The organism is Pararhizobium sp. A13 (assembly GCF_040126305.1).
Lineage (GTDB): Bacteria > Pseudomonadota > Alphaproteobacteria > Rhizobiales > Rhizobiaceae > Pararhizobium.
Genome location: NZ_CP149510.1, coordinates 1065001 through 1178364 on the forward strand (window position 1 = coordinate 1065001; position 113364 = coordinate 1178364).

General features: G+C 61.1%; 104 protein-coding genes, 1 tRNA gene, 2 rRNA genes and 1 pseudogene (1 of these 108 only partly in view). 57 read left to right on the plus strand and 51 right to left on the minus strand.

The genetic code is table 11. The features are described 5' to 3' along the window. Positions 1 to 104 precede the first annotated feature (104 nt). The 4 genes from WI754_RS05055 (at position 105) to WI754_RS05070 (ending at position 4037) form a co-directional block, all read left to right on the plus strand. A 23S ribosomal RNA gene (locus tag WI754_RS05055) occupies positions 105 to 2911 on the plus strand. A 214-nt stretch (positions 2912 to 3125) separates the two neighbouring features. Continuing rightward, positions 3126 to 3240 (plus strand): 5S ribosomal RNA (gene rrf / locus WI754_RS05060). Between the two features lie 311 nt (positions 3241 to 3551). After that, positions 3552 to 3628: transfer RNA gene (locus WI754_RS05065), tRNA-Met, on the plus strand. Between the two features lie 175 nt (positions 3629 to 3803). After that, positions 3804 to 4037: a DUF6429 family protein gene (locus WI754_RS05070; protein WP_349436564.1), complete on the plus strand. Its 234-nt coding sequence runs from the start codon at positions 3804 to 3806 to the stop codon at positions 4035 to 4037. Here WI754_RS05070 and WI754_RS05075 read toward each other — a convergent pair. The 11 genes and pseudogenes from WI754_RS05075 to WI754_RS05125 form a co-directional block, all read right to left on the minus strand. Further along, a pseudogene (locus WI754_RS05075) lies at positions 4018 to 4215 on the minus strand (transposase domain-containing protein); the annotation flags it as partial. The gene WI754_RS05070 and the pseudogene WI754_RS05075 overlap by 20 nt on opposite strands. Positions 4216 to 4334: 119 nt before the next feature. Then, positions 4335 to 5237 (minus strand): homocysteine S-methyltransferase family protein, encoded by a 903-nt coding sequence (locus tag WI754_RS05080; protein ID WP_349436565.1) that lies wholly within the window; start codon positions 5235 to 5237, stop codon positions 4335 to 4337. Between the two features lie 37 nt (positions 5238 to 5274). Then, positions 5275 to 5718 (minus strand): Lrp/AsnC family transcriptional regulator, encoded by a 444-nt coding sequence (locus WI754_RS05085; RefSeq protein WP_349436566.1) that lies wholly within the window; start codon positions 5716 to 5718, stop codon positions 5275 to 5277. Beyond that, positions 5715 to 6524 (minus strand): phosphotransferase, encoded by an 810-nt coding sequence (locus tag WI754_RS05090; protein WP_349436567.1) that lies wholly within the window; start codon positions 6522 to 6524, stop codon positions 5715 to 5717. Before WI754_RS05090 ends, WI754_RS05085 begins: the two co-directional genes overlap by 4 nt. Positions 6525 to 6682: 158 nt before the next feature. Then, a complete protein-coding gene (locus WI754_RS05095; protein WP_349436568.1) occupies positions 6683 to 7966 on the minus strand; it encodes an aminotransferase class I/II-fold pyridoxal phosphate-dependent enzyme in 1284 nt (427 codons plus the stop codon). A 138-nt stretch (positions 7967 to 8104) separates the two neighbouring features. After that, positions 8105 to 8794: an ABC transporter permease gene (locus WI754_RS05100; RefSeq protein ID WP_349436569.1), complete on the minus strand. Its 690-nt coding sequence runs from the start codon at positions 8792 to 8794 to the stop codon at positions 8105 to 8107. 9 nt (positions 8795 to 8803) lie between these two features. Further along, entirely contained in the window at positions 8804 to 9526 is a 723-nt protein-coding gene (locus tag WI754_RS05105; protein WP_349436570.1) for an ABC transporter permease subunit, read from the minus strand. A 173-nt stretch (positions 9527 to 9699) separates the two neighbouring features. Beyond that, positions 9700 to 10470, minus strand: coding sequence for a transporter substrate-binding domain-containing protein (locus WI754_RS05110; RefSeq protein WP_349436571.1), 771 nt, complete (start codon positions 10468 to 10470; stop codon positions 9700 to 9702). A 45-nt stretch (positions 10471 to 10515) separates the two neighbouring features. Then, a complete protein-coding gene (locus WI754_RS05115; protein ID WP_349436572.1) occupies positions 10516 to 11292 on the minus strand; it encodes an ABC transporter ATP-binding protein in 777 nt (258 codons plus the stop codon). Between the two features lie 137 nt (positions 11293 to 11429). Then, entirely contained in the window at positions 11430 to 12839 is a 1410-nt protein-coding gene (locus WI754_RS05120) for an aldehyde dehydrogenase family protein (RefSeq protein ID WP_349436573.1), read from the minus strand. Continuing rightward, on the minus strand, positions 12839 to 13897 hold the full coding sequence (locus tag WI754_RS05125; RefSeq protein ID WP_349436574.1) for a homoserine dehydrogenase: 1059 nt from the start codon (positions 13895 to 13897) through the stop codon (positions 12839 to 12841). The genes WI754_RS05120 and WI754_RS05125 overlap by 1 nt, the downstream gene beginning before the upstream one ends. A gap of 282 nt (positions 13898 to 14179) precedes the next feature. On the opposite strand from WI754_RS05125, the gene WI754_RS05130 reads away from it, so the two are divergent. Next, positions 14180 to 14650 (plus strand): Lrp/AsnC family transcriptional regulator, encoded by a 471-nt coding sequence (locus WI754_RS05130; RefSeq protein WP_349436575.1) that lies wholly within the window; start codon positions 14180 to 14182, stop codon positions 14648 to 14650. Between the two features lie 74 nt (positions 14651 to 14724). Here WI754_RS05130 and WI754_RS05135 read toward each other — a convergent pair whose 3' ends face one another. The 3 genes from WI754_RS05135 to WI754_RS05145 all read right to left on the minus strand — a co-directional run bounded on the left by WI754_RS05135 (position 14725) and on the right by WI754_RS05145 (position 20636). Further along, complete coding sequence (locus WI754_RS05135) at positions 14725 to 16716, minus strand: adenylate/guanylate cyclase domain-containing protein (RefSeq protein ID WP_349436576.1); 1992 nt, start codon at positions 16714 to 16716, stop codon at positions 14725 to 14727. Continuing rightward, positions 16716 to 20309, minus strand: a complete 3594-nt coding sequence (locus tag WI754_RS05140; protein ID WP_349437733.1) for a FecR domain-containing protein — start codon at positions 20307 to 20309, stop codon at positions 16716 to 16718. The genes WI754_RS05135 and WI754_RS05140 overlap by 1 nt, the downstream gene beginning before the upstream one ends. Positions 20310 to 20444: 135 nt before the next feature. Continuing rightward, complete coding sequence (locus tag WI754_RS05145; RefSeq protein ID WP_349436577.1) at positions 20445 to 20636, minus strand: hypothetical protein; 192 nt, start codon at positions 20634 to 20636, stop codon at positions 20445 to 20447. Between the two features lie 324 nt (positions 20637 to 20960). Between WI754_RS05145 and kdpF the strand changes: the two genes are divergently transcribed. The 6 genes from kdpF to WI754_RS05175 all read left to right on the plus strand — a co-directional run bounded on the left by kdpF (position 20961) and on the right by WI754_RS05175 (position 29109). Beyond that, positions 20961 to 21050, plus strand: coding sequence for a K(+)-transporting ATPase subunit F (gene kdpF, locus WI754_RS05150; protein WP_037129477.1), 90 nt, complete (start codon positions 20961 to 20963; stop codon positions 21048 to 21050). Positions 21051 to 21076: 26 nt separating this feature from the next. Continuing rightward, positions 21077 to 22780, plus strand: coding sequence for a potassium-transporting ATPase subunit KdpA (gene kdpA / locus WI754_RS05155; RefSeq protein WP_349436579.1), 1704 nt, complete (start codon positions 21077 to 21079; stop codon positions 22778 to 22780). A gap of 223 nt (positions 22781 to 23003) precedes the next feature. Next, entirely contained in the window at positions 23004 to 25061 is a 2058-nt protein-coding gene (kdpB, locus tag WI754_RS05160; protein WP_349436580.1) for a potassium-transporting ATPase subunit KdpB, read from the plus strand. 12 nt (positions 25062 to 25073) lie between these two features. Next, positions 25074 to 25643, plus strand: coding sequence for a potassium-transporting ATPase subunit KdpC (gene kdpC, locus WI754_RS05165; protein ID WP_349436581.1), 570 nt, complete (start codon positions 25074 to 25076; stop codon positions 25641 to 25643). 65 nt (positions 25644 to 25708) lie between these two features. After that, complete coding sequence (locus tag WI754_RS05170) at positions 25709 to 28417, plus strand: sensor histidine kinase KdpD (RefSeq protein ID WP_349436582.1); 2709 nt, start codon at positions 25709 to 25711, stop codon at positions 28415 to 28417. Then, positions 28414 to 29109: a response regulator transcription factor gene (locus WI754_RS05175; RefSeq protein ID WP_349436583.1), complete on the plus strand. Its 696-nt coding sequence runs from the start codon at positions 28414 to 28416 to the stop codon at positions 29107 to 29109. Before WI754_RS05170 ends, WI754_RS05175 begins: the two co-directional genes overlap by 4 nt. Positions 29110 to 29126: 17 nt before the next feature. On the opposite strand, the gene WI754_RS05180 is transcribed toward WI754_RS05175, so the two are convergent. From WI754_RS05180 to WI754_RS05190, 3 genes are read right to left on the minus strand one after another with little or no spacing between them, the layout of a single operon-like run. Beyond that, complete coding sequence (locus tag WI754_RS05180; RefSeq protein WP_349436584.1) at positions 29127 to 30266, minus strand: aminotransferase class I/II-fold pyridoxal phosphate-dependent enzyme; 1140 nt, start codon at positions 30264 to 30266, stop codon at positions 29127 to 29129. Next, a complete protein-coding gene (locus WI754_RS05185; RefSeq protein ID WP_349436585.1) occupies positions 30263 to 30907 on the minus strand; it encodes a PAS domain-containing protein in 645 nt (214 codons plus the stop codon). The genes WI754_RS05180 and WI754_RS05185 overlap by 4 nt, the downstream gene beginning before the upstream one ends. A gap of 56 nt (positions 30908 to 30963) precedes the next feature. Next, a complete protein-coding gene (locus WI754_RS05190; RefSeq protein WP_349436586.1) occupies positions 30964 to 31698 on the minus strand; it encodes a sulfate transporter family protein in 735 nt (244 codons plus the stop codon). 173 nt (positions 31699 to 31871) lie between these two features. Between WI754_RS05190 and WI754_RS05195 the strand changes: the two genes are divergently transcribed. The 3 genes from WI754_RS05195 to WI754_RS05205 are packed head-to-tail and all read left to right on the plus strand — an operon-like array spanning position 31872 to position 34872. Next, positions 31872 to 33239 carry an amidase gene (locus WI754_RS05195; protein WP_349436587.1) on the plus strand — a complete coding sequence of 456 codons (1368 nt, stop codon included), beginning with the start codon at positions 31872 to 31874 and terminating at the stop codon, positions 33237 to 33239. Then, positions 33236 to 34147: an ROK family protein gene (locus tag WI754_RS05200; RefSeq protein ID WP_349436589.1), complete on the plus strand. Its 912-nt coding sequence runs from the start codon at positions 33236 to 33238 to the stop codon at positions 34145 to 34147. The genes WI754_RS05195 and WI754_RS05200 overlap by 4 nt, the downstream gene beginning before the upstream one ends. Continuing rightward, entirely contained in the window at positions 34144 to 34872 is a 729-nt protein-coding gene (locus WI754_RS05205; protein WP_349436590.1) for a copper homeostasis protein CutC, read from the plus strand. The genes WI754_RS05200 and WI754_RS05205 overlap by 4 nt, the downstream gene beginning before the upstream one ends. A gap of 11 nt (positions 34873 to 34883) precedes the next feature. Here the strand turns inward: WI754_RS05205 and nagA are convergent, their stop codons facing one another. Genes nagA through WI754_RS05225 form a run of 4 tightly spaced genes read right to left on the minus strand, consistent with a single transcriptional unit; the run spans position 34884 to position 38737 of the window. Next, positions 34884 to 36044 carry an N-acetylglucosamine-6-phosphate deacetylase gene (gene nagA, locus WI754_RS05210; protein ID WP_349436591.1) on the minus strand — a complete coding sequence of 387 codons (1161 nt, stop codon included), beginning with the start codon at positions 36042 to 36044 and terminating at the stop codon, positions 34884 to 34886. Further along, positions 36041 to 37063, minus strand: coding sequence for an SIS domain-containing protein (locus WI754_RS05215; RefSeq protein ID WP_349437734.1), 1023 nt, complete (start codon positions 37061 to 37063; stop codon positions 36041 to 36043). Before WI754_RS05215 ends, nagA begins: the two co-directional genes overlap by 4 nt. Before the next feature lie 28 nt (positions 37064 to 37091). Next, complete coding sequence (locus WI754_RS05220; RefSeq protein WP_349436592.1) at positions 37092 to 37856, minus strand: GntR family transcriptional regulator; 765 nt, start codon at positions 37854 to 37856, stop codon at positions 37092 to 37094. Then, positions 37853 to 38737, minus strand: coding sequence for an N-acetylglucosamine kinase (locus WI754_RS05225; RefSeq protein WP_349436593.1), 885 nt, complete (start codon positions 38735 to 38737; stop codon positions 37853 to 37855). The genes WI754_RS05220 and WI754_RS05225 overlap by 4 nt, the downstream gene beginning before the upstream one ends. Positions 38738 to 38934: 197 nt before the next feature. Here WI754_RS05225 and WI754_RS05230 point away from each other — a divergent pair, with 197 nt between their 5' ends. The 9 genes from WI754_RS05230 to WI754_RS05270 all read left to right on the plus strand — a co-directional run bounded on the left by WI754_RS05230 (position 38935) and on the right by WI754_RS05270 (position 50666). Beyond that, positions 38935 to 39834, plus strand: a complete 900-nt coding sequence (locus WI754_RS05230) for an N-acetylmuramic acid 6-phosphate etherase (RefSeq protein WP_349436594.1) — start codon at positions 38935 to 38937, stop codon at positions 39832 to 39834. A gap of 53 nt (positions 39835 to 39887) precedes the next feature. Continuing rightward, positions 39888 to 41147, plus strand: coding sequence for an ABC transporter substrate-binding protein (locus WI754_RS05235; protein ID WP_349436595.1), 1260 nt, complete (start codon positions 39888 to 39890; stop codon positions 41145 to 41147). 288 nt (positions 41148 to 41435) lie between these two features. Next, entirely contained in the window at positions 41436 to 42386 is a 951-nt protein-coding gene (locus WI754_RS05240) for a sugar ABC transporter permease (protein ID WP_349436596.1), read from the plus strand. A 13-nt stretch (positions 42387 to 42399) separates the two neighbouring features. Next, positions 42400 to 43239, plus strand: a complete 840-nt coding sequence (locus WI754_RS05245; protein WP_349436597.1) for a carbohydrate ABC transporter permease — start codon at positions 42400 to 42402, stop codon at positions 43237 to 43239. Further along, positions 43236 to 44294 carry a Gfo/Idh/MocA family oxidoreductase gene (locus tag WI754_RS05250; protein ID WP_349436598.1) on the plus strand — a complete coding sequence of 353 codons (1059 nt, stop codon included), beginning with the start codon at positions 43236 to 43238 and terminating at the stop codon, positions 44292 to 44294. The genes WI754_RS05245 and WI754_RS05250 overlap by 4 nt, the downstream gene beginning before the upstream one ends. A 13-nt stretch (positions 44295 to 44307) precedes the next feature. Next, positions 44308 to 45309 carry an ABC transporter ATP-binding protein gene (locus tag WI754_RS05255; RefSeq protein WP_349436599.1) on the plus strand — a complete coding sequence of 334 codons (1002 nt, stop codon included), beginning with the start codon at positions 44308 to 44310 and terminating at the stop codon, positions 45307 to 45309. A gap of 237 nt (positions 45310 to 45546) precedes the next feature. Then, a complete protein-coding gene (locus WI754_RS05260) occupies positions 45547 to 46812 on the plus strand; it encodes an efflux RND transporter periplasmic adaptor subunit (RefSeq protein ID WP_349436600.1) in 1266 nt (421 codons plus the stop codon). A gap of 10 nt (positions 46813 to 46822) precedes the next feature. Beyond that, a complete protein-coding gene (locus tag WI754_RS05265) occupies positions 46823 to 49966 on the plus strand; it encodes an efflux RND transporter permease subunit (RefSeq protein ID WP_349436601.1) in 3144 nt (1047 codons plus the stop codon). Positions 49967 to 50012: 46 nt separating this feature from the next. After that, positions 50013 to 50666, plus strand: a complete 654-nt coding sequence (locus tag WI754_RS05270) for a TetR family transcriptional regulator (RefSeq protein WP_349436603.1) — start codon at positions 50013 to 50015, stop codon at positions 50664 to 50666. 99 nt (positions 50667 to 50765) lie between these two features. On the opposite strand, the gene purU is transcribed toward WI754_RS05270, so the two are convergent. Both purU and polA read right to left on the minus strand, forming a co-directional pair. Next, a complete protein-coding gene (gene purU, locus WI754_RS05275; RefSeq protein ID WP_349436604.1) occupies positions 50766 to 51620 on the minus strand; it encodes a formyltetrahydrofolate deformylase in 855 nt (284 codons plus the stop codon). Positions 51621 to 51880: 260 nt separating this feature from the next. Beyond that, positions 51881 to 54907 (minus strand): DNA polymerase I, encoded by a 3027-nt coding sequence (gene polA / locus WI754_RS05280; RefSeq protein WP_349436605.1) that lies wholly within the window; start codon positions 54905 to 54907, stop codon positions 51881 to 51883. Positions 54908 to 55330: 423 nt separating this feature from the next. Between polA and WI754_RS05285 the strand changes: the two genes are divergently transcribed. The 3 genes from WI754_RS05285 to WI754_RS05295 all read left to right on the plus strand — a co-directional run bounded on the left by WI754_RS05285 (position 55331) and on the right by WI754_RS05295 (position 58359). Next, entirely contained in the window at positions 55331 to 55762 is a 432-nt protein-coding gene (locus WI754_RS05285; RefSeq protein ID WP_349436606.1) for a MarR family transcriptional regulator, read from the plus strand. Positions 55763 to 55863: 101 nt separating this feature from the next. Continuing rightward, the gene (locus WI754_RS05290; RefSeq protein ID WP_349436607.1) at positions 55864 to 57252 is read left to right on the plus strand and encodes a dipeptidase; all 1389 of its coding nucleotides are present in this window, start codon (positions 55864 to 55866) and stop codon (positions 57250 to 57252) included. 144 nt (positions 57253 to 57396) lie between these two features. Further along, positions 57397 to 58359 (plus strand): lysylphosphatidylglycerol synthase domain-containing protein, encoded by a 963-nt coding sequence (locus WI754_RS05295; RefSeq protein ID WP_349436609.1) that lies wholly within the window; start codon positions 57397 to 57399, stop codon positions 58357 to 58359. Positions 58360 to 58368: 9 nt separating this feature from the next. Here the strand turns inward: WI754_RS05295 and WI754_RS05300 are convergent, their stop codons facing one another. Next, the gene (locus WI754_RS05300) at positions 58369 to 58863 is read right to left on the minus strand and encodes a hypothetical protein (protein ID WP_349436610.1); all 495 of its coding nucleotides are present in this window, start codon (positions 58861 to 58863) and stop codon (positions 58369 to 58371) included. A 220-nt stretch (positions 58864 to 59083) separates the two neighbouring features. Then, positions 59084 to 59293: a cold-shock protein gene (locus WI754_RS05305; RefSeq protein WP_037129397.1), complete on the minus strand. Its 210-nt coding sequence runs from the start codon at positions 59291 to 59293 to the stop codon at positions 59084 to 59086. A 384-nt stretch (positions 59294 to 59677) separates the two neighbouring features. On the opposite strand from WI754_RS05305, the gene WI754_RS05310 reads away from it, so the two are divergent. The 8 genes from WI754_RS05310 to WI754_RS05345 all read left to right on the plus strand — a co-directional run bounded on the left by WI754_RS05310 (position 59678) and on the right by WI754_RS05345 (position 69365). Then, on the plus strand, positions 59678 to 59830 hold the full coding sequence (locus WI754_RS05310; protein ID WP_349436611.1) for an entericidin: 153 nt from the start codon (positions 59678 to 59680) through the stop codon (positions 59828 to 59830). A gap of 275 nt (positions 59831 to 60105) precedes the next feature. After that, complete coding sequence (locus WI754_RS05315; protein ID WP_349436612.1) at positions 60106 to 62340, plus strand: transglycosylase domain-containing protein; 2235 nt, start codon at positions 60106 to 60108, stop codon at positions 62338 to 62340. 315 nt (positions 62341 to 62655) lie between these two features. Continuing rightward, positions 62656 to 64578, plus strand: coding sequence for a molecular chaperone DnaK (dnaK, locus tag WI754_RS05320; RefSeq protein ID WP_349436613.1), 1923 nt, complete (start codon positions 62656 to 62658; stop codon positions 64576 to 64578). A 319-nt stretch (positions 64579 to 64897) separates the two neighbouring features. Continuing rightward, positions 64898 to 66031 carry a molecular chaperone DnaJ gene (dnaJ, locus tag WI754_RS05325; RefSeq protein WP_349436614.1) on the plus strand — a complete coding sequence of 378 codons (1134 nt, stop codon included), beginning with the start codon at positions 64898 to 64900 and terminating at the stop codon, positions 66029 to 66031. Between the two features lie 112 nt (positions 66032 to 66143). Continuing rightward, a complete protein-coding gene (locus WI754_RS05330; protein WP_349436615.1) occupies positions 66144 to 66863 on the plus strand; it encodes a glutathione S-transferase in 720 nt (239 codons plus the stop codon). 136 nt (positions 66864 to 66999) lie between these two features. After that, positions 67000 to 68124 (plus strand): DNA replication/repair protein RecF, encoded by a 1125-nt coding sequence (recF, locus tag WI754_RS05335; RefSeq protein ID WP_349436616.1) that lies wholly within the window; start codon positions 67000 to 67002, stop codon positions 68122 to 68124. A 12-nt stretch (positions 68125 to 68136) separates the two neighbouring features. Further along, positions 68137 to 68898, plus strand: coding sequence for a molybdopterin-synthase adenylyltransferase MoeB (moeB, locus tag WI754_RS05340; RefSeq protein ID WP_349436618.1), 762 nt, complete (start codon positions 68137 to 68139; stop codon positions 68896 to 68898). Beyond that, positions 68895 to 69365, plus strand: coding sequence for a GNAT family N-acetyltransferase (locus WI754_RS05345; protein WP_349436620.1), 471 nt, complete (start codon positions 68895 to 68897; stop codon positions 69363 to 69365). Before moeB ends, WI754_RS05345 begins: the two co-directional genes overlap by 4 nt. Here the strand turns inward: WI754_RS05345 and WI754_RS05350 are convergent, their stop codons facing one another. Next, positions 69366 to 70370 carry a D-glycerate dehydrogenase gene (locus WI754_RS05350; RefSeq protein ID WP_349436622.1) on the minus strand — a complete coding sequence of 335 codons (1005 nt, stop codon included), beginning with the start codon at positions 70368 to 70370 and terminating at the stop codon, positions 69366 to 69368. Between the two features lie 197 nt (positions 70371 to 70567). On the opposite strand from WI754_RS05350, the gene WI754_RS05355 reads away from it, so the two are divergent. Further along, positions 70568 to 71107 carry an SH3 domain-containing protein gene (locus WI754_RS05355; RefSeq protein WP_349436624.1) on the plus strand — a complete coding sequence of 180 codons (540 nt, stop codon included), beginning with the start codon at positions 70568 to 70570 and terminating at the stop codon, positions 71105 to 71107. Between the two features lie 21 nt (positions 71108 to 71128). Here the strand turns inward: WI754_RS05355 and WI754_RS05360 are convergent, their stop codons facing one another. Then, positions 71129 to 72121 (minus strand): adenosine kinase, encoded by a 993-nt coding sequence (locus WI754_RS05360; RefSeq protein WP_349436626.1) that lies wholly within the window; start codon positions 72119 to 72121, stop codon positions 71129 to 71131. 175 nt (positions 72122 to 72296) lie between these two features. Beyond that, entirely contained in the window at positions 72297 to 72722 is a 426-nt protein-coding gene (locus WI754_RS05365) for a VOC family protein (protein WP_349436628.1), read from the minus strand. Positions 72723 to 72838: 116 nt separating this feature from the next. Here WI754_RS05365 and WI754_RS05370 point away from each other — a divergent pair, with 116 nt between their 5' ends. Beyond that, the gene (locus tag WI754_RS05370) at positions 72839 to 73384 is read left to right on the plus strand and encodes a helix-turn-helix domain-containing protein (protein ID WP_349436630.1); all 546 of its coding nucleotides are present in this window, start codon (positions 72839 to 72841) and stop codon (positions 73382 to 73384) included. Here the strand turns inward: WI754_RS05370 and nth are convergent. After that, the gene (gene nth / locus WI754_RS05375; RefSeq protein WP_349436632.1) at positions 73377 to 74141 is read right to left on the minus strand and encodes an endonuclease III; all 765 of its coding nucleotides are present in this window, start codon (positions 74139 to 74141) and stop codon (positions 73377 to 73379) included. The two genes, WI754_RS05370 and nth, sit on opposite strands and share 8 nt — an antisense overlap. Before the next feature lie 22 nt (positions 74142 to 74163). Here nth and WI754_RS05380 point away from each other — a divergent pair, with 22 nt between their 5' ends. Both WI754_RS05380 and WI754_RS05385 read left to right on the plus strand, forming a co-directional pair. After that, positions 74164 to 74661 carry a DUF2244 domain-containing protein gene (locus WI754_RS05380; protein WP_349436634.1) on the plus strand — a complete coding sequence of 166 codons (498 nt, stop codon included), beginning with the start codon at positions 74164 to 74166 and terminating at the stop codon, positions 74659 to 74661. 174 nt (positions 74662 to 74835) lie between these two features. Beyond that, complete coding sequence (locus tag WI754_RS05385; protein ID WP_349436636.1) at positions 74836 to 75708, plus strand: bifunctional helix-turn-helix domain-containing protein/methylated-DNA--[protein]-cysteine S-methyltransferase; 873 nt, start codon at positions 74836 to 74838, stop codon at positions 75706 to 75708. A gap of 56 nt (positions 75709 to 75764) precedes the next feature. Here the strand turns inward: WI754_RS05385 and WI754_RS05390 are convergent, their stop codons facing one another. The 6 genes from WI754_RS05390 to mepA all read right to left on the minus strand — a co-directional run bounded on the left by WI754_RS05390 (position 75765) and on the right by mepA (position 81797). Then, positions 75765 to 76400: a 2,3-bisphosphoglycerate-dependent phosphoglycerate mutase gene (locus WI754_RS05390; RefSeq protein WP_349436638.1), complete on the minus strand. Its 636-nt coding sequence runs from the start codon at positions 76398 to 76400 to the stop codon at positions 75765 to 75767. Between the two features lie 28 nt (positions 76401 to 76428). Continuing rightward, positions 76429 to 77247: a 4-hydroxy-tetrahydrodipicolinate reductase gene (gene dapB / locus WI754_RS05395; RefSeq protein ID WP_349436639.1), complete on the minus strand. Its 819-nt coding sequence runs from the start codon at positions 77245 to 77247 to the stop codon at positions 76429 to 76431. After that, the gene (locus WI754_RS05400; RefSeq protein WP_349436640.1) at positions 77244 to 79109 is read right to left on the minus strand and encodes an ABC transporter ATP-binding protein; all 1866 of its coding nucleotides are present in this window, start codon (positions 79107 to 79109) and stop codon (positions 77244 to 77246) included. The genes dapB and WI754_RS05400 overlap by 4 nt, the downstream gene beginning before the upstream one ends. Before the next feature lie 62 nt (positions 79110 to 79171). Beyond that, positions 79172 to 80197, minus strand: coding sequence for a glucokinase (locus WI754_RS05405; RefSeq protein WP_349436642.1), 1026 nt, complete (start codon positions 80195 to 80197; stop codon positions 79172 to 79174). Positions 80198 to 80239: 42 nt separating this feature from the next. Beyond that, positions 80240 to 80620, minus strand: coding sequence for a methylglyoxal synthase (locus WI754_RS05410; protein ID WP_349436644.1), 381 nt, complete (start codon positions 80618 to 80620; stop codon positions 80240 to 80242). Between the two features lie 112 nt (positions 80621 to 80732). Continuing rightward, positions 80733 to 81797 (minus strand): penicillin-insensitive murein endopeptidase, encoded by a 1065-nt coding sequence (gene mepA, locus WI754_RS05415; RefSeq protein ID WP_349436646.1) that lies wholly within the window; start codon positions 81795 to 81797, stop codon positions 80733 to 80735. 213 nt (positions 81798 to 82010) lie between these two features. Between mepA and WI754_RS05420 the strand changes: the two genes are divergently transcribed. From WI754_RS05420 to WI754_RS05440, 5 genes are all read left to right on the plus strand, one after another. After that, entirely contained in the window at positions 82011 to 83876 is a 1866-nt protein-coding gene (locus WI754_RS05420) for an extracellular solute-binding protein (protein WP_349436648.1), read from the plus strand. 180 nt (positions 83877 to 84056) lie between these two features. Further along, positions 84057 to 85148 carry a microcin C ABC transporter permease YejB gene (locus WI754_RS05425; protein WP_349436650.1) on the plus strand — a complete coding sequence of 364 codons (1092 nt, stop codon included), beginning with the start codon at positions 84057 to 84059 and terminating at the stop codon, positions 85146 to 85148. Further along, positions 85148 to 86290 (plus strand): ABC transporter permease, encoded by a 1143-nt coding sequence (locus tag WI754_RS05430; protein WP_349436652.1) that lies wholly within the window; start codon positions 85148 to 85150, stop codon positions 86288 to 86290. Before WI754_RS05425 ends, WI754_RS05430 begins: the two co-directional genes overlap by 1 nt. Positions 86291 to 86298: 8 nt before the next feature. Beyond that, on the plus strand, positions 86299 to 87927 hold the full coding sequence (locus WI754_RS05435) for an ABC transporter ATP-binding protein (protein WP_349436654.1): 1629 nt from the start codon (positions 86299 to 86301) through the stop codon (positions 87925 to 87927). 11 nt (positions 87928 to 87938) lie between these two features. After that, positions 87939 to 88898, plus strand: a complete 960-nt coding sequence (locus WI754_RS05440) for a glyoxylate/hydroxypyruvate reductase A (protein ID WP_349436656.1) — start codon at positions 87939 to 87941, stop codon at positions 88896 to 88898. On the opposite strand, the gene WI754_RS05445 is transcribed toward WI754_RS05440, so the two are convergent. From WI754_RS05445 to xseA, 4 genes are all read right to left on the minus strand, one after another. After that, complete coding sequence (locus tag WI754_RS05445) at positions 88892 to 89752, minus strand: NlpC/P60 family protein (RefSeq protein ID WP_349436658.1); 861 nt, start codon at positions 89750 to 89752, stop codon at positions 88892 to 88894. The genes WI754_RS05440 and WI754_RS05445 overlap by 7 nt on opposite strands. A gap of 6 nt (positions 89753 to 89758) precedes the next feature. Further along, the gene (locus tag WI754_RS05450) at positions 89759 to 90109 is read right to left on the minus strand and encodes a MarR family transcriptional regulator (RefSeq protein ID WP_349436659.1); all 351 of its coding nucleotides are present in this window, start codon (positions 90107 to 90109) and stop codon (positions 89759 to 89761) included. Between the two features lie 89 nt (positions 90110 to 90198). Next, on the minus strand, positions 90199 to 90789 hold the full coding sequence (locus tag WI754_RS05455; RefSeq protein ID WP_349436661.1) for an NAD(P)H-dependent oxidoreductase: 591 nt from the start codon (positions 90787 to 90789) through the stop codon (positions 90199 to 90201). A gap of 13 nt (positions 90790 to 90802) precedes the next feature. Then, on the minus strand, positions 90803 to 92395 hold the full coding sequence (xseA, locus tag WI754_RS05460; RefSeq protein WP_349436662.1) for an exodeoxyribonuclease VII large subunit: 1593 nt from the start codon (positions 92393 to 92395) through the stop codon (positions 90803 to 90805). Between the two features lie 142 nt (positions 92396 to 92537). On the opposite strand from xseA, the gene WI754_RS05465 reads away from it, so the two are divergent. From WI754_RS05465 to WI754_RS05480, 4 genes are all read left to right on the plus strand, one after another. Next, positions 92538 to 92801: a hypothetical protein gene (locus tag WI754_RS05465; RefSeq protein ID WP_349436664.1), complete on the plus strand. Its 264-nt coding sequence runs from the start codon at positions 92538 to 92540 to the stop codon at positions 92799 to 92801. Next, positions 92801 to 93463 carry a hypothetical protein gene (locus tag WI754_RS05470; RefSeq protein ID WP_349436666.1) on the plus strand — a complete coding sequence of 221 codons (663 nt, stop codon included), beginning with the start codon at positions 92801 to 92803 and terminating at the stop codon, positions 93461 to 93463. Before WI754_RS05465 ends, WI754_RS05470 begins: the two co-directional genes overlap by 1 nt. Positions 93464 to 93470: 7 nt before the next feature. Further along, complete coding sequence (locus tag WI754_RS05475) at positions 93471 to 93770, plus strand: hypothetical protein (protein WP_349436668.1); 300 nt, start codon at positions 93471 to 93473, stop codon at positions 93768 to 93770. A gap of 169 nt (positions 93771 to 93939) precedes the next feature. Next, positions 93940 to 94161, plus strand: a complete 222-nt coding sequence (locus WI754_RS05480) for a hypothetical protein (protein ID WP_349436670.1) — start codon at positions 93940 to 93942, stop codon at positions 94159 to 94161. Positions 94162 to 94225: 64 nt separating this feature from the next. On the opposite strand, the gene WI754_RS05485 is transcribed toward WI754_RS05480, so the two are convergent. Then, positions 94226 to 95212, minus strand: a complete 987-nt coding sequence (locus WI754_RS05485) for a Gfo/Idh/MocA family oxidoreductase (RefSeq protein ID WP_349436672.1) — start codon at positions 95210 to 95212, stop codon at positions 94226 to 94228. Between the two features lie 176 nt (positions 95213 to 95388). Between WI754_RS05485 and WI754_RS05490 the strand changes: the two genes are divergently transcribed. Beyond that, positions 95389 to 96339 (plus strand): aldo/keto reductase, encoded by a 951-nt coding sequence (locus WI754_RS05490; protein WP_349436674.1) that lies wholly within the window; start codon positions 95389 to 95391, stop codon positions 96337 to 96339. 21 nt (positions 96340 to 96360) lie between these two features. After that, on the plus strand, positions 96361 to 96804 hold the full coding sequence (locus WI754_RS05495) for a GNAT family N-acetyltransferase (RefSeq protein ID WP_349436676.1): 444 nt from the start codon (positions 96361 to 96363) through the stop codon (positions 96802 to 96804). On the opposite strand, the gene WI754_RS05500 is transcribed toward WI754_RS05495, so the two are convergent. Both WI754_RS05500 and WI754_RS05505 read right to left on the minus strand, forming a co-directional pair. Beyond that, the gene (locus tag WI754_RS05500) at positions 96801 to 97418 is read right to left on the minus strand and encodes a hypothetical protein (RefSeq protein ID WP_349436677.1); all 618 of its coding nucleotides are present in this window, start codon (positions 97416 to 97418) and stop codon (positions 96801 to 96803) included. The genes WI754_RS05495 and WI754_RS05500 overlap by 4 nt on opposite strands. 62 nt (positions 97419 to 97480) lie before the next feature. Continuing rightward, positions 97481 to 98371, minus strand: coding sequence for a LysR family transcriptional regulator (locus tag WI754_RS05505; RefSeq protein WP_349436679.1), 891 nt, complete (start codon positions 98369 to 98371; stop codon positions 97481 to 97483). A gap of 135 nt (positions 98372 to 98506) precedes the next feature. Between WI754_RS05505 and WI754_RS05510 the strand changes: the two genes are divergently transcribed. Both WI754_RS05510 and WI754_RS05515 read left to right on the plus strand, forming a co-directional pair. After that, positions 98507 to 99502: an aldo/keto reductase gene (locus WI754_RS05510; RefSeq protein WP_349436681.1), complete on the plus strand. Its 996-nt coding sequence runs from the start codon at positions 98507 to 98509 to the stop codon at positions 99500 to 99502. A 147-nt stretch (positions 99503 to 99649) separates the two neighbouring features. After that, positions 99650 to 100009, plus strand: a complete 360-nt coding sequence (locus WI754_RS05515; protein ID WP_349436683.1) for a nuclear transport factor 2 family protein — start codon at positions 99650 to 99652, stop codon at positions 100007 to 100009. Between the two features lie 130 nt (positions 100010 to 100139). On the opposite strand, the gene pheT is transcribed toward WI754_RS05515, so the two are convergent. The 6 genes from pheT to infC all read right to left on the minus strand — a co-directional run bounded on the left by pheT (position 100140) and on the right by infC (position 105593). Continuing rightward, positions 100140 to 102566, minus strand: coding sequence for a phenylalanine--tRNA ligase subunit beta (gene pheT / locus WI754_RS05520; protein WP_349436685.1), 2427 nt, complete (start codon positions 102564 to 102566; stop codon positions 100140 to 100142). Positions 102567 to 102580: 14 nt separating this feature from the next. Continuing rightward, positions 102581 to 102997 (minus strand): ASCH domain-containing protein, encoded by a 417-nt coding sequence (locus WI754_RS05525; protein WP_349436687.1) that lies wholly within the window; start codon positions 102995 to 102997, stop codon positions 102581 to 102583. Continuing rightward, positions 102994 to 104079, minus strand: a complete 1086-nt coding sequence (gene pheS / locus WI754_RS05530; protein ID WP_349436688.1) for a phenylalanine--tRNA ligase subunit alpha — start codon at positions 104077 to 104079, stop codon at positions 102994 to 102996. Before pheS ends, WI754_RS05525 begins: the two co-directional genes overlap by 4 nt. Positions 104080 to 104175: 96 nt before the next feature. Then, a complete protein-coding gene (rplT, locus tag WI754_RS05535) occupies positions 104176 to 104580 on the minus strand; it encodes a 50S ribosomal protein L20 (RefSeq protein WP_349436690.1) in 405 nt (134 codons plus the stop codon). Between the two features lie 38 nt (positions 104581 to 104618). After that, a complete protein-coding gene (rpmI, locus tag WI754_RS05540) occupies positions 104619 to 104822 on the minus strand; it encodes a 50S ribosomal protein L35 (protein WP_018323613.1) in 204 nt (67 codons plus the stop codon). Between the two features lie 234 nt (positions 104823 to 105056). Continuing rightward, complete coding sequence (gene infC, locus WI754_RS05545) at positions 105057 to 105593, minus strand: translation initiation factor IF-3 (protein WP_349437735.1); 537 nt, start codon at positions 105591 to 105593, stop codon at positions 105057 to 105059. Between the two features lie 217 nt (positions 105594 to 105810). Here infC and WI754_RS05550 point away from each other — a divergent pair, with 217 nt between their 5' ends. The 3 genes from WI754_RS05550 (at position 105811) to WI754_RS05560 (ending at position 108162) form a co-directional block, all read left to right on the plus strand. Continuing rightward, positions 105811 to 106614, plus strand: a complete 804-nt coding sequence (locus tag WI754_RS05550; protein WP_349436692.1) for an alpha/beta hydrolase — start codon at positions 105811 to 105813, stop codon at positions 106612 to 106614. Positions 106615 to 106842: 228 nt separating this feature from the next. Then, complete coding sequence (locus WI754_RS05555) at positions 106843 to 107463, plus strand: transglutaminase-like cysteine peptidase (RefSeq protein WP_349436693.1); 621 nt, start codon at positions 106843 to 106845, stop codon at positions 107461 to 107463. 129 nt (positions 107464 to 107592) lie between these two features. After that, positions 107593 to 108162, plus strand: a complete 570-nt coding sequence (locus WI754_RS05560; RefSeq protein ID WP_349436695.1) for a histidine phosphatase family protein — start codon at positions 107593 to 107595, stop codon at positions 108160 to 108162. A gap of 365 nt (positions 108163 to 108527) precedes the next feature. Here WI754_RS05560 and mbfA read toward each other — a convergent pair whose 3' ends face one another. Further along, positions 108528 to 109511 carry an iron exporter MbfA gene (gene mbfA / locus WI754_RS05565; protein ID WP_349436697.1) on the minus strand — a complete coding sequence of 328 codons (984 nt, stop codon included), beginning with the start codon at positions 109509 to 109511 and terminating at the stop codon, positions 108528 to 108530. A 151-nt stretch (positions 109512 to 109662) separates the two neighbouring features. Here mbfA and WI754_RS05570 point away from each other — a divergent pair, with 151 nt between their 5' ends. Continuing rightward, the gene (locus WI754_RS05570; RefSeq protein WP_349436699.1) at positions 109663 to 110490 is read left to right on the plus strand and encodes a lipo-like protein; all 828 of its coding nucleotides are present in this window, start codon (positions 109663 to 109665) and stop codon (positions 110488 to 110490) included. On the opposite strand, the gene WI754_RS05575 is transcribed toward WI754_RS05570, so the two are convergent. Both WI754_RS05575 and WI754_RS05580 read right to left on the minus strand, forming a co-directional pair. Then, positions 110474 to 111715, minus strand: coding sequence for a cyclopropane-fatty-acyl-phospholipid synthase family protein (locus WI754_RS05575; protein ID WP_349436700.1), 1242 nt, complete (start codon positions 111713 to 111715; stop codon positions 110474 to 110476). The genes WI754_RS05570 and WI754_RS05575 overlap by 17 nt on opposite strands. A gap of 85 nt (positions 111716 to 111800) precedes the next feature. After that, positions 111801 to 112661 (minus strand): EamA family transporter, encoded by an 861-nt coding sequence (locus WI754_RS05580; protein WP_349437736.1) that lies wholly within the window; start codon positions 112659 to 112661, stop codon positions 111801 to 111803. 231 nt (positions 112662 to 112892) lie between these two features. On the opposite strand from WI754_RS05580, the gene WI754_RS05585 reads away from it, so the two are divergent. Continuing rightward, a complete protein-coding gene (locus tag WI754_RS05585; RefSeq protein WP_349436701.1) occupies positions 112893 to 113144 on the plus strand; it encodes a GlsB/YeaQ/YmgE family stress response membrane protein in 252 nt (83 codons plus the stop codon). A gap of 25 nt (positions 113145 to 113169) precedes the next feature. Further along, positions 113170 to 113364 carry the 5' portion of a hypothetical protein gene (locus WI754_RS05590; protein ID WP_349436702.1) on the plus strand. The gene runs 135 nt beyond the window's last position, so 195 of the gene's 330 nt are visible here — the first part of the coding sequence; the start codon lies at positions 113170 to 113172; its stop codon lies off the right edge, out of view.

Sequence of the window (113364 nt, forward strand, 5' to 3'; positions counted from 1 at the left end):
ACACTGAGAAGTGTCCGTATGGCCAGGTTTGGAACCCCTTCGAGCGCAAGCGAGAAGGATAGGAATTCCAAACCCAACTAAGGATGAGCATTGGCAATGAGAACGATCAAGTGAAATAAGGGCAATTGGTGGATGCCTTGGCATGCACAGGCGATGAAGGACGTGATACGCTGCGATAAGCCGTGGGGAGCTGCGAATGAGCTTTGATCCATGGATTTCCGAATGGGGAAACCCACCTTAAATGCTTAGAAAATCCAAACTGTTCGCAAGGACGGCTTGGGTTTCTAAGCATTGTGATAAGGTATCTTACCTTCGAATACATAGGGGTAAGAAGCGAACGCAGGGAACTGAAACATCTAAGTACCTGCAGGAAAGGACATCAACCGAGACTCCGCAAGTAGTGGCGAGCGAACGCGGACCAGGCCAGTGGCAATGAGGAATAAAGTGGAACGGAATGGAAAGTCCGGCCGTAGCGGGTGATAGCCCCGTACATGTAGAACACTCATTGTCCTTGAGTAAGGCGGGACACGTGAAATCCTGTTTGAAATTGGGGGGACCACCCTCCAAGCCTAAGTACTCGTGCATGACCGATAGCGAACAAGTACCGTGAGGGAAAGGTGAAAAGCACCCCGACAAGGGGAGTGAAATAGAACCTGAAACCGGTTGCCTACAAACAGTCGGAGCCCGCAAGGGTGACGGCGTACCTTTTGTATAATGGGTCAACGACTTAGTGTGACGAGCAAGCTTAAGCCGATAGGTGAAGGCGCAGCGAAAGCGAGTCTGAACAGGGCGTTCAGTTCGTCGCATTAGACCCGAAACCGAGTGATCTAGCCATGAGCAGGTTGAAGGTTGGGTAACACCAACTGGAGGACCGAACCCGCATCTGTTGCAATAGATTGGGATGACTTGTGGCTAGGGGTGAAAGGCCAATCAAACTCGGAAATAGCTGGTTCTCCGCGAAAACTATTTAGGTAGTGCGTCGACCGAATACCCTCGGGGGTAGAGCACTGGATGGGCTATGGGGACTCACCGTCTTACTGATCCTAACCAAACTCCGAATACCGAGGAGTACTAGTCGGCAGACACACGGCGGGTGCTAACGTCCGTCGTGAAGAGGGCAACAACCCTGACCTCCAGCTAAGGTCCCCAAGTCATGGCTAAGTGGGAAAGGATGTGAGGATCCCAAAACAACCAGGATGTTGGCTTAGAAGCAGCCATCATTTAAAGAAAGCGTAACAGCTCACTGGTCTAAATAAGGGTCTTTGCGCCGAAAATGTAACGGGGCTAAAGCCATGCACCGAAGCTGAGGATAGCGACAACCTTTTAGGTTGCGCTGTGGTAGCGGAGCGTTCCGTAAGCCTGTGAAGGGAGACCCGTGAGGGCTCCTGGAGGTATCGGAAGTGCGAATGTTGACATGAGTAACGATAAAGGGAGTGAGAGACTCCCTCGCCGAAAGACCAAGGGTTCCTGCTTAAAGTTAATCTGAGCAGGGTTAGCCGGCCCCTAAGATGAGGCAGAAATGCGTAGTCGATGGGAACCACGTTAATATTCGTGGGCCTGGTGGTAGTGACGGATTGCACAAGTTGTTCAACCTTATTGGATTGGTTGGGCAGCGGAGCGGTTCCAGGAAATAGCTCCACCGTATAGACCGTACCCGAAACCGACACAGGTGGTCAGGTAGAGTATACCAAGGCGCTTGAGAGAACTATGCTGAAGGAACTCGGCAAATTGCACGCGTAACTTCGGAAGAAGCGTGACCCCACTGCACGCAAGTGTGTTGGGGTGGCACAGACCAGGGGGTAGCGACTGTTTATCAAAAACACAGGGCTCTGCGAAGTTGCAAAACGACGTATAGGGTCTGACGCCTGCCCGGTGCTGGAAGGTTAAGAGGAGAGGTGCAAGCTTTGAATCGAAGCCCCAGTAAACGGCGGCCGTAACTATAACGGTCCTAAGGTAGCGAAATTCCTTGTCGGGTAAGTTCCGACCTGCACGAATGGCGTAACGACTTCCCCGCTGTCTCCAGCATAGACTCAGTGAAATTGAATTCCCCGTGAAGATGCGGGGTTCCTGCGGTCAGACGGAAAGACCCCGTGCACCTTTACTATAGCTTTACACTGGCATTCGTGTCGGCATGTGTAGGATAGGTGGTAGGCTTTGAAGCGGGGACGCCAGTTCTCGTGGAGCCATCCTTGAAATACCACCCTTATCGTCATGGATGTCTAACCGCGGTCCGTTATCCGGATCCGGGACAGTGTATGGTGGGTAGTTTGACTGGGGCGGTCGCCTCCGAAAGAGTAACGGAGGCGCGCGATGGTGGGCTCAGACCGGTCGGAAATCGGTCGTCGAGTGCAATGGCATAAGCCCGCCTGACTGCGAGACTGACAAGTCGAGCAGAGACGAAAGTCGGTCATAGTGATCCGGTGGTCCCGTGTGGAAGGGCCATCGCTCAACGGATAAAAGGTACGCCGGGGATAACAGGCTGATGACCCCCAAGAGTCCATATCGACGGGGTTGTTTGGCACCTCGATGTCGGCTCATCGCATCCTGGGGCTGGAGCAGGTCCCAAGGGTTTGGCTGTTCGCCAATTAAAGCGGTACGTGAGCTGGGTTCAGAACGTCGTGAGACAGTTCGGTCCCTATCTGCCGTGGGTGTAGGAATATTGACAGGATCTGTCCCTAGTACGAGAGGACCGGGATGGACATATCTCTGGTGGACCTGTTGTGGCGCCAGCCGCATAGCAGGGTAGCTATATATGGAATGGATAACCGCTGAAGGCATCTAAGCGGGAAACCAACCTGAAAACGAGTATTCCCTTGAGAACCGTGGAAGACTACCACGTTGATAGGCCGGGTGTGGAAGTGCAGCAATGCATGAAGCTTACCGGTACTAATCGTTCGATTGGCTTGATTGTTCTCATTGCCGATGTTCATCAAAGATGAACATCTTCTCTTCTGTCCTGACGCGCTAGTCGCGCTCCGGACGGCCGCTTGGCCTTGCGGAGCTGCGCTCCGAAGTGCCTCAAGCAGCCTGAAAAAAAAGACGTGTTCAAAAATGAAGTCTCAGACTTCAACCAGCTTCTCATTTGGTTTTGCGCTGTCGCCAGCGCAATTCTTGCCCTTTGCCGACCTGGTGGTTATTGCGGGGTGGCTGCACCCGTTCCCATTCCGAACACGGCCGTGAAACGCCCCTGCGCCGATGGTACTTCGTCTTAAGACGCGGGAGAGTAGGTCGCTGCCAGGTCTGCAAAAGGCAAGAAACAAACCAAATCATGCGCCGCATGCCGTAAGGATCGCGATAAGCCGCATGATCAACAAAAACTATCTTCTCTTCATCCTCCGGCTCAGCCGAAACATCCGGGCCGCCCTCAAGCGGCCTTTTTGCTTCGATAATATACGCCGGGAAAACAATGAAATGGCTGCCGTACCGCTCAGACGCAGCAGCCCCCCGCCGAACCGCAGAAGGCAAAGCCTTCGACGACCGGCAAACAACAGAATCCCGGCTGCAACTGCAGTCCAAGACAGACATTTTGCCAAAGGCAAATTATCCGATACCGCGGGGTGGAGCAGCCCGGTAGCTCGTCAGGCTCATAACCTGAAGGCCGCAGGTTCAAATCCTGCCCCCGCAACCAAATCAAAAACCCGCCCACGTGGCGGGTTTTTGCGTTCGGGAGCCGGTTCAGGACGGAACATCTCCGAGTAGGCGTCGAGCTCTTTTCGGTTCTGCCCCGTGGCCAGCAAACGTAAGCATGCGGCGTAGACCGCAGTCTGCGAGATTTCCAATTTTGAGCGTGCTATTCTTGTTTCATGGATATCGACGAGGACAAGATCGACGATGTGGTGCTGGCGCTGTTGTGGCTGACGCGTCATGACGGGTACCGGGCGTGGAAAGGTTTTGACTGGGCCACGACGGATCGCTTGTTCAAGAAGGGGATGATCGATGACCCGGTGAACAAGTCGAAGTCGTTGATCTTGACGGATGAAGGCCTGCAGCGCTCAGAGCAGCTCTTTCAAGAACTGTTTACGCGGCTGCCGCGATAGCGGCTTTTTCGGCCTTCCAAGTCCAAGGCAACAGCTCGTCGATCCTGTTCGCTGGATGGTCTGCGATACGGGCAAGAACGTCGGCAAGCCAGGCCTGCGGATCGACATGGTTCATTTTTGCTGTGACAATCAAACTGTACATGGCGGCGGCCCACTGACCACCGCGGTCGGAACCGGCAACCTGAAGGGTTGCAAAATTAGGCTCACGCCTCATTTAACAACGATCGCGGGCCAAAATCAAAGAACCGCGCCAAATGCACGTCCGCACCTTACGTGTCGGCCACATGAAGCGAGATTCTACCCGTTCAGGATATGCGCGAGCTTGTGAATATGCCTTGCGCCAATACCGCAGCAGCCGCCGACCATCGTGGCGCCCGCCTTGACCCAGTCGCAGGCGAATCGCGCATAGCTGTCGCCGGTCAGGTCATCGCGCGTGCCATGCAGGGTTTCGTTTGCTGCACCCTCGCTCTCCGCGGCTTCGAATGCGTTGGCATAGACGCCGATTTCGATAGTCTTACCCTGTTGGCGAAACACGCAGAATGCGGTTTCAACCGCTCTCGCCATGACTTCGGGTCGGCTGCAATTGAACAGAAGCGCCTGCGCGCCTGAACCGGCCGCCCAGAGGGCAGCTGCCGCAACGGTTTCGCCGGATCGCAGCCTTGGTTCATCAAGGGAAACAGCGCTGTCCTCCAGCGTGAAGGAGATCCAGAACGGCTTGCCGGTCGCGGCAACGGCGGTGCGCACCGCATCGCCTTCCGCGATCAGGCTCAGCGTTTCGCCCAACCAGACATCGACGTGAGGGGCCAATCCCTCGACGAGGTGGCTGAGATAGTCTTGCACGCGTGTGGGGTCGAAGCGTTCTGGCTCGTAGGAGCCGAAAATCGGCGGCAGCGAACCGGCAACCAGAACCTTGCGGTCGGCCTGTGCATCGGCGGCCTCGCGTGCAAGCTTTCCTGCCAACGCGATCAGCGCGGCTCCCTGTGAGTGAAAGCGCTCTTCGCCGATGTGGAACGGCACCAGCGCGTAGCTGTTGGTGGTGATGACATCCGCGCCGGCGTCGATGAAGTCCGCGTGGACCTGCCGGACGATATCCGGGGTTTTCATCAGCGCAAGGGCGGACCACTCCGGTTGCCGCAACTCGGCGCCAAGGCGGATCAGTTCCCGGCTCATTCCGCCGTCAAGGATACGTGTTTTGCTCATCAAGTGACAACTCCAATCGTCCATCGGGATATTTCGGTCAGCGTTGGATCATCGATGACAGCGCGAATGCCGTCAGCGTGTCCCGTACGCCAGGTAATGCGGAAATCTCTTGCCAGACCTGCCGGATGCGGTCGGCTTCGCTCGCCTCAACACGCACGACCAGATCGAATTCGCCGCTCATCACGTCGCAGGACACGACCTCGCGAATGCGCCGCAGCGCGTGGATGACGTCGCCACCGCGCATCCGGTCGTGCCGGTAGACGAACATCATTGCGGCGATCGTCGATGCCGCAGGACGGCCATCGCCGGCGACGATCGTGTATCCTTGAATGAGCCCATCGCGCTCAAGGCGATCGATGCGTTGACGGATCGCGTTGCGGGAAAGATTGACTTTCGCGGCCAATTCCGCGTGCGGTATGCGCGCGTTCCTGGTCAGTTCCGCGAGAATGCGTTCGTCGGCGCGGTCGAGGATACGTTTCACGCGACACCGGCGACGATGGGTTCGGAAAGTGACAGGCGTTGGACCGACAGAAACGCATTCAGCGCACGACCCCGAAGGTCGGTATTGTCTTTTGACTCGGCTAGAAGCCTTGCAGCGGCGGCAAGGACGAAGGCGGGCAAGGCCTGCCGTTCGCTGTCCTCCAGCGCGCGAACGCCGCCGTAGCCGGCAAGAATTGCCTCGGCGCGCGCCAAATCGAGTGCTCCGTCCTGAAGCATGGTCCAGGAAACCAGCACCGCGGCCAGTTCAGCGGCCAGCACATCATCGTGACGAAGCCTGAAATTGATGATGCCGTTGACTGTATCGCCGAGGAAGAACACGTTGTCGGGCGAAAGCGCCCCATGGATCGGTCCCTTGGGCAGGCTTCCCTTGGCGCGGCCGCAAGAGCGCATCAGCGTTCGATGGATCTGTGCGACGTGCCGCCCGAGATCAGCGCATTTCGCCGGGCTTGCGCAGGCGCACGGCGAGCCCTCGACAAAACTGACGACCGCAACCAGTTTTCCGGAGGCCCGCATCGTTGCCTGGCCCTCCAGCGTGCGCAAGGTTTTCGGGCAGGGAATGCCGGCTGCCGACAGCGTTTCCATCGTCAGGAACGCGCGCTCGAGATCGAAAGCCTCGGCGCCGTTTTCGAACAGCGTGACGATAAATTCGCCGCGCTGCGAGCGAAACAGGTATGTGGTCTCGGTATCGCCGTCGGCAAGGCCGATCACCGAGGTCAGCGGGCTCATGCCGTAGGCGGCGGCAATCTCGTCGCGGTCGTTGTCGGAAAGATCGGTGAATACGGCCATGATGAGTGCTCTTCAGTCGCCCTGAGGAGTGGCGTTGGACCGCCGGTGCCCGGCGCCCACTGCGTCATCGGTTTTCCCCGCGTGAGGGAAGTTCGGCGCCATGCCCCGGATATCCGCCCTGGTTCTCTCGACGGGCATTGCCCGCTGTCCGGAAAGCATCATGGGTTCAGCGCCTGATCCAGATCCTCGATAAGGTCGTCGACCGATTCGAGGCCGATGGAAAGCCGGAACACGCCGTCTCCGGCGAAGGCCCGGTAGTCCGCCAGTTGCGCCCCTTGAAGGCGATAGGTGGAGTTCATCATTTCGGCGGTATCGAGAAGAACGACGATGCTGCGCTGGTGGCCGAGGGAAAAGGCGTAGTGCGCGACCCGCAGCTTGCTGGCGAGTTGGATCGCCAACGTCTGCGGATCCTCGGTCTGGAACGTCAGCATCCCGCCGAAGACGTCCATCTGGCGTTTCGCCAGATCGTGCTGCGGGTGGGTTTTCAGTCCGGGATAGGTGACCGACCTGACACTGGGGTGATCGCTGAGGAAGCGGGCGATCCGCAGGGCGGAATCGGACATGGTCCGCAGTCGTGGAAACAGCGTGTCGATACCGCGCATGACCAGCCAGGCATTCTGTGCCGACAGTGACGCGCCAAGATAGACGCCGGCGCGCGAGCGAATTTTCTCGACCAGGTCTTTGCAACCGCAAACGACACCGCCGAGCGCATCGCCGTGGCCGTTGATGAACTTGGTCAGCGAATGAATGACCAGATCGACGCCGAGCGCCAGCGGCCGGGTTGCGACCGGCGTGGCAAGGGTGGAATCGACAGAAACCAGGGCGCCGTGGCGATGTGCCAGCGTCGCCACCGCGGTAAGATCCGTCAGCCGCAGGATCGGATTGCAGGGGCTTTCACAATGGACAAGCCGCGTGTTGGGCCGGAAGGCCGCCGCGAGTTCGTCGACACGCGACATGTTCACGGCAGTCACCTCGATGCCGTAGTCCGGCAATATTCGCCGCGCGAGTTCGTTGGCGCCGGCGTAGCAGACGTCGCTGACGATCAGGTGATCGCCTTTCTTGAGAAGGGTCAGAAAGGTGGCGGCAATCGCTGCGACACCGGTTGCGGTGGCCAGCGCATCGTCGGCGTCTTCGAGTGCCGCCATGCGCTGCTCAAGCTGTCGAACGGTCGGATTGGTCCAGCGCGCATAGAGAAAGGGGAGCGCCGTCAGGTCCGAAACGCCATCGGCCGAAAAGGCGCCGTCACCGGGCAGCAGCACGTTGTTGACCGACATCGAGATGTTGGGGGCGATGGCCTTCGTCGCGGGATCGATGACCAGACCGCCATCGAGCGCCAATGTTTCGCGACGCAGGGCATGGCTGCCTCCGGACGATGGGCGCAGAGGCATCGCAACGCTTCGGCCATCCGTTGCCGCGAAGAAGGGCGATACACTCGAGGACATGGAAGACCCTTTCTTGAAAAATGCAGCGAGGTACGGATACTAGTCCGGTCTGCATGTTTGTGACCGCTCAATCGGCCGGAATATGCCGATAAGCGGCGTCTGATGGGCCTGTTGCGCGCCGGCGCGGTGAGACTCAAGTTACCGGCGCGCCGGAACTTGCGCCTCGACCAGCTTGAAGGCGCGGGTGATGAGAAGCGTCAGGAAGACGTAAAAGACAGTGACGACCATCAGCGGCTCGTAGACCAGTAGCGTGTCCTGCCTGACCTTGTACGCCACCGCATAGAGGTCCATCACGGTCACGGTGAATGCGAGCGGCGTTGCCTTTAGCTGCAGCACGACCTCGCCGGCAATCGTCGGCAGTGCAATGCGGATGGCGCGCGGCAACCAGATCCGCCTGAGCAGAGTCCAGGAGGACATGCCGAAGGATCGGCCCGCTTCGAGCTCACCCTTGGGGACAGCCAGAAGCGCACCGCGCAGTACCTCTGCTTCGTAGGCAGCATAATTGAGGGTGAAACTCAGCGCCGCGAAGAAGAAGCCTTCGCGCACGATTGGCCAGAGGAAGCTGCCGCGCAGGCCCGGAACGAGCGGCAGCAGCGACCCGATGCCGTAATAGAGCAGCCACAACTGGATCAAAAGCGGCGTTCCGCGCAGGCTGGTGCAATAGCCCCGGGCAAGCCATTTGAGCCAGCGCGGGCCGCTGATCTGCGCCAATGCGAGGCCGATCGCCAGGATGAAGCCGAAGCCGACGGAAATGACCAGGAGGAGCACGGTCTGGACTGCGCCTGCTGCAAGCAGCGGCCAGTAGGAGAAGATCCACGAGAAGTTCATCGGCCTGTCCTATGCGGTTTTCGGTTGCCCGCGCCTGAAGCGGCTCTCCAGCAGGCCGAAAACGACGTTGGAGAGCAGCGTGATGACGAGATAGAGGGCGGCGGCGGCGAGGAAGAACAGAAAGTAGTGCTTGGTGTTGCCGGCTGCGAGCCGCGTTGCGAGCGCCAGTTCCTGATAGCCGACAACCGCGATCAGTGCGCTGTCCTTGGTGACGGACATCCAGAGATTGGCAAGGCCGGGAAGAGCATTCGGCATCAAAGCCGGCAGCACGATGCGGCGAAACCGCAGAAATGGCCGCATTCCAAACGCACTGGCCGCCTCGATCTGCCCGATCGGAATAGCGAGGATCGCGCCGCGTAGAACCTCCGTCATATAGGCACCTTGGACGATACCGAGCACCGCAACGGCCGCGACGAAACCGTTTATCTCGATGGTTGGGAGGCCAAGCGCCAGCAGAATGCGGTTCAGGCCGTCAGTGCCGGCATAGTAGAGGCCGATGATCAGGATCAATTCGGGAATGGCGCGGACCGCTGTCGTATAGATATCGAGAACGAAAAGAACCGGTCGGTTGCCCTTCAACTTGCCGATTGCCCCGCCGAGACCGATCAGCATGCCGACAAGATAGGCTCCCAGCGATATCATGACCGTCGAAAGTGCTCCGCTGAGAAGGACACCACCCCATCCCGGCGGGTAGGGCGAAAGCAGTTCCAGCATGGATTGGGTGGATGACATTGGAAAAATCTACCTTGATTTGCCGTTCGGGGGCGCAAGCCGCGGAGGACCTGCCCAGGGGTCCCGACGGCAAGCCTCGCCGTGTCGCGTCAATCACGCGCGGTCCGCCGCTCCGGCCACACGGTCGGGAAACGAACGGCGCATGATGAAGCTGCATGCGCCGTGTCCGTCAATCATTCGCCATACGGATCGAAGTCGAAGTATTTCTTGGAGATTTCGACGTATTTGCCATTCGCCCTGATGGCGGCGATGGCTGCATTGAGCTTTTCAAGCAGGGCTTGCTCGTCCTTGCGCAGCCCGCCGCCAATGCCCGACCCCAGAATTGCCGGGTCGTCCTTCACATTGCCCCTGTCCTCGCAGCAGTCCTTGCCGAAATCGGATTTCAGGAATTCCGACAACGGAATGGAATCGCCGAAGACATAGTCGATCCGGCCGGCGGAAAGGTCCTGAAACGCTTCATCCAGCGTCGTGTAGGTGTTTTCCGATGCCTTGTCGGCGAAATATTTCTTGTAGTAATCGGACTGGATGGTCGAAACCTGGATGCCGATGGTCTTGCCGGCGACATCGTCAGGCGAGACGCCGGTCGTGCCGTCCTTGGCGCCAATCATCTTGCTCGGCGTGTTGTAGTATTTGTTGGTGAAGTCGATGGTCTTCTTGCGCTCATCGGTGATCGACATCGACGACCAGATGACATCGAATTTTTTCGCCTCTAGACCGGGGATGAGACCGTCCCAGGACATGTCGACGATGGAGCAGGTCTCCTTCATCTCGGCGCAGACGGCATCCATCAGATCAATTTCCCAACCGACCCACTTGCCGGAGGCGTCCTTGGTAAAGAAGGGCGGATAGGCCTCGTTCATGATGCCGAAGCGGACTTCGGCATTCGCTGTGCCGCTCGAAACCGCAAGCGCGGCTCCCGTCAGCAGGATAGACAACAATTTCATGCAATTCCCCTTTTTGAGTTTGTCGGAATGGATGCGGGTGGATGATCAACTGTTGAGGGCGCCCGTGAATTCGCGGCAGCGGGCGCTGATCGGCGCACCGAAGACCTGAGCCGGCGGTCCTTCCTCTTCGACGCGCCCCTGGTGCAGGAACATCACGTGATTGGAGACGTCGCGGGCAAACTTCATCTCGTGGGTGACGAGCAGCATCGTCCGCCCCTCGTCCGCCAGGTCGCGGATGACCTTGAGCACTTCGCCGACAAGCTCCGGATCGAGCGCGGAGGTGGGTTCGTCGAACAGCATCACCGCGGGATCGACACACAGGGCACGCGCGATCGATGCGCGTTGCTGCTGGCCGCCCGACATGAATGCCGGATAGGCGTGGCGCTTCTCGTAAAGCCCGACCTTGGCAAGCAGCCCTTCGGCCCGCTCGATCGCTTCCTTGCGGTTCATTCGAAGGACGTGGACGGGGGCCTCGATGACATTTTCGAGCACGGTCATGTGGGGCCAGAGATTGAAACTCTGGAACACCATGGCAAGACCGGTCCGGATTCGTTCGATCTGCCGCCAACTGGCCGGATACGCCCGCCCGCCATGGCTGTTCATCAAGACGTCTTCGCCGTTGATGACGAAGCGACCGCGATCCGGGATTTCGAGAAAGTTGATACACCGAAGGAAGGTGCTCTTTCCGGAGCCCGACGATCCGATGAGCGAGATGACATCGCCCTTCTGTGCCGATAACGATATGCCTTTGAGGACTTCGTGGATCCCGTAGCTCTTGTGAACATCGTCCACGAGCAAGGCGGGAGGAGCCGTTTTCGTCATTCCTCTGGTTCCCCATTGCATTTTTTATGGTTGTTTGGTCGGATAGTATCGTCTTCGTGCGCGGTATTTCCGCGCAGTGGCCGTATCTTGTGCGGAGTTGGCGCGCAAGGACCTTCACGGCGCGGAAAGTCGGCGGGTCAAGTCCGGGTGATGCAGACGACCTTCGGCTGGGTCATGTCCTCGTAGGCAAAACGCACACCCTCTCGGCCCATGCTGCCATATTTGAAACCACCGAACGGCATGGCGTCGAAACGGTAATCGGAGGAGTCGTTGATCATCACGCCGCCCGCTTCTATGGCCGCCGCAGCCTGCAATGCGTCGCCGATATTGTTGGTGAAGATGCCGGCATGCAGGCTGTATTCCGGATCATTGGCCATTGCGATCGCGTCACTGAGCCCGTCGAAGGGCTGCAGCATGACCACGGGCGCGAAGACTTCCTCCTTCCACAGTTTGCATGTCTGCGGCACGCCTTCGAGCACAGTCGGCTGATAGACGGTTCCTTCCCGGCGATGCCCGCACAGAAGCGTCGCGCCGACAGCGATGGCGTCGTTGACCATCAATTCTGCCCGTTCGGCGGCCCGCTGCGAAATCATCGGGCCGACATCGGTATCCTCCTGGTCCGGATTGCCGGCGAGCAGCTTTCGTGTGCCGGCCACGAAGGCCTCGCGGAAGCGTTCATAGAGCGGCGCCTGGACGAGGATACGCTGCGTACCGATGCAATTCTGGCCGGCCGCCCAATATGCGCCCGAGACGCAGGCCTCGACGGCCTGTGCGAAATCGCAATCCGACATGACGACGACCGGTGCGTTGCCGCCGAGATCCATGGCGAGTTTTTTCAAACCCGCCGTCTTCGCGATTGCTTCTCCGGTCGCAAAGCCGCCGGTGAACGACACCATGCGGACATCCCGCGCAGAGATGATCGCCCTGCCGAGATCGGCGCCGCCGATGGCGATCGTGACGATCTCCTCCGGCAATCCGGCCTCGACCAGCGTGTCGACCAGGCGGATCGCCGAAAGCGGGGTCAGTTCGGATGGTTTCAACAGGACAGCGTTACCGCCGGCAATCGCCGGGCCGAGTTTGTGGGCAACGAGATTGAGCGGATCGTTGTAGGGGGTAATCGCCGCGATGATGCCGAGCGGCTCGCGCGTGAACCAGCCAAGTCTCGCCTCGGAACCGGCATAGGCGTCGAACGGGATGACCTCGCCGGAATTTCGTTTTGCTTCCTCGGCAGAGAGTTTCAGCGTATTGACACAACGCGACGTCTCCTTGCGGGCCTGAACGATCGTTTTGCCGGCTTCCTGGACGATCAGCCGGGCGAATTCCTCCCGCCGGTTCTCGATCGCCTGTGCCGCCTTTTCGAGGATCTTTGCGCGCTGATGTCTGGGCAGGGCGCGGGACAATGCAGCGCCGGCTTTTGCACGCGCCATGAGCACACCAATTTGGCCGGCATCCGTGCTTTCAACACTGCCGACCGCTGTTCCGTCAAAGGGATTGCGAACAGTGATCTGCTCGTTCATCTCGGCGATATGGAGTTTTGCAGCGGTCATCATGCAGCGTCCTTCTTATCGACACCAAAACGGGCCTGATGGATGGCAATGATGTCGGAAAGGAGCGCGTAGGCGGTCTCGATCCTGCCGGCACCGGGTCCAGTCACCGTCACGGCGCCCAGAAGGCCGGTCTTGAACGAGACGGCGTTGATCGCTCCGCCGACACCGGCGAGCGGATGATCGAGCGGCAGGCGCCGGGGAGCAACACGGGCTTCGATACGGCCGTCTTCGGCAAGGGATGCCGAGCCGATCAGCTTCCAGCGGTAGCCTTCCTGGGCAGTTTCGATATTTGCTGCAGTCAGGCCCGAAATGCCCTGGCAGGCGACGTCCTTCGGCGTCAGCTTGCCGCCGAGCAGCTCGTTGGCGAGAATGACGACCTTCAGCCGGACATCGTGACCCTCGACATCGGCAGTCGGGTCCGCTTCCGCATAACCAAGGCTCTGCGCTTCCTTGACGGCATCGGCGAAGCCGAGCCCACCTTCCATGCGGCCAAGCACGAAGTTCGAGGTGCCGTTCAAAATTCCCTCGAAGCCATGGACACCGGCTCCGGCAAGCGTCTTTTGTGCCATGCGAATGACCGGCGTGCCGCTCATGACGGCGCCTTCATATTCGAACATGACGCCATTGCGCGCAGCCAGAGCCTTCAGCTCGGCGGATGCCAGAGCGACGGGACCCTTGTTGGTGGTGACGACGTGCTTGCCGCTCTCGAGCGCCCACCGGCAATGGGATACGGCCGGTTCGCCGTCGCTGGGGTTTGTGAAGGTCGCCTCGACGACAATGTCTGCCGGAGCATGCTTGATCGCCGTTTCATTGTCGGCCTCGGCGCCGCCGCCGGACAGTTGCCCAAACCCACCCTTTACGAATTTGGTTTCAACGAGCATGCGCGCGTCGATGCCGTTCGGAGAGATGACGGAGCCGAGATGGAGATCGGTCACCGCAACGATATTCAGCCGCAATCCAAGTTCGGCGTCCCAGCGATCATTGCTGTCAGCGACCAGTTGGGCCAATGCACGGTTGACGCCGCCGAAACCGATAAGCGCGATATTGTACTGTCTCATGCCATTTCCTCTCTTGAGCGATACGGTGAATGGTGAACGACGACAGGGGTGCGTGAAAGCGTGCTAAATGACCAAAGAATTGGTCATTCTGCATACTCGATGACGAAACGTCCGTGGCGTATGAAATTGCGCGAGCGGCGCGGACACGAGGCGCGTCGGGACCGATTTTTGACGATTCACCGCAGTGATCTAGTATAGGCTGCGGCAAATCACTCCAGCGCCGCGGGTCTTTCAGACGCGCCGCGGGCGCTGGGGCACGGTGTAGTCGAGGGCGAGGAGCAGATGACGGAACCACTGGATCAATTCGACCGAAACATCCTCGAGATCGTGCAACGCGATTGTCAGATCAAGGCGGAGGCGGTCGGGGAGATGATCGGCCTTTCGGCGTCCGCCGTTCAGCGCCGCCTGAAGCGGATGCGCGAGGAAGGAATTATTTCAGCGGAAATCGCTCTGGTCGATCGAAAGGTTGCCGGAAATCCGATGACGTTCATCGCGGGAATGGAGATCGAGCGCGAAAACTACGATGCGCTTTCAAAATTCCGCACCTGGGTCGACAAGCAAGACCATATCCAGCAGGTCTATTACGTGACCGGTTCCGTCGATCTTGTTGCCATCATTACGGCACAGGACGTTGGCCAATATGATGAAATCACCGCACAGATCATGTCGCAGAATCCGCAGATCAAGCGAATCCACACCAATGTCGTCCTCAAAGACATAAAGTTGGGCATGTTTGTTCCGATGCAGTCCTAAGGACACATCGAGCAAGCCGGCGTCGGGCGAGCGAGATCGATCTCATCGGGACGAGTCAGGCGGCGACCTGCTGGTCAGGTGAGACGCGATCGCAGCAGACGGTAGTAGCCGCCAAGCTGCGGGATCTCCCGCTCGAGTTGATCAAGAGCCGAATCCTGCGCCTGCAGCGTTCCGGCGTATTTGGCGGCAAGCAGCTGCTTGTGGTTCGCCAGAGCCTGCGGCGCGGGTGTGGGTTGCAGGATCGTGAAGATCGGCGACAGCGCGGTGCGGCCCTTGACGGTGATGCTGTCGAGTTCGGCGCTGGTGAAATCTGCCGCGCTCAACTTGGCCGTCTGCTCGCCGATCAGCAGCGGCACGCCGTAATTCTTCGATTCGCCTTCGAGCCGCGAGGCGAGATTGACGGCATCGCCGAGCACCGAATAGTCGAAGCGGCGCGACGAGCCCATATTGCCGACGACGCAGTCGCCGGTGTTGATGCCGATGCCGATCCTCAGCATATGCGGCTTGCTGCGATCGCCTTCCGCTTCCCGGCGCAGCTCGGCATTGAGCGTCTCGATCGCCTCCAGCATGCGCAGCGCAGCACCTACCGCATGGCTGGCATGGTCCGGATCGTCGAGCGGCGCGTTCCAGAAGGCCATCAGGCAGTCGCCGATATATTTGTCGATCGTGCCGCCGCTTTCGAGCACGATTTCCGAAAGCGGCGTGAGCAGCCTGTTGATCAGGGCCGTTAGCTGCTCGGGATCGTCTTTCAACGTTTCGGAAATCGTGGTGAAGCCGCGCACGTCGCAGAAAAGAATGGTCAACGACCGCCGCTCGCCGCCGAGTTTCAGCTGTGACGGATCGTTGGCAAGGCGCTCGACCAGCGCCGGGGAAAGGTAACGCGAAAAGGCGCGTGTGATGTCCCGGCGGCTGCGCCGCTCCGCGGCATAATCGAGCCCGGTCTGACCTGCGGCGACGCAGAAATAGGACAACACCGGGCCGACCGGCGACACGAAAACGTGGCCCAGCCTGAGCAGCGCGTAGCTCGCAACCGCAAGAAGGAGCACGACCAAAAGGCTGAGTATGGCCGTCAGCCAACCGGTCGAACGAAAGACCATGGTGGCCGCCAGCAAGGCACCAAAGGCAATCGCGGCAATCACGATCGGCCGCCCGGCCCTTTCGATGAACAGGCCTCCGGTTATATTGTCGAAGATCGTTGCCTGGATTTCGGCGCCGGAGACCAACTGGCCGGTATGCACCGTGAATGGCGTCGCAAATGCATCCGCGCCACCGGCCTGCAGGGTCGGTGCGTTCTGCAGGCTGAGCCCGACGATGACGACGCGGTCGCGAAAGAATCCCTCCGGCAGGAATTGGCCGGGGTCGAGCGCCTGGTAATAGGATGCGGTCGGATAGGTTCGCGCCGGCCCGAACATCTGGAGCAGTGCCGGTCCAGACCGCGCCTCTTCCTGTCGTCCGGCGGTCCGTGCAAGTTGCGTTGCAAAGCCGTCCGCATAGGCTGGAACCTGCCGCAACGTACCGTCGCCGCTCAACTGCACCGATGCGATCCCGGTCTTTGCGCCGCGTTCGACAAGCTGAGCCAGCGGTTCTGTTCGCACGAATTGATCGGCCTGTGGCGTCTCGATCAGCGTCTCGTCGCCCGCGAGAACGACATCCGGACCCGCCGCCGCAGCAAGGGCGGCATCGTTTTCCGGCGCGACTGAGGCCTCGGCAAAGATGATATCGACGCCGATGGCTTTCGCCCCGGCCCCGCGCAGCGCTTCGATCAGCCGGGCGTGCAGGCCGCGCGGCCAGGGCCACTGGCTGCCGATTTCTGCCATGGACGGCTCGTCGATCGCGACGATCACCGGCCCGTCCTTTGGCAGCGGTGGTGGTGCGAAGGTCGAGAGATAGTCGAAGCTGCGCAGTTCGACGAGCGAGAAGGGGGAGGTCAGCGAGGCGAAGGAGAGAACGACGACTGTGAGGGCTGCGAGCAGGCCAAGCCGGTTGCGCCGTCGCCGAATGCGCCGAGCGGCTGTTTCGGTCGAAGGGCCGCCTGTGTGCCGGCTAAGTGCTTTAAGTACCGGCATCAGAAACGCACTTTCACCGTTCCCTTGAAGGTCGGTCCCCAACCGGGAATGGCGTACGCGATATCAAAATCCTCATCCAGCAGGTTGAAGGCGGCGAGATCGACCTCGATGCGTTTGTCGAAGGACTCCCATTTTACGCCAGCGTCAAGTGTCCAGTAGTCTTCAAGGCGGGTCCCGGAATTGTCGAGGCGCTCGCCGGTATAGTTCGCAGCAAGCGTTGCGCGGATATTGTTGGTGTTAACCCAGGTAAGTGCAATGCGGCCCGCCGTATCCGGAACGAACGGCAAGGCACCATCGAACGTGTCGCCGACGACGGCGCCGTGGCCGCTGGACTCGTTGGCTGCGATGGTGGCCGAAAGCCCGAAGCCGTGGCCGAGCCAAAGGTTTGCCGTCAAGCTGGCCCGGTCCAGCCGTCCCTCATCGATAGCGATTGTATCAACCGTGTAGGGCAATGTCGTTGTAATGGAATCGAATTCCTGGTGCTGGACATCGACGGACGTGAAGAAGCGATCGGTCCATTCGGCGTCCCAGCGAAACGCGAAGGTATCGACCTTGCCGTCCAGTGCGAGATCGAGCTGGTTTGATTGGATGCCGAGCACACCGACCGGAGCGAGCGTGGGTGTGTCCGAGGCAGCGCCCTCGCGCAAATACGCGGCTCTCAGCCATTGCCCTTCGAAAGGGCTCCAGGCGAGACCGACATGCGGCTCCAGCCTTTCGATCTTGCTGTCGCCGTTCTCAAGGTAGGTGGCAAACAGTGCCGCCTCGGCCTTGAATGAAGGCGTTATTTCGGCAAGCACGGAGGCATAGGCCCTGCCGAGAGGCGACGTCTCGTTGGACGTCGTGTCGATAAATGTGACTGGAGGCGAGATGTCGATCGTTGTCTCATGCGACTTCTGTTTCAGCGTCCCACCTTCCAACCCGTAGCGAAAGGTCAGGTCGCCGTCTCCATAGATATGGCCAATGGCAGCAACAATGCTGGTTTCTTCGCCCTCCGTGTTTTCCTCGGTCAGGGGAATTCCAAACAGGGCGCCATTGTCCTGAACATGCGCTTCGCTGGCCGAATAGAAGAGACCGGCATTGACGATATTCTGGTAGGCAATGGTGTGGCTCCAACCGGCGCCTATATTCAGGCCGCTTGCGGATACATCCAAGGCGCGGTCGGCCGCCAGGGGAAACGGAACTGGTGGCACCGTCGTTAAGATGCTTGTATCGCGCGAAAGATCGGCACGTGCATATTCGGTATAGAAGACGAACCGGTCGTCAGGCGTCGGCGTTGCCGTCAGATAGCCGGTACCGCCGAGAAGGTCCGTCTCGTTTGAAAAATTGCCGGTGATATCGTCGAGCGCACGGCCCTGCGGGGTGGTTTCCCATTGCAGCGTGCCGTAGACGCTTATGGGAAAGAGTGCATTGCCGAAACCGCGAAGCTCTGCCTCGCCGATATATCCGAGTTTACCGTCGCCTGAGATCAGGCCACCGCCGATGGAGGCTTCCATAAATGGTCTCTGGACGAGATTGGCGGTCCGATCGCGGCTGGCGAGCATATGGGGCTCGATCAGCAGCCCTTGAATGTACGACGAGAACGACGTGTCGTTGAAGCTGTTTTCGATGGTTCTGCCGTCATAGCTGTCTTCGCTGGTGAACGGATTGACACTGCCGCGCACCGCCTGGTCGATATAGCTCGACCCCGTAAAGGCGTCGAACACGACGTCGCCGTAATATTGCCCCCAGGCATCGAGGCCCTGCAGGCGAAAAGCGTCGTTGAGCGTCGAACCCGCATACTGGTTGGCGCCGAGCGGTGCATAGTCGCCACCCCGAGCACGCGTCCGGCGCATGATCTCCTGCGCATTGCGGATCGCGGCATCGGAATCATATTCATCGATGGCGATCGCGGTGCGAACGACCGGTATGAGCGGATCGTGGGGATCCAGCCGCTCGGCATTGTCGAGCGCCTGGGCCGCAGGCAGACGATCGCCCTTTTCATAGTGAGCGGCGGCCAGCAGCAATTGTGCCGGGGAATAGCCCGGATTGGCGGTCGAGCCCGCGAGCAGGTCCTCCACCGCCTTTTCCATCTCGCCGGTCTGCAGATAGTAAAGGCCGCGGGCCACCAAGGCGATGTCGAAGGACGGATCGACCTTCATCGCTTCGTCTATCTCGCGTTTGGCTTCCGCCATGCGCATTTCGGCAAGATAGAGGACGGCAAGATTGGCATGACCGACGGGATCGCGCGGGTCGAGCTCAATCGCTTTCTTGTAGGCGGCTTCGGCTTCCCGGTTGGCATCCCGGTCGGATTGAGCAATACCGATCGTGTTCCAGATGGTGCTGGAGCCAGGCGCGGTTTTCAGGGCGCGGTTCAGATCGTCGAGCGCGCCCTGCCGGTCGTGCAAAATGAGGAGTTTGTAGCTCGCCCGCGCTTCCAGTCCGGTCGGATCGTCCGGGTCGATTGCCAGGGCACGTTCAAACCCGCCGACAACTTCCTTTTCATCGGCGAGCAGGAGGCCGAGTTGGGCGCGTATGCCGGGCAGCGTCGGATCGTCGGGCGTGTTGCGCTCGCCTTCCTTGATGGCGGCGAGTGCTGCCGGAATGTCCTCGCGGAAACCGGCGGTCCAGGCCTTTGCCATGGCGGCATAACCGCTGTTGCCGACCTTGGGCGGTTCTTCGACGTGGTTGGGGTCGGCAAGAGACCGGGCGAAATAACCGCCATAGGCAGCGATCGCGCGGCGCTTGGCGTCGAGCCCTGGCCTGGCCTTTTCAAACAGCGTAGCTGCATCCTTATAACGGTTCTCGGAGCCGGCGATCAGTGCCTCGAGCAGATCTGCGCGCGCAAGCTGGGCGCGGCGCAGGCCCCGGAGGCGTGCCTCGTCGAGGGCCGCCTTTGCCTTCTGCTTTCCATCGAGCGCGAGATAGATTTCCGACAGGCTCAGCCAATCCTCAGCGGTGCGCGTACCGGCTTCCTCCGTCTCGATGCGGCTTCGCTCGGAGCGCATCTGCGGCACGAGCAGTGGCGTTGCCGGCATCCACTGGAAGGCGGTCCGCACTTGCAGACTGAACAGCATCTGCTCCCGGTCTTTCGGCTTGGCGATGATGATCTTCGAGGGCGCCTTGCCGATCGCGGCGACGGCGCCTTCCCCTTGACTGACCGTCACTGAACCCTGCGCATTTGACAGCTCGACCAGCCCTTCCAGCACGATCAGCGAGGTCTTACCGTCCGCACCGACCGTCATCGTCCAGTCGGTGCCGCGAATGGCGGCTGTTGCGGCAGGGGTGTCGATGGATACGCCATCGCCGCCGCGCTCGGCGCGGGCCCAGATCGTGCCGGACTGCAGCTCAAGCCCGGTATCTCCGCTGCCGCCCATCTGCTTGACGAGAAGTGACGTATTGCGGCCGAGACGGACCTGGGTGCGGTCGGAAAACAGGACGGCCAGCTGGCCGGTGGCGTTGGTGCGCAGCACGTCGCCGGTGAGCAGGTCCTGCTGCAGGTCGACATAGCGCCAGCTGGAGACATCGACGAAACGCACTTCCTCGCCGGATTTGCGGGCAATGACCGACCCCGCGGCGGGAAGCGGGCGCGGCAAAGGGTCAGCCTGCGCCGGCATGGCGAGACAGAGCGCTCCCAACGCATACCCAACGCCCGTGGATGCGTATTTCATGCAAATTCCCCAACATTGCACAGATGATCACTGGAATTGACCACGCAAAAAGTCAAGCCGGGCGGGCGTTTTCGCTTTGCATTACAGCAGGTGTGTAGAAATGGAGAAACGCAATACAACATTGGCGAGTATTCCCGGCGGTATGTATAGGAGGAAGAATGCGGTTGCAGCTTTTGGAAGACGTTCACGAGTTGCGAAGTATTCACCTTGCATCAAGGCACAAGGCGCTTTTCTGCCGCCGGGTGAAAATCGCGTCTTGACGGTCACATCCATCGTCCAGTTCGCCGCCTGATCAAAACTCCCCAAAATTCCTATGAGATTTTTATTTCTCAGCCCAGCAGCCTGTCTCGAACCCTTATGCGGTTCGGCACCATAGTGAGCGTGGAATTCAGGCCCCGGATCTTGTGCTGAGCACGGTCTGACGGGGCCTCTTTCGCGTCACCTCCCCCTTTGAAGAAGAGGGAAACATGAAATTCAACAAAAGGAGCCTGGGTCGATGATGGATATTGTCTTGATCGGGATCGGCGTTTTGTTTTTCGCACTGTCGTTTGCCTACACCAATGCCTGCGACCGTCTTTAATTCGAAGGATCAGAAAAATGTTTGTCGACTATGTGCTCGGAGCCGGCGTGACCGTGTTTCTCCTCGCCTATCTGACCTACGCCCTCATTCGCCCTGAGCGCTTCTAAACGCCCGGGTTTTGAAAGTTATTCCTATGACACTCAACGGATGGATCCAGATCCTCATCTTCTGCGGGATCGTCATTTTGCTCGTCAAGCCGCTCGGTGCCTATATGACGCGCGTTTTCCACGGCGAGCGCATGCTCTTGTCGCCGCTCTTCGTGCCGATCGAACGCGTCCTTTATCGGCTCTCCGGAACCAGCGAAAAGGAAGAGCAGCATTGGACGAGCTACGCCTTCGCCCTCCTGCTGTTCAATCTCGCCGGCTTCTTCATTCTTTATCTGCTGCAGCGTTTTCAAGGCTCGCTGCCGTTCAATCCTGCCGGCATGACGGCCGTCGGCCCTGAGCTTTCGTTCAACACCGCCGCCAGCTTCATGACCAACACCAACTGGCAGAACTACGGCGGCGAAAGCACGATGTCCTATCTCGTGCAGATGGTTGGTTTTACGGTGCAGAACTTTGCCTCGGCCGCGACCGGTATTGCCATCGCCGTCGCGCTCATTCGCGGTTTTGCGCGGGCCTCTGGCAAGTCGATCGGCAATTTCTGGGTCGATATGACCCGAACCACGCTCTACATTCTGCTCCCCGCCTGTATCATCCTGACCCTTGTCTACGTCTATCTCGGTGTTCCCCAGACCTTGGGCGCCTATGTGACGGCCACGACGATCGAGGGTGCGCAGCAGACGATCGCACTTGGTCCGGTCGCCTCGCAGTTGGCCATCAAGATGCTTGGCACGAATGGCGGCGGCTTCTTCAATGCCAACTCGGCGCATCCGTTCGAAAATCCGGATGCGATCTCCAACCTCATCCAGATGGTGACGATCTTCGCCATCGGCGGGGGCCTTACCAACGTCTTCGGCCGCATGGTCGGCAACCAGCGCCAGGGCTGGGCGATCTTCGCGACGATGGGCGTGCTCTTCGTCGTCGGTGTCGTTGTCACCTATTGGGCTGAAGCCGCGGGCAATCCGCTGGTGCATGCCATGGGCCTCGAAGGCGGCAACATGGAAGGCAAGGAAGTCCGCTTCGGCATCGCGCTGTCGTCGCTGTTTGCGGTCATCACCACAGCTGCCTCCTGCGGTGCGGTCAATGCCATGCATGGCTCGTTCACGGCGCTGGGCGGCCTCATTCCGCTGATCAACATGGAACTCGGCGAAGTCATCGTCGGCGGTGTCGGCGCCGGCTTCTACGGTATCCTGCTGTTCGTCGTTCTCGCTGTCTTCGTCGCGGGCCTGATGGTCGGTCGTACGCCGGAATATCTCGGCAAGAAGATCGAGGCCAAGGAGGTCAAGATGGCCGTTCTTGCCATCCTCTGCCTGCCGACGGCCATGCTGATCTTTACCGCGATCGCCGTGATCCTGCCAACAGGCGTCGCTTCGATCGGAAATCCCGGGCCGCACGGCTTCTCGGAAATCCTCTATGCCTATACCTCGGCTGCCGCCAACAACGGCTCGGCCTTCGGCGGGCTCACCGGTAACACGCCCTGGTACAACATCACGATCGGCATCGCCATGCTGATGGGCCGCTTCCTGGTGATCATCCCGGCGCTCGCCATCGCAGGCTCGCTGGTGACGAAGAAGACGGTTCCCGCCTCGGCCGGCACCTTCCCGACCGACGGTTCGCTGTTCGTCGGTCTGCTCTGCGGCGTCATCCTGATTGTCGGCGGTCTCACCTTCTTCCCGGCGCTTGCGCTCGGTCCGATCGTCGAGCACCTGGCGATGATCGCCGGGCAGACATTCTAGGCCGATGATCGTGGCTCGCCCCTTAATGACGTTCGGAAAGCTCCTTCACCCTCGCGACGGCGACCCGCCGCGAGGGGCTCCCGGAATGCCGGCTACCGATATTGTGCTGGCGATCATGCTGTCCTCTTGGTGGCGACCAGTCTCGCCCTTGCCTTCACCGAATTGTTCCGCGGCTGACCGTAGTCGCCGTGATGTCACAAACAAAAGAAACTGGAGTTCTCTCATGAGCCAGTCCAAATCTGCGAGCCTCGTGGACTCTCGCATCCTCATTCCCGCGATTGGCTCGGCTTTTGCCAAGCTCAACCCGCGTACGCTCGCGAAAAACCCGGTGATGTTCGTCGTCGCCGTCGTCTCGACGCTGACGACCATCCTGTTCCTGCGCGATCTCGTCACCGGCGGCGAAGGCCTCGGCTTCTCGCTGCAACTGAATATCTGGCTCTGGTTCACGGTGCTTTTCGCCAATTTCGCCGAAGCCGTCGCCGAAGGACGTGGCAAGGCGCAGGCGGATTCACTGCGCAAGACGCGCACCGAAACGCAGGCAAAGCTGCTGACCGGCAGCGATCTCAAGAGCTACAAGGTGGTTCCCGGAACGAGCCTCAAGGTCGGCGACATCGTGCTTGTCGAGGCCGGCGACATTATCCCGTCGGATGGTGAAGTCATCGAAGGCGTTGCCTCCGTCAACGAAGCGGCGATCACCGGCGAATCCGCCCCGGTCATCCGCGAATCCGGCGGTGACCGCTCGGCCGTCACCGGCGGCACGCAGGTCCTGTCGGACTGGATCCGGGTACGCATCAGCGCCGCCGCCGGCTCGACCTTCATCGACCGGATGATCGCGCTGGTCGAAGGCGCCGAGCGCCAGAAGACCCCGAACGAGATCGCCCTCAACATCCTTCTCGCCGGCATGACGCTGATCTTCGTGCTTGCCGTTGCGACGATCCCGAGCTTCGCCACCTATGCTGGCGGTGCTATCCCGGTCATCGTTCTCGTCGCCCTGTTCGTGACACTGATCCCGACCACGATCGGCGCGCTTCTTTCCGCCATCGGCATTGCCGGCATGGACCGCCTGGTCCGCTTCAACGTGCTCGCCATGTCCGGCCGCGCGGTCGAAGCCGCAGGCGACATCGATACGCTGCTTCTCGACAAGACCGGCACGATCACGCTCGGCAACCGCCAGGCAACCGAGCTGTGCCCGGTCGCAGGCGTGTCGGCACAGGACCTTGCCGATGCCGCGCAGCTGGCATCGCTCGCCGACGAAACCCCCGAAGGCCGCTCCATCGTCGTTCTCGCCAAGGAGAAATACGGCATCCGTGCGCGCGACATGGCGCAACTGCACGCCCACTTCGTTCCCTTTACGGCCCAAAGCCGCATGAGCGGCGTCGATATTGAGGGATCGTCGATCCGCAAGGGTGCGGTGGACGCCGTGCTGAGCTATGTCGGCGGACTTGGCGCCTCGGCGCGTCCGGAAACCGTGCGCGAAATCCAGGCCATCGCTGACGAGATAGCCAAGTCCGGCGGCACGCCGCTCGCCGTCGTTCGCGACGGCCGTTTGATGGGTGTCGTGCATCTCAAGGATATCGTCAAGGGTGGCATCCGCGAGCGTTTCGCCGAGCTGCGCCGCATGGGCATCCGCACCGTGATGATCACCGGCGACAACCCGATGACTGCAGCTGCGATCGCTGCCGAAGCCGGCGTCGACGACTTCCTTGCTCAGGCGACACCGGAGAACAAACTGACGTTGATCCGCGAGGAACAGGCGAAGGGCAAGCTCGTTGCCATGTGCGGCGACGGCACCAACGATGCCCCGGCACTCGCCCAGGCCGATGTCGGCGTGGCCATGAACACCGGCACGGTGGCGGCCCGCGAAGCCGGCAACATGGTCGATCTGGATTCGGACCCGACCAAGCTGATCGAGATCGTCGAGATCGGCAAGCAGCTCCTGATGACACGCGGCGCGCTGACCACCTTCTCGATTGCCAACGACATCGCCAAGTATTTCGCCATCATCCCGGCAATGTTCCTGGCCTTCTATCCGCAACTGTCGGCGCTGAACATCATGGGGCTCGCCTCGCCGCAGAGCGCCATCCTGTCGGCCATCATCTTCAATGCGCTGGTCATCGTGGCGCTGATCCCGCTGTCGCTGAAGGGTGTGAAATATCGTGCCGTCGGCGCCGGCGCCCTGCTGTCGCGCAACCTGCTCATCTACGGCCTCGGCGGCGTCATCGTGCCGTTCATCGGCATCAAGGCCATCGATGTGGCCATCACCGCCCTTGGACTCGTTTAAAGGAATTCACCCATGTTGAAACAACTAAGACCAGCCCTTGTCACGATCGTTGCCATCACGGTCATCACCGGTCTTGCCTACCCGCTCGGCATGACGAGCATCGCCCAGGCTCTGTTCCCGCACCAGGCCAATGGCAGCCTCGTCGAAAAGGATGGAACGGTCGTCGGCTCGACGCTGATCGGCCAGGTCTTTTCAGGCGACACCTATTTCCACGGCCGCCCCTCGGCTGCCGGCGATGGCTACAATGCGGCCGCATCCAGCGGCTCCAACCTCGGCCCGACCAATCCGAAGCTGCTCGACCGGATCAAGGCGGAAGCGGAAGCTCTGAAAGCCACCAACCCTGGTGTCGCGGTCCCGATGGATCTGGTCACCGCATCGGGCAGCGGCCTCGATCCGCATATCACGCCGGAAGCGGCCTATTTCCAGGTGCCGCGCGTCGCCAAGGCGCGCGGCATGGACGAAGGTCAGGTCCGCACACTGGTCGATCAGGCCGTCGAGGCTCGCGAACTCGGGATTCTCGGCGAACCGGCCGTCAACGTCTTGGCGCTGAACATGGCACTTGATAAAGCTGTTTCGCCCTGATGGTGCCGGGCGGAAAGCGGCATTCGGCTGCTTTCCGTCCGAGACGGAGAAAGACTGAACGCTTCATGCGAGACGACAGCCGCGACATGGATGGCAGGCCATCACCGGATGCGCTTTTACAGCGGGCGGAGCGGGAAAGCCGCGGCCGCCTGAAAATCTTTCTGGGAGCGGCCCCCGGCGTCGGCAAGACCTTTGAAATGCTCACCTCCGCCCATGCGCGGAAAGCTGACGGCGTCGATGTCGTCGTCGGCGTGGTCGAGACCCACGGCCGCAAGGAAACCCAGGCGCTGGTCGATGGCCTGGAGGTCATCCCGCGCTCGAGCGTCGAGTATAAGGGCCGTCGTCTCGATGAAATGGACATCGATGCCATCCTTGCACGACGTCCCGCCCTGGTCCTCGTCGACGAACTGGCGCACACCAATGCGCCCGGCAGCCGCCACCCCAAGCGCTACATGGATGTGAAGGAACTGCTCTCGCGCGGCATCGACGTCTATTCGACGCTCAACATCCAGCATGTCGAAAGCCTGAACGACGTCGTCGCCCAGATCACCCGTATCAGGGTGCGCGAAACGGTTCCCGATTCGATCATCGATCGGGCCGACGACGTCGAAATCATCGACCTGACGCCGGATGACCTGATCAAGCGGCTGCATGACGGCAAAGTCTATGTGCCGAAGACGGCGCAACGGGCGCTCGAGAATTATTTCTCGCCCGGAAACCTGACAGCGTTGCGCGAACTGGCGCTTCGCCGCACGGCCCAGCGGGTCGATGAACAATTGCTGACCCACATGCAGGCGCATGCTATCTCCGGTCCCTGGGCGGCCGGCGACCGGGTGCTTGTCTGCATCGACGATCATCCGCGCTGCGCGTCTTTGGTGCGCTATGCCGCCCGGCTTGCCGACCGCCTGCGTGCGCCCTGGGTGGCGCTTTACGTGGAGACGGCAAGGTCCGTGCATTTGCCTGAAGCCGCGCGCGACAGGATCGCCGCGACCCTGCGTCTCGCGGAACATCTGGGCGGCGAGGCAATCACCCGACCGGGCTCCGATGAGGCCGAGGAAATCGTCCGCCACGCAGCGGCAAGCAATGTCACCCATATCATTGTCGGCAGCCCCAAAAAATCTCGCTGGCGGCAGTGGCTCCAGGGTTCGGTGACCGACAAGCTCATCCGCAGCGCAGGCGATATCAGCGTTCATGTCATTGCTGGGGATGACCGTGAGGGCGATCCGGTCGCAACGGGCGTCAGGACGGTGCCGACGCCAGTGCAGTTCAAGATCAGGCCCTATGTGCTGGCGACACTCTATGTCGGCTGCGCGCTGGGCGTGGGTTTTCTGCTCGACCAGTCGCTCGATGTGCGCAACATCGCGCTGGTCTTTCTGATGGCGGTTCTGACCACGGCGGTAACGGAAGGCTTGAAGCCGGCCCTCTATTCGAGCGTCATCGGTGCGCTCGCCTTGAATTTCTTCTTCCTTGCGCCGCTTTACACATTCGTGATCGGCGATCCGGAAAGTGTCGTCGCCTTCGTCTTTTTCTTCGTGGTGGCGATCGTCGCCAGCAATCTGACCGCGAGCGTGCAGCGTCAGGCGGCAGCGGCACGCCTGCGTGCCCGAACCACCGAGGACCTTTATCTTTTCAGCAAGAAGCTGGCGGGCACCGGCACGCTGGACGACGTGCTCTGGGCGACGGCATTTCAGCTCGCTTCCATGCTGAAAGTGCGCGTCGTGCTGCTTCTGCCGGAAGACGGGACGATTGCCGTGAAAGCCGGCTATCCACCGGATGACACGCTGGATGACGCCGATATCGCCGCGGCGCGCTGGGCCTGGGAACACAATCGCGCTGCCGGACGCGGCGCCGATACGCTTCCGGGAGCCAAACGGCTCTACGTGCCGCTCCGCACCGCACGCGCCGCCGTCGGCGTCATCGGTCTCGACAACGACCGGCAAGGGCCACTGCTCACGCCGGAACAACAGCGGCTGCTCGATGCGCTGGCCGATCAGGCGGCGCTTGCCATCGAGCGTGTCCAGCTTGTCGCTGATGTCGACAATGCGCGGCTGGCCGAGGAAGCCGGCAAGCTTCGCTCGGCGCTGCTGACGTCTATCTCGCACGACCTGAAGACACCCTTGGCGGCCATCATGGGTGCTGCCGGCACCCTGCGGGACTACCAGTCCGTGCTGCCGGAAGGGGACCGCTTCGAACTGTTGACGACGGTGACGGACGAATCGGAGCGGCTGAACCGTTTCATCGCCAACCTTCTCGACATGACCCGGATCGAGTCCGGTGCGATGGAGCCGAATGCGGCGTTCCATTATATCGGCGATATCGCCGGCAGCGCCTTGCGCAGGGCGAGCAAGATTCTGGCTCATCACGAGGTCGATGTTCGCGTTCCCGCCGAGTTGCCCATGGTCAGGGTCGATCCCGTCCTGTTCGAGCAGGTACTGTTTAACCTGCTCGACAACGCCGCCAAATATGCCCCTGATGGTTCGACCGTCGGCGTTCAGGCGGAAACCGATGGCGCACGCGTTCTTCTCAGGGTTTCCGATGAGGGGCCAGGCATCCCTCCCGGTGATCTCGAGCGGGTCTTCGATACGTTTTATAGGGTGCGCAAAGGTGATCACGTCCGGGCCGGAACCGGGCTTGGCCTGTCGATCTGCCGCGGCTTTATCGAGGCAATGGGCGGGACCATCGCCGCTGAGAACAGGACGGACCGTTCCGGCGCCGTCTTCACCGTCAGCCTGCCGCTCTTGCCGGATGCGCCCAATCTGAAGGACATGAAATGACCCTGTCGGCCGTCAAAATCCTGGTCGTTGACGACGAGCCACCCATTCGCCGGCTGCTGCGCGTCGGCCTGGCGACACAGGACTATGCCGTCAGCGAAGCGGGCAACGGCAAGGCCGCGAAGGAAATGGTCAGGATCGAGCAACCCGATCTGATCCTGCTCGATCTGGGTCTGCCGGATGTACCGGGCCACGACCTCCTGAGGGGCTGGCGCGAAGAGGGCCTGACGCTGCCCATCGTCATCCTGTCGAGCCGGACCGACGAAGCCGGGATCGTCAAGGCATTGGAACTCGGTGCCGACGATTATGTGACCAAACCCTTCGGCATGAACGAACTGGTGGCGCGCATCCGCGTGGCGCTGCGCCACCGGCTGCAGCAGCAGGGCGAGAAACCGCTGTTCCAGACCGGCGGCCTTTCCGTCGATCTGGTCAAGCGCATCGTCAAGGTCGATGGCCGCGAGGTGAAGCTGTCGCCGAAGGAATACGATATCCTGCGCATCCTGGTGCAGCACGCCGGCAAGGTGCTTACGCATCAGTTCCTGCTTAAGCAGATCTGGGGCAACGCGGCCGACGTACAATATCTGCGCGTCTATGTCCGCCAGCTCCGCCAGAAGATTGAAGTCAGCCCCGACCAGCCGCAATACATCACCACCGAGACAGGCGTCGGATACCGGCTGCGCGAGGCTGATATTTAGCCAGCTTCTCTTTTCGGTTAAGCGCCGTTGCGCTGGAGCCAGTTGCGCAGGACGGTCAGACCCTCGGGCACATGCAGGCGCCCGAACCCGATGCGCAGGCAGTTTTCCGGCACCGGCGTCAGGTCAGAATGATAGACGCTCGATGGCAGGAAGAACACGCCCGCTTCCTCGACAACGCGTCTGGTAAACTCTTCGACGCCATCCGCGCCCTTGTAGCGGATGAAGGCAACGCAACCCCCATCGGGTTCGCGCCAGTCGAACAGATGCGGGAAGTCGGCAAAGAATGTGTTCAGATGGGCTATGTTGCTGCGGACGATGCCCCGTGTTCTTGCCAATATCTGGTCGCGGTTTTTCAGCGCAATCCGCGCCAAGATTTCCGATGGCGCGGAATTGCAGATCGACAGGAAATGCTTGTAGCGCTCGCAGCGCACCAGAAATTCGTGATCGTTGGATGCCAGCCAACCGATCCTCAAGCCCGGCAGGCCGTAGGCTTTCGACATGACATTGAGTGAAATTCCACGCTCATAGACGTCGATCGCCTGTGGCAGGCGCAGGCGCTCGTCCTTTTCGATCAGCCGGTAGACTTCGTCGCTGAACAGCCAGATGCCCTGCTTGCGGCAGAGTTCGGTGAGAGCATCGAAGGTCGCGCGTGGAAGAATCTTGCCGGTCGGATTGTTGGGAAAGTTGATCGAGATCAGTTTCGTGTTCGGCCGAAGCGCCGCCTTGATGCGGCCGATGTCGAGATCCCAGTGATTGTCCATATCCAGCGCCACGCCGGTCACGGCGCAGATGCTGAGCGGAAGAGTTTCGGCGGCCTGATAGTTCGGGGTGATGACGATCGCGTGGTCGTCCGCGGTCAGCAGGACTTTCATCGCTATGTAGATCGCCTCCTCTGCACCGGCAAAACAGATCAGGTTTTCCGGTCCGGCCATTTCGTATGTGCCGGCGATTTCCTGCCTGAGTGCGGGCGCGCCAAAGGTTTCGGTATAGCCCAGGCTGAGGTTTTCGAACTCGGAGCGATCCTCGTCGCTTGCCATGGCAAGCAATTCCGGCAGCCGCAGGCTCTCCGCGTCGGAGGCGGTCATGTTGTATCTCGCGACGAACTCCCATTTGGACATGTAGGTTTCCAGCGCAAAATCACGCATCGGCTTCGTCATCGCGGTTCTTCCTCATTGGCGGTTTCCTGTTTCTGGCGGATGGCGCCAAGGCGGTTGTAGATCGTCGCCCGCGACAGTTTCAAAATCTCGGCGACATAGGGAACGGCCTTGCGGATCGCAAAGACCCCGCGCACGTCGAGCATGCCGATCAGCTCGTCCATGTCCGCGCTGGTGAGACCCGCGAGCGTGGCCCTGCGTGTGCCAAGGAAGTCGCCGATCACCGAGTTGACCGCCTCGCGCCAATCCTCCGCCATGAGTGCCGACGTCTTCGGCATGGGCGCCGCGATATCGACCATCGATTTCAACTGGTCGAAGATGCTGGCAAAGGCTTCGATGTCGTGATTGATGCAGAGCAGCCCGACCGGCCTGCCCTCGGCGTCGCGCAAAACCGCCGTAATCGCCTTTAGCCGGCGGCCGTCCCAATTGGATTTGCCATAAGGTCCGATCACATCGTCTTCGAGCGAGGATACCAGGCCAGCCTCGTTGAGCGAACTGTCTTCCGGCCGCCGCTTCGAGAAGGCATTGGCGATATGGAAAATCAGTCCGCTATCGAGATCATGCAAGACGGCTTCCACATGTGGTGAAAACAGCGTGGCGATCGCGTCGCAGACAGGGATGAAGGGCGTCAATGGATGAGACATGCAGTCTTATCCACCATGTTTTACAATTAGTCAATATAGACGAATTGTAAAAGTCGCTACATCGCGCCCTGACTTAGTTGCTGGCGAAAAGCCGGGTCGCGTTGCGACAGCTTCTTGTGAAGATGCACCATCATGCCGGCAGCAAAGAGCGGCGTCAGCAGATTGAGAATTGGCACTGCAAGGAAGGCTGCGAGGATGAGGCCTGCCAAAAACACCATGCCGGCATGCTTGGCGCGAAACAGCCGCGCCTCGGCGGGCGGGCGATGGCGCATGGCGGCAAACTCGAAGAATTCCCTGCCGAGCAGATAGCCATTCACCAGGAAGAACGCGATCAGGTTGATGCCGGGGATGAGCAGCAGGAACAACGCAACGATGTTGCCGGCAATGATCACGCCGAGGAACTTCATGGTTCCGGCGATCGCTTCGCCCAGCGGCAACGGGCGGCCAGCCGGTTCCGCCGGATAGTCCCGTTTTTCGACGACCTCCGCCACATCGTCGAGAAAGAAGCCCGCGATCAATGCCGTCACCGGCGCCAGAAGCAGCGCCAGCGCCAGCGCGATGCCGAGGCTCGCAAAAATGCCGATGACGACGGCAAGCCACCCCTCCCAGCCGGATGTGCCGGGGATAAGCACGTCGAGCCACGGCAAGGCGAGATAGATGAAGAGTTCACGCAGCGCCAACCACAGTCCGGCAAGGGCCAACAGCGTCAGGCCCAACACTTTCCAGAATACCGAGCGCGTCTCCGGCGCGAAGAGATTGTTGAAGGAAAGTCGCGCCGCGTCGAGTATCATCAATCATCTCCGTGCTGTCAGCGGCCGTTTTGCCGCCTTGGGCATGTAGGCGGGCGGGCGTGACCGGGCAAGACCGCGGCGAAAATCATGTGTGAAGGAGGCGGAATGCGCTGCCAATCAAGGTGTCACATCGATATGATGCCGCCGCTGGCGCAGTTCTGGAGAAGATAGCGATGGATGGAGTGGACGGAAACATATCGGTTGCAGGTCTTTCCGTCCTGCTGCAGGCGGGTACTCTCGATCCGTTGCAACTGGCAAAGGCAACGCTGGAACGAATAGCCGCCCACAAGGATCAGGCGATTTTCACCTGTCTGCTGGCAGAGCGTGCACTGGCGGAGGCAAAGGCATCGGGTGAACGCATTCGCTCAGGCCGGTCCCGCGGTCTTCTCGACGGTATTCCGGTGGCATGGAAGGACCTGTTCGACACGAAAGGCGCGGTGACGACCGCCGGTTCGGTCGTCCTGGGTCATAAGCCGGCTACGACTGATGCCGACGTCGTTAGGGCGCTCGCCGATGCGGGAATGGTCAGCGTCGGCCGAACCAATTTGAGCGAGTTCGCCTTTTCCGGCCTCGGCATCAATCCGCACTACGGTACGGCGCACAATGCGGCCTCCCGCGACGTGCCGCGCATTCCGGGCGGTTCGTCGGCGGGTTCGGGGGTGGCGGTCGCCGCCGGTCTGGTGCCGGTCGCGATCGGCACGGACACGGGCGGCTCGATCCGCATTCCCGCGGCATTGAACGGTATCGTCGGCTACAAGGCAACGCGCAGCCGCTATTCGATGAAGGGCGTGTTCCCGCTGGCAAAAAGCCTCGATTCGCTCGGGCCGCTCTGCCGCACGGTGCAGGACGCTCTCTGGATCGACGCCGCCATGCGAGGCCGCACGGCGCCGGATGTCGGCCGGACGGACCTGCGAGATCTCAAGCTTGTCATACCGGAGACCGTCGTGTTCGACGGTGCCGAGGCAGGCGTCGTGGCAGCGTTCGAGGCTGCAATTTCGCGGCTTGAAAGGGCGGGAGTGCAGGTTACGCGCCGAGCCTTCCCGATCTTTGCGGAGATTTTCGAACTGATGGCGCGACATGGCGCACTGGTAACCGCTGAGGCCTATGTCCTGCACACGGAGCGTCTTCAGGGCACCGACGCCGAGCGAATGGATCATCGCGTGGTCGCGCGCACCCGGCTTGGCGAAAAGATCAGCATGGCGGACTATGTCGCGATTCTCGAGGGGCGCGAGCGGCTGATCGCAGCGCTGGCCGACAATCTCGAACCGGGCGAACTGATGGCGCATCCGACCTTGCCGCATGTGGCGCCGCCGATAGCGCCTCTGCTTGCCGATGACGAACTGTTTTTCAAGATCAACGGCAAGACGCTGCGCAACACCTCGATCGGCAATTTTCTCGATGGCTGCGGCGTCTCCATTCCCTGCGGTACGGGTGATGCCGGCATGCCGGTCGGCTTTCTCCTGTCCGGTCAGCGCAACGAGGATGAGCGCCTGTTGTCGGCGGCGCTTTCCACGGAAGCCGTCATCCGCGGTGACGCATGATCGTCTGTTTCGACATTGGCGGCTCGGCTATCAAAGGTGCCGTTGCGCATTCGGCGGAGCGAATAGAACCGCTTGGCCGCCGGCCGACGCCGCTTGACGATTTCAATGCCTTTGCCGAAACGCTTCGTCTGGCGATCGACGAAGCAGGCGGAAAACCGGATCGGATTGCCATATCGATCACCGGCGTCGTCGATCCGGAAACCAAGGCGATCAAATGCGCCAATATTCCCTGCATCGACGGGCGCAAGCTTTCTGCCGACCTGTCCGATATCCTTGGCCTGCCCGTGCTCGTTGCCAATGATGCCGATTGTTTCGCGCTGGCGGAGGCCGGTGCCGGTGCCGGCCGCGGCCACCGGATCGTGCTTGGCGTCATCCTCGGCACGGGTGTCGGCGGCGGACTTGTGGTGGCCGGCAGGCTGATCAATGAGGATGGCGGTTTCGCCGGCGAATGGGGCCACGGTCCGGCGGTCGCTTCCGTAGCCGGCACGCCACCGGTCGCGATCCCCGCCTTCGATTGCGGCTGCGGCCAGCGCGGTTGCGTCGATACCATCGGCGGTGCCCGCGGCATGGAGCGCCTGCATCAGACCCTGCATGGCAAGACGCTGACCAGCGAAGAGATCACCACGGTCTGGCAAGCTGCCGATGCCGAGGCGGCGCGGACCATCGAGGTGCTTGTCGATCTCGTCAGCTCGCCCCTCGCGCTGACGGTCAACATCACCGGCGCGACGATCGTTCCCGTCGGCGGCGGCCTTGCCAACGTCACGCCGCTGATTGCGCAGATCGACAAGGCCGTGCGCGCGCGCATTCTTCGAAAATTCGAGCGGCCCCTGGTCGTGCCCGGCGAATGCGGCATCGAGCCGGGCCTGATTGGTGCTGCCATCCTCGGCCTTGGCGGAGAAACCCGATGACGAGCATTCTTCTGGAAGTCTGTGTCGAGGACGCAGCGGGTCTCATGGCAGCCGTCGAAGGTGGCGCCGATCGCATCGAACTGTGCTCGGCCCTTTCCGTCGGTGGCCTCACGCCGTCGCCGGGGCTGATGACCATGGCGGCCAGGCTCGATGTTCCCGTCTATGCGATGATCCGGCCACGGCCGGGCGATTTTGTGTTCGGTACGGATGATATCAGCATCATGCGCGCAGAGATCGACGCAGTGCGCGTCGCAGGTCTTGCCGGTGTCGTGCTCGGAGCGAGCCGCTCCTCTGGAAATTTGGATGTGGCCACATTGCGACTGCTGGTCGAACACGCCGCAGGGCTCGGATGCACGCTGCACCGCGCCTTCGATCTGGTCCCGGATTTTGCAGAGGCAGTCGATATCGCCGTCGCTCTCGGTTTCGAGCGCATCCTGACATCGGGAGGGGCCAAAAAGGCTCCGGACGGCGTTGATGCGCTGGCATCGATCATGACGGCTGCGAACGGCCGTATCTCGATCATGCCGGGATCCGGCGTAACGCTGGAGACGATCGACGGAATTCTGTCTCGCCTTTCCGTCAGCGAGGTCCATTCCTCATGCTCGATCGATAAGCCGGCTCATGATCCCCGGCTGGTGTCGCTCGGTTTTGTTGCGCCAAGTTTCAAGCGGACGGATGCAGATGTGGTCCGCAAATTGAAGGCGCAGCTGACCGCCGCGCTCTGATAGCCAAAAGCTTAGACCTGAAATACGCGCTGGCCGCCAATCCAGGTCGAAGCCATCTCCAGCCGTTCCGTCAGCAGCACGAAATCGGCGTCCAGCCCGGGCAGCAACCGACCCTTGCGAGTAGCAACGCCGACGGCGTCAGCGGGATAGGCAGATGCCATGCGGATCGCTTCGTCGAGCGGCAGGTTCAGCTTTTCATGGGCAAAGCGCACGGATGACAGCATGTCGATATCGGCGCCGGCCAGCGTCCCGTCGGCCAGCGTCAGGCGCCCGCCCTTGCGGAAAATCTCGCGGCCGTTGAGCAGGAAACTGGTCTGGTCGGAGCCGATCGTCGACATGGCGTCGGTGACGATGAAGATCCGCCCCGGGCCGTTCTTGGCGCGAAGGGCTATCCCCATCGACACCGGATCGACATGGAAACCATCGGCAATGATCCCTGCGTAGAGGTCGCCGGTATCGAGCGCGCCACCAACGACACCGGGCTCACGGTGTCCGAGCGGGCTCATGGCGTTGAACAGATGGGTGACGGTGCGCGCGCCGGCCTGCGCATATTCCACAACGGTCTTATAGCCCGTATCCGTGTGGCCGAGGCTGACGACGATGCCGGCGTCTGCCAGCGCCTTCACCTGAGTGGCCGTCGCATTTTCGGGCGCCACCGTGACCATCATCGCATCGAACACGCCGGCGCAGGCGAGCATGGCATCGAGATCGACCTGGTCCATCGGCCGGATGAGCGCCGGGTCGTGCGCACCCTTTCGAGCAACGGAAAGATGCGGTCCCTCCAGATGTAGCCCGAGGAATCCGGGTACATTTTCAGCCTTGGCCTGCCTGCCGCCCTCGATCGTTCTAGCGCGAACCTCAAACGTATCGGTGATCAAGGTCGGCAAAAGGGCCGTCGTGCCGAACTGCGCGTGGGCGGCGCAGATGGTGCGGATCGCATCTGCGTCCTGCCGGTCGTTCAGCATCACGCCGCCGCCGCCGTTGACCTGCAAGTCGATGAAGCCGGGAACGAGCAACTGCCCGCTGGCGGCGATCGTTTCCGTCCCGGCGGGCAGATCGTTCTCCGGCAAAAAGCCGGTGACTGTACCGCCATCCAGCAGCAAGGACTGGCCATCGTGCCAAACGAGGCCGTCGAAAATCCGGGCGCCGGTGATTGCTGTCCGAGCGGTCATCGTGTCTCCGTTACCTTCTTGAGGGCGACGGGCGCATCCGGATTGAGGCCGCGCGAGCGCGACCAGGATTCGACGAAACCGTAGAAGGGAAGGATCAGCGTCAGCGCGTCGGTGATCGGATGGCCGGTCTCGACAAAGGGCAGCACCTTCGCCGCCTTGGCGTTGGAGGACGTGACGAAGGCAAGCGCGCCCTTGTTGCTGAGACCGTCAAGGATGCCGGTAACCGAGCCTTCCGCCGCGTCGCGCGCGGCAAGGCCGATGACCGGGAAGCGCTTTTCGACCAGTGCCACCGGTCCATGCAGCACTTCCGCCGCCGAATAGGCCTCGGCGTGCATGCCCGAGGTTTCCTTGAATTTCAGCGCCGCTTCGCTGGCGATGGCAAGCGCTGGTCCGCGGCCGAGCACGAACAGCGATTCCGCATCCCCGAGCTCGTCCGCGAGTGCCTGCCAGTCGAGCTTCACAGCCTTGGCAAATTGCGACGGCAGGTCGGCGACAGCGCGCCGCAGGGCCTCGTCGTCGGTCCATTCGCCGAGGATGGCAAGCCCGGCGACGATCGAGTTGACGTAGGATTTGGTCGCGGCAACGGCGATTTCCGGGCCAGCGAGGATGTCGAGCGGATGGGTGCTGGCTTCAGAAATCGGCGAGGGTAGGGTGTTGGTGAGCGCAATCGTCACGGCGCCGGCCTTGGTCGCGGCTTCGGCCATGGCGACGATGTCCGGGCTCTTGCCGGATTGCGAAATCGCAATCGAAGCGGCGCCGGATAGCTGCATCTTCGCGCCATAGATCGAGGCGAGCGACGGGCCGAGCGAGGCGACGGGCTTGCCGGTCGAAAGCTCGATTGCATATTTCAGGAACAAGGCGGCATGGTCGGACGAGCCGCGGGCGATCGTTACCAGGAAGGCAGGGTTTTTTTCGCGCAGTGCCGCGCCGGCCTGCTTGATCGCGGTTCCTGACTGGTCGAGAAGGCGGGCCGCCGCTTCGGGAATCTCATCGATTTCGCGCCGCATATTGGTCTGCATGGTCATGTCTTTCTTCTTTGGGCCGTTCTTACGATTCCGGCAGGGTCAATTCCGCCACGAAGTCGTAGGCGTCACCCCGGTAGAGCGAGCGGGTGAACTCCACGACGCGGCCGGAGGCAAGATAGGAAATACGTTCGATCGAGAGGCTCGCCGATCCTACCGGTACGCCAAGCATTGCCGCGTCCGGATCCTTGAGGCTGCAGGCGGAAATCCGCTGCACGGCGCGCACGGGCCGCGACTTGGTCTTGTCGAGCTCGGCATAGAGCGATGTGCCGATCCGGACAGGGTCGGGCAGGAATTCGGCGGAAATGCTCGCCCGCTCGATGGCGAGCGGCATGTCATCGGCGATGCGCAAGCGGCCGAGACGGGCGACAAGCGAATCGGCAGCAAGGCCAAGCACCATCATCTCATCCGGTGAGGGGTGAAACAATCCGCGCTCGATCCACTGCGCTGTCGTCGTCAGCCCGCGCCGCGCCATGTCCTCGGTAAAGGAGGTCAGCCGTGAGAGCGACTGCTGCACACGGTTCACCGGCTTGACCACGAAGGTCCCGGAGCCGTGACGGCGCACCAGCAGCCCGTCCTTGACCAGATCGTCGACCGCCTTGCGCACTGTCACCCGGCTGATATTGGCATAGTCGGCCAGATCGCGTTCCGGGGGCAGCGCATCGCCGTGGTTCAGCTTGCCCGACAGGATCGCTTCCTCCAGCGATTGCCGCAGTTTCAGGTAAAGCGGACCGGACCCTCCGGCCTGCAGGCCTTCCAGCGGCAATATGGCCTCAAGATGCTGGGTCATGCCTCTGCCCTCGCATCGGCGGCAAAGCGTTTGGCGGCGAGCGCAACGGAGCCGGTCAGCGCGTCTGCCTCAGGCTCCACGAAAAGTGGCTGGTGCCGCTTGGCGAGCCAGGGTCGATAGAGCGTTGCCAGCCCACCGAGCAGGCAAAGCCTGCGGCTTCCGCGGGCCACCACGGCATCTAGCGCCTCGTCGACCGTCAGTGCAGCCGCCCGCAGCAGCGCGATCGCCACCGGGTCGTTGCGGCCAGCGAATTCAAAGACCTTCGGCGCAAACCGGCCGAATTCGCCGGGGCGGGCAACGCGGGCGAATTCAACCACGTCGCGCGGATCGGAATTGAACTCCGCCATCACCGCATCGGTCAGCGGCGAGGATGGATGGATCTGGTCGAAGGCCAGCACGCTCTCCTGCAGAAGGGCGTGGCCGAGGCGGGCACCGCTGCCGAGATCACCGATCTGAAACCCCCATCCGCCGATATAGCGGATGTCGCTTGCCTGTCTGGCAATGTAGATCGAACCGGTGCCGAGGATGGCGACCGCACCGTCGCTGTCGCCCAGCGCGCCCTGCAATGCGATCAGCCCGTCCGACTCGATGTCGGCCTTTGCAAAGGGAAGGCGTTCTTTCACATAGTGCACGGCATCGCCGACATTACTGCCCGCCACACCAAGAAGTGCGCAGGCTGAGCCGATCTTCGAGGGGGCGATGTTCGCCTCCTCGAACGCAGCCGTCGCCGCGCCGACAATATGGATCAGGGCATTGTCGGGATCGGTCAGAATGTTGGCGGCGCCGCTTTTGCCGCGCCCGAGGATACGTCCGTCAGGCCCCGCTACAGCCGCGCGGCAGCTCGTGCCCCCGCCATCGATTCCCAGAATATAATTTGGCATGGATACCTCCGGAGAAAAGGATACCAAAAAAATACCATTAACCAAGGGGGATTTGGTCTTTAATTGGATTTATCGCCTAACATTGCGAAATTGCAGGCAAATTTTATGGATGGAAATTTTTCTTCGGCCGGAAGTTAATTTTTCCTAGACAATTGGTATTTTTTTGGCATTAATTTGCGGAGAGGGAGATTGAGCGTATGCCGTCAGTGAAAACCGAACAGCGCCACGACAAGGCGATCGGACTGGATGTCATGCATCCGGCGCTTGCGCTGCGTCTGTTGGCATCCGGCCAGCAGGCCGCGGCGAAGGTTGTCGATGCGGCAATCGAGCCGCTTGCCGCCGCTGCGCAGATCGCTGCGGAAGCGTTGGCCAATGGCGGGCGCCTGGCTTATGCGGGTGCCGGCAGCTCGGGCCTCATGGCGATGACCGATGCGCTGGAATTGCCGGGAACCTATGGAATTGCCCACGACAAAATCGTCGTTCTGTTGGCCGGCGGTGCTGCCAGCCTTACCGATCTTGCCGGCGGTTACGAAGACGACATGGAGCTCGCCCGCAAGGACGTGCGCGACGCCGGCATCGGCAAAGGTGATTGTCTGATTTCCGTTTCCGCCAGCGGCTCGACGCCCTACGCACTGGCCGCGGCAGATGAAGCCCGGCAGCGCGGCGCGCGTGTCATCGCAATGGCGAACAATCCCGGCGCCATGCTCTTTCAGGGTGCCGAGGTGGCCATCCTGTTGCCGACGCCGCCCGAGGTGATCTCCGGATCGACGCGCATGGGCGCGGCCACGGCGCAGAAGATAGCCTTGAACATGTTTTCTACCCTTGTCGGCATCCATCTCGGCCATGTCTACGACGGGCACATGGTCAACCTGAAAGCCGACAATGCCAAGCTGCGCGGTCGCGCCGTCCGAATCGTTTCCGACATTACCGGCATCGGGGCGGCGGAAGCGGGCCGCTATCTCACCACGTCATCGGGATCGGTAAAGATCGCCATTCTTCTTGCTGCTGGGGCCAAGGATGTGGCGGCGGCGCAGGCCGCACTTGCCGAGGCCGGTCAAAACTTGCGCCGCGCCTTGTCCGGCGTCGCGGCACATTGATTCTAAGGGTTCCAAAACCGCGCCAGACCGGCGCATATAAAAGGGAGAACGTAATGACCCGCACTACCTTGAAAGGCTTGCTGCTTGTGTCCAGCATCCTCGGCTCCGCCGGGCTGGCGCATGCGGAAGACGTCACGCTGACGATCGAAAGCTGGCGCAACGACGACCTGACCATCTGGCAGGAAAAACTGATCCCGGCTTTTGAAGCGAAGAATCCGGGTATCAAAGTGAAATTCGCGCCGACGGCGCCGACCGAATACAACGCTGCGCTGAACGCCAAGCTCGACGCCGGCTCCGCTGGTGACCTCGTCACCTGCCGTCCGTTCGACGTCTCGCTCGAACTCTACAACAAGAAACACCTCGCCGACCTCACCGGCCTTGCCGGCATGGAGAATTTCTCTCCGGTCGCCAAATCCGCCTGGACGACGGACGACGGTTCGGCGACCTTCTGCGTGCCGATGGCTTCGGTCATCCACGGCTTCATCTACAACAAGGATGCCTTCGACAAGCTCGGTATCGCCATCCCGACGACGGAAGCCGAATTCTTCGCCGCGCTCGACAAGATCAAGGCCGATGGCACCTACATCCCGATGGCGATGGGCACGAAGGATCTCTGGGAAGCCGCAACCATGGGCTACCAGAACATCGGCCCGACCTATTGGAAGGGTGAGGAAGGCCGCGCCGCTCTCATCAAGGGCGAGCAGAAGCTGACCGACGAGCCGTGGGTCGAGCCCTACCGCGTTCTTGCCAAGTGGAAGGACTATCTCGGCGACGGCTTCGAAGCCCAGACCTATCCGGACAGCCAGAACCTGTTCACGCTCGGCCGCGCCGCCATCTATCCGGCCGGCTCATGGGAAATCGGCCTGTTCAACACCCAGGCCCAGTTTAAGATGGGCGCCTTCCCGCCGCCGGTTAAGGCCGCTGGCGATACCTGCTATATCTCCGACCACACCGACATCGGCGTTGGCCTGAATGCCAAGAGCGCGCATCCGGAAGAAGCCAAGACGTTCCTGAGCTGGGTTGCCTCGCCGGAATTCGCCGACATCTACGCCAACGCGCTGCCGGGCTTCTTCAGCCTGAATTCGACAGCGGTGAAGATGGCCGATCCGCTCGCGCAGGAATTCGTGTCCTGGCGCGAAAAGTGCAAGCCGACCATCCGCTCGACCTACCAGATCTTGGCGCGCGGCACCCCGAGCCTCGAAAACGAGACGTGGGTTGAATCGGCCAACGTCATCAACGGCACCGATACGCCGGAAGTCGCCGCCGAGAAACTGCAGAAGGGTCTCGACAGCTGGTACAAGCCGGCGAAGTAGCCAACTTACCCTCCCCTTGAGGGGGAGGGTCGGCACGAAGTGCCGGGGTGGTGTGATCTTTCGCGTGAAGCAATAGTCACCCCCACCCGCGCGTTCTGCTTTACCTCCCCCATCAAGGGGGAGGTAATGCAGGCGCCGGCGCATTGAGCGCAAAATCGTGTAATCTAAAATCACATCCCACCGGCGGCTTCGGCCCGCTGGCTGAGGCATGCGCGGCGGGGACCGGCGGCGCAGCGCCTTGCCGCATTTCGCGGTGATCGACGAAAAACGGGTCGGAGCGGCAGAGCCATGAGCAGCGCCATAATGTCTGAGGACAGCATTCAAACACCGGCACGGGCGAGACGCTGGCATATCCTCGTTTTCCTGCTGCCCGCCTTCGTCATCTATTCCGCCGTCATGATCCTGCCGCTGGCGGAAACGCTGCGCCTGTCGCTGTTCAACACCGTTGACGGCCAGCCGACCTTCGTCGGTTTTGCCAATTTCCAGGTGCTGTTCGGCGAAGAGCGCTGGGCGGCGGATTTCTGGCGGGCGCTCAAGAACAATTTCGTTTTCTTCGCCATCCACATGCTGGTCCAGAACCCGCTTGGCATTGCGCTTGCCGCGATGCTGTCGATCCCGAAGCTCAGGCTTGCTACCTTCTATCGGACCGCGATCTTCCTGCCGACGCTCTTGTCCTTCGTCATTGTCGGTTTCATCTGGAAGCTGATCCTGTCGCCGATCTGGGGCATCACACCATTTTTCATGGACCTGGTTGGTCTCAAGGCCTTCTTCGCCCCCTGGCTCGGCAAGCCCGGTTCGGCGCTGATCGCGGTGTCACTGATTTCCGTCTGGCAGAATATCGGCATCCCGATGATGCTGATCTATGCGGCGCTGCTCAACATCCCGGACGAGGTGATCGAGGCGGCAGAATGCGACGGCGTCACCGGCTGGAGCCAGTTCTGGAAGATCAAGCTGCCGCTGGTACTGCCGGCGATCGGCATGGTCTCGATCCTTACCTTCGTCGGCAACTTCAACGCCTTCGACCTGATCTATACCGTGCAGGGGGCGCTGGCCGGACCGGACGGATCCACCGACATTCTCGGCACGCTGCTCTATCGCACCTTCTTCGGCTTCCAGCTGCAACTGGGCGACCGCTCGATGGGCGCCACCATCGCCACGGTGATGTTCCTGATCATCCTTGCCGGCGTGTCGCTGTATCTCTTCGGCATCCAGCGGCGTGTCCGCCGCTACCAGTTCTAACGGAGAGGACAAAATGTCAAAAGCACGCATGTCACCCTTGCGTTCCGGCTTCGTACATCTGGCGCTCGCCGGTTACACCGTCATCGCCCTGTTCCCGGTTCTCCTGACGATCGTGAATTCGTTCAAGGACCGGAATGCCATCTTCCGCACGCCGCTTTCGCCGCCGACGGCAAATACCTTCAGCCTCGTCGGTTATGAGACGGTGCTGAAGCAGGGCGATTTCGTCGGCTATTTCCAGAACAGCCTGATCGTCACCGTCGTCTCGATCTTCTTCGTGCTGCTGTTCGGCGCGATGGCTGCCTTCGCGCTGTCGGAATATCGCTTCAAGGGCAATACGATGATGGGGCTTTATCTCGCCATCGGCATCATGATCCCGATCCGCCTCGGCACGGTGGCGATCCTGCAGGGCATGGTCGCCGCCGGTCTGGTGAACACGCTGACGGCGCTGATCCTCGTCTATACCGCGCAAGGTTTGCCGCTTGCCATTTTCATCCTGTCGGAGTTCATGCGTACCGTCTCGGACGATCTGAAGAATGCCGGACGCATCGACGGCCTGTCGGAGTATGCGATCTTCTTCCGCCTGGTGCTGCCGCTCATCAAGCCGGCCATGGCGACGGTCGCGGTCTTCACGATGATCCCGATCTGGAATGACCTCTGGTTCCCGCTGATCCTCGCCCCTGGCGAAGCTACCAAGACGGTCACGCTCGGCTCACAGGTCTTCATCGGCCAGTTCGTCACCAACTGGAACGCGGTGCTTGCCGCCCTGTCGCTGGCGATCTTCCCGGTCCTCGTCCTCTACGTCATCTTCTCGCGGCAGCTGATCCGCGGCATTACCGCTGGAGCCGTCAAGTGAGCGCCAAGCCCATCCGCGTACTCGTCGCCGGCCTCGGCAATATGGGCCGCAGCCACGCGCTCGCCTATCACAACAATCCCGGCTTCGAGATCGTCGGTCTGGTCAACCGCTCGAAGGTGGCTCTGGTGCCCGAACTCCAGGGCTACATGATCCATCCGAGCTTCGAAGCCGCACTGGAAGAGTTGAAGCCCGATCTCTGCTCGATCTGCACCTATTCAGACAGCCATGCCGATTATGCCGTCATGGCGTTCGAAGCCGGTTGCGACGTCTTCGTCGAAAAGCCGCTGGCAACGACGGTGGCTGATGCAGAACGGGTGGTCGCGGCAGCCAAGAGGGCCGGCAGAAAACTCATCGTCGGCTATATTCTGCGCCATCACCCCTCCTGGGTGCGGCTGATCGCCGAGGCCCGCAAGCTCGGCGGCCCCTATGTTTTCCGCATGAATCTCAATCAGCAATCGAGCGGCCCGACCTGGACGACCCACAAGGCACTGATGGACACCACCCCGCCGATCGTCGATTGCGGTGTGCATTATGTCGATGTCATGTGCCAGATCACCGATGCCAGGGCGGTCGAGGTCCGTGGCATGGGCCTGCGGCTCTCCAACGAGATTGCGCCGGACATGTACAATTACGGTCACCTGCAGGTGATCTACGAGGATGGCTCCGTCGGCTGGTACGAAGCGGGCTGGGGGCCGATGATTTCGGAAACCGCCTTCTTCGTGAAGGACGTGATGACGCCGAACGGCTCGGTCTCGATCGTCATGGATCCGAACGCCAAGTCCGACGACATCGACACGCATACCAAGACCGCCGTCATTCGTGTCCACAGGTCAGAAACCGGGCCGGATGGCAAGTTCGTCCACAAGGACGAAGACCTGAAAATGGATGGCGAGCCGGGGCATCAGGAACTCTGCGATCTAGAGCAGGCCTATGTGCTGAAGGCCATCACCGAAAACATCAACCTCGAACGACACATGGATGATGCCGTCCAGTCGCTGCGCATCTGCCTTGCGGCCGATGAAAGCGTGCGCACCGGTCGTCCCGTTAAACTATAAAAGAGGGCCTCACGTGGGATCTTTAAATCTGAAATCCATTCGCAAGGCCTTCGGCACCCATGAGGTTCTGAAGGGCATCGATCTCGAAGTGAAGGACGGTGAGTTCGTTATTTTCGTCGGCCCGTCAGGCTGCGGCAAGTCCACGCTCCTGCGGGTGATCGCCGGTCTGGAGGACGCGACCTCCGGCAGCGTCCAGATCGACGGCCTGGAGGTGATCAACACGCCGCCCGCCAAGCGCGGTATCGCCATGGTGTTCCAGTCCTACGCGCTCTATCCGCACCTGACCGTCAAGGACAATATGGGCCTTGGCCTGAAGCAGATGGGCGCACCCAGGGTCGAGGTTGACGCCAAGGTCGCCAAGGCGTCCTCGATGTTGTCGCTGGAACCTTATCTCGCGCGCCGCCCGGCCGAGCTGTCCGGCGGCCAGCGCCAGCGCGTCGCCATCGGCCGCGCCATCGTGCGCGAGCCGAAGCTCTTCCTGTTCGACGAGCCGCTATCGAACCTCGATGCAGCGCTGCGCGTCAACACGCGTATCGAAATCGCAAGGCTGCATCGCAGCCTCAAGGCGACGATGATCTATGTGACGCACGACCAGGTCGAGGCCATGACACTCGCCGACAAGATCGTGGTGCTCAATGCTGGCCAGATCGAGCAGGTCGGCTCGCCGATGGAGCTTTACAACAAGCCGGCAAACGTCTTCGTCGCCGGTTTCATCGGCTCGCCGCAGATGAACTTCATCGAGGCGGGCAAGCTCGGTGACACCCAAGCGAAAACCATCGGCATCCGGCCCGAGCACATCATCCTGTCGCGCGAAAGTGGCGACTGGAAGGGCAAGGTCATTCATGTCGAGCACCTCGGTGCCGACACCATTCTCTATCTGGAAACGGAGCTCACCGGCCTTCTGACGGTCCGGCTCTTCGGCGAGCACCGCTACGATGTCGACGATGTTGTCTATGCGACGCCGGACAGGACGGCGATGCATCGTTTCGGCTCGGACGACCGGGTCTTGCGCTGATCTTGAAAATCCAATTTTTGTACCGAGCGATGACAGAAGTTGCCGCTCGGTAACGTTTTTTTGTGCGCCGCATCATTGGCTTGCGCTCCCTCCGATTTTAACATACATATCTGTTTGTATAATTTGATATGGCTACATTAGCACCCCGTTGGGTGCGCCGTGTCTTGATGATCTTTTTAACTTCCGGCTGCTGCCGCTTTCCTTTTTACCAGGGGCTGGCCCGCGCCGGGCTTATGCGTGGAACCGATGATGCGGATGAATCGACTGATCTTGACGGTGGCCGTGGCCGGTCTGGCTGTTGTTGCTGGATGCCAGAAACAGGAAGAACAACAGGCCGCGCCCGCCTTTCCTCCATCGCAGGTCGCGGTCGTCACGACGAAGACCGAGGAGTTGCCGATCACCAACGAGCTCCCCGGCCGCATCGCCGCGACCCGCGTCGCGGAAGTGCGACCGCGCGTCACTGGCATTATCGTCGATCGCGTGTTCCAGCAGGGCTCGATGGTCAAGGAAGGCGAGGTGCTCTACAAGATCGACCCGGCCCCCTTCCAGGTCCAGGTCGACAGCGCCGAGGCAACACTGACACGCGCCAAAGCCGTGCAGCTTCAGGCCAAGCAGGCCGCTGACCGTCAGACGCAGCTGCGCAAATCCGGTGCGGCGGCGCTGCAGCAGTATGACGACGCGATCGCACAGCTGGCGCAGGCCGATGCCGATGTCGCAGTCGCCGAAGCCGGTCTCGCGACCTCAAGGCTGAATCTACAATATGCGAGCGTCACCGCGCCGATCAGCGGCCGTATCGGCCGTGCACTGATCACCGAAGGTGCGCTGGTCAGCGCCAACGGCACGGAAAATCTGGCGACGATCCAGCAACTCGATCCGGTATACGCCGACTTCACGCAGCCGGCTACCGATCTGATCCGTCTGCGCAAGGCCCTGCAGGACGGCCAACTGATAACCGACAAGAATGAAGCGGCGGTACAGTTGATCCTTGATGACGGCACGCCCTATGATCAGAAGGGCAAGCTGCTCTTCTCGGAAGCCGCCGTCGATGAGACGACCGGTCAGGTGACGCTGCGCGGCGAATTCCCAAATCCCGACGGCGATCTGCTGCCCGGCATGTATGTCCGCGTGCAGATTCAGCAGGGTGTCGAAAAGAACGCGATCGCCATCCCGCAGCAGGCTGTCCAGCGCAGCAACAGCGGTCAGTCGCAGGTCTATGTCGTCAATGGCGAAAACAAGGTGGAATTCCGCAACATCACGCTTGGCCGCACCATCGGCAATCGCTGGATGGTGACCAACGGCCTGAAAACCGGAGAAAAGGTGATCGTCGAGGGCTTCCAGAAGATCGGCCCCGGAGCGGAGGTCGTTCCGGCCGAGTGGGATCCGAACGGCAAGCCTGCCGGTGAGGCGGGCGCGGCGCAGTCCGCGCAGGCTGAAGCCGGCAAGGCCGATACGGCTGCCGCCGCACCGGCCGGGGGCGAAAAGCCCGCGGTCGAGCAGAAGTGAGGACTGCGCGATGCCAAGTTTCTTCATAGACAGGCCGATTTTCGCCTGGGTGGTCGCGATCTTCATCATGGTGGCAGGCGCCATCGCCATCCCGCAGCTTCCCATTTCGCAATATCCGGATGTGGCGCCGCCGCAGATCTCGATCACCGCCACCTATCCCGGCGCATCGTCGCAGGACACATACCAGAGCGTCACGCGCCTCATCGAAGACGAGTTGAATGGCGTCGACGGGCTTCTCTATTTTGAATCCACGTCCAGCGCTCAAGGATCGAGCGAAATCAATGTTACCTTCGAGCCGGGCACCGATCCGGCGCAGGCGGCGGTCGATGTGCAGAACCGCGTGCGCCGCGTCGAAGCCCGGCTGCCCGACAGCGTCAAGCAGCAGGGCGTGCAGGTCGATGAAGCCGGCTCCGGCTTCCTCCTGATCATTGCGCTGACCTCGACTGACGGTTCGATGGATGCCATCGGTCTCGGCGACTACCTGAACCGCAACGTGCTGAGCGAAGTCCAGCGCGTTCCGGGCGTCGGCCGTGCCCAGCTGTTCGCCACGCAGCGGTCGATGCGCGTCTGGCTCGATCCCGACAAGATGCTCGGCCTCAACCTGACGGCAGAAGATGTGACGACCGCGATCGGTGCGCAGAACGCCCAGGTCGCAGCCGGCTCGATCGGCGCGCAGCCGAATCCGATCACCCAGCAGATTGCAGCTCCTGTGATCATCAAGGGCCAGCTGTCGTCGCCGGAAGAATTCGGCGCCATTGTCCTTCGCGCCAATCCGGATGGTTCGGCCGTGCGCCTGCGCGACGTGGCGCGGCTCGAGGTGGGCGGCGAAAGCTACTCCTTCACCACCCGTCTCAATGGCAAGCCTTCGGCCGCGATCGGCGTGCAGCTCTCCCCGACTGGCAACGCCATGGAAACCTCTGAGGCAATCAAGGCGCGCATGGACGAGCTTTCCGCCTATTTCCCGAACGGGCTGGAATATTCGATCCCCTACGATACCTCGCCCTTCGTCAAGGTCTCGATCGAGAAGGTGCTGCACACGCTGCTGGAAGCGGTCGGCCTCGTCTTCCTGGTGATGTTCCTGTTCCTGCAGAACATCCGCTACACGATCATCCCGACCATCGTCGTTCCGGTGGCCCTGCTCGGCACCTGTGCCGTCATGTATTTCATGGGCTTCTCTATCAACGTCTTGACCATGTTCGGCATGGTGCTGGCGATCGGCATTCTCGTCGACGACGCGATCATCGTCGTTGAAAATGTCGAACGCATCATGTCGGAAGAGGGGCTGACGCCGCGCGAAGCGACCCGCAAGGCGATGAAGCAGATCACCGGCGCCGTCATCGGCATCACGCTGGTTCTGGCTTCGGTCTTTATCCCGATGGCCTTCTTCCCGGGCGCCGTCGGCGTCATCTATCGCCAGTTCTCGCTGACAATGGTGGTGTCGATCCTGTTCTCGGCGCTGCTCGCTTTGTCGCTGACGCCGGCACTCTGCGCCAGCTTCCTGAAGCAGGTGCCGAAGGGCCACCACCATGCGAAGAGCGGCTTCTTCGGCTGGTTCAACCGCCTCTTCGATCGTACCTCGCATCGCTACAGCGGTTCCGTATCCTGGCTGATCCGCCGTTCAGGCCGCTTCATGATCATCTATCTGGCCGTGCTGGCCGGTCTCGGCTATCTGTTCCTCAAGCTGCCATCCTCCTTCCTGCCGGATGAGGACCAGGGCTATGTCATCGTCATGATGCAGCTTCCTTCCGAAGCGACCGGACACCGCACCGATGAGGTCATCCAGCAGACCGAGGACATCTTCAGCAAGGAACAGGGTGTCGATCGCATCGTCGCGATCAACGGCTTCTCGTTCTTCGGCGCCGGCCAGAATGCCGGGCTCGCCTTCGTGACGCTCAAGGACTGGGCGGAACGTGGTCCGGAAAATGCGGCCCAGGCGATTGCCGGCCGCGCCAGCATGGCGATGAGCCAGATCAAGGATGCGATCAGCTTCGCGCTGTCGCCGCCACCGATTCAGGGTCTCGGCACGACGGGTGGCTTCTCGTTCCGTCTGCAGGATCGTGGTGGTCTCGGCGAGGCAGCCCTTGCACAAGCGCGCGACCAGCTGCTCGGCCTTGCGGCCCAGAGCAAGATCGTTGCCGGCGTACGCTTCGAAGGCATGCCGGATGCGGCGCAGGCAAATGTGATCATCGATCGCGAGAAGGCCAATACCTTCGGCGTGACCTTCGCCGATATCAACACGACGATCTCGACCAACCTCGGCTCGACCTATGTCAACGACTTCCCGAATGCCGGCCGCATGCAGCGCGTGACGGTACAGGCGGACGAGAACAAGCGCATGCAGACGGCCGACCTGCTCAATCTCAACGTTCGCAACTCGAGCGGTGGCATGGTGCCGATCTCCTCCTTCGCGACCGTCGAATGGGTGAAGGCGCCAACACAGACGGTGGGCTACAACGGCTATCCGTCGGTACGCATCAGCGGTGATACCCAACCCGGCTATTCGTCAGGCGAGGCGATCGCCGAGATGGAGAACCTCGTCAAACAGCTCCCGGTCGGCTTCGGTTATGAGTGGACCGGCCAGTCGCTGCAGGAAATCCAGTCGGGTACCCAGGCGCCGATCCTGATCGCATTGTCCTGCCTTCTGGTTTTCCTGTGCCTCGCAGCGCTCTATGAAAGCTGGTCGATCCCGGTCTCGGTGATCATGGTGGTGCCACTCGGCGCTATCGGCGCTGTCCTTGCCGTCACGCTGCGCGACATGCCGAACGACGTCTACTTCAAGGTGGGCCTCATCGCGATCATTGGCCTTTCGGCAAAGAACGCGATCCTGATCATCGAGTTCGCCAAGGAGCAGATGGAGGCAGGCAAGTCGCTGCTGGAGGCAACAATCGAGGCATCGCATCTGCGCTTCCGGCCGATCCTGATGACGTCGCTTGCCTTCACGCTCGGCGTTCTGCCGCTGGCGATCGCCACGGGTGCAAGCTCTGGCAGCCAGCGCGCCATCGGCACCGGCGTGATGGGCGGCATGATCTCGGCAACAGTTCTCGCCATCTTCTTCGTGCCGATCTTCTTCGTCTTCGTGATGAAGATCTTCGGGCGGGTGAAGGCAAAGCCGGTCGAGCAGGCGCAAGAGGCAGTAGCAACACCAGGCGAATGAGAGAGGAGGCCCGCCGTCGCGGGCCTTTTCCTTTGAAAGGGCAGACATGCGGAGAACCAAGGCCGAGGCGGAAGAAACGCGCAACAACATCCTCAGTGCGGCGGAGCGGCTTTTCTATGAAAAGGGCGTCTCCAACGCGACGCTCGAGGATGTTGCCAAGGCGGCCGGCGTCACGCGCGGTGCCATCTACTGGCATTTTTCCAACAAGACGGATCTTTTTCTCGAACTCTACAATTCCGTGTCCCTGCCGCTGGAAGACATGATTGCCCGCGATATCGAGCAACCGGCCTCTGGTGTCCTCTCATTTATCGAGAAATTGACGGTCGACTGGCTGGACGAACTGGCAAGCGACGAGCATCGCCAGCGCATCTTCACCATCCTCCTGCGCTGCGGCTATGGCGAGGACCTCATGCCGGTTCTTGAAAGACAGCAGGAGGTCGATGACAGGCACATCGCTTCGCTCGAGAGCGCCTTCGCAAGGGCAGAGAACGAGGGCTATCTCAATGCAAACTGGACGCCGCACTCGGCGACCAAGGCACTGTGGTGGATGGTGGGTGGACTGTGCACCGAATGGCTTCTCTTCGGCCGCCGCTTCGATCTGGCGGCCGAAGGCAGGGACGGGTTGAAGCGGTTGTTCACCAGCTTCAGGCCGGCAGCCATCGACGTGGCCGCCTCGGCCGATATCCATTCAATGGCCTAAATCGCATCGCGTCAAAACGGAGTCATGCGATGCGATTTAGGCTTTGTTTTTATGCATGTCGTTGTCCCAAAACCGCTGCGCACTTTTGGGCGACATGCATTAGCGGAAGACCACGGTCTTGTGACGGTTGAGCATGACACGGTCTTCCAGATGCAGCTTGACGGCGCGGGCAAGCACCCGGCTTTCGATGTCGCGGCCCGCAGCAACGAAATCCTCGGCGCTCATCGCATGCGTCACGCGCTCGGTTTCCTGCTCGATGATCGGGCCTTCGTCGAGATCCGGCGTGACGTAATGGGCGGTGGCACCGATCAGCTTGACGCCGCGCTCATGTGCCTGATGATAGGGCTTGGCGCCCTTAAAACTCGGCAGGAACGAATGGTGGATGTTGATCGCCTTGCCGTAGAGCCGCGTCGACAGGTTGTCGGAAAAGACCTGCATATAGCGGGCGAGGATCACGAGATCAGCGCCGGTTTCCTGGATGAGTTGCAATAGCTTCTCTTCCGTCTGCGCCTTGTTTTCCTTGTTCACCGGCCAACAGTAGAATGGAATTCCTTCCAGTTCCGCCGTACGCTGGCTGTCATTGTGATTGGAAACGATCGCGACCACTTCAGCATTCAGCCAGCCGACACGGATCTGGTAGATCAGGTGCAGCAGCGCATGGTCGAACTTGGAGACGAGGATGAGGATGCGCGGCTTGCGGCCGCCATCGGTGATGCTGACCTTCATGCCGAAGCGGTCGATTGGCGCCTTCAAGGCCCGCTCCAGATCGTCCCGCGAGACGCCCACCGGCACCTGGAAGGCAATCCGCATGAAAAAGCGGTTCGTCTGCCTGTCCCAGAACTGGTTGCTCTCGGCAATATTGGCGCCGGCGGCGCAAAGCTGCGTCGTCACGGCAGCGACGATGCCGGGTTTGTCGTCACAGGACAGGGTGAGAATGAAAGTCTGAAACGCCATGATTTCCTCCAAATCGACGTGGCCGGGAGGTTCAAGGTCGTTCCGCCCGGAGCTATACGCCGGTATCTCCGGTGAGCCACCGCGACAATCGTTTTGCAAGGCTGGCAGCTCAGTTTCTATCATCCTGAGGGAGCAGCGGTTTGATGGCGGACCTGATGGCTGAAAATGCAAGAATCGCAGCGCGAGAACCGCCAGGCCATGACAGGATTCGCGCGTGCTTGATCTTGGTGTTGGACCGGCGCACCCCGGGCTTGTTTTCCTCAGTGGGCCTCGTCCCAGTTATGCGCGGCGCGGGCATCGACCTTCAGCGGCACTTTCATGTCGAGCGCCGGCATCGCGGCGTTCTCCATGACAGAGACGATCAGCGGGATCGAGCGCTCGACATCGGCATCCTCGACCTCGAATACCAGTTCGTCATGCACCTGCAGCAGCATGCGCACGCGCTGACCAAGCCCGGCATTTGCCAGCGCCGGCTCCATCTTGATCATTGCTCGGCGGATGATGTCGGCGGCCGAGCCCTGGATCGGCGCGTTGATCGCCGCCCGTTCGTTGAAGGCGCGGTGCGAGGGGTTGGAGGAACGGATATCCGGATAATGGGCGCGGCGGCCGAAGATGGTTTCGACATAGCCGTTTTCACGGGCAAAGGCCTTGGTGTTTTCCATATAGTCGCGGATGCCGGGGAAGCGTTCGAAATACTTCTTGATGTAGTCGCCGGCTTCCGAGCGCTCGATCGACAGCTGGTTGGCAAGGCCGAAGGCCGAGATGCCGTAGATGATGCCGAAGTTGATCGCCTTGGCACGGCGGCGGATTTCGCTTGGCATGCCCTCGACCGGCACGCCAAACATTTCCGAAGCCGTCATCGCGTGAATGTCGATGCCATCGGAGAACGCCTGCTTCAGCTGCGGGATTTCCGCGACATGGGCAAGCACCCTGAGCTCGATCTGGCTGTAATCGGCCGAAACCAGCTTATGCCCAGGCGTCGAGATGAAGGCTGTTCGGATCTTGCGGCCTTCGGCGGTGCGCACCGGAATGTTCTGCAGGTTGGGATCGGACGAGGAGAGCCGCCCCGTGGTTGTCGCCGCCAGCGCATAGGACGTGTGCACGCGTTTCGTTTCCGGATGTACGAAGCCGGGAAGCGCGTCGGTATAGGTGGATTTGAGCTTGGTCAGCTGCCGCCAGTCGACGATCTTGCGCGGCAGCTCGTGTCCCTCTGCGGCCAGGTCTTCGAGCACCGAGGCGGAGGTCGACCATTGGCCAGTCTTGGTCTTCGCCCCGCCGGGCAGGCCGAGGCGCCCGAACAGGATATCGCCGAGCTGTTTCGGCGAGCCGATGTTGAAGCTCTCACCGACAATGGCGTAGATTTCGTGTTCGAGGCCGGCGGCGCCTTGCGCCAGTTCGCCGGAAAGGCGTGACAGGATCTGCCGGTCGATGGTGATGCCGCGCGCTTCCATTTGCGCCAAAACCGGTACCAGCGGCCGCTCTAGGCGCTCATAGACGGTGTTGAGGTTTTTCGCCGCAAGGCGCGGCTTCAGCACCTGCCACAGCCGCAGCGTCACATCGGCGTCTTCCGCGGCATAGGCCGTTGCCTTGTCGATATCGACGTAGTCGAAGCCGAGCGCGGATTTGCCGCTGCCTGCGACGTCCTTGTAGGGGATTGGCTGGTGGCTGAGCCATTTTTCGGACAGCGAATCCATCCCGTGGGCACCGGCGCCCGCGTCAGCCACATAGGACATCAGCATCGTATCGTCGAAGCTGGCAATGGTCATGCCGTGGCGCCGCGCCACGAGGTAGTCGTATTTGAGGTTCTGCGCCACCTTCAGGACCGACGGATCCTCCAGCAGGTCCTTCAGGCGTTCGAGGGCGGCAGCCGCCGGGATCTGACCCGGCGCCAGCTTCACGCCGTCGCTGAAAAGATCGTTGCCGCCAGTCTTGTGAAGAATCGGCACATAGGCGGCGCGAATGTCGGTACCAGTCGGGTTCCTGCTGTTGTCGGCGATCGCCAGCGAGAAGCCGACGAGCTCCGCCTGCATGGCGTCGAGCGAGGTCGTCTCGGTGTCGAAGGCAACAATGCCGGCCTCACGCGCCATGGCAATCCAGGTATCGAGCGTCGCGATATCGCGGATTGTCACATAGGCGCTGCGGTCGATTTTTGCGGCGGCAAAGGCTTGCGCGCGCAACTGAGCAAGGTTTTGCGGTGTCGCGGCCGGCGGCTCGACTGTCTTGACGGCAGCAAAGGCAGTGGCGGCCTCGGCGGCGCTGCCGAGCGCCGGCGACGTTGCCGAGGACAGCTCGGACGGCGGCGGTGGTGGCGAAAGTTCGCCCTTGTCGAGATCGGGTCCATGGGCTGCCGCACCCCATTCGACCGGCACGGTTGCGGCTTCCACCGCATCCGCATCGGTTTCGGTCGCAGCGGCGACGCGGCGGGTCAGCGTGGTGAATTCCATAGCCTTGAGGAAGGCGATGAGCTTTGGCCCGTCCTGTGTGTGAAGTTCGAAGTTCTCGAGCGGAACGTCGATCGGCGTGTCGGTTTTCAGCATGACCAGCTGACGCGACAGCCGGGCAAGCTCGGCATTGGCGAGGATGTTCTCGCGGCGTTTCTGCTGCTTGATCTCGCCGGCGCGGGCAAGCAGCGTGTCGAGATCGCCGAACTCTTCCAGAAGCTGCGCCGCCGTCTTGGGGCCGATGCCGGGGATGCCGGGCACGTTGTCGGTCGAATCGCCGGTCATCGCCTGCAGGTCGATCATCTTTTCCGGCGGCACGCCCCATTTCTCGATCACTTCCGGTATCGAGATCTGCTTGTCCTTCATGCTGTCGTACATCGACACATTGGGCGTGACGAGCTGCATCAGGTCCTTGTCTGACGAGACGATCGTCACGTCCGCGCCCGCCGCCTCCGCCATCCGCGCGTACGTAGCGATCAGGTCATCGGCCTCGAAGCCTTCCTTCTCGATGCAGGGCAGGTTGAAGGCGCGCGTCGCATGGCGGATCAGCCCGAATTGCGGGATCAGGTCTTCCGGCGGTGCGGTGCGGTTCGCCTTGTACTGGTCATAGAGTTCGTTGCGGAAGGTTTTCGAGGAATAGTCGAAAATCACCGCGAAATGGGTCGGCGTCACCCCGACGGAAGTGTCGCGCGCATCGGTCAGGAGCTTCCACAGCATGTTGCAGAATCCGGAAACGGCATTGACCGGCAGGCCGTCCGATTTGCGGTTGAGCGGCGGGATGGCGTGGAACGCCCGGAAAATGAATCCGGAGCCGTCGACGAGGAAGAGATGATCACCTTTTTTCATGGCGACAGGGATAGCGTGGGCCGCGATGGGCGTCCATATTTCATTCCGAAGCGCGGAAATTTTTATCTGAGGACGGAAACTGAGGGCCCTCACGGCAACGTTACCATTTTGTAATGTCGTCCGGCCCATCGAGTCCTTGAAAAGCCACATTTGACACCACAAATTATAAGGAACGGCACCTGAACACGCCGTCGTCTGGCAAGAGGCCTGTCCCCCGCCAAAGCCAGATGTTAGGACAAAGGCCTATCCCCCCTCTCCGGGCCTTTGTCCGAATTATGACAAGACCGCCGTGGCCCCGCCTCCGCCATGGCGGTTTTTGTTTGTGTACCGGAGCCATCACGTCCATATAGAAAAGGCGGCTCGGGGGAGTGCATCGCCTGCAATGTAACTTGTGTTCCAGCTTGGTGAGAGGTACCCATATTCATGGCCTTCGACCGCATGGATTCTGCGACATACCTGGCTAGCCTCCTGGCAAAAAGCTTCTCCCGCGCCTTGCAGGAGAGAGGCCAGAAACTTGGCTTTGCGCCCGGCCAGTTTCCTGTTCTTCTGGAGCTTTGGAGTGAAGAGGGCCTTACCCAGAAGCAGCTTCTCGATCGCCTCGACATCGAGCAGGCGACGATGGCCAATACTTTGGCCCGGATGGAGCGCGACGGCCTGATCCTTCGGAAGAAACATCCGACCGACAAGCGCGCCCAGCAGATTTTCCTGACGGACAGGGCGCGGGCGATGGAAGCGGAAGCGAAGCAGGCCGCGATTGCGGCGGATCAGTCGCTTCTCTCCGGCTTTCGGCACTTCGAGCGGGAACTGATGCTGGAATATATGCGTATGGCGATCGCCAACGGCATGCGCAGTTGAGAAAATCACCCCGCCGGCGGCCATGATCGAACGATCAAAATATTTTGCTTAAAGCTGCTGCGATCTTTGTCTAGGTTCCGCCGCACAACAAGGATTCGGACATGACAGACACGGCCAGCATTCTCACCCGCGCGGACGAAAACCTCCCCAAGAGCCTGGACAGGCTTTTCGATCTGGTGCGGATCCAGTCGATCTCCACCGATCCGGCTTACAAGGAGGAGTGCCGCAAGGCAGCGGAATGGCTTGTGGCCGACCTGACTGGCCTCGGTTTTGACGCCTCGGTGCGCGACACGCCCGGCCATCCGATGGTCGTTGCCCATCACGCAGCCGGCAAGGAGGGCGCGCCGCATGTCCTGTTCTACGGCCATTACGACGTCCAGCCGGTCGATCCGCTCGGTCTCTGGGAAACGGCTCCCTTCGAGCCTTCGATCAAGGAACTGGACGGCGGCCGCAAGGTCATCACCGGTCGTGGGACGGCCGACGACAAGGGCCAGTTGATGACCTTCGTCGAAGCCTGCCGCGCCTATAAGGAAATCAACGGCGCGCTGCCCTGCGAAGTCACGATCCTGTTCGAAGGCGAGGAGGAATCCGGCTCACCATCGCTGAAGCCGTTCCTGGAAGCCAATGCTGCCGAGCTGAAGGCGGACTATGCGCTGGTCTGCGATACCAATATGTGGGACCGCGATACACCGGCGATCTCCGCCGGCCTGCGCGGCCTGGTCGGTGAGGAGATCGTCATCACCGCTGCCGACCGCGACCTGCATTCCGGCTATTTCGGCGGCGCTGCGGCCAATCCGATCCATATCCTCACCAACATTCTCGCTGGACTTCACGACGAGACCGGCCATGTCACGCTCGACGGTTTCTACGAGGGCGTCGAGGAGACGCCGTCACAGATCAAGGCTGCCTGGGAAACGCTCGGCATGACAACGGAAAAGTTCCTCGGCGAGATCGGCCTTGCCATTCCCTCAGGCGAAAAGGGCCGCTCGGTCATGGAGCTGACCTGGGCCCGTCCGACGGCTGAAGTCAACGGCATCTGGGGCGGCTACACAGGGGAAGGCTTCAAGACCGTGATCGCCGCCCAGGCGTCCGCCAAGGTTTCGTTCCGGCTCGTCGGCACACAGAATCCCGACAAGGTCCGGACGGCCTTCCGGGCCTATGTCGCCTCGAAAATCCCCGCGGATTGCTCGGTCGAATTCCACAAGCATGGCGGCTCGCCGGCAATCCAGCTTCCTTATGATTCGCCCCTGCTGAATACCGCGAAATCGGCTCTTTCCGACGAATGGCCGAAGCCCGCCGTGCTGATTGGCATGGGTGGATCGATCCCGATTGTCGGGGATTTCCAGAAGATGCTTGGGATGGAATCGCTGCTGGTCGGTTTTGGCCTCTCCGACGACCGCATCCACTCGCCGAACGAGAAATACGATCTTCAGTCCTTCCACAAGGGCATCCGCTCGTGGATCCGGATTCTCGCCGCGCTCGGCGCCTGATACATGTCTTCAAACGTGCCGCGACGTCGACGCGGCACGTTGGAAGGCAGACTGTTAACGGTTAGCACCCTTGACCGGATTGGCCGGGGGTGTTCTCATCGGCAAGATGATATTTTGCGTGCAGCCCCCAAGAATCCCGGCCTCATGAAACTGGTGCGTAAATTCGCCTGGCCGCTCGTAGGGCTGGCCGCGATCCTGTTTTCGCTCTACGGTCTCTATCACGAACTGCATGGTCTTTCGGCGCATGATTTCGTCGAAAGCCTGAAAGCCGTGCCCGTCAAAGGCTGGATATTGGCCGGCTGCGCGACACTCGCAGCCTATGCCGCTCTGGCGGCCTATGATCATCTGGCGCTGGAACATCTCGGCCACAGGATTTCACTCTGGTTCATCACCGTCTGTTCCTTCACCGCCTATGCGCTGTCGCACACGGTGGGCGCATCGGTGTTTTCCGGTGCGGTGGTGCGCTTTCGGGCCTATGGATCGAAGGGGCTTTCGGCCGCCGAAACCGGCATTCTCGTCGCCTTCTGTTCCGTCACCTTCCTGCTCGGAACGTTGACGCTGTCGGCCATCGTGCTTTTGATCGAGCCGGAGATCACCGCCCGCTTTGCCACATTCCTGCCGATCGGCGCGTCGATCTCGACCGGGTTGATCATTCTCGCGCTGATCACGCTTTACGTCGTCGGCAGCCTTGTCGGCTTCCGGCCCTTGAAAACCCGCTGGTTTTGGCTGGAATATCCAAAACCCTCGCTGGCGCTGCGGCAATTGCTGATCGCCCCCGTCGAATTGATCGCGGCAGCGGCGATCATCTACTTCGCGCTGCCAGAGGCCGGAAATCCCGGCTACATGGTCGTCCTCGGCGTTTTTCTCGCCTCCTTTTCGGCCGCGCTTTTGTCGCATGCTCCAGGTGGGCTCGGCGTGCTGGAACTGGTGTTCATTGCCGGACTGCCGGAAATGGATCCCGCGGGCGTTCTGGCAGCACTTGCCATCTTCCGACTGTTCTACCTGATCGTGCCCTTTCTCTTCGCGCTCCTCGTCGTGGTCGTCTTCGAGCATTCGCAGTTCCTCGCCGGCAGACAGGCGGACAGCGGGCGAAAGCATGACGAATAGAGCGTCATCTCACGAGGGTGGATAACAAACCCTCGGTAGGGCCTTTTCCAGCGTACCATCAACCTCTTCGAGTTCGGCGCTCTCGATATGCAGCGGCGCAAAGGGCGGCTCCTGGATCGCGGCATTGACGACGCGGGTGATATAGCATCCGGCGAAAATACGCTCCTTGCCGCCCTTCTCCGTCGATTTGATCGCGACCGGCACTGGCGTGTAGGTGCTTCCTGCAGCGCCTTCGGGCGTTACCGTACCGGTGATCACCTGAACGTCCATCGTCTTTGCATAGCCCTGAACAAAGGACTGATAGTCGCCGAAGGGTTTCCGGTCGGCGAAATAGCTGTAGGCGCGGGCATATTCCTTGCGATTGATCGCATTGTAGAGCGAGCGGATCAACGCCGGCCCATCGGAGCGGTCATCGACATAGGCGGTCTTGTCCTGCGCCGTTGCACTGAGGCAGGACGCGGTCAGCGCGGCCGCGGTCATCAGGGAGGTAAGGATGGTTTTCATCGCATTGCTCCTGTCGTTCAGGGCAGTTTCAATGCGGATAAGGCGATTTGAAGGTGGCGGCCTATTTTGTGGAGGGCAGGTGCCCACCGAAGTGCCGAAAAATCAAAAAGGCCGGGCAAGACCCGACCTTTCACAACGCGCTTCGACACACCTGCCAGTACATCCGTGGTCAACCGCGGAAGCGCATTTCTCCGGCGCGGATGATCGCGCCAGATTGGTATTAGGCAGCCTGGAGGCTGTCTGCCGACATCTTGCCGGACTTGCGGTCACGAACCAGCTCGAAGCTGATCTTCTGACCGTCGTTGAGGCCGCGCATGCCAGCGCGTTCAACAGCAGAAATGTGGACGAAAACGTCCTGGCTGCCGTCGTCCGGCTGAATGAAGCCGAAGCCCTTGGTGGAATTAAACCATTTTACTGTGCCAGTGGCCATAACGATCCCTTTCTCTAGCAAATTATAGTGACCAAGCCGTAGATATTACAGCGAGGCTTGATGTTCGAATCTGAAGGAAAGTTCGTCCGATTGCGCTCTATGTCGCAAAAACCAAAGTCATCTAACAAATATCGACCAAGGCTCAGATAGGTTACCGGGATTGTGCAGTCAAGTTTTATTATTTTTATTTTGCAACGACCGTTGTTTTCATTCGGTTTTATAACTCCGAGATCGAAGATCTGCAGAATTTATTATGTGGCGCCGGGACGCCGCTGTTCTGAAAACGCCGGGGAAGAGTGCCTGTGTTTTTTGGTTCCGGCTGAATTGATTTCTCGGCGACGCGCATCATGTTCTTCTAATGCCGAATTCACGGGAGGAATAACCATGTCGAAAGTCGTGATTGCCGTTGCCTGCCTGTCCTTGTTCACCCTTGCCGCATGCGGCAACACGGCGCGCGGTATAAAGCAGGACGGCGTACAAACCAGCAATGCCCTGGACAACGCAACGCACCGTATTGCGAAGGCGAACGCGAACTGAGGAAATCCACGAAAACCTGCGGTGCGCTGCGAACGTGCGGACGCGTCGATGGCGCGCGTTGTCGCATACGGCGCTATATCTGCATTCTAGCCCGGGAGCGGATCGGAAATGGTTCCACGCAACGAATTGAAAGCGCACGATTTTATTCAAATCGGAATTTAACTCCCCCTTAAATCGCCGCATTTACACTTCATCGGACTGTTCGAAATCGGCGTGGCGGCGGAATGGCCGGCTTGGCTATCCCGAAACGCTCGTCTGGAGCACCCCACCGCGGCATGGCAGGAAATCGCAAATCATCGCAGAGAATAGAACCTTCGTTCGAGGGCGGGCGGAGCCGTGACGATGGCGAACTGCGGGTCGATGCCGGAGATCGCGTCGGTGGTGGAGGCCGTAAGTCCGGCAGCTCGAAATCGGCAGTGAAAAAGAACAGATCGAAGAAGGGCTCCGGCCGCGGCGGTTCGCCCGGTGGCGGCGGTCTCACCGGCCTCATCCGTTCCATGGTCTATTGGTGCGTCGTTCTCGGGATCTGGGGCGCCATCGGCGTCGGCGGGCTGGTGCTCTATTACGGCGCGCGCATGCCGAGCGCCACGAGTTGGGCCATTCCCGACCGTCCGCCAAACGTGAAGATCCTCGCCGTCAGTGGCGATATCATCGCCAATCGCGGCGCGACCGGGGGCGAGGCGCTGTCGCTCGAAAACATGTCGCCCTATATCCCGCAGGCCGTTATCGCCATCGAAGACCGGCGCTTCTATTCGCATTTCGGCGTCGATCCGCTCGGCTTGGCCCGTGCGATGCTGACCAACATCACCACCGGGCGCATGGTGCAGGGCGGCTCGACGCTCACCCAGCAGCTTGCCAAGAACCTGTTCCTCTCGCCGGAGCGGACGCTTGAGCGCAAGGTGCAGGAAGTGCTGCTCTCCGTCTGGCTGGAGCAGAAATATACCAAGGACCAGATCCTTGCGATGTACCTGAACCGGGTGTTTTTCGGCTCGAACGCCTATGGCGTCGAGGCGGCATCGCGGCGCTATTTCAACAAGTCGGCACGGGATGTGAACCTCGGCGAGGCGGCTCTTCTTGCGGGACTGCTCAAAGCGCCGTCGCGCCTGTCGCCAGCGCGCGATCCGAAGGCTGCCGAAGAGCGCGCGCAGGTGGTGCTCGGTGCCATGCGCGAGGAAGGCTTCATCACCGACGCCGAGATCAAGACGGCGATGTCGCAGCCGCCGACCAAGGCAAAGAGCTTCTGGTCCGGGGCGCAATATTATGTGGCCGACATGGTCATGGACCAGTTGCCGGGCATGGTCGGCGAGATCAGCCAGGACCTCGTCGTCGACACCACGCTCGATCTCGACCTCGAGAAGAAGGCCGAAGAGACGCTCGCAGCCAGCCTCGACGAATCCGGCCAGAAGCTCAACGTCAGCCAAGCCGCGCTCGTATCCATCGATGGCACCGGCGCCATTCGCGCCCTGGTCGGCGGCCGCGATTATGCCGACAGTCAATTCGACCGCGCGGTCAAGGCCAAGCGCCAGCCCGGTTCCGCCTTCAAGCCCTTCGTCTATGCCGCCGCCATGGAGATCGGCCGCACGCCGATGTCGATCCGCAACGACGCGCCGGTCCGGATCGGCAACTGGACGCCGGAGAACTATGACGAGAAATATCGCGGTGAGGTGTCCCTTTCGACGGCGCTTGCCAATTCGCTGAACACGATCGCCGCTCAACTCGTCATGGAAGTCGGACCGCAGAACGTCATCAAGCTCGCCCACAGGCTCGGCATCGAATCGGAAATGCAGGCCAATGCCTCGATCGCGCTCGGCACCTCCGAGGTCAGCCTCGTCGAGCTGACATCCGCCTACGCGCCGTTCATGAATGGCGGCTTCAAGGCAACGCCGCATGTCATCAAGCGGATCTCGACGGCCGATGGCACTGTCCTTTACGAAAACACCTATGACAATCCACCCCGCGTGCTTGATCCCGCCGTCGTCAGCGAGATGAACCAGATGATGGTGGGCGTGATCGAGCATGGCACCGGCAAGAGCGCGAAACTCAAGGGCTGGCAGGCCGCCGGCAAATCGGGCACCACGCAGTCCTTCCGCGATGCGCTGTTCGTCGGCTTCACAAGCAATCTGACGACCGGCATCTGGTTCGGCAATGATGACGGCAAGTCGATGAAGAAGGTGACCGGCGGCGGCCTTCCGGCCAAGGCCTGGCACGACTATATGACGGCGGCACATGAAGGCCTGTCGCCGTCGCCCGTCTTCGGCACGACCGGCGTTCAGCCGACATTCGAGGACAATCAGGCCGCACCCGAAACTATTGGCGACGTCATTTCCGACACCTTTGGCAAAGACGGCACGGACGAATTTCCACAGGCGCCTGTCGCTAACGGGCAGGCTGCCACTCAGCAGGGCGTGGGGCAGCCGGCGAATTCGGGACTGGTGCCGCCGGCTGATGTCGGCGAGACGACCGGCGCGACACGGCGCACCACGCTGTTCGACATCCTCACCGGCGGTTGACCACCCGTCATTTCGTTCTTACGTTTCGTAGCACAGGAAAGAGGCACTGCGAGGGGAGGCATGTCGCCTTTTAAAAGCAGGCTGAACGTGAAATGACAGCGTTCAAGCAGGCGGTTTTTTCGGTCTGTTTGCCCTTTACCGCTCGGTTTTTGCGTGTTTTCAGGCGCGCAGACGCCTTGCAGTCCGAAACGCTGCTCCTTATATACGCCCCATCGCCGCGGCTTCCACCGCGAATATTCCACAGACCATCCCGTTAGGGGCTGTCAAATGAATGCCTGACCGGGTTCTGACAGTCCGCTGCAAGGAGAGAACGACATGGCTAAAGTAATCGGTATTGACTTGGGAACGACCAACTCCTGCGTCGCCGTCATGGACGGCAAGGACGCGAAGGTCATCGAAAATGCGGAAGGTGCGCGCACGACCCCTTCGATCGTTGCTTTCAACGAAGACGGCGAGCGCCTGATCGGCCAGCCGGCCAAGCGTCAGGCAGTCACCAATCCGGAAAACACGCTTTTTGCGATCAAGCGCCTGATCGGCCGCACTTTCCAGGATCCGACCACGCAAAAAGACAAGGCCATGGTGCCGTACAAGATCATCAAGGCAGACAATGGCGACGCCTGGGTCGAAGCGCACGGCGAGAAGTATTCCCCGTCGCAGATCTCCGCCATGATCCTTCAGAAGATGAAGGAAACCGCCGAATCCTATCTCGGTGAAAAGGTTACCCAAGCCGTCATCACCGTTCCCGCTTACTTCAACGACGCGCAGCGCCAGGCAACCAAGGATGCCGGCAGGATCGCCGGTCTTGAAGTCCTGCGCATCATCAACGAACCGACGGCAGCGGCACTCGCCTATGGCCTCGACAAGAAGGACGGCAAGACCATCGCCGTTTACGACTTGGGCGGCGGCACGTTCGATATCTCGGTTCTGGAAATCGGCGACGGCGTCTTCGAAGTGAAGTCGACCAACGGCGACACCTTCCTCGGTGGTGAAGACTTCGACATGCGTCTGGTCGAATACCTTGCAGCCGAGTTCAAGAAGGATCAGGGCATCGACCTGAAGAACGACAAGCTGGCTCTGCAGCGCCTCAAGGAAGCTGCCGAAAAGGCAAAGATCGAGCTGTCGTCCTCGCAGCAGACCGAAATCAACCTGCCGTTCATCACGGCAGACGCTTCCGGTCCGAAGCACCTGACGATGAAGCTGTCGCGCGCCAAGTTCGAAAGCCTGGTCGACGACCTCATCCAGCGCACGGTTGCTCCGTGCAAGGCTGCCCTCAAGGATGCCGGCGTCACGGCGGCCGAGATCGACGAAGTCGTTCTGGTCGGTGGCATGAGCCGCATGCCGAAGGTGCAGGAAACCGTCAAGCAACTGTTCGGCAAGGAACCGCATAAGGGCGTCAATCCGGATGAAGTCGTCGCTCTCGGCGCCGCCATCCAGGCTGGCGTTCTGCAGGGCGACGTCAAGGACGTTCTGCTTCTCGACGTGACCCCGCTGTCGCTCGGTATCGAAACCCTCGGTGGCGTCTTCACCCGTCTGATCGAGCGCAACACGACGATCCCGACGAAGAAGAGCCAAACCTTCTCGACGGCCGAAGACAACCAGAATGCCGTGACCATCCGCGTCAGCCAAGGCGAGCGCGAAATGGCTGCCGATAACAAGCTGCTCGGCCAGTTCGACCTGGTTGGCATCCCGCCGGCTCCGCGTGGCGTTCCGCAGATCGAAGTCACCTTCGATATCGACGCCAACGGCATCGTGCAGGTTTCGGCCAAGGACAAGGGCACCGGCAAGGAGCATCAGATTCGGATCCAGGCATCGGGCGGTCTGTCCGACGCGGATATCGAGAAGATGGTCAAGGACGCCGAGGCCAATGCCGAAACCGACAAGAAGCGTCGCGAAACCGTGGAAGCCAAGAACCAGGCTGAAAGCCTGATTCATTCCTCGGAAAAGTCGTTGAAGGAATATGGCGACAAGGTCACGGAAGCCGAGCGCACCGCGATCTCCGACGCGATCGCTGCGTTGAAGACCGCCGTCGAGGCCTCCGAGCCGGATGCTGAAGACATCAAGACCAAGACCCAGACGCTGCTCGAAGCTTCGATGAAGCTTGGCCAGGCGATGTACGAAGCGCAGCAGACGGATGCGGCCAATGCCGATGCGGCTGCTGACGCGGCCCGCGATGGCGATATCGTCGATGCCGACTACGAAGAAGTCAACGACGAGGACGATCGCAAGAAGTCCGCATAAGTCTTCTTCGAGCTGGAGATATGTGAGCCCGGAGCCGCAAGCTCCGGGCTTTTGTTTTGCGCAAAACAGTGCCGTTGAAGAGCGCCGCTCACCTTAACGGATGATTTGCAACCGGCTTTTCGGGTGGGACCGGCGCGCCGCCAAGTCCCGGAGCGCGGGTGCAGTGGCCTGAATCTGTGCTTTTCCGACAAAAACCTGCCAGGATAGTGTATTGCCTATGGTATCGCGCTTGAAGGTTTACTAAATCCTGTTGCAAGGAAATCAGGCGACCATCGGGCGGCCGGTTTCGGCATGCCTTTCAACAGGACAACCTGCAAGTATGAAACGTGATCTTTACGAAACGCTCGGCGTTGCGAAAACAGCGGACGAGAAAGAGCTCAAGAGCGCTTTCCGCAAACTGGCGATGAAGTATCACCCGGACAAGAATCCCGGCGACACTGAAGCGGAAAAGACCTTCAAGGAAATCAGTCTAGCCTACGAAATCCTTAAAGACCCGCAGAAGCGGGCTGCCTATGATCGCTATGGCCACGCAGCCTTCGAAAATGGCGGTATGGGCGCTGGTGGCGCCGGCTTTGGCAGCGCGGGTGCCGGCGGCTTCTCAGATATCTTCGAGGACATCTTCGGCGAGATGATGGGCGGTGGCCGCCAGCGCCGGTCGTCGGGCGGACGCGAACGCGGCGCCGATCTGCGCTACAATATGGAAATCTCGCTGGAAGAAGCCTATTCCGGCAAGACGGCGCAGATCCGTGTACCGACATCGATCACCTGCGATGTGTGCACGGGCTCGGGCGCGAAGCCGGGTACAAAACCGCAGACCTGCGCCACCTGTCAGGGCTCTGGCCGTGTGCGCGCGGCGCAGGGCTTCTTTTCCATCGAGCGGACTTGCCCGACCTGTCACGGCCGCGGCCAGACCATCACCGATCCTTGCACGAAGTGCCATGGTCAGGGCCGGGTGACCGAGGAGCGCTCGCTGTCGGTCAACATCCCCGCCGGCATTGAGGACGGAACGCGCATCCGCCTCTCGGGCGAAGGCGAGGCAGGCCTGCGCGGCGGCCCGGCGGGCGACCTCTATATCTTCCTGTCGGTCAAGCCGCATGAGTTCTACCAGCGCGATGGCGCGGATCTTTATTGCAGCGTGCCGATCTCGATGACGACGGCAGCGCTTGGCGGCAAGTTCGATGTGGCGACGCTCGACGGCACCAAGTCGCGCGTCTCGGTGCCGGAGGGCACGCAGGCCGGCAAGCAGTTTCGCCTGAAGGGCAAGGGCATGCCGGTGCTGCGCTCCAGCCAGGTCGGCGATCTCTATATCCAGATCCAGATCGAAACGCCGCAAAAGCTCACCAAGCGTCAGCGCGAACTGCTGAGGGAATTCGAAGAACTGTCTTCCAAGGACAACAATCCGGAATCCGCCGGCTTTTTTTCCCGCATGAAGGATTTCTTCGACATCGAGTGACTGGCCAAGACGACAATCAGCAATATATCCCGGCCGGAGGCAGCAATGCCTCCGGTTTTTTGTTCGTTCGCCGGTGCCGCCGGCACGACGTTCATAAGCGAAAGGTTTTCCCATGGCCTACGAGCTCTTTTATTGGGATGGCATTCCCGGTCGCGGCGAGTTCGTCCGTCTTGCGCTGGAGCAAGCGGGTGCCGACTACATCGACGTCGCCCGCACGGATGGCGGCATGGCGCGCATGATGTCGATGATGAAAAGCAAAACGGGGAGATTCGCGCCCTTTGCGCCGCCCTTCCTGAAGGACGGGGATGTCATCGTCTCCCACGTCGCCAATATCCTGCTCTATCTCGGCGGCAGGCTTGGGCTTGCGCCGAAGGACGAAGCCGGACGGTTCGAGGCAAACGGGCTGCAACTGACCATCACCGATTTCGTCGGCGAAATTCATGACGTCCATCATCCGATCGGCGTGTCGCTCTATTATCACGAGCAGAGGCAAGAGGCGCTCCGGCGGGCCGAAAATTTCCTCGACGAACGTTTGCCGAAATTCCTCGGTTACTTCGAAAAGCACCTGAGCAAGAATGGCGAAGGGCAGATCCATGCCGTCGGCGATGCGCTGACCTATGTCGACCTGTGTCTGTTTCAGCTTCTGGAGGGACTGCGTTATGCCTTCCCGAAGGCGACGCAGGCGGCCGAACCGGACTATCCGCTGCTCGTCGCGCTCAACGCGCAGGTGCGCGAACTGCCTCGGATGAAGGCCTATCTTGCGTCCAAGCGCCGGCTTGCCTTCAACGAAGAAGGCATTTTCCGCCACTATCCCGAGCTGGATCTGGCGTGAGCACCGCTGTTTCCGTTGCGCAGCCATGGCCGACCGCCGGTCCGCCATGGCGTTCATCGCAGCGCAGCGCATGTTCGGCCTTGCCATCAAGGCTTTGGGGGCATAGCTCTCAACCGGATACGCAACCGGATTCTCCATGCCGCATAAGGTTTTTATCAGCCGCCTGAAACTCAGCGATTTCCGCAACTATGCGGCTCTGTCGCTCGACCTCGATGCGCGCCATCTTGTGCTGACGGGCGAGAACGGCGCGGGCAAGACCAACCTGATGGAGGCCGTCTCTTTCCTGTCCCCCGGGCGCGGACTGCGCCGAGCCGCCTATGCCGATGTGGTCCGTGTCGGTGCGGAAACCGGGTTCTCCGTCTTTGCGGAGTTGGACGGCATGGATGGTCCCGCCGAGATTGGCACGGGCACGGCTGGAGCCGAGGAGGGGCAGGCGCGACGCCTGCGCATCAACGGGACAACGGCGAGGACGGTCGACGAACTCCTCGATCATCTGCGTGTGCTGTGGCTGACGCCGGCCATGGACGGGCTTTTCACCGGTGGTTCCGGCGATCGCCGACGCTTCCTCGACCGGCTGGTGCTGTCGCTCGATCCCGAGCACGGCCGCCGTGCGACAGATTACGAGCGCGCCATGCGCAGCCGCAACAAGCTCCTGTCCGAGGGTCGGGCGGATCCCGTCTGGCTGACGGGGCTTGAGCGCCAGATGGCCGAGCTTGGGATATCGATGGCCTTGGCGCGGCAAGAGATGCTCGGTCTTCTGGCAGCCCTGGTGGACAAGAATCACGAAGGCGGCGTCTTCCCGGTCGCCGATTTGGCGCTTTCGGGCTTTCTCGACGGCGAATGGCACCGTCCGGCCTTCGATCTGGAGGAGCAGTATCTGGAAATGATGAAGAACGGCCGCTACCGCGATGCGAGTGCCGGCCGCACGCTTGATGGGCCGCATCGCAGCGATCTTCTCATCCGCCATCGGGCCAAGAACATGGAGGCCGCGCGTTGCTCGACTGGCGAGCAGAAGGCCCTCCTCGTCGGTCTGGTCCTCGCCCATGCCCGCCTTGTCGCCAATATGACTGGCCACGCGCCTGTGCTGCTGCTCGACGAGATTGCCGCTCATCTCGATGAGGGGCGGCGGGCAGCCCTGTTCGATCTCGTCGATGATCTCGGTGGCCAGGCCTTCATGACCGGTACGGATCAATCGATGTTTTCGGCGCTTGGCGAACGGGCGCGCTATCTCACGGTTGCCAATGGCACCGTTTCCGGGTGACATTCAGCCATCATGAGTACAAAACCCCTCAGTTCGGAAGAAATCCAGCGCTATGCGCGCCACATCATCCTGCCGGAGATCGGCGGAGCCGGTCAGCAGGCGCTGAAGGCGGCGCGCGTTCTGGTCATCGGCGCTGGCGGCCTCGGTGCGCCGGTGCTGCAATATCTTGCCGCCGCAGGCATCGGCACGCTTGGCATCGTCGATGACGATACCGTGTCGCTGTCCAACCTGCAGCGGCAGGTCATCCACGCCACGCCCGGCATCGGCAGGTCGAAGGCCGACAGTGCGGCCGAATTCATTGCCGGGCTCAACCCGCATGTCGGGGTGGTTCTGCATGAAACACGGTTGGATGCCTCCAATGCGGAGGCGCTGTTTTCCGGCTACAATTTCGTCGTCGATGGCTCGGACAATTTCGAAACGCGCTATCTCGCCGCCGATACGGCCGAGCGGCTGCAAATCACCCTGGTCACCGGCGCCGTCGGCCGCTTCGATGGCTCGCTCACCGTTCTTCAGCCTTGGAAAAGTGCAGGCGATGGACGGCAGAACCCGGGCTACCGCGACCTCTTTCCTGCGCCGCCGCCGCCGGGCGTCGTGCCCACCTGCGCGGAGGCCGGCATCGTCGGCGCGTTGACGGGCGTGATCGGTACATTGCAGGCTATGGAAGTCATCAAGCTCGTCACCGGCGCCGGCGAACCGCTGATCGGTCGCTTGCTGATGTATGACGCACTGACTGCCCGCTTCGAGACCATCAAATATGGCCGGAAGGTTCGATGAAGCTCGTGCCGATCGATCAGGCGTTCGAGGATTGGGACGCGCTGCTCGCGCTCATCGTTGCCTCCTTCGCCTATATGCACCCGCGGATCGATCCGCCATCATCGGCTCTTCGCCTGACGCTGCAGTCGCTGAAGCAAAAGGCCGAAACCGAGAAGGCCTATGCCGCCATCGAAAACGGTCGCCTGGTTGGCTGTATCTTCTGCAAGCCGGAGCCGCCGGATTGCCTCTATATCGGCAAACTCGCAGTTGCTCCGGACGCGCAGGGCAGAGGCATCGGGCGGCTGATGCTGCGGGCAGCCGAGGCCCATGCCGCCACATGCGGCTTGCCCTGCCTGCGGCTGGAAACGCGGATCGAGCTTGAAGAGAATCACCGAGTGTTTGCGCGGTGGGGCTTTGTCAGGACCGCCGAAGCGTCCCACCCCGGCTTTACGCGCGCCACCTTCATCGAGATGCGCAAGCCGTTGTAATCAGACCCTGCCCGGCAGAACGCGGTCCGGCGGGCGGTGTCCGTCGATGAACGTGCGGATGTTGATCACCACCTTGTCGCCCATGTCGATGCGGCCCTCGAGCGTTGCCGAGCTCATATGCGGCAAAAGCACGACCTTGCCTTCGGTCGCAAGCTTCACCAGCTTCGGGTTCACGGCAGGCTCATTCTCGAACACGTCGAGGCCGGCACCGGCGATCTTGCCTTCGCGCAGGCATTTGATCAGCGCCGTTTCATCGACGATGCTGCCACGCGCGGTGTTGACGATGTAGCTCGTCGGCTGCATCAGCGCGAGCCGGCGCGCCGACAGGAGGTGAAAGGTGGCAGGTGTCGAGGGGCAATTGACTGATACGATGTCGACGCGGGCGAGCATCTGGTCGAGGCTGTCCCAATAGGTCGCCTCCAGCTTTTCCTCGGTCTCGGCGCTGACGCGCTTGCGGTTGTGATAGTGGATCGAAAGCCCGAAGGCCTTGGCGCGGCGGGCGACGGCGGTGCCGATGCGGCCCATGCCGACGATGCCGACGCGCTTGCCGGAGATGCGCCGCCCGAGCATCCAGGTCGGCGACCAGCCCGCCCATTCGCCGCGGCGGTCGGTCAGGATGTTGGCGCCTTCTATCAGGCGGCGCGGAACGGCAAGGATCAGCGCCATGGTCATGTCGGCGGTGTCTTCCGTCAGCACGTTTGGCGTGTTGGTGACAGTGATGCCGTGGCGGGCAGCGGCGTCGATGTCAATGTGATCGACGCCGTTCGAAAAGCTTGCGATCAGTTTCAGCTGCGGCCCGGCCTGTTCGATCAGTGCTGCGTCGATCCGGTCGGTAAGGGTCGGCACGAGCACGTCGGCACGCTTCACGGCTGCCACGAGTTCCGGCTGGCTGCGCGGCGTGTCGTCGATGTTGAGTTCGGCGTCAAACAGTTCCCGCATCCGCGTTTCAACGACATCGGGCAATTTGCGGGTGATGTAGACCTTGGGCTTTTTCTTGTTTGTCATCGCTGTTTGCCGAGCCCTTGTTGACGGGTTTTTAACCAAGATGAGTGATCGTTCTCCCTGCAGTTCATTTTCTACCAGACCCGGTGTGGAAGACAAACAAAACTCTAGATGTCCCCTGACGATTTGCCTGTCTTTGGCAGAACCGGTCAGAGATTTGGCTGCAAGTTCCTGAATCAATTAGGAAAACGGATTTCGTCATGCGTCAGTTCCTTTCCAGGCTCGCTTTTGCCGCCGCCGCTGTCCTGTCTGTCGTGGCGATCGATGCAACCCCGGCTTTCGCCCAGGCCGCGAAGGGCGCAAGCGGCCTGCCGCTGCCGCGCTTCGTCAGCCTGAAATCCAAGAGCGTCAACCTGCGTGTCGGACCGAGCGTCGACTACGCGGTTGCCTGGCGTTACATGAAGGCCGGCGTGCCTGTGGAAATCATCCAGGAATATGACAACTGGCGGCGCATCCGCGACGCCGACGGCACCGAGGGCTGGGTCAACCAGGCGCTGCTTTCAGGAGATCGCACTGCAATCACTGCGCCCTGGATGCGCGGCAAGGGCGAGGGCATTTTCGTCAATATGCGGCACGATCCGCAGTCCAACAGCGCCATTGTCGCGCGCATGGAGCCGGGTGTCGTCGTGCACGTCGGCGAATGCAACGGAGACTGGTGTCGCGCCGAGGCGCAAGGGGTCGATGGCTGGATCTCCCAGGGTGAAATTTGGGGCGCCTATCCGGGCGAAGCCTTCAAGTAGTCGGGCGGATATTCGGGCTGGTCAGAGAAGACCGGCCTCTTTTGCCGCCGCCGCCAGCGAAATCATCGGGCGCGGGCCGATCTGCTCGATGACGATGCCGGCAGCCAGGCTGCCAAGCTTGCCGCAATCGGCAAGCGTCCTGCCCGTGGTATAGCCGTGCAGGAAGCCGGCCGCATAGAGGTCGCCGGCGCCCGTCGTATCGACGACATTGCTGATCGTCGTTGCCTCGACCTTGACCCGCTCGCTGCCCTTTACGATGATCGACCCTTCTTCGCTGAGTGTCACCGCGGCAAGCTTGCAATCCTGGGCGATCATTGACAGCGCATGCCCGAAATCGGCCGTCTCGTAGAGTGCCAAGGCCTCGGCCCGGTTGGCAAAGACGATGTCGACGGTGCCGGAGCGCATCAGCTCGAGGAATTCGGCTCGGTAGCGATGAACGCAGAAACTGTCGGACAGGGTCATGGCGACTTCCCTGCCGTTTTCATGGGCGATGCGGGCGCAGTCGCGGATCGCGTCCTTGGCAAGCGGCGGGTCCCACAGATATCCCTCGAAATAGGTCACAGCCGCGTCCGCAACCACGGTGGGTTCGACATCGCGCGGTCCGAGTTCGACACAAGCGCCGAGATAGGTGTTCATCGAGCGCTCGCCGTCCTCCGTCACGAAGATCATCGAGCGGGCGGTCGGCGGGTGCGTATCGAGCGGCTTTGTTTCGAAATGCACGCCCTGCGCGCGGATATCGTGGGTGAAGATCTCTCCAAGCTGATCGTTGGCCACCTTGCCGAAATAGGCGGCCTTGCCGCCAAGGCTGGCGACACCCGCTGCCGTATTGCCGGCACTTCCGCCGGAGGCTTCAAGGGCCGGCCCCATGCGCGAATAGAGCAGCTCTGCCCGCTCCGCATCGATCAGGTTCATCGCGCTCTTGATGATGCCGTTGTGGACAAGAAAAGCATCGTCGCAGCGTGCGATGATATCCACGATCGCATTGCCGATCGTGAGCACGTCGAATTTCGTCATTCGGAACCGCCTGGAATGTTTGTGTCAGCCGGTGTCCGGTAATAGCGGATTTTCCGCGGTTTGGAAGGGAAAAGAACGAAAGCGCGCCACCGCTTGGGATTTGCCCAATATCGCAACAGGCCTTTCAGTCCCTGATTCGGCCGGTTGGGTTGGCGCCAGCGCCCCGGACGTCTCTTCAAGCGGGCAGGGCGGCAGCGTCATATTGGGCGGCGAACTCGGCGCTGGGCGGGATCGGTTTGATCACGTCGATCAGGACGCCGTTCGGGTCGATGGTGATGAAATGGCGCTGGCCGAAGTCCTCGTCGCAGATCGCCTTGAGGATCGGCAGACCCGCCGCCTGGAATTCCGCATAGAGCGCATCCGGATCCTCGACCTCGAAATTCAGGAGCAGTCCTTGAGCGCTGCCGCGTCCGGTTTCTGGGATCGTTCCATGGCTGCCGTCCAGCACGGCAAGGGCGACACGTTCGTCAATGGTCGATTGCAGGTGCACATACCAGTTACTGGCAAACAGAGCCTCGAAGCGAAGATGGCGCTTGTAGAATTCAACCGTCCGCGCAACGTCGCCGGTCATGATGACGGGATAGTAGCTCGTGATTTTCATGGCTTTCTTCTCCATCCGAGTTAACATACAATCTGTCTGTATCTTTAGCTACATGCATACAGTTTGTATGTAAAGGGGGAGATTTGAGGCGCAGCAACAATGAGCGGACGGAAGCGATGCGTGCAACATTGATCGGCGCGGCGCGCGGTCTTTTTGTGGAGAAAGGCTACCCCGATACGGCCACGCCGGACATCGTCAACGCGGCCGGCGTCACGCGTGGGGCGCTCTATCATCACTTCGAAGACAAGAGGGCGCTTTTTGCCGCTGTCGTCGCTGATGAGGCGAGGAAGGTGGCAGAGATGATCGAAAACAACGCGGCAGCCACTGCGACGGCGCGGGATGCCATTCTCGCCGGGACGCGTGCCTATTTCGATGCCATGCTTGTGCCCGGCCGCACGCGGCTTCTCCTGCTGGACGGTCCTGCCGTTCTTGGACCAGGCGCCATGCAGCAGCTGGATGCGGAATATTCGCAAGCCAGCCTCAAGGCTGGCTTAAACGACCTCTTCGCCGCCAGCGGCAGGACAACCGACTTGCTGGATGCCTTCGTCGAACTTCTTTCCGCAGCATTCGACCGGGCGGCGCTTGCCATCGAAGCGGGCGGCGAGCGGCAGGATTTTGAAAGGGCGATCGCAGCGCTGATCGACGGCATTTCCGTCAAATGACCTGCGCCGGCAGTTCGACCAACGGCGCCGGGATTTCGTTGGTCTTTTCCGCCGCCTTGCAGATATCGGCAATGACGCAGCGCTCGCATTCCGGCTTGCGCGCCTTGCAGCAATAGCGGCCGTGCAGGATCAGCCAGTGATGGGCATGGTAGAGGTAGTGATCCGGCACGATCCGCATCAGTTGGTCCTCGACTTCGTCGGGGGTCTTTCCCGGAGCTAGGCCGAGCCGGTTGGCGATGCGGAAGATGTGCGTGTCGACCGCCATCGTCGAATGTCCAAAGGCCATCGAAAGAACCACGTTGGCGGTCTTGCGGCCGACGCCGGGCAGCGTGATCAGCTCTTCGCGCGTGCGCGGCACCTCGCCGTCGAAATCGGCAATCAGCTTCTCGCTGAGCGCGATGACGTTCTTCGCCTTGTTGCGATAAAGCCCGATAGTCTTGATATATTCGCGAACCTTTTCCTCGCCGAGCGCCACCATCTTTTCCGGTGTATCGGCTGCGGCGAAAAGCGCCCGCGTCGCCTTGTTGACGCCTGCATCCGTCGCCTGTGCCGACAGGGCGACTGCGACGACGAGCGTGAACGGATTGACGTGTTCCAGCTCTCCCTTCGGCTCGGGACGCTGGATCGAGAAGCGGCGGAAAATCTCGTCGATTTCCGCCTTGCTGTAGGCGGTCTTTGGTCTGGTTCTGGCGCGGCTGACTGTCGCGGGTCTCGCTTTCACCGCCGCAATCGCTGATTTTGATTTCACGTTTTTCATGATGCATCTATAGTCGTTGGTCATGAACGATGGCAACGCCGAGATAGCGACAGACGAGCAGCCGGTTTTCGCCGCCGAGCTGACGCCCCATCGTTCGCTCGGCCTCAAAGGCTTCAAGGTTTTGCTTTTGATCGCCGGCCTGCTGAGCCTCGTCCACATCTTCGTCTTCGTCGTCATCGGCGCCTGGCCGATAGTCTTCTTCTTCGGGCTGGATTTCCTGCTGCTCTTCGGCGCTTTCTGGCTGAATTACCGCTCCGCTCGCGCCCGCGAGGAGGTCAGCGTCTCGCGCACCGACGTGTCCGTGCGCAAGTTCACGCCGGCGGGCCGCATGACCGAGCATCGTTTCAATACCTTCTGGGCGCGGTTCAACATTTCCCGCCACGAGGAGATCGGCATCGTCGCCATGCAGATCAGCGACCGGCGCCGGGCAACCGATGTCGGCTCCTTCCTCAACCGCGACGACCGGGAAACCTTCGCCACGGCCTTTGCCTGCGCGCTGGCAACGGTCAAGCGCCGCTAGAGCATGATGCCGAAAAGTGTAAGCGGTTTTCGGACGACATCATGTTCTACTTCGTCAATTCTAGAGCCGGATGATTTTAGGCCGATTCGATCTAAAATCATCCGGCTCTAGGGCAAGAATCGGGTGGCGAAGGCCCGGTTCCGATGATTATCTCTGCCTCAAGGAGATACGACCATGAACATCACGACATCGGTGCCCGCCGACATCACGCCGCATGGCAGCGACTATGAGATTGTCAGCCGCGTGGTCGAGATGCTGACTGAAAACTATCGCGATCAGCCGTCGCTGGAGACCATCGCCGGTGAAATCGGCCAGCCGCCGACGCAACTGCAGAAGACGTTCACGCGTTGGGCCGGACTGTCGCCGAAGGCATTCTTGCAGGCCGTGACGCTCGATCACGCCAAGCGCCTGCTGCGGCAAGAGGAACTGCCGCTGCTTGAAACCAGCTTCGAGGTCGGCCTCTCCGGTCCTAGCCGCCTGCATGATCTGTTCGTCACCCATGAGGCGATGTCTCCGGGCGAATGGAAATTGCGCGGCGGCGGTCTGACGATCCGCTACGGCTTCCATCCCAGTCCCTTCGGCGTGGCGCTGGTCATGGTCACCGATCGCGGCCTCGCAGGCCTTGCCTTCAGCGATGCGGGTGGCGAAAAGGCCAGTTTCGAGGATATGGCAAATCGCTGGCCGAATGCGCAGTACGTGGAAGACAGCGCAGCGACCGCCGCCTATGCGGCCCGCATCTTTGATTCCAGGGAGTGGTGTCCGGAGGAGCCGCTGCGCATCGTGCTGATTGGGTCCGACTTCCAGATCCGCGTCTGGGAAACCCTTTTGAAAATCCCGATGGGCAAGGCGGTCACCTATTCGGATATCGCCTGCAATATCGGCCAGCCGACCGCCTCGCGCGCCGTCGGCGCTGCGGTCGGCCGCAATCCGATCTCCTTCGTCGTGCCTTGTCACCGGGCGCTCGGCAAGAGCGGTGCGTTGACCGGCTACCACTGGGGCCTCACCCGCAAGCGGGCGATGCTCGGCTGGGAAGCAGGAAAGGTTTGACAATGAAAAAGGGCCGCAGCAAATGCGGCCCTTTCGTCATCTGTTGCCCTCGGTGCTCAATGCGCCCCGGACATATCGCCGAGAACTTCCTTCGACGCGACGGTAGAGTCAGCGTTCAGCCTGTAGACCATCGGTACGCCGGTCGCGAGGTTAAGCGCGAGAATCTGCTCCTTGGTCAGGCGATCGAGCACCATCACCAGCGAGCGCAGCGAATTGCCGTGCGCCGCAACGAGGACCTTCTCGCCCCTGAGGACGCGCGGCAGGATGTCGGTGAGGTAATAGGGCCAGACGCGGGCGCCGGTGTCGCGCAGGCTTTCGCCGCCCGGCGGCGGGACGTCATAGGAACGGCGCCAGATATGCACCTGCTCTTCGCCCCATTTGGCGCGCGCGTCGTCCTTGTTGAGACCCGAGAGATCGCCGTAGTCGCGTTCGTTGAGCGCCTGATCGCAAATCGTCTCGAGATCGGGCTGGCCGACATTGTCGAGGATGATCTCGCAGGTCCGCTGGGCGCGGGACAGCACCGAGGTGAAGGCAATGTCGAACTTGATGCCGTATTCGGCAAGCGCCTTGCCGCCGGCATTGGCTTCCTCGACGCCGAGCGCCGTCAGGTCCGGGTCCTTCCAGCCGGTGAACAGGTTTTTCAGGTTCCAGTCGCTCTGGCCGTGACGCACAAGGACGAGGGTGCCGCTCATGATGATGTTTTCTCCGGGATTTTAAGGTTCAGGACAGCCCGAGCACGTCGAGCATGGAATAGAGGCCGGGTTTCTGGTCGCGCGCCCAAAGAGCCGCCGTCACCGCGCCGCGCGCAAAAATGGACCGGTCGGTGGCACTGTGGGAGAGCGTCACCTGTTCGCCTTCGCCGGCGAGAATGACCGAATGTTCGCCGATCACCGAGCCGCCGCGCAGCGTCGCAAAGCCGATCGTGCCGGCTAAGCGCGCGCCCGTGTGACCGTCACGCACGCGCACGGATTGGTTGGCGAGATCTATACCGCGGCCTTTTGCGGCAGCTTCACCGAGCAAGAGGGCGGTGCCGGACGGCGCGTCAACCTTGTGCTTGTGATGCATTTCGAGGATTTCGATGTCCCAGTCCGCTGGCCCGAGCGCGCGCGTTGCCTGTTCGGTGAGAACACCGAGAAGATTGACGCCGAGGCTCATATTGCCGGATTTGACGATCCGCGCGTGCCGCGCTGCCGCCTTGATCTTCTCGTCGTCACCGCTCGAGCAGCCAGTTGTGCCGATGACATGGACGATGCGCGCCTGCGCGGCGAGACCGGCAAACTCGACGGAGGCCACCGGCGAGGTAAAGTCGAGCACGCCTTCAGCCTCGACAAAGGCTTCGAGCGGCTTGTCGCTGATCGCGACGCCGATCGGGCCCAATCCCGCAATCTCGCCGGCATCGCGGCCGATGAAATTCGAACCCGGCCGTTCGACGGCGGCAAAGAGCTGGGCTCCCGGCATCGCATTGATCGTGCGGATCAGCGTCTGGCCCATTCGGCCGGCGGCCCCCACCACCACGAGTTTCATGTCCGTCCCGCTCATGCCTGCCTCATTTCCTGTCCATCATCAACGTCGGCTTCCGCCGCTGGCTGGGCGTTGCCCTGCAGATTGTGCAATCGAGCGTAAAGACCGTCTGCGCGCTTCGCAAGCGCCTCGTGGGTGCCTTCCTCGACCACCAGCCCGTCCTTCATGACGATGATCTTGTCCGCGTTGACGACGGTCGAAAGCCGGTGGGCGATGACAACCACGGTACGGCCGCTCATGGCGTGATCGAGCGCCTTCTGCACGGCCGCTTCCGATTCGGTGTCCAGCGCAGAGGTCGCTTCGTCGAGCAGAAGGATCGGTGCCTGGCGTACCAGCGCACGGGCGATCGACAGCCGCTGGCGCTGGCCGCCGGAGAGGGTCACGCCGTTTTCTCCGACGGGCGTATCGTAGCCTTGCGGCTGCGCGCGAATGAAGTCATGGGCATAGGCGAGCTTTGCCGCTTCCTCGACCTCCGCGTCCGTCGCCTCCGGGCGGCCGTAGCGGATATTGTCGCGGATCGACCCTTCGAAGAGGTAAGGCTGCTGCGAAACATAGGCGAGGCCGTTGCGCAGCGATTGTTTGGTGACGTGGGCGATGTCCTGCCCGTCGATCAGAATCTCGCCGCCGGAGGGGTCGTAGAATCGGGGAATGAGGCTGATCACCGTCGATTTGCCGGCGCCGGAAGGTCCGACCAGCGCGGTTGTCTTGCCGCCTTCCGCAACAAAGCTGACGCCCTTCAGGATGTCGTCGCCCTGGTTATATCCGAAACGGACGTGCCTGAACTCGATCGTCGCTTGCTGCAGCGCGAGATTGCCGGCACCGGGAAGGTCGCGCTGGTGTGGCACGGTATCGAGGATTTCGTATATCATCCGGGCATTGACGACGGCGCGCTCGAGCGAGACCTGGAGCCTCGCAAGGCGGCGGGCCGGGTCATAGGCCATCAAGAGCGCGGTGACGAAGGCGAAGAAAGCCCCCGGCTGGATGCCGTTGTAGATCGATCGGAAGGCCGCATAGGCAAGTACGCTGGAAATCGCGAACCCGGCAAAGGTTTCCGTCATCGGGGCGGTCCGTTCGCTTAAGCGGGCGATGCGGTTGGCGCGGTTTTCGGCTCGGTCGATGATCGTCTCGACCTTGGTCTTCAGTTGCTTCTCCATCGTGAAGGCCTTGACGATGGTGATGCCCTGAATGGTTTCCTGCATGGCCCCGAGCACGTGGCTGTTGATCTCGACCGATTCGCGGGTCGCCTGCTTCAGCCGCCGCGAGACGTAGCGAAGGCCGATCAATAATGGCGGTGCAATGACAAAGACGATCAGTGTCAGCAGCCAGTCCTTGCTGATCATCACCCCGATCAGCGCCACGAGTGTCAGGAAATCGCGGGCAAGCGAGGTCACCGTCATGTTGAGCACATCGCGGATGCCGGAGACGTTCTGGCTGATCTGCGCCGAGATGCGGGCGGAGCGGGTCTCGCTGAAATAGCCGACGCTCAGAGCCATGAGGTGCGAATAGAGCCTGCGCTGGTAGCTGGCGACGATGCTGTTGCCGATCTTGGAGAGTGCTACGGCCTGGCCGTAAGTCGCAAACCCGCGCACCACGAAGGCAACGAAGATCGCGCCGCAGATGTAGAGAACGATATCGGCCCGCTTGTTGGCGAAGGCCTCGTTGACCACCGATTCCATGATCCAGGCGGTGAAGGCGGTCGTGCCGGCGACCAGCGCAAGGCAGGCGATGGCGAAGATATAGCCGCGCATATGCGCGCGTCCGTTCTCGGTAATAACCCGCTTCAGGACACTGGTGATGGTCTCGCGGTCTACGGGTGGCAGCTTTGTCTTGGCTTGTTTCAAGCTGGTTTCCTTAAAGCCCGACGCGCTTGCAGGCGCCATATTTCAGCGGGCTCTATAGTCCCTTGATCCCTCTTTGGCGAGTCTTGAGCCTGACTTGCCTCTCAAGTTCTCCAGCGCCGTCCCTCAGTTGCCACACCAAACCGCGACGGCGTCCGCGAATAGGCGGCAAGACCGGACAGGGCAGCCGTCGGGTGGGTGACGACGAAAGTCGGGATGGTCCGCAGAAGCTCCGAGTGCGGCGCCTTGTCTTCGAAGGCGGCTCGGAACTCCGGTTTTCTCAAGGCAGGCAGGATTTTCTGGGAAATGCCGCCGGCCAGGAAAACACCGCCGCGCGCCATGAAAATCATCGCCATGTCACCGGCGACACGGCCGAGATAGGTGGAAAACAGCGAGATGGTTTCCACAGCCGCCTCATCGCGTTCGGAGAGCGCGCTGGCCGTCACGGCAGCCGGGTCGGGCAGTTCCGGATACCAGGCTTTCGATTCGCAGACCGCGCGGTAGATGTTCATGATGCCGCGGCCGCAGAGCAGTTGCTCTGCCGAAATGCGGCCCTCGATCGGTTCGAGAAAGGGCCAGATCTGATAGTCGCGCTCCGTGCGCGGTCCCACATCGATATGGCCGCCTTCGCCGGGAACCGGAATCCAGCTGTGCTGCGCATGAACGAGGCCGGCCACCCCAAGACCGGTGCCTGGGCCGAGCACGGCGCAGGAGGCGTCTTCGAGAATGCTGCCGGGACCGATCTGCTCGCGGCCTTCCTCGCCGATCGAGGCAATCGCAAGCGCCTGGGCCTCAAAATCGTTGATGATGATCACGTCCTCGAGCGAAAGCGCCGTCAGCATGTCTTTCGGCTTGATCACCCAGCCGGCATTGGTGAGCGGGATTTCGTCGCCCTTGACCGGGCCGGCAACGGCGATGATCGCCGAGCGCGGCTGCACCGAGGTCTTGTCGAGGATGCTGGTCTGCAGCGCTTCCTCGATGCTGGCATAGCTCGTCGTCGGGATGATCGGGAACATCTTCGGCTCGGCGAAGGCGTCGACAAGCAGCGCAAAGCGTGCATTGGTCCCGCCGATATCGCCGATCAGGATCGGAAAGGTGAGGCTGCTTTCGGTGTCTGTGAGCGTGGGCATGGGACGTTCCGTTGTGATCGTGCGGGCTCGAAAAGAGCTGTATCAGGGATGATGGAAGTCGATCAACTGTTCTGCTGTTGCCCGGTTCAGCGCCATCGGGATGTCGTAGACCGTTGCGAGCCGCATCAGCGCCTTGACGTCGACATCATGCGGCATGGCGGTGAGCGGATCGGTGAAGAAGATCAGCATCTGCACGTCGCCGGTGGCGATCATCGCGCCGATCTGCTGGTCGCCGCCGAGCGGGCCGCTCTTCATACGAATGACATTGAGGCTCGGACAGGCCTCCTGCACCCGGCCGCCGGTCGTGCCGGTGGCAACGATCTTCCAGCTCGCAAGCACGGTTTCGTTCGCCTTGGCAAAGGCTGCGATGTCGTCTTTCTTCTGGTCATGCGCAATCAGCGCCACGCATTTTTGACTGATCATCCCCGATCCCCAGCGTCAACCGACCATGACGGTCTCGATTTAAATCGATTTGAACTCCTGTACAGCACAGTCCCGCGGTTGAAAAGCGCTTAAAGGGCGTGCCCGCGATGACCTATTGCAGGGAGGGGCGGGACAGGGGGATTGGAATCGTGCCATCCGGCAGATCGCTGGCCCCGGCATTGATCACCTGCTGGATCACTGCATCGCCAGGCTGCGGCCGCGGCGCGACATAGGCGGTGCCGAAGGTCGCCGACTGTTCGGAAGCTGCCGGAGCGGCCAGCACCGCGGCGCAGGCCTTCGGCAGGTCGGAAAGCGTCGCAAACCTTGGGTTTACCGGCTTTTCGCCCGGCTTCTTTTCCGGCTTGGCCCAGGGTTCCTTGGTGAACCACCAGGCCAGCGACTTGTCGCAACCGTCGCCGATTGCCACAGGTGCCTGCGCCTTGCAGCCGGAAGTGCCGGGCGGGCAGTGCATGCGAATGTGAAAGTGTGCGTCATGGCCATAGATCGGGCGGACCTTGCCAAGCAGGGAGCGATCGCCGGTCCAGGTGTCGCACAGCTTCTTCTTGATCGCAGGATTGACGAAAACCCGCTCCACTTGCGGATAACTTGCAGCCTGCATGACGACCTTCGCATGGGTCGGCGTCCAGCGCTTGGAATTGACGGTCAGGAATTTGCTCTCGTCGAGCATCGACGTGAATGGCAAGTCCTCCCGCGTTTGAATGGAGAGGCGCTGCTCGGGCATCGGCGTGAACCAGATATCCGCGTCGAGCCCGATCTGGTGGGACGAGTGCCCGGAGAGCATCGGCCCGCCCCGCGGCTGGGAAATGTCGCCGATCAGGATGCCGGAACCCCAGCCGAGCCGGACGGCATCCTTCGAGAATTGTTCAAGAAGCTCGATCATCGCCGGATTGCCCCAGCGGCGGTTTCGCGACAGCCGCATCGCCTGCCATGTCGGCCCGTCGGTCGGGATGGCGACGGCTCCGGCCATGCAGCCCTTGGCATAAAATCCGATCGGGCTGGGCGCGGAATTGCTCGGCAGCTGGACCTTGCCGAAAAGCTGCTTGGCGGGTGTGTCATCGGCGGAGGCCGCATCGCCGGTGACAAGGCTGAGTCCCGCCAGCGCCGCCAGCGCGATCGATCCCAGATGCCGAATGAGTCCTGCCTTTATCACTGCCATTCCCCGCTGATTCCCCGATCGTCATAGTGCCGCATGTCGAAGCGCCGCTCCAGCCGCGATTGTTCTCGCTTGGCGTGACACTGTGTCTTTGCGTCAGCCTTGCGGAGGTTGCGATGCTGACCCAAAAAAAATGCCTGATTTGAGGCGGCTTCTGTCAATTGCCCGGATTTTGCCTATTCTGTCCCTCAAACAAAGAAAAAAGGGAAAATCTGGATGCGGCGATTTGGCATTAATTTCAGAAGCGTAGTGAACTTGGCGGCGGTGGCCTTCCTGTCCCTGACTGCGTCGGCAGCTGCTCAGGAGCCGGAATGGCATGGCGGCACGGCGACTGTGGGTGAACTGAAATACAAGGACGGCTTTGCCCGCTTCGACTATGTCAATCCTGATGCGCCGAAGGGTGGCAATGTGAACTTGACGGCTTCCGGCACGTTCGACACGCTGAATTCATTGCTTGCCAAGGGCGAAATCGCCGCGGGAATGACATCGCCGCCTGCAGGCAATCTCGTCTACGACAGGCTGATGACGCCCTCCATGGACGAGATCGCCTCGGATTATGGTCTTCTGGCCGAGGCCATCGCCTATCCAGACGACTTCAGTTTTGTGAAGTTCCGGTTGCGGGCGGAGGCCAAGTGGGCGGATGGTCAGCCGGTGACGCCGGAAGATGTCGTCTTCAGCTTCGAGAAAACCAAGGAACTCGATCCCCAGAAGGAATTTTACTACAAGCACGTGACCAAGGCGGAAAAGACCGGCGACCGCGAAATCACGTTCTCCTTCGACGAGAAGAACAATCGAGAACTGCCGAAAATCGTCGGCGAACTGATGATCGTTCCGAAGCACTGGTGGGAAGGCAAGGACGCCAAGGGCGTTCAGCGCGACATCTCGAAAACCACGCTCGAAATCCCGATGGGCTCGGGACCTTACAAGATCGCGGCAATGACGCCGGGCGCAACCATCCGCTACGAACTTCGCGACGACTATTGGGGCAAGAATCTCAACGTGAATATCGGCCAGAACAATTTCGGTTCCTACACCTATTCATACTATGGCGACCTCGATGTCGCCTTCGAGGCGTTCCGTTCGGGCAACGCCGACTACTGGTGGGAAAATTCCGCCAAGCGCTGGGCGACGGCTTATGCTTTCCCGGCCGTGAAGGATGGCCGTATCAAGCGGGAAGTCCTCGACAACGACTACCGCAGCAGCGGCGTCCTTGTCGGCTTCATCCCAAATCAACGCCGTGAGAAATTCCAGGATCAGCGGGTGCGCGAGGCGCTCAACTACGCCTTTGATTTCGAAGAGCTGAAGCGCACGATCTTCTACAACCAGTACGATCGCATCAACAGCTACTTCTTCGGTTCCGAACTTGCCTCCAGCGGATTGCCGCAGGGACGTGAGCTGGAAATCCTCAATGAACTGAAGGACCAGGTTCCGCCGGAAGTCTTCACCAAGGAGTACAAGAATCCTGTCGGCGGCGATCCCAAGAAACTGCGCGACAACCTGCGACAGGCGATCGCCCTGTTCAAGGAAGCCGGCTACGAACTGAAGGGTAACCGGATGGTGAATTCAAAGACCGGCGAACCTTTCAGTTTCGAAATCCTGCTCGATGGACCGACGATCGAGATCGTGGCGCTGCCTTTTGCACAAAATCTCAAGAAGATCGGTGTTCAAGTCAGCGTTCGTACGGTGGATGCGTCGCAATATACCAACCGCTGGCGTTCGCGCGATTTCGACATGATCTATCTCGGCTGGGCCCAGTCCGTGAACCCCGGCAACGAACAGGCGGAATATTGGGGATCGGAATCTGCCAAGCGCGAAGGCTCGCAGAACTATGCGGGCATCAGCGATCCGGGAATCGATGCGCTCATTCGCCGGATCATCTTCGCCAAGGATCGCGATGAACTCATTGCCACGACAAAGGTGCTCGATCGTGTCCTGCTCGCCCATCATTATGTCATCCCCAGCTACACCGGACGCTATTCCCGGATCGCCTATTCCGCAAACCTCGTGCGGCCCGCCGAGCTGCCAAAATACGCCGTCGGTTTCCCCGCGATCTGGTGGTCGAAGTCAGCCGGCGCTCAATGAAAGCCTTGCGCACGGCTCATCGTGTACTCCAAATGCACATATGCGAATCAGGTTGGGCGCCGAAGCCGGTCGCGGCAGCGGCGCCTTGAAGGAGACCAGCGGATTGATGGATGACAGAAGGGTTGCCGATAGCGGATCGAATCTTGCTGCCGGAGCAAACGGCAAGCGGGAGGTTCGCTGATGGGTGCCTACATTCTGCGGCGGCTTCTGCTGATGATCCCGACGATCGTCGGGATCATGGCCATCTCCTTCGCCGTCGTTCAGTTCGCCCCCGGTGGGCCGGTGGAACAGGTCATCTCCGACCTGACCGGCCAGAACCAGGGCGGCGATCGGCTGTCCGGCGGTGGCGGGGATCTCGGCGTTCAATCGCCGGGTGACGAGTCCTCTGGAAAATATCGCGGCGCGCAGGGGCTCGATCCGGAATTCATTGCGAAACTGGAAAAACAGTTCGGTTTCGACAAGCCGCCGCTCGAGCGCTTCGGCCTGATGATGTGGAACTATATCCGTTTCGATTTCGGCGAGAGCTTCTTCCGCAACACCTCGGTGATCGACCTGATCCTCGACAAGATGCCGGTCTCCATCTCGCTCGGCCTCTGGATTCTTCTGGTTTCCTACGCGATCTCCATTCCGCTTGGCATCAAGAAGGCCATCTCGGACGGCTCGACCTTCGATGTCTGGACGTCCGGCATCATCATCATCGGCTATGCGGTGCCGGGCTTCCTGTTCGGTATCCTGCTGATCGTGCTCTTTGCCGGCGGCTCGTTCTTCGACTGGTTCCCGCTGCGCGGCATCGTGTCGGATAATTTCGCCCAGTTGAACTGGTGGCAGAAGATCCTCGATTATTTCTGGCACATGACCCTGCCTTTGATCACGCTGCTGATGTCGGCCTTTGCAACGACAACGCTGCTGACGAAGAATTCCTTTATCGACGAGATCAAGAAGCAGTATGTCATCACGGCGCGCGCCAAGGGCCTGAATGAGCGACAGGTTCTCTATGGACATGTTTTCCGCAACGCCATGCTGATCGTCATCGCCGGCTTTCCGGGCGCCTTCATCACGGCCTTCTTTACGGGATCGCTGTTGACGGAATACATTTTCTCGCTCGATGGCCTCGGCCGGCTGGGTTACGAATCCGTCGTCAAGCGCGACTACCCAATCGTCTTTGCCACGCTCTATATCTTCTCGCTGATGGGCCTGCTCGTCGGCCTCTTGTCCGACCTGATCTATACCTGGGTTGATCCGCGCATCGATTTTGAGCGGAGGGATGTCTGATGGCGGATGTCATCTCCACCAATCCGGCCCTCGTCACCGGCGCGCCCGGGCGGCTGTCGCCCATCAACCAGCGCCGCTGGGATAATTTCAGGGCCAACCGGCGCGGCTACTGGTCGTTCTGGATATTCATGGTGCTGTTCGGCCTCAGCCTTTGCGCCGAATTCATCGCCAACGACAAGCCGGTTCTCGCCTCCTACAAGGGAGAAATCCTGGTGCCGGTGATGGTCAACTATCCGGAAGAGAAGTTCGGCGGCTTTCTAGCCGAAACGGATTACCGCTCCGACTATATCCGCGACGAGATCAACGCCAATGGCTGGATGATCTGGCCACCGATCCGCTATTCCTACCAGACCGCCAATTCCAACATCCCGCATTCGGCTCCAACGGCGCCCTTCTGGCTGATGGACAAGGCGGAACGCTGCTCCGGCTATCCGCAGGGTGAGAACGACCCGGGCTGCACACTCGGCAATCTCAACTGGATTGGCACCGACGATCAGGCCCGCGATGTTGCTGCCCGGATGATCTACGGATTCCGTATTTCCGTTCTCTTCGGTCTCGCTTTGACCATCGCCTCCGCCATCGTCGGTGTTACCGCCGGTGCCGTGCAGGGCTATTTCGGCGGCTGGACGGACCTGCTCTTGCAGCGCTTCATCGAGATCTGGTCGTCGATGCCGGTGCTTTATATTCTCCTGATCATCGCCGCGATCCTGCCACCCGGCTTCTTTGTGCTGCTCGGCATCATGCTCTTGTTTTCCTGGGTCGGTTTCGTCGGCATTGTCCGGGCCGAGTTTCTGCGGGCCCGCAATTTCGAATATGTCCGGGCTGCCCGGGCGCTCGGCGTCAACAACCGGACGATCATGTTCCGCCACTTGCTGCCCAATGCCATGGTGGCGACCTTGACCTTCCTGCCGTTCATCCTTTCCGGCTCGATCACCACGCTCACCTCGCTCGATTTCCTCGGCTTCGGCATGCCGCCGGGCTCCGCCTCGCTCGGCGAACTGATCTCGCAGGGCAAGTCCAATCTGCAGGCCCCCTGGCTCGGCCTGACCGCTTTCGTGGTCATGTCCGTCATGCTGTCGCTGTTGATCTTCATCGGAGAAGCGGCCCGCGACGCCTTCGACCCGAGGAAGACGTTCAGATGAGCATCGCCATGACAGATAAACTCCTTTCCGTGCGCGATCTCGCCGTTGCTTTCCATCAGGGCGGCAAGACGTCGGTGGCCGTGGACCGCATATCCTTCGACATCAAGCGCGGCGAGGTCGTCGCGCTGGTCGGCGAATCCGGCTCAGGCAAGTCGGTCTCCGCCAATTCGATCCTCAAACTGCTGCCCTATCCGGCGGCGAGCCATCCGAGCGGCGAGATCCTCTTCAACGGCCAGGATCTGATGAAGGCGTCCGATGCGGAACTGCGCCAGGTGCGCGGCAACGATATCACGATGATCTTCCAGGAGCCGATGACGTCGCTCAACCCGCTGCACTCGATCGAGCGGCAGATCGCCGAAATCCTCGACCTGCACCAGGGCATCACCGGCGCGGCCGCCCGAACCCGCGTTTTGGAACTGCTCAATCAGGTCGGCATCCGCGAGCCGGAAAAACGTCTCGCTGCCTATCCGCATGAGCTCTCCGGCGGCCAGCGCCAGCGCGTGATGATTGCCATGGCGCTCGCCAACCGGCCGGAGCTCCTGATCGCCGACGAACCGACAACGGCACTCGACGTGACCGTCCAGGCGCAGATCCTCGAGCTTCTGAAAAAGCTCAAGGACGAGCATGGCATGTCGCTGCTGTTCATCACGCATGACCTCGGCATCGTCCGCAAGATCGCCGACCGGGTCTGCGTCATGACCAAGGGCAAGATCGTCGAAACGGGTCCGACGGCGGAGATCTTCGCCAATCCGCAGCACGCCTATACCCGCCATCTTCTCGCCTCGGAGCCAAAGGGCGTACCGCCGGTCTCCGACACCTCGAAGCCGGTGGTGATCGAAGCACAGGACATGAAGGTCTGGTTCCCGATCAAGGCCGGCTTCCTGCGCCGGATCGTCGACCATGTGAAGGCTGTCGACGGCATCGATCTGACGCTGCGGGCCGGCCAGACGCTCGGTGTCGTCGGGGAATCCGGCTCCGGCAAGACGACGCTCGGGCTTGCCTTGACGCGGCTGATCTCCTCGAAGGGCCGCATCAGCTTCGTCGGCAACGAGATAGCCGGCTATTCGTTCAAGCAGATGCGGCCCTTGCGCCGCCGCATGCAGATCGTGTTCCAGGACCCCTATGGCTCGCTCAGCCCGCGCATGGCCATCAGCGACATTGTCGGCGAGGGCCTGAAGGTGCACGAGCCTTCCCTCTCGGAGAAGGAGCGCGATGCGCGTGTGGCGGCAGCGCTGGAGGAGGTCGGTCTCGATGCCGCGACCCGGTGGCGCTACCCGCACGAGTTCTCCGGCGGCCAGCGACAGCGCGTCGCCATTGCCCGCGCCATGGTGCTCAAGCCGCAATTTGTCATGCTCGATGAACCGACCTCGGCGCTCGACATGAGCGTCCAGGCGCAGGTGGTCGATCTCTTGCGCGACCTGCAGGCGAAGCATTCGCTCGCCTATCTCTTCATCAGCCACGACCTGAAGGTCGTCCGAGCGCTCGCCAACGACATGATCGTCATGCGGCTCGGCAAGGTGGTGGAGCAGGGACCGTCGGAACGCATTTTCACCGCGCCGCAGGAAGACTACACCAAGGCGCTGATGGCCGCCGCCTTCAACATGGAAGCGGTCAACGTGCCCGCTATCAATCAATAGAGTTCCGTTTCATGCCTTCGAAAAGCCCCGTCATCGTCGATCTGAAGTTCATTCCGCAGGAAGTGGAAAGCGGCCTGAAAGGCGCCTTTGCCGGCCGCGAAGTCATCAATCTTGCGGACCCCGCTCACAAGGGTCATGATCTCTCCGGCATCGATTATGCCGTCGTCTGGAAATCCGATCCGGATCTCTTTTCACGCGCGCCGGATCTGAAGGTGGTCTTTTCCGGCGGCGCCGGCGTCGATCATGTGTTGACACTTCCCGGCCTGCCGGACGTGCCGCTGGTTCGTTTCGTCGATCGCAGCCTGACGACGCGCATGAGCGAGTGGGTGGTGATGAACTGTCTTCTGCACCTGCGCCAGCACCACGCCTATGAGGCGCGTGCCAAGGCCCACGTCTGGGAAGATCTGAGCCAGCCCGAAGCCGCCGATGTCACTGTCGGCGTCATGGGCCTCGGCGTGTTGGGCCAGGATGCCATCCGCAAGCTCGGCGTCATGGGCTTCAAGACCATCGGCTGGTCGCGGTCAAAAAAGGAGATCGATGGCGCCGAGACCTTCGCCGGCGATGAATTGGACGCATTTCTCGCTCAAACCGATCTCCTTGTCGGCCTGCTGCCTTTGACGGACGAAACCCGCGGCATTTTCAACGCACAGCTCTTCTCGAAGCTCAGCCGAAGCGGCGCCTACGGCGCGCCGGTGTTCATCAATGGCGGGCGCGGCGGCAGCCAGGTCGAGGCCGACATTCTGGCGGCGCTAAGATCAGGCGTGCTCGGCGGCGCCTCGCTCGACGTGTTCGAACAGGAACCACTGGGCAAGGACAGCCCCTTCTGGGACATGGACAACGTCTACGTCACCCCGCACGTCGCTGCCTCGTCAGACGTCAAGGCGCTGTTTTCTCATGTCGAGCAGCAGATCAATCGTTTCGAAAGCGGTCTGCCGCTTCAGCATCTGGTGGACCGTCAAGCCGGCTATTGATCAGGGCGGCGATACCCCGTCGGCTGATCATAAAGCCAGCCGATACGGGCGATCGCATCCTCCAGTCCCTCGAGGGCAACGTTCATCGTATGGCCGTTGGCGTGCAGCAGCGTCTGCTCATCGAGCATGATGGCCACGTGACCCTTCCAGAAGACGAGATCGCCGCGGCGGAGTTCATCGCGGGTGATTTCGGTACCAAGGCTCTTAGCCTGCATGTCGGTATCGCGCGGCACGCCTTTTCCGGTCATCATCATCGAGAGCTGGATAAGACCGGAGCAATCGATGCCGAAGCCGGAGCGTCCGCCCCAGAGATAGGGCGTTTCAAGAAACCGTGCCGCCACGGAGACGTAGTCTCCAGAGTGTGGCTTTCCCACCTCCGCGCAGTGATTGGCGATGACGGCCTGCCCACCTTCCAGCAGGAAATAGCGCGTGCCGCGCGTTTCCCGCTCGCCGACGACCGTGATCCGGTTGCCCATCGATAGCGCCTGGACCGTGGGAAATTTGAGGTCTGGGCCGGCATAGATAAAGGTGCGGGGGGCCGTGACGATATGCGTCAGGCTGCGGACCACAGGCGAAACGGCATGGTCCGGAATATAGCCGACATAACCGTCGAAATCGGCCTTCACCCATGCCCAGTTACCCGCGGTGTCGAAGACATGGACCGTTTCTCCGAGCAAAAGTTCCGTGTCGGTGCCGCTTTCGAGTTCCGGGCGGGCTCGCATCTGCACCACTGGGGCAGAGATGACACCCGGTGAGCCGCTCACATAGTTTGCGGCCTCGACGATGCCGCGCAACCGCTCCTCGGCAAGGTCGGGGCGATAGGCGTTCAGTCGGCGGTCGGGAAGGTCAGACATGTGCCCTCAGATAGACAGTTTGCGTCCCTGATCAATGATCAGATCGCCAAGTTTTTCAAGATAGAGCGCACCCTCGACCGTGCGTTTGATGATCACATTGCGCTTGTCGCGCTCGTCGCGCGCGCGGGCGACGAGGCCGAGATCACCCATCGTATCGAGGGCGCGGGTGATCACAGGCTTCGTTACGCCGAGAATACCGGCCAGCCCGCGCACGGTATGCGGCGGCGGCACGAGGTAGATATGCAGGAGAATGGAAATCTGCCGCAGCGTCAGGTCGCGATTGTCTATCCGCACCTGCTCGAGCGAGACGGCGTGCCAGAGGTTCAGCGCCTGGGAAGCTGAGAGTTCGATTGGCATTCGACGCCCTTGGTTTGAAGTGGCCAAATTTACAGGCGGGATCGTTACGGAAGCGTTTCTTTTTGCGCGGGGCAAACGCTTGGCCGTTGTCAAATCCGCGCGATCGCCTTTTCGATCTTGGCCAGATGCGCCGCGCGCTGCTTCGCCGTCACGCGATCCATGTCGTGCAACGAGATCATCCGGAACTGTACATCCTTGGCGCAGAAGGCGGCGATGCCGCGCTTCAACAGGCGGCGGACCGGGTCGCCCATATAGAGCTTGACGACCCACCAGGGCGAACCGGTCGTCGTCAGCGCCCAGAACGACTTGATATTGGTCAGGCGTGGAATGATGCGGCCGCCGGCTTGTTCATGATCGAAGGCGATGCCTGGGGCAAAGACGCGGTCGAAGAAACCTTTCAGGATCGCCGGGAAATTGAACCACCATTGCGGAAAGACCAGGATCAACCCGTCCGCCGCCTTGAGCCGCGCGACGATATCGTCGACGGCCGAGGTATTGTAGGGGACGTCGAAATAGCCCCGCCGTTCCGCTTCGCTGAGGCGTGGGTCGAAATCCTCCGTGTAGAGGTCGAGCAGATCGACGCTGTGGCCGTTCTTCTCCAGCGCTGTCTTCGCAGTCGCAGCGATACTCCCGGCAAAACTGCCGGCCAAGGGATGGGAGAGGACGACGAGGAAGCGCATGAGGTTTTCGTCCTTAGAACAGGCTGCCCTGCTTCGGCGGCTCGGCCCGTGGCGGCCTTTCCGCGCGCTTCTTCAGTGGCTGGGGCGGCGTCGGAGCGCCGCCTTCGGTGGTCATGGCGTTGATAGACCCGTCGGCGAATTCGATCGCGATCGCCTGGTTCAGCGAGAGGGCTGAGGCCGCCTTGACCGGGGCTCCCGTCTCGTCGCGCACCAGCGCATAGCCACGCTTCAACACGTTGCGATAGGACAGCGACTGCAGGATGCGGTCCTGCGCCACGATTGTGCTGCGTCGCCGCCGCAGATCGGCCAGGAGCGCGTTGTCGGCTCTGCCTGCAAGGCCTGTCAGGCGATCCTGCGAACGGTGAATCTGGCTAAGCAGCCGGCCGGGGAAGGTTCTGAGCGACGCATCAGCCGACGAAACCCTGGCAGCAGAACGATGGATAAGGCGTTCGACGACGCGTTCCGCGCGGATCATATGCTCCGATAGTTTCTGCCGCCGCTCGTAGATCCGGTTCGACAGAACATCCGGGCGCAAATGTGCGGCCGTACGCTCGAAGGCACGCCGCTTGTTGGCAGTGTTCATCTGCAAGCCGCGCCCCAGCCCTGCCGATGCCTCGTCGAAGCGGCGGCGCGGCAAGGCGAGTAGCTGGTCGAGCGAGGGCAGCGCCCGTGTCAGCGCACGAACGTTGTGCCGCCGATTGTCCATCTGCCGTGTCACCGCCGCCTTCAGACGCGCAGAGAGGCCCGAGACACTCGCCTCCAGATCGGCCTTCACCGGCACGGCCATTTCCGCAGCTCCCGTCGGTGTCGGCGCCCGCTGGTCGCTCGCATAGTCGATCAGCGTCCAGTCGGTTTCGTGGCCAACCGCAGAGATCAGTGGGATCTGTGAATTGGCTGCGGCACGCACCACGGCCTCGTCGTTGAAGCTCCAGAGGTCTTCGAGGCTGCCGCCGCCGCGGGCGACGATCAGCAGGTCCGGCCGGGCGATCGGGCCGCCCGCAGTGAAGGCGTTGAAGCCCTCGATTGCTGCCGCCACTTCACTGCCCGAGCCTTCGCCCTGGACCCGCACGGGCCAGACGATGACATGAACGGGGAAACGATCCGAAATCCGGTGCAGGATATCGCGGATAACCGCGCCAGTCGGTGACGTCACGACGCCGATGATACGCGGCATATAGGGCAGGGGCCGTTTTCGCGTCTGATCGAAAAGCCCCTCGGCGCCGAGCTTGCGCTTGCGCTCCTCGATCAACGCCATCAGCGCCCCGGCGCCGGCCGGCTCCAGCGTCTCGATGACGATCTGGTATTTCGACGAACCGGGGAAGGTCGTCACCTTGCCGGTGGCGATCACCTCCATGCCTTCTTCGGGCCGGAATTTCAGCCGGCTCATCGTCCCTTTCCAGATGACCGCATCGATCCGCGCCTTGTCGTCTTTCAGGGAAAAATAGGCGTGCCCCGAGGAATGCGGGCCGCGATAACCGGAAATCTCGCCGCGCACCCGCACCTGGTCGAAGGCCTGCTCGACCGTGCGCTTGATAGAACCGGACAGCTCTGAAACCGAATATTCGGTGAGATTGGTGGGCGAATCGGAATCGAAGAAAGAGCTCATAGGCCCATTTTGCCGCGCCCGCCCGCGAATGACCAGCCGTTGGTGGCGCCCTCAACAGGCCTTTCAATTTCCCCGTTCGTCCCCGGTGCTCAAAACCACGCGCATCATGGCCGCAACGTCAATCACCACTAAGGACCAGCCGATGTCAGGCCGTTTTTCCAGCAATATCCCCTCCCTCACAAGTCCTGCCACCCATGGTTTTGCGGTGACACTCAGCGATACGCTTGATCTGTCCGAGATGACGCGAGCGATCTATGTCGGCTCCGGTGGCACGCTTGCGCTGCGCCTGCTTTCAGGCCAGACCGTCACCCTCGCCGGCGTTGCGCCCGGCAGCATCCTGCCGGTGCGCGCCGATCGTGTGCTGGCAACAGGCACCACCGCCGGCAGCATCGTTGGGCTCGTCTGATGGTGTCGCTCGGTCTCAATACAGGCCTCGGCCTGGCCGGCGCAGGCAGCGCATGGTTTGTCGGCGCGACTCTTACCGCGGCCGATGCGAATGATGGCGTTGCCAAGCTACCCGCCTTCGTTGCCGATTTCCGCATGGATCGCCATGCCGTGACGCATGTGATTGCGGCAAACATTGCTGCCGCGGCGGTGGACGCGCTTGTCTCTCCGCACTCCGTTCCGTTTTCGGATCTGTTCGTGTTCACACGCGGATCGGCCGCGGAATACATCGATGCCGCAGGGGTGGCCCAGCAGGCGGCTGCGGACGTCCCGCGCTTCGACTACCGCTACGGCCATCGGCAGCTCCTGATCGAAGGCCCGGCCGCCAATCTTTTCCTGAATGCGTTCTCACCCGCGACGCAGACGATCGCAGTCACCTATGCTGCGCAATATACCGTTTCCTGTCGAGGCTCTGGCTCGCTGGTGCTCTCAGGCGCAGTAACTGCCACGGTGACGCAACCCCGCGCCGGTCACCTTCACGGCGACATCGGCCAGCCTGACGCTGACGGTCAGCGGCGCCCTGAGCCGGGCGCAGCTGGAAACGGGGGCTGCGGCCACCTTTCTTTTGAAGGGGCAGGGTCTCTATGGTTCTCTCGGGCGTCTCATCGGTGTCGGCACCGGTGACGAGATCATGCGCTTCAACACGGCTCAGACCAACGTAATTGCCGGCAACGCACTGTCAATTGCGAGCGTGACCGTGCCGCTCCCCGCCTTCGGTGTCTGCCTCGGTTGGAGCGCCACCGGCCGGTCAGGCAGCTATAGCGGCGGGACAATTGCAACCGATGCGACCGTGCCGGCAACAGCGGGTCAGGTCTTCCTCGGGCGGAACCAGGCGGGGCTATGTGCCGCCGGCCGTTATGACAGCCTGACGATCTGGCCCTTCCGGGCGTCCAATGCGGCGATCCAGGCAAAGGCCGGGGCCTATTCCTGACGGACGAGCATCGGCCATAGATTTCACGCAAATGTCAAATATGCCGGTCGCTGAGGGAACTCTTTGGCGACCGCTTCGTTATGAGCAATCGGAGGGTTAAGCCAATTTTAGCGAGCCTTGGGCAGATTGTTGCGCTATACTCATCATCGGGAGGGGTCGGATGATAATCTTGACCACATTTGCAATCGGACTTTTGACGGCGGGTCTGCGGTCTGTGCCTTGCTACGCTCTGGCCGGTGGTCTGATCATCGCAGCCTTCGCACTTGCCGCGCTCTTTTCGGCCGGTGCCGTATCCCTGTTTGCGCTCGTTCTGGCGTTGCTCGCTTATAATGCCGGGATCGCCGCACCGGTCTTCGCCGCGTTCATTCTTGCGCGCCGCCGTCAGGCATAATTATCGAGCGTCATTGAAAGACCCGCCGCGTTTTCCAACAGCGGGTCTTCGATTCCATCCTGTTTCAGACCGGCTCCCAGCCATCCTTCTGGCTGGCGCGGTAGATCGCATCGATGAGCTTCTGGTTGTTCACCGAGCTTTCCAGCGTCACCACCTCTTCCGTCCCGCCCCTTGCCGCGCGCGAAAAAGCTTCGGCTTCGAGCTTGTACTGCCGCGCATCTTGGAAGCGGAAAAGTTGTGATTGCGAGTGGTTCTGGTTGGTCAGTTCCAATTCTTCGGCACCGTAGCGGTCGGCATTGAACGGCGACTTCACTTCAATGAAGCCCTTGTCGCCGTGGAAGACCATTACCTGGCGGGCGGCAAGCTGGGTGGAGATGTAGAAGCTCAATTCAAAGTCGCCGAAATCGGCGCGCACGCTCGAGTATATGTCGGTGCCAAATTCCGGATCGCGGTCGGTATTGGCCTGCACCCGGATCGGCTCCTTGCCGGTGACGAAACGGGTCGTGATCGCTGGATAGACGCCGATGTCAGGCAGTCCGCCGCCGCCGAGTTCCGGCTTGTTGCGCATATTGGCGGCATCGCGATTGTAGTAGGTGAAGGCGCCCTGAACGTGGCGCAGCTTGCCGACAGCACCGTCCTGCAGCAGCGAGCGGACTTTACGCCAGACGGGACTGTAGGTGACCATATAGGCTTCGGAAATCAGCACCTTGTTGCGGTCACGCGCCTCGATCACGGCGCCGATCTCGGACGCCTTGAGCGCGATCGGTTTCTCGCAAAGCACGTGTTTGCCGGCATCGGCGGCCTTGATCGACCACTCGACATGCTGCGAGGTGGGCAGCGGAATGTAGACGGCGTCGATGAGGTCGGAAGCCAGCATTTCCTCGTAGGAGCCGAAGGCGTGCGGCACCGAGAAACGGTCGGCCATGTCGCGCGCTTTGGAGAGATCGCGGCTGGCAATGGCCGTGACGACGCAGTTTTCCGCGTCCTGGATGGCAGGAACAACGAGTTCGCGGCCGATCTTGGCCGTCGACAGAATACCGAAGCGCAACATTGACATATCCTCTCTGTTTCGGCGGCACAGTAACCGCGAGGTACCTGCCCATCAAGCCATTCGCGCGGGAATAAAATTGCCGCCGGGCATGTAAAAACGCTGTACCTCGCCTATCTCCATGGGGCAGACTTCGCGCCTCCCGAGCGATTTATCCCATAGCATTCTGGAGCGACCCCATGGAAAAGCGAACCCTCGGCCGCACCGGCCTGTCCATCGCGCCGCTGGTCTTCGGCGGCAATGTCTTCGGCTGGACCGCGGATGAAAAGACCTCGTTTCAATTGCTCGACGCCTTCTTCGACGCAGGCTTCAATGCTGTCGATACCGCAGACGCCTATTCCACCTGGGTTCCAGGCAATAGCGGCGGCGAATCCGAAACGATCATCGGCAAATGGCTGAAACAGTCGGGCCGTGCCCGGGACGAGGCCGTGATCGTCACCAAGGTCGGCTCCGAAATGGGGCCAGACAGGAAGGGGCTGTCGGCAAAATGGATCCTGCAGGCCGTCGAGGATTCCCTGCGCCGGCTGCAGACCGATCATATCGACGTCTACCTGTCGCACTGGCCGGATGCCGAAACGCCCTATGCGGAAACGCTGGGCGCCTATGATACACTTCTGCAGCAGGGCAAGGTTCGCCATGTCGGAGCGTCCAATCTGAGCGCCGAGCAGTTGCGGTCCGCACTCGATGTTTCGAAAGAGAAGAACCTGCCGCGCTACGCGGTGCTGCAGCCGGAATACAATCTCTATGACCGCGCTTCTTTCGACGGTCCGCTGCGAAATCTCTGCATGGCCGAAGAGATCGGCGTGATCACCTATTTCGGCCTTGCGAGAGGTTTTCTTTCGGGAAAATATCGCTCGCACAGGGACCTGGAGGGTTCGGCACGCGGCGGCGGCATCGGCAAATATCTCGATGGCCGCGGCATGCGCATCCTGGGCGCGCTGGATGAGGTGGCGGCAGATACCGGCAACACGCAGGCAGAGATTGCTCTTGCCTGGATCATGGCACGCAAGGGCGTCACGGCGCCGATTTCCAGCGCGACGAACCTGACCCAGCTTGAAAGTCTGATGAAGGCGGCCTTGATCCGCCTTTCCGACGAAGCCTGCCACCTCTTAACCGAGGCCAGCGAATAGAACATCCGGGAGGAAAAAGGCATGGCGGTTGAGATACGGGACGCGGCGCTGGGCGACGAAGCGGACTGGCGCAGACTTTGGGCGGGCTATGTCGCTTTTTACCGGGTGGTGGTATCCACGGACGTGACGACAACGACGTGGGGCCGGATCGTCGACCCTGGCTCGCCGCTGTTCATGCGCGTCGCGGTGCTGGACGGCCACGTCGTCGGCTTTGCCCTCTGCCTTTTGCATGAGGCGACCTGGGTGAAGGAGCCGGTCTGCTATCTGGAGGACCTTTTCCTCGACGAGGCGGCGCGCGGAAAGGGCATCGGCAAGGCGCTGCTGGATGATCTCGTCGAGAAGGCCAAGGCGAATGGCTGGGCCCGCCTTTACTGGCATACCGACGAGGGCAATGAAACCGCACGGCGGCTCTACGACAAATATACCGAGGCCGACGGCCATGTCCGGTACCGGATGAGTTTTTAGCCCTTCAGAGGTGGAAGACCCTGATAACACTCCGCATGGCTGCCGGAATGATTGGCCATGCCTTCCTTTGTCAGCAGACCAGCCGGCGCCGTATAGCTGCGGATGCGCCGTGCTGGTCGCTCATGCCACTGGATATTCACCGCCCAGAGTTTCGGGAAGAAACAGAGTGAGGCGTAGGGCAGGTTGTCATGGATCCACCAGGCAAGCGACTGCCAGCCGCCGAGTGTTGCGCGCCTGTCCCAGATCCAGGGAAGGACGATGCAGGCCGTCGCGCCCATGCAGCCGTCGGCGTCACGCATGTCCCATATGTGATCGGCGGCACTGGCCGCATTGGTCGAGCAGTTGAGCTTGTTGCGGTTGCCGAACGCGTTGACCGACCGCGAACGATAGCCGGAGCGGATGTGCAGGCGACCGAATGTACGCTGCAGCGGCTCCAGCAATTCCTCGCAAAGTTTCGTGCCGGCAGCGATCGCGAGTTCCGGATCATCGGGGACATTCGGCATGCCGTAGAAATCGGCGATCTCCGAATGCAGGAAGTCTCTGAGGAAGAAATTCTCCGACAGGCGGGTGCGGCCCAACTCCTCCAGCGCTTTCATCGATCCCGGCTTTTTCATGTGAGGCCTCCCGTTTCTCTGGAGACTATGTCGGAGGAAAGGCGCTTGCCACCCGGTTTCAATCAGCCGGAATAGCGGAAGAAATCGATGAAGGCGCGTAGCGCCGGGCGCATCTGTCGTCGGCTCACATAGTAGAGATAAGGGCCGGGATAGGGCGGGCACCAGTCCTCCAGCACCCTGACCAGCCGCCCCGCCGCGATATGCTCCACCACCCGCGTCTCGAAGGCATAGGTCAATCCCGCGCCGCCGATTGCGGCGGTGATGATCGGCCGGTCCTCGCCAAGGATCAGTGGCCCGTCGATCGGAATGGTCAGTTCCTGTCCGCCCTTCTCGAACTCCCAATTGTAGAGCGTGCCGTTGGAAAAGCGGCGGCGGATGCAGCGGTGATGGACGAGATCGCGCGGATGCTGCGGGATCGGAAAATGTTCGAAATAGGTGGGCGAGGCGACGATGGCGCCCCGCAATGACGGGCCGATCTTGACTGCGATCATGTCGGCCTCCAGGCTTTCCTCGAGCCTGATGCCGGCATCGAAGCCCTCGCGGACGATATCGGTAAACCCGTCCTCGTCGGCGATCTCCAGCGTGATATCCGGATAGAGACCGAGGAATTCGCCAAGCCGCGGCGCGATCAGGAGGTCGGCAGCAAAGCGCGGCGCGGTGATGCGCAGATTGCCGGAGGGCTGGCCTTTCGCCTCGACGACGGCCTCCAGCGCAACGCCGATTTGCTCCAATGCCGGACGCAGGCGCTCCAACAGCACCGTGCCTTCCTCCGTCGGCGCGACGCTCCGCGTGGTGCGGGCGAGCAGCCGAACGCCAAGGCTCTCCTCCAGCGTCGAGATGGCGTGGCTGACCGCCGACGGCGCGACGCCGAGTTCTTTCGCGGCCGCGCGAAAACTGCGATGCGCCGCGACGGTGGAAAGGACGGCGAGTTGGGCGAGGTGGTTCCTGTTCATTGATCGAAATAATAGAACAACTCGTTAGGATTTGCAGCCGTTATCAAACGATCGAAAGCGCATTATTTTCAGGATGCATCGCAGGTGTCTGTCAGCGCCCGCGTTCCCTATCCGGCTCACAAAGGAGCAACCGCTATGAAAATCCGCAAACTTGGACAGGATCTCACCGTCTCGGCCGTCGGCCTCGGCTGCATGGGCATGAGCTTTGCCTATGGCGCATCGGACGAACAGGAATCGATCCGCACCCTGCATCGCGCCGTCGATCTCGGCGTGACCTTCTTCGATACCGCCGAAGTCTATGGCCCTTATGAAAACGAGATCCTGCTGGGCAAGGCGCTGAAGGATGTTCGCGATCGCGTGACCATTGCCACCAAATTCGGCTTCCGGATCGCCGCTGGAAAGTCCCCCAGCGAGACCATCATCGGCGTCGATGGCGGCCCGGAAAATGCCAAGGCCGTCGCCGAGGCCTCGTTGAAGCGCCTCGGCACCGATGTCATCGACCTCTACTACCAGCATCGCGTCGATCCCTCGGTGCCGATCGAGGAGACGGTCGGTGCGATGGCAGAACTGGTGCGCGAAGGCAAGGTGCGCACGCTTGGCCTGTCGGAGGCAAGTGCTGCCACCATCCGCCGTGCGCATGCCGTTCACCCGATCGCCGCTGTCCAGAGCGAATATTCACTATGGACCCGCGATCCTGAGGACGAGGTGCTCGAGACCTGCCGCGAGCTCGGTATCGGCTTCGTGCCCTACAGCCCGCTCGGGCGCGGTATGCTGACGGGCGCCATTCGCAACGTGGACGATCTCGGAAAGGACGACTTCCGCCGCAACCTGCCGCGCTTCCAGGCGGAAAATCTCGATGCCAATGCGGCGCTTGTCGAAACGCTGAAGACGATAGCTGATGGCAAGGGCGTCACGGCTGCGCAGCTGGCGCTTGCCTGGGTGCTGCACCAGGGCGATTTCATCGTGCCCATCCCCGGCGCCCGCAAGCTCAACCATCTGGAACAGAATGTTGCCGCCGCGGAGATCACTCTGTCTGCCGCAGAACTGACGACACTCGGCGACGCCCTATCGCCGAACCGGGTGGCGGGCAAGCGCTATTCGGACGCCTCGCTGGCGCTGACGAACAGATGACACGGGCCATTTAGGCGTCGCCGTGCTTCGCTCTTTTGGGGCGAAGCACAACGCGCAGTGGAGGCGGGCGATATCTGAGCCAGCTCCGTCTTTGTTCCCCACCGCCATCGTGATAGGATCACGCGGCGCGCTAGGGAGGTGCTGTGAATGACCGACGAACAGGCAATTGGCACAGTCGTTCACCTCTATGTCGACGGCATGGCGTTTTGCAACGAGGCAGCCCTGCGCAAGGCCTTCCATCCGGATGCGAAGATCATCGGCAACTATGAGGGTGCGGTCGAATGGATGTCCCGCGACGATTTCATCGCCGCCATCCTCGCCGAACCGCCGGCCCCGCCCGGAACCCAGCCCCTGATGGATATCGAGATCACCGACATCGAGGGCGACGCCGCCTTCGTCAAGGTCACCGACGAATTTGCCGGTATGCGCTTCACCGACTACCTGTCCCTGTTGAAAATCGGCGGCCACTGGCTGATCGTCAACAAGCTGTACCATTTGCATCGGTAGGCTTCGTCTGCGCAGGGCACGCCGCCCTGTCCTTGCGGCCAAGGGGGGTGGGGTAACGAAAGAGGCGCTTCGTCACAAGGTTTGCAGGCAGTCAAAGGGGCGGAAAGCCGCCCCTTTTTTGTCCGTATTCTTAGGCCCGCAAAACGCCGCCCGTGCTCTTCGTCACATTGGCGATGATCTTGCCGGTCAGGGCTTCGAAATCCTCGTCGGTCAGCGTGCGTTCGGCAGGCTGGATCACGACTTCGATCGCCACCGACTTCTTGCCTTCGCCGAGCGATGCGCCTTCGAAGACGTCGAAGACGTTGACGCCGGTCACCAGCTTGCGGTCCGCACTCGACGCCGCCTTGAGGATGGCGCCGGCTTCGACTGATCTGTCGACCACGAAGGCAAAGTCGCGCCTGACGGCCTGGAAGGGCGAAAGCTCCAGCGCCGGCTTGGTGCGGGTGGCCTTCTTCTTCGGCTCGGGCATCGCGTCGACATAGACTTCGAAGCCTGAGAGCGCGCCGGAAACGTCGAGCGCTGCCAGCGTCTTCGGGTGGAATTCCCCGAAATGGCCAAGCACGATCTTCGGGCCGAGCTTGATCGTGCCGGAACGGCCCGGATGGTACCAGGAGGGACCGCCGGCTTCGAACTGGACATTGCCCATCGGCACGCCGCAGGCCTCGAGAACGGCAATCGCGTCAGCCTTGGCGTCGAAGACATCGACCGGCTTGCCGCCGCCCTTTGCCGCATTCGACCAGGAACGCCCCGCCCCGGCAAGCGACGCGGTGCCGCGGCGGATGCCGCCGGCAACGCGGCGCTGGCCGGCCGGGGTGTCGTTTTCATAGGTGCCGGAAACCTCGAAGATCGCCACGTCGCCAAAGCCCTTGTCGGCGTTGCGCTGCGCCGCGGTCAAAAGGCCCGGCAGCAGCGACGGCCGCATGTCGGACATGTCGGCGGCGATCGGATTAGCCAGCGAAAGGGCTGCAGCGCCGCCGCCAAAAAGCTCGGCCTGCGCTTTCGAGATGAACGACCAGGTGACCGCCTCCAGCATGCCGCGCGCGGCAAGCGCCCGCTTGGCGAGCCGCGTGCGGATCTGCAGCGTCGTCAGGATCTTGCCGTTCACGGTGCCGAGGCTTTCGATCGGCTCCGGCTTGATGTTGTCGACGCCATGGATGCGCATGACTTCTTCAACGAGGTCCGCCTTGCCATCGACATCCGGCCGCCAGGAGGGAACGGACACGGAGACGCGTTCACCGGAGCCCGTCACGCCGAAGCCGAGACCCCTGAGGATCGAAACGGCTTCGTCCGAGCTTACTTCCAGGCCCGTCAGGCGCTTGACCTCGGAAACCGGGAAATCGACGATCTTCGGCGTGTGGCCGGCATAGCCGACCACGTCTGTCTTCGCGGCGATGCCGCCGCACATGTCGAGGATCAGCTGTGTGGCGCGCTCGAGGCCGGGCACCATGTACTCCGGATCTGCCCCACGCTCGAAGCGGTAGCGGGCATCGCTGATGATGCCGAGCGTGCGGCCGGTCTTGGCGATGTTCATCGGGTCCCAGAGCGCCGACTCGATCAGCACGTCGGTCGTGGTCTCGTCGCAGCCGGAATGTTCGCCACCCATGATGCCGCCGATCGATTCGATGCCGTCTTCATCGGCAATGATGACGTTCGATGGTGAGAGCGTGTATTCGCGGGTGTCGAGCGCCAGAACCTTTTCGCCCTCCTTGGCGCGGCGAACGGTGAGGTTGCCCGTGACCTTGGCGGCGTCGAAGACGTGCAACGGCCGGCCCTGGTCGAAGGTCAGGTAGTTGGTGACGTCGACCAGCGCATTGATCGGCCGCAAGCCAATGGCCAGCAGCCGCTGCTGCATCCATTTCGGGCTGGGGCCGTTCCTGACGCCGCGCACCAGGCGAAGCGCAAAACCGGGGCACAGATGGGTGTCTTCACCGAGATCGAGCTTCACCTTGGTCGTCGTCTCGCCTTCCACCTTGAAGCTCGGCTGCGGTGCCGCCTTCAACTTGCCGAGACCGGAGGCCGCCAGATCGCGGGCGATGCCGTGGACGCTGGTGCAGTCCGGACGGTTCGGCGTCAGATTGATCTCGATCATCGGGTCGTCGAGCCCGGCATAGGCGGCGAAGCTCGTGCCGACCGGTGCATCGTCCGGGAGATCGATGATGCCGTCGTGGCTGTCGGAAATCTGCAGCTCCTTTTCCGAACACATCATGCCGTGGCTCTCGACGCCGCGGATATTGCCGACGGACAGCGTCACGTCGATTCCGGGCACGTAGTTGCCAGGCGCTGCAAAGGCGCCGACGAGACCGGCGCGCGCATTCGGCGCGCCGCAGACGACCTGAACGGGGGCGCCGGTGCCGGTATCGACCATCAGCACCTTCAGCTTGTCGGCCTGCGGATGCTTTTCCGCCGAGACGACCTTGGCGATGACAAAAGGCTTGAACGCGGCCTTGTCGTCGACATCCTCGACCTCCAGCCCGATCGCCGTCAGGCGCTCGCAGATCTGTTCAAGGGTCGCATCCGTTTCCAGATGGTCTTTCAGCCAGGAGAGTGTGAATTTCATTGTTCACCTATGTTCTAAATTTGGCGTTCCAGCACTTCAACAAGGCGGAAGCGCTCGCAGACGAGTTCCATATCGGGGGAGAAGCCGCCATTGCGGCGGAAATAGCGCTCATGCCCTTCACGCCAGTCGTCCAGCGTCCGAAAACCCTCGCCTTCCGCGTAGGCGAAGGCCTCGTCCACCTCCTCGAATCTGCGGACGGCGACCTCCATTGTTTCGATAACGGCTGCCGGGCGGCCGGCGCCGTCGAGCACAACATCGCGGCGGCCGACGACTGGCAAGGTTTCCTTACCCTCGCCGAAATCGTTGACGCGCCCACAGGTCGCCGTCTTCCTGCCGTCAAGGACCAGCGCCAGCAGTTCGTCCGCCATCGTTGGCGAATCGCCAAAGGAGAACGTCACCGCACCTTTCAGCCGGTCCGGAAGCTCGCTCATGCGGAAAGCCCACCAAACAGCGTCGGCATGTCGAGTGGGCGGAAGCCGTAGTGGCTCATCCAGCGCACGTCGGCGTCGAAGAAGTTGCGCAGGTCGGGCATGCCGTATTTCAGCATGGCGATGCGGTCGAGGCCCATGCCCCAGGCAAAACCCTGGTGGACGTCGGGATCGAGTCCGCCGGCGCGCAAGACGTTCGGATGCACCATGCCGCAGCCGAGGATTTCCATCCAGTCGGTGCCTTCGCCGAACTTGACGATCGGGCCGGAGGAACGGTCGCACTGGATGTCGACCTCGAAAGACGGTTCGGTGAAGGGGAAAAAGGACGGGCGGAAACGCATCGTCACATCGTCGACCTCGAAGAAGGCCTTGCAGAACTCCTCGAGAATCCAGCGCATGTTGGCGACGTTCGACTTGGTGTCGACGACGAGGCCCTCGACCTGATGGAACATCGGCGAGTGCGTCGCGTCCGAATCCTGCCGGTAGGTCTTGCCGGGGATGATGATGCGGATCGGCGGCTTTTGCGCCTCCATGGTGCGCACCTGCACCGGCGAAGTGTGGGTGCGCAGCACCTTGCGCTCGCCGTTTTGATCCGGATTGAAGAAGAAGGTGTCGTGCATCTCGCGCGCCGGGTGGCCTTCGGGGAAGTTCAGCGCGGTGAAGTTATAGTAGTCGGTCTCGATATCCGGACCTTCGGCGATCGAGAAGCCCATGTCGGCGAAGATCGCGGTGATCTCGTCGATGATCTGGCTGATCGGGTGGATTCGGCCGCGCTCAGCCGGGGAGGAGCGCACCGGCAGGCTGATATCGACGGTCTCGCGGGCAAGCCGTTCGGCGATTGCCGCATCGTTCAGCGCCGACTTGCGCGCCGTGATCGCTTCGAAGACATCGGTCTTCAGCGCATTGATCGCAGCGCCCCGCGTCTGGCGCTCTTCCGGCGACATGGTGCCGAGCGTCTTCAGGAGTTCGGAGATCGAGCCCTTCTTGCCGAGCGCGTTGACGCGCACGGCTTCGATGGCCGCCTCGTCACACGCCCCGGTCACCTCGGTCAGCAGCTTCTCTTTCAGTGCTTGCAGATCGGACATGGTTCATTTCCCGTGATCGGTCAAAGAAAAACCCGCGCCAGCCGTACCAGCGCGGGTTTCCCAATTAAAATAGCAAAGGCTTGGGAAGCGCTGGTCTTAACGAACCGCGCTTTCAAACTCGTTGGTGGTGCCTGCGTCCTTGAGGTATTCAAGCGCCTTCTTGGCGGCCGCTACGAGCGCGCCGAATGCTTCCGTCTCATGGATTGCCATGTCGGACAGAACCTTGCGGTCGACTTCGATGCCAGCCTTCGACAGTCCGTCGATGAAGCGGCCGTAGGTCAGGCCATGTTCGCGCACAGCTGCGTTGATGCGCTGGATCCACAGAGCGCGGAAGTTGCGCTTGTTGACCTTGCGGTCGCGGTAAGCGAACTGCTTCGAACGATCCACGGCTGCCTTGGCGGCGCGGATGGTGTTCTTGCGGCGGCCGTAGAAGCCCTTGGCTGCCTTGAGTGTCTTCTTGTGCTTGGCGTGAGCTGCTACGCCGCGTTTTACACGTGCCATGTCATGATCTCCTTAAAAATCCAAAAGTGCCAGACGTCTTAGAGACCGTTGGGCAGGTAGTTCTTGATGACCTTCTTGCCATCAGGCTCTGCAAGCACCATGGTGCCACGCGCATCGCGAATGAACTTGTTGGACCGCTTGATCATGCCATGACGCTTGCCTGCGGCAGCTGCCATGACCTTGCCGGTTGCGGTGATCTTGAACCGCTTCTTGGCAGAGGATTTCGTCTTCATCTTGGGCATTTTGCTACTCCATTTTTCTTGATTTCGAGATCGACTGACGAGGTCGTCTCCAGCGTAAAGAACGGCCACGGCATGCCCTGCCGGACCGTTCGGACGGGGGCTTGTAACCGAAGCGCCCGCAAAGTGCAATGGGATTGAGGCAAACGCCCCGATATTTCCGCATTGCCGGCATCAGATATGAAAAAGCCGCCTGTTCGGCGGCTTTCATCAGGATCAAGCCTGAAAACGCGGCGCTTACTTCGGCGCCAGCACCATCATCATCTGACGGCCTTCGAGCTTCGGCTCGGCTTCGACCTTGGCGATCGTCACAGTGTCTTCCTTGACCTGGAGCAGGAGCTTCAGGCCAAGTTCCTGGTGCGCCATTTCGCGGCCACGGAACTTCAGGGTTACCTTGACCTTGTCGCCTTCTTCGAAGAAGCGGTTCATCGCTCTCATCTTCACGTCGTAATCGTGCGTGTCGATGTTCGGACGCATCTTGATCTCCTTGATCTCGATGATCTTCTGCTTCTTGCGCGCTTCGGCCGCCTTTTTCTGCGTTGCGTATTTCAGCTTGCCCAGATCAAGGATTTTGCACACAGGCGGTTCAGCGTTCGGCGAAATCTCCACCAGGTCAAGGCCGGCCTCCTCCGCCATGCGCAATGCCTGATCTGTGGGGATGCTGCCGTGGTTGACACCTTCGGCGTCGATGAGCTGAACCCGGGGAACCCGGATTTCCTTGTTAGAGCGGGGCCCGTCTTTTGTCGGGGCGTCCGTTTTGAACGGTCTGCGAATGGTCGTACTCTCCTCGAGCTGTTACGAATGGAATTTCTGACGGTAGCGCGATTTCCCGGCAAAAGGCCGTTCAACTGCCGCTGGACCGTCATGTGGAAATTGCTGCCGGAAAGTCAATACCACAGCTTTTTGCAGAAATCACCACCTGTCAGGCACTCGGAGAATCTGTTTTAGAAAGAAAAACAGCGAGAAACGCTCAAAAAAGGGAAAAGACTTGATGTCATTGCCAAACTCAGACGCAGAGCCCGATTATCTCGATGTCGGCAGCGGCGCGGAATCGCGCCGGATCGCCATGCGCATCCTGCCCGCGGCAAGTGGCAAATCGTTGCCGACACTCGTTTGGCTCGGTGGATACCGATCGGACATGACCGGCACCAAGGCGGTCGAGCTCGAACGCCACGCCGAAAAGACCGGTGCCGCCTGCATACGCTTCGACTATTCCGGCCACGGCGTCTCCGGCGGCGCCTTTACCGACGGGACGATTTCCCGGTGGCTGGACGAGAGTCTCGCGGTCCTCGGTCACGCCGATCCCAAACGCATGGTTCTCATCGGTTCGTCGATGGGCGGCTGGATCGCGCTCCGGCTCATAGCGGAATTGCGCGCCCGGGGCCAGGGCGGCCGGATCGCCGGTCTGGTGCTGATCGCGCCGGCGCCGGATTTCACCAGCGAGCTCATCGAACCGAACCTGACGGATGCCGAGCGCGCATCCCTTGCCGAGCGCGGCTATTTCGAGGAGCCGACGCCCTATGGTCCGGACCCGAACATCTATACCGCAAGATTGATCGAGGACGGGCGCAACAATTGCGTCCTCCAGGGCGTCATCGAGACCGGCTGCCCGGTGCATATCCTGCAGGGCATGCGGGATCCGGATGTGCCGTATGGCCATGCGCTGAAGCTGATGGAGCATCTGCCGTCCGACGATGTCGTCATGACGTTGATCCGCGACGGCGATCACCGCCTGTCGCGCCCCGAGGATATCGAGCGCATGCTGGCCGCCGTCGATGGCATGATAACAAGCTGAAAACTCTCGATAAATCAGCGGAAATGCCTGTTTGGCGCGCATTTTAACCATATCCGGCAATCCCCAATTCTGCAGATTGACTTCGTTTCGGGCGCACTGTTAACTCTTTGTTAACGATTAGAGCAGCTCGCGGTGGGGATCGATCGCGAAAGCTGGCGTCAGATTTCAGCTTTTCGCGGGGATTCTTCGGAACTGTTTCAGGAGAAAACCGCGCCACAGGGGACGTGTATGGCGCAGTTGAGTGGGGTTAAGAAAATAGCCGTGGCAATCGCGGCTGTTTTCGCATCGGCAGGCGCGGCAATTCCGGCGCCGAACGCGACAGCGCTCTCGATGCAGACGGGCGCCATCACCTCGCAGCCGATCGGCCATTACGAGTTCTGCCAGTCCCATCGTTCCGAATGCGAGATCAAGTCGAAGTCGTCGACCGCGCCGCGCGTCACCGATTTCGGCTGGTCGGTCATTCGCGAGGTCAATCTCGCCGTCAACCGCGAAATCACGCCGATGACCGATCAGGACCTGTTCGGCAAGGACGAGGTCTGGGCCTATCCGACTACGGCGGGCGACTGCGAGGATTTCGTGCTGCTGAAGCGCAAGAAGCTGATGGAGAAGGGCTTCTCCGCATCCGACCTCCTGATCACCGTCGTCCGCAAGCCGGATGGCGAAGGCCATGCGGTCCTGACCGTGCGCACCGCCCAGGGCGACTTCATCCTCGACAATCTCGAAAACGACGTGAAGCTCTGGACGAAAACGCCCTACCGCTTTTTGAAGCGCCAGGCTTCCTTCAACACCGGCCGCTGGGTCACGATCGAAAACGGCGCGGAAGTGCTGGTCGGCTCGGTCGGGAACTAAGGTTCAAAATTCGCAAATTTAAAAAGGGGCTCAAAAGGTATGGCCCCTCAACCGCTGTGGACGCGCAGGTGGCGCAGTATCTGTTGGCCGTAAACTCTGTCGCATCATCGAAATTGCGGATGCCAAGTGATGATCTATCTGCTCCGCCATGGAGAAACAGCTTGGAATTTAGCGGGTCGATTTCAGGGTCGGAAGGACTCTCCGCTCACGCCGCGTGGAATTGAGCAAGCCGATCAAGTCGGGAAACGATTGGCGCGCGAAATCTACGGCCGCGAAAGAACATTCGAAATCCAGGTATCTCCGCTCGGCCGGGCATTGGAAACAGCGGCGCGCATCACGCGGTCAATCCCTTTGCCAACCAAGGAGGAGCCGCGCTTGATGGAAGTGACGGTGGGCGCATGGGACGGCATGACCCACTATGAAATCGACATGGAATACCCTAGGGCTTTGATCGGCGCGGATGCTTTTGATTGGTTTTTTCGGGCTCCGGACGGTGAGACATTCGACGATGTGTGCCTTCGTGTAACGGAGTGGTTATCGGACATATCCGGCCCGACAATTGCCATTTCACATGGGCTGACCGGCCGGATAATACGAGGCGTATATCTCGGCCTGTCTCGACGCGAAATGCTGGAGCTACCTGTACCCCAGGACGGATTTTATAGGCTCGACGGCGGGGTAGCGGATTTCATTGAATAATCACGCGTTGCGGTTTCGACGTGACGCCGAACCAATTCCAGAATGAGGTCCTTGACGGTACGGACTTAGACTGCTGACAAAGTCGTTTCTCACTATTGACAGGTCATTGGGAAAATTAAGCGGCACCCCAAAACCTCCGTCATTCCTGTGCTCGTCACAGGAATCCAGTCAGCCCAAGTCCTTGGGCTGAAAGGTCTTTTGACCCGACGGACGCCGGGTCGCTGGATCCCCGCCACAAGGGCGAGGATGACGGAGAATGGGATGTCCACTTCCGCCAAACAGCCGTTTTTCAGGGTTTGTCAGCAGTCTGAGGTCCGTGACGGCACGGACCTCTTTGCATTTCTCTGCGTCGCGCCTCCTGCCGCTCACGCATTCCCAATAAGCACCCCCGCCGCCAGCACCAGACTGCCCCCGATCACGACCTGGAAAGCGGCACGCAGGAACGGCGTCTCCATGTACTTGTTCTGGATGAAGGCGATCGCCCAGAGTTCGAAGAAGACGATGATCCCGGCCGTGATTGTCGCCGTCCAGAAATGCGGAATGAGATAGGGCAGGGCGTGTCCAAGCCCGCCCAGCGCCGTCATGATGCCGCAGGAAAGGCCGCGCTTGAGCGGCGAACCGCGGCCCGAAAGCTTGCCGTCGTCATGCGCCGCTTCGGTGAAGCCCATCGATATGCCGGCGCCGACGGAGGCCGAAAGGCCGACCAGGAAGGTCTGCCAGGTGTCCTGCGTGGCAAAGGCGGCGGCGAAGATCGGCGCCAGCGTCGAGACCGAACCGTCCATCAGTCCGGCGAGACCCGGCTGCACATAGGTGAGCAGGAACTGGCGATACGCCGTGTCGTCCTCCTTCCTGCGGACGCCTTCCGGCACATGCTTGTCGGTCAGCATGCGCGCCACGTCCTCATGGCCCTGTTCGGCCAGCGCCAGTTCGCCCAGCAATTGCCGTGTCGAGGCGTCCGAGGCGTTCTTTGCGGCTTCCACGTAGAAATTATAGGCCTGCGTCTCCATCGCCTCCGCCTCGCGACGCATGGCGTCGAGCGACAGGTTCTGCCGCAGCCAGTCCGGGCGGCGCGTCAGGAAGCCGTTGACATGTTCGCGCCGGATCAGCGGAATCCGCTCGCCGAAGCGGCGGCGATGCATGTCGATCAGCATGTTCTTGTGGGTGTTTTCCACCTCGGCCATATCCTCGAAAACCTTGGCCGAGTCCGGATACCTCTCCTTCAGGATCTGTCCATAGGCCTGATAGATGCGCCCGTCGTCCTCTTCCGAGGATATGGCGAGCGCCAGAACCTCCTGTTCAGAAAGCGATGAAAGGCGACGTTTGGAGCCGGAAAACAGACGTGAAAACATGATGCGACGTGCCTAGTTTAGAATAATTCTAAAAATAGGGAGGCGTCATGAAAAGGTCAAGCCTAAACACGCCAGCAGACTCGACAGGAGGCAGGATACCTTCCACCATAGCCGAAACGATGAACCGCTTTTCCGAAAGTAGCGTCCCCGCATGAATCCGCTTCTGTCCAGCAAGGATACGCTACTCGATCGCCTCGGCATGGCGATGGCCGAAAGGCTGACGACGAAGACGTCGGGCTATGAACCCTATACGCCGTCCGATCCCGAGACGCTTGCCCGCACGCTCCGGCCCGGCGACATTCTATTGATCGAGGGCAATCAGAAAGTCTCGGCGGCGATCAAATACCTGACCCAGTCAACCTGGTCGCACGCTGCCTTCTTCGCCGGCGATGAAATCCCGCTGACGCTCGACGAGGCGACGCTGCCGGTGATCGATCGGCCGCAACTGATCGAGGTCAACCTCGGCCAAGGATGTGTCGCGGTGCCGCTTCGAAAATACTCCACCTACAACACCCGCATCTGCCGGCCCATCGGCCTCACGCCGGAAGACCGGGGCACAGTCCTGTCCTTCATGATCTCCCGGCTCGGCCTGAAATACGACATGAAGAACATCCTCGACATGCTCAGGTTTTTCTTGCCGGCACCGCCGGTTCCGGTGCGCTGGCGCCGCCGCCTGCTGGCCTTCGGATCAGGCGATCCGACGCGCGCCATCTGCTCGACGCTGATCGCCGAGGCTTTCGAGCAGATCCGCTATCCGATCCTGCCCGAGATCACCCGCGCGCCCGGCCGGGCCGCGGCGACGTCGCATTATTCGCGCGCCGAAATCCTGCATATCCGTCATCATTCGCTCTATACGCCGCGTGATTTCGATCTTTCGCCCTATTTCGCGATCGTCAAGCCGACGCTCGAATACGGCTTCGACTACAAACGGCTGCAATGGGAGGCCAAGGATGATGGGCCACTTATAGAGAAATATTGAGCGTCTGCTCGCGGACGATATAGGCCTTCTGGCGGTCGGTGATGTAGTCGCGCACGATCGGCGCGGCGTCGCGCGACCGGGAAAGCTGCATGTGGAAGACCAATTGGCTGCCGGTGCGGAACATCATCTCGGCGCTGATCAGGTAGAATTCCCACATGCGGGCAAACCGCTCGTCGTACATCTCGATGACCTTGTCGCGGTTCTTCTCGAAACGGTCGCCCCAATGCTTGAGCGTCGTCGCATAGTGGATGCGCAGGAACTCGAGATCCGTCACCCACAGGCTGTTCTTCTCCACCACCTCGAACACTTCCGACAGGGCGGGTGAGTAGGCGCCGGGGAAGATGTATTTGCGCAGCCAGGCGCTGGCCATGCCGGGCGGGCTCATATGGCCGATCGAATGCAGCACCGCCACCCCGTCATCCGGCATCAGCGCGTTCACCTTTTTGAAGAACTCGTCATAGTGATGCACGCCGACATGCTCGAACATGCCGACAGAAACGATGCGGTCAAAGGTCTCGTCGACATCGCGATAGTCGCGCAGTTCGAAGCGCACCCGCCCTTCGAGCCCCGCATCCTTCGCCCGCTGCGTCGCCAGCGCCTGCTGTTCTTTCGACAGCGTGACACCCAGAACCTCGACGTCTTCCAGCTGGGCGAGATAGAGTGCGAGATCGCCCCAGCCGCAGCCGATGTCGAGCACCTTCATGCCGGGGCGCAGGCAGAGCTTGGCGGCAAGCAACCGAAGCTTGTTGCGCTGCGCCTGCTCCAGCGTTTCCTGCGGCTCGCGAAAATAAGCGCAGGAATAGAGCATGTGTTCGTCGAGGAAGAGTTTGTAGAAATCGTTGCCGAGATCGTAGTGATGGGCGACGTTGCGCTGCGCCTCGCCCTTGACGTTGGATTGCTGGCGCTTGCGAAAGCGCATCTTGATGGCGCGCAGTGCCTTCTGGATCGGGTAGGAACCGAGCGACAGCCGGTTGATCGAAAACAGCGTCAGGAAATCACGTAAGCTCGAGCCCTCCTCGAAGCGCAGCGTCCCGTCCATATAGGCCTCGCCAGCGGCAAGTTCGGAGTTGAAGACAAGGGTGCGGTAAAGTTTCGGATCCGTCAGCCGCATGGTCACTTCGGGACCGGGCTCGCCCGAGAAAACATGCGGTTTGCCCTCAGCGTCGATGACCGTCAGCCGGCCCTTGCGGATGAAGGCTTTCATCATATGCGACAGTGGAAACATGCACACCTCGGTAGATAAAGCAGCGCTCGCGACGCGTCACTGTATCACCGGGTTTGCAAAATGCGCGGCCCAAATTCGTAAATATTCAACGGCCTGTAGCGGTCGCTCCGGCGCTTGCCGCAACGACGAGAACGGTGCCCGCAATTTGCAGCGCGGTCATCGGCTGACTGAGCACGGCAAAGCCCGCGATGGCGCCGATCGCAGGCTCGAGGCTCATCAGGATGCCGAAGGACGAGGTGCTCATGCGGCGCAGCGCGATCATCTCCAGCGCGTAGGGGATCAGCGGCACGAGAAGGGCGAGACCGGCAACGGCGACGACGCCCTCGACCGTCATGCGCGAGACTTCCAGCAGTCCGAACGGCGTCGCGACGATCGCCGCCACGATCAATGACATGGAAAGGCCTTCCAGCCCCTCAAAGGCGCTTCCTGCCTTCTTCATCAGGACGATGTAGAGCGCCCAGCCGGTCGCCGCGCCAAAAGCAAACAAAATGCCCGTCGGGTCGCCGATCCAGCCATGCCCGTCATGGGCGAGCAGAAGCACGCCGGCACCGGCGATCAGCGGCCAGACGAGCCGCCAGCCGAGGCCGAAGGCAAAGGTCGCGACGGCCAGAGGTCCGAGAAAATCGATGGCGACGGCAAGGCCGAGCGGAATACGCTCGATCGCGGCGAAGAAACACAGCGTCATGCCGGCCATTGACGCGCCGAGCAGCCCGGCGGTCTGCCACTGCGCCCGCGAATAGCGCAGGATCGGCGGCCGCACGAGGATGGCCAGCAGAGCGGCAGCCCAGATTAGTCGCAGCCAGGTGGTGCCGAACGGGCCATAGGAGGCGATCGCCGATGCCGAAAACGCCGAGCCGAACTGGACGCTCGACATCGACAGAAGGCACAGTACGCCGCCGGTCAGGGCGGCTCCCGTCCCTGTCGTCAGCGGCGCCGCCACCGGGATCGCCGCGTCGTTTCCATAGGCCGGTGTGGCTGTCCTCTGATCCAAGCCTTGTCCTCCAGGTTGCTGCCGATCGTTTGCGTCGGCTCTACTAAAGCTGGGCGTGTCGGACAAATTCATATTTGTGGAGCTAAGCATCAGGGCATTTGATGCTGGCCGCTGACGGCTGGAACATAATCGCTTCTGGATCGTTATCGTCGCAGGCAAATGCAATCTTCAAGCGAGGGAACCGACATGGATGTCAACGGCGTAGGATGGATCGCAGCCATCATCATCGGCGGTTTTGCCGGATGGCTGGCGGAACAGTTCATGAAATCCGAAATGGGCATGTTCACGAACATCCTTCTCGGCATTGTCGGCGCCATTGTCCTCAACGCCATTCTTGCGCTTACGGGAATGGGTTTCACCGGCTGGCTCGCCTATCTGGTTATCGGCTTCATCGGCGCATGCCTGCTGATCGCGGTCGGACGCGCCGTGCGAAGGTAGCAATCGGTCCTGAAGGAGAAAGACGATGCTGACATTCGCAGCCGAAGGCAGCGGCCAAGGCAAGCTGGAAATCAACGGCCATTGCGAGCCGGTTTCCTACGAGTTGATCGTGGCGCGTGACGACGACGACACCAGCCAGGTGCGCATTCGCTTGAATGCTCCGCGCGACTGGTTGCTGAAGCAGGGTTTCAAGGGGGATGCGGTTCTGGTGCGCAGCAAC

Bases quoted from the DNA above. Each gene is read 5' to 3' on its own strand.
- rpmI (WP_018323613.1), bottom strand. From the start codon at position 104,822: ATGCCCAAGATGAAGACGAAATCCTCTGCCAAGAAGCGGTTCAAGATC.
- WI754_RS05220 (WP_349436592.1), bottom strand. From the start codon at position 37,856: ATGACCCAGCATCTTGAGGCCATATTGCCGCTGGAAGGCCTGCAGGCC.
- WI754_RS05560 (WP_349436695.1), top strand. From the start codon at position 107,593: ATGATCTATCTGCTCCGCCATGGAGAAACAGCTTGGAATTTAGCGGGT.
- WI754_RS05350 (WP_349436622.1), bottom strand. From the start codon at position 70,370: ATGACAAACAAGAAAAAGCCCAAGGTCTACATCACCCGCAAATTGCCC.
- WI754_RS05120 (WP_349436573.1), bottom strand. From the start codon at position 12,839: ATGACCGCTGCAAAACTCCATATCGCCGAGATGAACGAGCAGATCACT.
- WI754_RS05135 (WP_349436576.1), bottom strand. From the start codon at position 16,716: ATGCCGGTACTTAAAGCACTTAGCCGGCACACAGGCGGCCCTTCGACC.
- xseA (WP_349436662.1), bottom strand. From the start codon at position 92,395: ATGAGCTCTTTCTTCGATTCCGATTCGCCCACCAATCTCACCGAATAT.
- kdpF (WP_037129477.1), top strand. From the start codon at position 20,961: ATGTTTGTCGACTATGTGCTCGGAGCCGGCGTGACCGTGTTTCTCCTC.
- WI754_RS05585 (WP_349436701.1), top strand. From the start codon at position 112,893: ATGGATGTCAACGGCGTAGGATGGATCGCAGCCATCATCATCGGCGGT.
- WI754_RS05200 (WP_349436589.1), top strand. From the start codon at position 33,236: ATGATCGTCTGTTTCGACATTGGCGGCTCGGCTATCAAAGGTGCCGTT.
- WI754_RS05405 (WP_349436642.1), bottom strand. From the start codon at position 80,197: ATGCCCACGCTCACAGACACCGAAAGCAGCCTCACCTTTCCGATCCTG.
- kdpA (WP_349436579.1), top strand. From the start codon at position 21,077: ATGACACTCAACGGATGGATCCAGATCCTCATCTTCTGCGGGATCGTC.
- WI754_RS05365 (WP_349436628.1), bottom strand. From the start codon at position 72,722: ATGAAAATCACGAGCTACTATCCCGTCATCATGACCGGCGACGTTGCG.
- WI754_RS05425 (WP_349436650.1), top strand. From the start codon at position 84,057: ATGGGTGCCTACATTCTGCGGCGGCTTCTGCTGATGATCCCGACGATC.
- WI754_RS05305 (WP_037129397.1), bottom strand. From the start codon at position 59,293: ATGGCCACTGGCACAGTAAAATGGTTTAATTCCACCAAGGGCTTCGGC.
- mbfA (WP_349436697.1), bottom strand. From the start codon at position 109,511: ATGTTTTCACGTCTGTTTTCCGGCTCCAAACGTCGCCTTTCATCGCTT.
- WI754_RS05550 (WP_349436692.1), top strand. From the start codon at position 105,811: ATGTCATTGCCAAACTCAGACGCAGAGCCCGATTATCTCGATGTCGGC.
- WI754_RS05190 (WP_349436586.1), bottom strand. From the start codon at position 31,698: ATGATACTCGACGCGGCGCGACTTTCCTTCAACAATCTCTTCGCGCCG.
- kdpB (WP_349436580.1), top strand. From the start codon at position 23,004: ATGAGCCAGTCCAAATCTGCGAGCCTCGTGGACTCTCGCATCCTCATT.
- WI754_RS05240 (WP_349436596.1), top strand. From the start codon at position 41,436: ATGAGCAGCGCCATAATGTCTGAGGACAGCATTCAAACACCGGCACGG.
- WI754_RS05105 (WP_349436570.1), bottom strand. From the start codon at position 9,526: ATGTCATCCACCCAATCCATGCTGGAACTGCTTTCGCCCTACCCGCCG.
- WI754_RS05385 (WP_349436636.1), top strand. From the start codon at position 74,836: ATGAACATCACGACATCGGTGCCCGCCGACATCACGCCGCATGGCAGC.
- WI754_RS05465 (WP_349436664.1), top strand. From the start codon at position 92,538: ATGTCAGGCCGTTTTTCCAGCAATATCCCCTCCCTCACAAGTCCTGCC.
- WI754_RS05115 (WP_349436572.1), bottom strand. From the start codon at position 11,292: ATGACGAAAACGGCTCCTCCCGCCTTGCTCGTGGACGATGTTCACAAG.
- WI754_RS05345 (WP_349436620.1), top strand. From the start codon at position 68,895: ATGAAGCTCGTGCCGATCGATCAGGCGTTCGAGGATTGGGACGCGCTG.
- WI754_RS05130 (WP_349436575.1), top strand. From the start codon at position 14,180: ATGACGGAACCACTGGATCAATTCGACCGAAACATCCTCGAGATCGTG.
- WI754_RS05500 (WP_349436677.1), bottom strand. From the start codon at position 97,418: ATGAAAAAGCCGGGATCGATGAAAGCGCTGGAGGAGTTGGGCCGCACC.
- WI754_RS05470 (WP_349436666.1), top strand. From the start codon at position 92,801: ATGGTGTCGCTCGGTCTCAATACAGGCCTCGGCCTGGCCGGCGCAGGC.
- WI754_RS05270 (WP_349436603.1), top strand. From the start codon at position 50,013: ATGCGGAGAACCAAGGCCGAGGCGGAAGAAACGCGCAACAACATCCTC.
- WI754_RS05505 (WP_349436679.1), bottom strand. From the start codon at position 98,371: ATGAACAGGAACCACCTCGCCCAACTCGCCGTCCTTTCCACCGTCGCG.
- WI754_RS05370 (WP_349436630.1), top strand. From the start codon at position 72,839: ATGCGTGCAACATTGATCGGCGCGGCGCGCGGTCTTTTTGTGGAGAAA.
- WI754_RS05435 (WP_349436654.1), top strand. From the start codon at position 86,299: ATGACAGATAAACTCCTTTCCGTGCGCGATCTCGCCGTTGCTTTCCAT.
- WI754_RS05100 (WP_349436569.1), bottom strand. From the start codon at position 8,794: ATGAACTTCTCGTGGATCTTCTCCTACTGGCCGCTGCTTGCAGCAGGC.
- WI754_RS05180 (WP_349436584.1), bottom strand. From the start codon at position 30,266: ATGACGAAGCCGATGCGTGATTTTGCGCTGGAAACCTACATGTCCAAA.
- dapB (WP_349436639.1), bottom strand. From the start codon at position 77,247: ATGAGCGGGACGGACATGAAACTCGTGGTGGTGGGGGCCGCCGGCCGA.
- WI754_RS05430 (WP_349436652.1), top strand. From the start codon at position 85,148: ATGGCGGATGTCATCTCCACCAATCCGGCCCTCGTCACCGGCGCGCCC.
- WI754_RS05330 (WP_349436615.1), top strand. From the start codon at position 66,144: ATGGCCTACGAGCTCTTTTATTGGGATGGCATTCCCGGTCGCGGCGAG.
- WI754_RS05445 (WP_349436658.1), bottom strand. From the start codon at position 89,752: ATGTCTGACCTTCCCGACCGCCGACTGAACGCCTATCGCCCCGACCTT.
- WI754_RS05090 (WP_349436567.1), bottom strand. From the start codon at position 6,524: ATGGCCGTATTCACCGATCTTTCCGACAACGACCGCGACGAGATTGCC.
- WI754_RS05175 (WP_349436583.1), top strand. From the start codon at position 28,414: ATGACCCTGTCGGCCGTCAAAATCCTGGTCGTTGACGACGAGCCACCC.
- dnaK (WP_349436613.1), top strand. From the start codon at position 62,656: ATGGCTAAAGTAATCGGTATTGACTTGGGAACGACCAACTCCTGCGTC.
- mepA (WP_349436646.1), bottom strand. From the start codon at position 81,797: ATGGCAGTGATAAAGGCAGGACTCATTCGGCATCTGGGATCGATCGCG.
- polA (WP_349436605.1), bottom strand. From the start codon at position 54,907: ATGAAAAAAGGTGATCATCTCTTCCTCGTCGACGGCTCCGGATTCATT.
- kdpC (WP_349436581.1), top strand. From the start codon at position 25,074: ATGTTGAAACAACTAAGACCAGCCCTTGTCACGATCGTTGCCATCACG.
- WI754_RS05235 (WP_349436595.1), top strand. From the start codon at position 39,888: ATGACCCGCACTACCTTGAAAGGCTTGCTGCTTGTGTCCAGCATCCTC.
- rplT (WP_349436690.1), bottom strand. From the start codon at position 104,580: ATGGCACGTGTAAAACGCGGCGTAGCAGCTCACGCCAAGCACAAGAAG.
- WI754_RS05390 (WP_349436638.1), bottom strand. From the start codon at position 76,400: ATGAGCGGCACCCTCGTCCTTGTGCGTCACGGCCAGAGCGACTGGAAC.
- WI754_RS05125 (WP_349436574.1), bottom strand. From the start codon at position 13,897: ATGAGACAGTACAATATCGCGCTTATCGGTTTCGGCGGCGTCAACCGT.
- WI754_RS05380 (WP_349436634.1), top strand. From the start codon at position 74,164: ATGAACGATGGCAACGCCGAGATAGCGACAGACGAGCAGCCGGTTTTC.
- WI754_RS05455 (WP_349436661.1), bottom strand. From the start codon at position 90,789: ATGCGCTTCCTCGTCGTCCTCTCCCATCCCTTGGCCGGCAGTTTTGCC.
- WI754_RS05570 (WP_349436699.1), top strand. From the start codon at position 109,663: ATGAATCCGCTTCTGTCCAGCAAGGATACGCTACTCGATCGCCTCGGC.
- nth (WP_349436632.1), bottom strand. From the start codon at position 74,141: ATGAAAAACGTGAAATCAAAATCAGCGATTGCGGCGGTGAAAGCGAGA.
- WI754_RS05485 (WP_349436672.1), bottom strand. From the start codon at position 95,212: ATGTTGCGCTTCGGTATTCTGTCGACGGCCAAGATCGGCCGCGAACTC.
- WI754_RS05245 (WP_349436597.1), top strand. From the start codon at position 42,400: ATGTCAAAAGCACGCATGTCACCCTTGCGTTCCGGCTTCGTACATCTG.
- WI754_RS05300 (WP_349436610.1), bottom strand. From the start codon at position 58,863: ATGAAAACCATCCTTACCTCCCTGATGACCGCGGCCGCGCTGACCGCG.
- WI754_RS05095 (WP_349436568.1), bottom strand. From the start codon at position 7,966: ATGTCCTCGAGTGTATCGCCCTTCTTCGCGGCAACGGATGGCCGAAGC.
- WI754_RS05310 (WP_349436611.1), top strand. From the start codon at position 59,678: ATGTCGAAAGTCGTGATTGCCGTTGCCTGCCTGTCCTTGTTCACCCTT.
- WI754_RS05400 (WP_349436640.1), bottom strand. From the start codon at position 79,109: ATGGCGCCTGCAAGCGCGTCGGGCTTTAAGGAAACCAGCTTGAAACAA.
- recF (WP_349436616.1), top strand. From the start codon at position 67,000: ATGCCGCATAAGGTTTTTATCAGCCGCCTGAAACTCAGCGATTTCCGC.
- WI754_RS05215 (WP_349437734.1), bottom strand. From the start codon at position 37,063: ATGCAGACCAATATGCGGCGCGAAATCGATGAGATTCCCGAAGCGGCG.
- WI754_RS05185 (WP_349436585.1), bottom strand. From the start codon at position 30,907: ATGTCTCATCCATTGACGCCCTTCATCCCTGTCTGCGACGCGATCGCC.
- pheT (WP_349436685.1), bottom strand. From the start codon at position 102,566: ATGAAATTCACACTCTCCTGGCTGAAAGACCATCTGGAAACGGATGCG.
- WI754_RS05575 (WP_349436700.1), bottom strand. From the start codon at position 111,715: ATGTTTCCACTGTCGCATATGATGAAAGCCTTCATCCGCAAGGGCCGG.
- WI754_RS05195 (WP_349436587.1), top strand. From the start codon at position 31,872: ATGGATGGAGTGGACGGAAACATATCGGTTGCAGGTCTTTCCGTCCTG.
- WI754_RS05440 (WP_349436656.1), top strand. From the start codon at position 87,939: ATGCCTTCGAAAAGCCCCGTCATCGTCGATCTGAAGTTCATTCCGCAG.
- WI754_RS05225 (WP_349436593.1), bottom strand. From the start codon at position 38,737: ATGCCAAATTATATTCTGGGAATCGATGGCGGGGGCACGAGCTGCCGC.
- WI754_RS05355 (WP_349436624.1), top strand. From the start codon at position 70,568: ATGCGTCAGTTCCTTTCCAGGCTCGCTTTTGCCGCCGCCGCTGTCCTG.
- WI754_RS05230 (WP_349436594.1), top strand. From the start codon at position 38,935: ATGCCGTCAGTGAAAACCGAACAGCGCCACGACAAGGCGATCGGACTG.
- WI754_RS05360 (WP_349436626.1), bottom strand. From the start codon at position 72,121: ATGACGAAATTCGACGTGCTCACGATCGGCAATGCGATCGTGGATATC.
- WI754_RS05525 (WP_349436687.1), bottom strand. From the start codon at position 102,997: ATGAGCGAGCTTCCGGACCGGCTGAAAGGTGCGGTGACGTTCTCCTTT.
- pheS (WP_349436688.1), bottom strand. From the start codon at position 104,079: ATGTCCGATCTGCAAGCACTGAAAGAGAAGCTGCTGACCGAGGTGACC.
- WI754_RS05205 (WP_349436590.1), top strand. From the start codon at position 34,144: ATGACGAGCATTCTTCTGGAAGTCTGTGTCGAGGACGCAGCGGGTCTC.
- WI754_RS05080 (WP_349436565.1), bottom strand. From the start codon at position 5,237: ATGAGCAAAACACGTATCCTTGACGGCGGAATGAGCCGGGAACTGATC.
- dnaJ (WP_349436614.1), top strand. From the start codon at position 64,898: ATGAAACGTGATCTTTACGAAACGCTCGGCGTTGCGAAAACAGCGGAC.
- WI754_RS05490 (WP_349436674.1), top strand. From the start codon at position 95,389: ATGGAAAAGCGAACCCTCGGCCGCACCGGCCTGTCCATCGCGCCGCTG.
- purU (WP_349436604.1), bottom strand. From the start codon at position 51,620: ATGGCGTTTCAGACTTTCATTCTCACCCTGTCCTGTGACGACAAACCC.
- WI754_RS05450 (WP_349436659.1), bottom strand. From the start codon at position 90,109: ATGCCAATCGAACTCTCAGCTTCCCAGGCGCTGAACCTCTGGCACGCC.
- WI754_RS05265 (WP_349436601.1), top strand. From the start codon at position 46,823: ATGCCAAGTTTCTTCATAGACAGGCCGATTTTCGCCTGGGTGGTCGCG.
- WI754_RS05555 (WP_349436693.1), top strand. From the start codon at position 106,843: ATGGCGCAGTTGAGTGGGGTTAAGAAAATAGCCGTGGCAATCGCGGCT.
- WI754_RS05315 (WP_349436612.1), top strand. From the start codon at position 60,106: ATGGCAGGAAATCGCAAATCATCGCAGAGAATAGAACCTTCGTTCGAG.
- moeB (WP_349436618.1), top strand. From the start codon at position 68,137: ATGAGTACAAAACCCCTCAGTTCGGAAGAAATCCAGCGCTATGCGCGC.
- WI754_RS05475 (WP_349436668.1), top strand. From the start codon at position 93,471: ATGCGCTTCAACACGGCTCAGACCAACGTAATTGCCGGCAACGCACTG.
- WI754_RS05410 (WP_349436644.1), bottom strand. From the start codon at position 80,620: ATGATCAGTCAAAAATGCGTGGCGCTGATTGCGCATGACCAGAAGAAA.
- WI754_RS05110 (WP_349436571.1), bottom strand. From the start codon at position 10,470: ATGAAATTGTTGTCTATCCTGCTGACGGGAGCCGCGCTTGCGGTTTCG.
- WI754_RS05140 (WP_349437733.1), bottom strand. From the start codon at position 20,309: ATGCCGGCGCAGGCTGACCCTTTGCCGCGCCCGCTTCCCGCCGCGGGG.
- WI754_RS05070 (WP_349436564.1), top strand. From the start codon at position 3,804: ATGGATATCGACGAGGACAAGATCGACGATGTGGTGCTGGCGCTGTTG.
- WI754_RS05515 (WP_349436683.1), top strand. From the start codon at position 99,650: ATGACCGACGAACAGGCAATTGGCACAGTCGTTCACCTCTATGTCGAC.
- WI754_RS05145 (WP_349436577.1), bottom strand. From the start codon at position 20,636: ATGGATGTGACCGTCAAGACGCGATTTTCACCCGGCGGCAGAAAAGCG.
- WI754_RS05295 (WP_349436609.1), top strand. From the start codon at position 57,397: ATGAAACTGGTGCGTAAATTCGCCTGGCCGCTCGTAGGGCTGGCCGCG.
- WI754_RS05495 (WP_349436676.1), top strand. From the start codon at position 96,361: ATGGCGGTTGAGATACGGGACGCGGCGCTGGGCGACGAAGCGGACTGG.
- WI754_RS05420 (WP_349436648.1), top strand. From the start codon at position 82,011: ATGCGGCGATTTGGCATTAATTTCAGAAGCGTAGTGAACTTGGCGGCG.
- WI754_RS05285 (WP_349436606.1), top strand. From the start codon at position 55,331: ATGGCCTTCGACCGCATGGATTCTGCGACATACCTGGCTAGCCTCCTG.
- WI754_RS05170 (WP_349436582.1), top strand. From the start codon at position 25,709: ATGCGAGACGACAGCCGCGACATGGATGGCAGGCCATCACCGGATGCG.
- WI754_RS05510 (WP_349436681.1), top strand. From the start codon at position 98,507: ATGAAAATCCGCAAACTTGGACAGGATCTCACCGTCTCGGCCGTCGGC.
- WI754_RS05290 (WP_349436607.1), top strand. From the start codon at position 55,864: ATGACAGACACGGCCAGCATTCTCACCCGCGCGGACGAAAACCTCCCC.
- nagA (WP_349436591.1), bottom strand. From the start codon at position 36,044: ATGACCGCTCGGACAGCAATCACCGGCGCCCGGATTTTCGACGGCCTC.